The sequence below is a fragment of the Onishia taeanensis genome (genome assembly GCF_900100755.1).
In the GTDB taxonomy this organism is placed as follows: Bacteria; Pseudomonadota; Gammaproteobacteria; order Pseudomonadales; family Halomonadaceae; genus Onishia; species Onishia taeanensis.
The window spans coordinates 400,527-481,573 of the sequence record NZ_FNCI01000003.1; the positions used below are offsets into that span (position 1 = coordinate 400,527).

74 protein-coding genes and 4 tRNA genes (1 of these 78 only partly in view) are annotated in these 81,047 nt (G+C 63.1%); 45 read left to right on the top strand and 33 right to left on the bottom strand.

From position 1 onward, the window contains the following. The 4 genes from BLR71_RS06480 to BLR71_RS06495 all read right to left on the bottom strand — a co-directional run. Positions 1-1,137, bottom strand: partial view of an ABC transporter ATP-binding protein gene (locus BLR71_RS06480; protein ID WP_092524287.1) — the 5' portion only. The gene continues 807 nt to the left of window position 1, outside the view; 1,137 of the gene's 1,944 nt are visible here — the first part of the coding sequence; the start codon lies at positions 1,135-1,137; its stop codon lies beyond the left edge, outside the window. Positions 1,138-1,179: 42 nt separating this feature from the next. Continuing rightward, complete coding sequence (locus tag BLR71_RS06485) at positions 1,180-1,386, bottom strand: DUF6494 family protein (RefSeq protein WP_092524289.1); 207 nt, start codon at positions 1,384-1,386, stop codon at positions 1,180-1,182. Between the two features lie 177 nt (positions 1,387-1,563). Further along, on the bottom strand, positions 1,564-3,072 hold the full coding sequence (locus tag BLR71_RS06490; RefSeq protein WP_092524291.1) for a phospholipase D family protein: 1,509 nt from the start codon (positions 3,070-3,072) through the stop codon (positions 1,564-1,566). A 147-nt stretch (positions 3,073-3,219) separates the two neighbouring features. Beyond that, the gene (locus BLR71_RS06495) at positions 3,220-3,498 is read right to left on the bottom strand and encodes a peptidylprolyl isomerase (protein ID WP_092524293.1); all 279 of its coding nucleotides are present in this window, start codon (positions 3,496-3,498) and stop codon (positions 3,220-3,222) included. Between the two features lie 279 nt (positions 3,499-3,777). On the opposite strand from BLR71_RS06495, the gene BLR71_RS06500 reads away from it, so the two are divergent. After that, complete coding sequence (locus tag BLR71_RS06500; RefSeq protein ID WP_092524295.1) at positions 3,778-6,918, top strand: transglycosylase domain-containing protein; 3,141 nt, start codon at positions 3,778-3,780, stop codon at positions 6,916-6,918. Between the two features lie 24 nt (positions 6,919-6,942). On the opposite strand, the gene BLR71_RS06505 is transcribed toward BLR71_RS06500, so the two are convergent. The 8 genes from BLR71_RS06505 to BLR71_RS06540 form a co-directional block, all read right to left on the bottom strand. Beyond that, entirely contained in the window at positions 6,943-7,218 is a 276-nt protein-coding gene (locus BLR71_RS06505) for an amphi-Trp domain-containing protein (RefSeq protein WP_092524297.1), read from the bottom strand. Positions 7,219-7,283: 65 nt separating this feature from the next. Continuing rightward, positions 7,284-8,642, bottom strand: a complete 1,359-nt coding sequence (locus tag BLR71_RS06510; RefSeq protein WP_092524299.1) for a metallophosphoesterase — start codon at positions 8,640-8,642, stop codon at positions 7,284-7,286. Between the two features lie 91 nt (positions 8,643-8,733). Next, positions 8,734-9,462, bottom strand: a complete 729-nt coding sequence (locus tag BLR71_RS06515) for a histidine phosphatase family protein (RefSeq protein ID WP_092524301.1) — start codon at positions 9,460-9,462, stop codon at positions 8,734-8,736. After that, positions 9,459-10,478: an NUDIX domain-containing protein gene (locus BLR71_RS06520; protein ID WP_092524303.1), complete on the bottom strand. Its 1,020-nt coding sequence runs from the start codon at positions 10,476-10,478 to the stop codon at positions 9,459-9,461. Before BLR71_RS06520 ends, BLR71_RS06515 begins: the two co-directional genes overlap by 4 nt. Continuing rightward, positions 10,475-11,653, bottom strand: a complete 1,179-nt coding sequence (locus tag BLR71_RS06525; protein WP_092524305.1) for an HprK-related kinase B — start codon at positions 11,651-11,653, stop codon at positions 10,475-10,477. The genes BLR71_RS06520 and BLR71_RS06525 overlap by 4 nt, the downstream gene beginning before the upstream one ends. After that, positions 11,650-12,534 (bottom strand): GAK system ATP-grasp enzyme, encoded by an 885-nt coding sequence (locus BLR71_RS06530; RefSeq protein ID WP_092524307.1) that lies wholly within the window; start codon positions 12,532-12,534, stop codon positions 11,650-11,652. The genes BLR71_RS06525 and BLR71_RS06530 overlap by 4 nt, the downstream gene beginning before the upstream one ends. Continuing rightward, positions 12,527-14,170, bottom strand: a complete 1,644-nt coding sequence (locus tag BLR71_RS06535; RefSeq protein ID WP_092524309.1) for an aminoglycoside phosphotransferase family protein — start codon at positions 14,168-14,170, stop codon at positions 12,527-12,529. Before BLR71_RS06535 ends, BLR71_RS06530 begins: the two co-directional genes overlap by 8 nt. Next, entirely contained in the window at positions 14,151-14,651 is a 501-nt protein-coding gene (locus tag BLR71_RS06540; RefSeq protein ID WP_092524311.1) for an NUDIX domain-containing protein, read from the bottom strand. Before BLR71_RS06540 ends, BLR71_RS06535 begins: the two co-directional genes overlap by 20 nt. A 105-nt stretch (positions 14,652-14,756) precedes the next feature. Between BLR71_RS06540 and BLR71_RS06545 the strand changes: the two genes are divergently transcribed. Next, a complete protein-coding gene (locus tag BLR71_RS06545) occupies positions 14,757-16,001 on the top strand; it encodes a GAK system CofD-like protein (RefSeq protein WP_245696361.1) in 1,245 nt (414 codons plus the stop codon). 101 nt (positions 16,002-16,102) lie between these two features. Here BLR71_RS06545 and BLR71_RS06550 read toward each other — a convergent pair whose 3' ends face one another. Further along, positions 16,103-16,372, bottom strand: coding sequence for a hypothetical protein (locus BLR71_RS06550; RefSeq protein WP_092524315.1), 270 nt, complete (start codon positions 16,370-16,372; stop codon positions 16,103-16,105). 315 nt (positions 16,373-16,687) lie between these two features. Between BLR71_RS06550 and metG the strand changes: the two genes are divergently transcribed. The 11 genes from metG to BLR71_RS06600 all read left to right on the top strand — a co-directional run bounded on the left by metG (position 16,688) and on the right by BLR71_RS06600 (position 27,842). Further along, the gene (gene metG, locus BLR71_RS06555) at positions 16,688-18,742 is read left to right on the top strand and encodes a methionine--tRNA ligase (RefSeq protein ID WP_092524317.1); all 2,055 of its coding nucleotides are present in this window, start codon (positions 16,688-16,690) and stop codon (positions 18,740-18,742) included. A gap of 58 nt (positions 18,743-18,800) precedes the next feature. Then, the gene (locus tag BLR71_RS17610; RefSeq protein ID WP_175491622.1) at positions 18,801-18,953 is read left to right on the top strand and encodes a hypothetical protein; all 153 of its coding nucleotides are present in this window, start codon (positions 18,801-18,803) and stop codon (positions 18,951-18,953) included. A 39-nt stretch (positions 18,954-18,992) separates the two neighbouring features. After that, positions 18,993-20,558, top strand: coding sequence for a sensor domain-containing diguanylate cyclase (locus tag BLR71_RS06560; RefSeq protein ID WP_092524319.1), 1,566 nt, complete (start codon positions 18,993-18,995; stop codon positions 20,556-20,558). 119 nt (positions 20,559-20,677) lie between these two features. Next, on the top strand, positions 20,678-21,268 hold the full coding sequence (gene rsxA, locus BLR71_RS06565) for an electron transport complex subunit RsxA (RefSeq protein WP_092524321.1): 591 nt from the start codon (positions 20,678-20,680) through the stop codon (positions 21,266-21,268). 3 nt (positions 21,269-21,271) lie between these two features. After that, on the top strand, positions 21,272-21,901 hold the full coding sequence (gene rsxB / locus BLR71_RS06570) for an electron transport complex subunit RsxB (protein WP_092524463.1): 630 nt from the start codon (positions 21,272-21,274) through the stop codon (positions 21,899-21,901). Continuing rightward, complete coding sequence (gene rsxC, locus BLR71_RS06575) at positions 21,894-23,708, top strand: electron transport complex subunit RsxC (RefSeq protein WP_092524323.1); 1,815 nt, start codon at positions 21,894-21,896, stop codon at positions 23,706-23,708. The genes rsxB and rsxC overlap by 8 nt, the downstream gene beginning before the upstream one ends. After that, a complete protein-coding gene (locus BLR71_RS06580; protein WP_092524325.1) occupies positions 23,705-24,787 on the top strand; it encodes an RnfABCDGE type electron transport complex subunit D in 1,083 nt (360 codons plus the stop codon). The genes rsxC and BLR71_RS06580 overlap by 4 nt, the downstream gene beginning before the upstream one ends. Beyond that, the gene (rsxG, locus tag BLR71_RS06585) at positions 24,784-25,548 is read left to right on the top strand and encodes an electron transport complex subunit RsxG (protein WP_340147959.1); all 765 of its coding nucleotides are present in this window, start codon (positions 24,784-24,786) and stop codon (positions 25,546-25,548) included. Before BLR71_RS06580 ends, rsxG begins: the two co-directional genes overlap by 4 nt. After that, positions 25,545-26,249 (top strand): electron transport complex subunit E, encoded by a 705-nt coding sequence (locus BLR71_RS06590; RefSeq protein WP_092524327.1) that lies wholly within the window; start codon positions 25,545-25,547, stop codon positions 26,247-26,249. Before rsxG ends, BLR71_RS06590 begins: the two co-directional genes overlap by 4 nt. 85 nt (positions 26,250-26,334) lie before the next feature. Continuing rightward, complete coding sequence (nth, locus tag BLR71_RS06595; RefSeq protein WP_092524329.1) at positions 26,335-26,973, top strand: endonuclease III; 639 nt, start codon at positions 26,335-26,337, stop codon at positions 26,971-26,973. 56 nt (positions 26,974-27,029) lie between these two features. Continuing rightward, positions 27,030-27,842, top strand: a complete 813-nt coding sequence (locus BLR71_RS06600) for a YdcF family protein (protein ID WP_092524331.1) — start codon at positions 27,030-27,032, stop codon at positions 27,840-27,842. Here BLR71_RS06600 and BLR71_RS06605 read toward each other — a convergent pair. Together BLR71_RS06605 and BLR71_RS06610 are read right to left on the bottom strand one after the other, a co-directional pair. Beyond that, the gene (locus BLR71_RS06605; protein ID WP_092524333.1) at positions 27,839-28,585 is read right to left on the bottom strand and encodes a GntR family transcriptional regulator; all 747 of its coding nucleotides are present in this window, start codon (positions 28,583-28,585) and stop codon (positions 27,839-27,841) included. The two genes, BLR71_RS06600 and BLR71_RS06605, sit on opposite strands and share 4 nt — an antisense overlap. Positions 28,586-28,788: 203 nt before the next feature. Further along, complete coding sequence (locus BLR71_RS06610) at positions 28,789-29,475, bottom strand: TetR/AcrR family transcriptional regulator (protein ID WP_092524335.1); 687 nt, start codon at positions 29,473-29,475, stop codon at positions 28,789-28,791. Positions 29,476-29,673: 198 nt separating this feature from the next. On the opposite strand from BLR71_RS06610, the gene xdhA reads away from it, so the two are divergent. The 4 genes from xdhA to guaD all read left to right on the top strand — a co-directional run bounded on the left by xdhA (position 29,674) and on the right by guaD (position 35,934). Then, entirely contained in the window at positions 29,674-31,179 is a 1,506-nt protein-coding gene (xdhA, locus tag BLR71_RS06615) for a xanthine dehydrogenase small subunit (protein WP_092524337.1), read from the top strand. Beyond that, positions 31,163-33,622 (top strand): xanthine dehydrogenase molybdopterin binding subunit, encoded by a 2,460-nt coding sequence (gene xdhB, locus BLR71_RS06620; protein WP_092524339.1) that lies wholly within the window; start codon positions 31,163-31,165, stop codon positions 33,620-33,622. The genes xdhA and xdhB overlap by 17 nt, the downstream gene beginning before the upstream one ends. Then, on the top strand, positions 33,609-34,508 hold the full coding sequence (gene xdhC / locus BLR71_RS06625; protein ID WP_245696362.1) for a xanthine dehydrogenase accessory protein XdhC: 900 nt from the start codon (positions 33,609-33,611) through the stop codon (positions 34,506-34,508). Before xdhB ends, xdhC begins: the two co-directional genes overlap by 14 nt. 79 nt (positions 34,509-34,587) lie before the next feature. Then, positions 34,588-35,934, top strand: a complete 1,347-nt coding sequence (gene guaD, locus BLR71_RS06630; protein ID WP_092524341.1) for a guanine deaminase — start codon at positions 34,588-34,590, stop codon at positions 35,932-35,934. Positions 35,935-35,980: 46 nt separating this feature from the next. Here guaD and BLR71_RS06635 read toward each other — a convergent pair whose 3' ends face one another. From BLR71_RS06635 to BLR71_RS06670, 8 genes are all read right to left on the bottom strand, one after another. Beyond that, entirely contained in the window at positions 35,981-36,595 is a 615-nt protein-coding gene (locus BLR71_RS06635; RefSeq protein ID WP_092524343.1) for a hypothetical protein, read from the bottom strand. A 133-nt stretch (positions 36,596-36,728) separates the two neighbouring features. Beyond that, on the bottom strand, positions 36,729-37,604 hold the full coding sequence (locus BLR71_RS06640; RefSeq protein WP_139172550.1) for a hypothetical protein: 876 nt from the start codon (positions 37,602-37,604) through the stop codon (positions 36,729-36,731). Between the two features lie 19 nt (positions 37,605-37,623). Next, on the bottom strand, positions 37,624-38,622 hold the full coding sequence (locus tag BLR71_RS06645) for an adenosine deaminase (protein WP_092524347.1): 999 nt from the start codon (positions 38,620-38,622) through the stop codon (positions 37,624-37,626). A 117-nt stretch (positions 38,623-38,739) separates the two neighbouring features. Further along, on the bottom strand, positions 38,740-40,440 hold the full coding sequence (cydC, locus tag BLR71_RS06650; RefSeq protein WP_092524349.1) for a thiol reductant ABC exporter subunit CydC: 1,701 nt from the start codon (positions 40,438-40,440) through the stop codon (positions 38,740-38,742). Positions 40,441-40,450: 10 nt separating this feature from the next. Continuing rightward, positions 40,451-42,136: a thiol reductant ABC exporter subunit CydD gene (gene cydD, locus BLR71_RS06655; RefSeq protein WP_092524469.1), complete on the bottom strand. Its 1,686-nt coding sequence runs from the start codon at positions 42,134-42,136 to the stop codon at positions 40,451-40,453. A 4-nt stretch (positions 42,137-42,140) separates the two neighbouring features. Then, positions 42,141-43,142, bottom strand: coding sequence for a cytochrome d ubiquinol oxidase subunit II (cydB, locus tag BLR71_RS06660; RefSeq protein WP_092524351.1), 1,002 nt, complete (start codon positions 43,140-43,142; stop codon positions 42,141-42,143). 3 nt (positions 43,143-43,145) lie between these two features. Next, positions 43,146-44,561, bottom strand: a complete 1,416-nt coding sequence (locus BLR71_RS06665) for a cytochrome ubiquinol oxidase subunit I (protein WP_092524353.1) — start codon at positions 44,559-44,561, stop codon at positions 43,146-43,148. A gap of 220 nt (positions 44,562-44,781) precedes the next feature. Further along, positions 44,782-45,768 carry a calcium/sodium antiporter gene (locus tag BLR71_RS06670; protein ID WP_092524355.1) on the bottom strand — a complete coding sequence of 329 codons (987 nt, stop codon included), beginning with the start codon at positions 45,766-45,768 and terminating at the stop codon, positions 44,782-44,784. Between the two features lie 132 nt (positions 45,769-45,900). Here BLR71_RS06670 and BLR71_RS06675 point away from each other — a divergent pair, with 132 nt between their 5' ends. From BLR71_RS06675 to BLR71_RS06695, 5 genes are all read left to right on the top strand, one after another. Then, a complete protein-coding gene (locus BLR71_RS06675) occupies positions 45,901-47,283 on the top strand; it encodes a paraquat-inducible protein A (RefSeq protein ID WP_422730758.1) in 1,383 nt (460 codons plus the stop codon). Beyond that, positions 47,273-48,937 carry an intermembrane transport protein PqiB gene (gene pqiB, locus BLR71_RS06680; protein WP_092524359.1) on the top strand — a complete coding sequence of 555 codons (1,665 nt, stop codon included), beginning with the start codon at positions 47,273-47,275 and terminating at the stop codon, positions 48,935-48,937. The genes BLR71_RS06675 and pqiB overlap by 11 nt, the downstream gene beginning before the upstream one ends. A 17-nt stretch (positions 48,938-48,954) precedes the next feature. Further along, the gene (locus BLR71_RS06685; protein ID WP_092524361.1) at positions 48,955-49,581 is read left to right on the top strand and encodes a PqiC family protein; all 627 of its coding nucleotides are present in this window, start codon (positions 48,955-48,957) and stop codon (positions 49,579-49,581) included. 153 nt (positions 49,582-49,734) lie between these two features. Then, positions 49,735-51,081, top strand: a complete 1,347-nt coding sequence (locus tag BLR71_RS06690) for a DEAD/DEAH box helicase (RefSeq protein ID WP_092524363.1) — start codon at positions 49,735-49,737, stop codon at positions 51,079-51,081. A 163-nt stretch (positions 51,082-51,244) separates the two neighbouring features. Beyond that, positions 51,245-52,465: a CynX/NimT family MFS transporter gene (locus tag BLR71_RS06695; protein WP_245696363.1), complete on the top strand. Its 1,221-nt coding sequence runs from the start codon at positions 51,245-51,247 to the stop codon at positions 52,463-52,465. 240 nt (positions 52,466-52,705) lie between these two features. On the opposite strand, the gene BLR71_RS06700 is transcribed toward BLR71_RS06695, so the two are convergent. Beyond that, the gene (locus BLR71_RS06700) at positions 52,706-53,383 is read right to left on the bottom strand and encodes a glutathione S-transferase family protein (protein WP_092524365.1); all 678 of its coding nucleotides are present in this window, start codon (positions 53,381-53,383) and stop codon (positions 52,706-52,708) included. A 175-nt stretch (positions 53,384-53,558) separates the two neighbouring features. On the opposite strand from BLR71_RS06700, the gene BLR71_RS06705 reads away from it, so the two are divergent. From BLR71_RS06705 to BLR71_RS06720, 4 genes are read left to right on the top strand one after another with little or no spacing between them, the layout of a single operon-like run. Next, positions 53,559-53,933: a response regulator transcription factor gene (locus BLR71_RS06705; protein ID WP_092524367.1), complete on the top strand. Its 375-nt coding sequence runs from the start codon at positions 53,559-53,561 to the stop codon at positions 53,931-53,933. Then, complete coding sequence (locus BLR71_RS06710; RefSeq protein WP_092524369.1) at positions 53,930-56,089, top strand: 3'-5' exonuclease; 2,160 nt, start codon at positions 53,930-53,932, stop codon at positions 56,087-56,089. Before BLR71_RS06705 ends, BLR71_RS06710 begins: the two co-directional genes overlap by 4 nt. Then, the gene (locus BLR71_RS06715; protein ID WP_092524371.1) at positions 56,086-56,280 is read left to right on the top strand and encodes a hypothetical protein; all 195 of its coding nucleotides are present in this window, start codon (positions 56,086-56,088) and stop codon (positions 56,278-56,280) included. The genes BLR71_RS06710 and BLR71_RS06715 overlap by 4 nt, the downstream gene beginning before the upstream one ends. A gap of 24 nt (positions 56,281-56,304) precedes the next feature. Further along, positions 56,305-59,106 (top strand): sensor histidine kinase, encoded by a 2,802-nt coding sequence (locus BLR71_RS06720; protein WP_092524373.1) that lies wholly within the window; start codon positions 56,305-56,307, stop codon positions 59,104-59,106. Between the two features lie 39 nt (positions 59,107-59,145). Here BLR71_RS06720 and BLR71_RS06725 read toward each other — a convergent pair whose 3' ends face one another. From BLR71_RS06725 to BLR71_RS06735, 3 genes are all read right to left on the bottom strand, one after another. Continuing rightward, positions 59,146-60,291 carry a DUF294 nucleotidyltransferase-like domain-containing protein gene (locus tag BLR71_RS06725; RefSeq protein ID WP_092524375.1) on the bottom strand — a complete coding sequence of 382 codons (1,146 nt, stop codon included), beginning with the start codon at positions 60,289-60,291 and terminating at the stop codon, positions 59,146-59,148. Positions 60,292-60,411: 120 nt separating this feature from the next. Then, positions 60,412-60,705: an HlyU family transcriptional regulator gene (locus BLR71_RS06730; protein ID WP_092524377.1), complete on the bottom strand. Its 294-nt coding sequence runs from the start codon at positions 60,703-60,705 to the stop codon at positions 60,412-60,414. A gap of 66 nt (positions 60,706-60,771) precedes the next feature. Continuing rightward, positions 60,772-61,992 carry an argininosuccinate synthase gene (locus BLR71_RS06735; protein WP_092524379.1) on the bottom strand — a complete coding sequence of 407 codons (1,221 nt, stop codon included), beginning with the start codon at positions 61,990-61,992 and terminating at the stop codon, positions 60,772-60,774. Positions 61,993-62,198: 206 nt separating this feature from the next. On the opposite strand from BLR71_RS06735, the gene rnt reads away from it, so the two are divergent. Continuing rightward, positions 62,199-62,864, top strand: coding sequence for a ribonuclease T (rnt, locus tag BLR71_RS06740; RefSeq protein WP_092524381.1), 666 nt, complete (start codon positions 62,199-62,201; stop codon positions 62,862-62,864). Between the two features lie 126 nt (positions 62,865-62,990). On the opposite strand, the gene grxD is transcribed toward rnt, so the two are convergent. Further along, a complete protein-coding gene (gene grxD, locus BLR71_RS06745; protein ID WP_092524383.1) occupies positions 62,991-63,341 on the bottom strand; it encodes a Grx4 family monothiol glutaredoxin in 351 nt (116 codons plus the stop codon). Positions 63,342-63,494: 153 nt separating this feature from the next. On the opposite strand from grxD, the gene argF reads away from it, so the two are divergent. Next, a complete protein-coding gene (gene argF / locus BLR71_RS06750; protein ID WP_092524385.1) occupies positions 63,495-64,415 on the top strand; it encodes an ornithine carbamoyltransferase in 921 nt (306 codons plus the stop codon). Between the two features lie 170 nt (positions 64,416-64,585). On the opposite strand, the gene BLR71_RS06755 is transcribed toward argF, so the two are convergent. Continuing rightward, positions 64,586-64,661 (bottom strand) — tRNA-Ala (locus BLR71_RS06755). A 338-nt stretch (positions 64,662-64,999) separates the two neighbouring features. Between BLR71_RS06755 and uvrY the strand changes: the two genes are divergently transcribed. The 8 genes from uvrY (at position 65,000) to nadB (ending at position 71,547) form a co-directional block, all read left to right on the top strand. After that, a complete protein-coding gene (gene uvrY / locus BLR71_RS06765) occupies positions 65,000-65,647 on the top strand; it encodes a UvrY/SirA/GacA family response regulator transcription factor (protein ID WP_092524389.1) in 648 nt (215 codons plus the stop codon). Positions 65,648-65,705: 58 nt separating this feature from the next. Then, the gene (gene uvrC / locus BLR71_RS06770; protein WP_092524391.1) at positions 65,706-67,520 is read left to right on the top strand and encodes an excinuclease ABC subunit UvrC; all 1,815 of its coding nucleotides are present in this window, start codon (positions 65,706-65,708) and stop codon (positions 67,518-67,520) included. Between the two features lie 62 nt (positions 67,521-67,582). Further along, the gene (pgsA, locus tag BLR71_RS06775; RefSeq protein ID WP_092524393.1) at positions 67,583-68,131 is read left to right on the top strand and encodes a CDP-diacylglycerol--glycerol-3-phosphate 3-phosphatidyltransferase; all 549 of its coding nucleotides are present in this window, start codon (positions 67,583-67,585) and stop codon (positions 68,129-68,131) included. Positions 68,132-68,206: 75 nt separating this feature from the next. Further along, positions 68,207-68,281, top strand: a tRNA-Gly gene (locus tag BLR71_RS06780). A 28-nt stretch (positions 68,282-68,309) separates the two neighbouring features. Further along, positions 68,310-68,383, top strand: a tRNA-Cys gene (locus tag BLR71_RS06785). Between the two features lie 30 nt (positions 68,384-68,413). Then, positions 68,414-68,500, top strand: a tRNA-Leu gene (locus tag BLR71_RS06790). Between the two features lie 279 nt (positions 68,501-68,779). Continuing rightward, on the top strand, positions 68,780-69,922 hold the full coding sequence (locus BLR71_RS06795) for an FUSC family protein (protein ID WP_092524395.1): 1,143 nt from the start codon (positions 68,780-68,782) through the stop codon (positions 69,920-69,922). Continuing rightward, positions 69,919-71,547 carry an L-aspartate oxidase gene (nadB, locus tag BLR71_RS06800; RefSeq protein ID WP_092524397.1) on the top strand — a complete coding sequence of 543 codons (1,629 nt, stop codon included), beginning with the start codon at positions 69,919-69,921 and terminating at the stop codon, positions 71,545-71,547. The genes BLR71_RS06795 and nadB overlap by 4 nt, the downstream gene beginning before the upstream one ends. A 212-nt stretch (positions 71,548-71,759) precedes the next feature. Here the strand turns inward: nadB and BLR71_RS06805 are convergent, their stop codons facing one another. Beyond that, entirely contained in the window at positions 71,760-72,206 is a 447-nt protein-coding gene (locus BLR71_RS06805; protein WP_340147960.1) for a protein YgfX, read from the bottom strand. Continuing rightward, complete coding sequence (locus tag BLR71_RS17880; protein ID WP_281241756.1) at positions 72,166-72,459, bottom strand: FAD assembly factor SdhE; 294 nt, start codon at positions 72,457-72,459, stop codon at positions 72,166-72,168. The genes BLR71_RS06805 and BLR71_RS17880 overlap by 41 nt, the downstream gene beginning before the upstream one ends. Before the next feature lie 202 nt (positions 72,460-72,661). Between BLR71_RS17880 and BLR71_RS06815 the strand changes: the two genes are divergently transcribed. Genes BLR71_RS06815 through lapB form a run of 3 tightly spaced genes read left to right on the top strand, consistent with a single transcriptional unit; the run spans position 72,662 to position 74,496 of the window. Then, entirely contained in the window at positions 72,662-72,958 is a 297-nt protein-coding gene (locus BLR71_RS06815; RefSeq protein ID WP_092524403.1) for an integration host factor subunit beta, read from the top strand. A 50-nt stretch (positions 72,959-73,008) separates the two neighbouring features. Beyond that, a complete protein-coding gene (locus tag BLR71_RS06820; protein ID WP_092524405.1) occupies positions 73,009-73,314 on the top strand; it encodes a lipopolysaccharide assembly protein LapA domain-containing protein in 306 nt (101 codons plus the stop codon). Further along, on the top strand, positions 73,315-74,496 hold the full coding sequence (gene lapB / locus BLR71_RS06825) for a lipopolysaccharide assembly protein LapB (RefSeq protein ID WP_092524407.1): 1,182 nt from the start codon (positions 73,315-73,317) through the stop codon (positions 74,494-74,496). It begins immediately after the preceding gene. Here lapB and pyrF read toward each other — a convergent pair. Then, positions 74,493-75,191, bottom strand: a complete 699-nt coding sequence (gene pyrF / locus BLR71_RS06830; protein ID WP_092524409.1) for an orotidine-5'-phosphate decarboxylase — start codon at positions 75,189-75,191, stop codon at positions 74,493-74,495. The genes lapB and pyrF overlap by 4 nt on opposite strands. 260 nt (positions 75,192-75,451) lie before the next feature. Between pyrF and BLR71_RS06835 the strand changes: the two genes are divergently transcribed. Continuing rightward, entirely contained in the window at positions 75,452-75,733 is a 282-nt protein-coding gene (locus BLR71_RS06835; protein ID WP_092524411.1) for a ComEA family DNA-binding protein, read from the top strand. A 78-nt stretch (positions 75,734-75,811) separates the two neighbouring features. On the opposite strand, the gene BLR71_RS06840 is transcribed toward BLR71_RS06835, so the two are convergent. Further along, positions 75,812-76,573 carry an SDR family oxidoreductase gene (locus BLR71_RS06840; protein WP_092524413.1) on the bottom strand — a complete coding sequence of 254 codons (762 nt, stop codon included), beginning with the start codon at positions 76,571-76,573 and terminating at the stop codon, positions 75,812-75,814. 300 nt (positions 76,574-76,873) lie between these two features. On the opposite strand from BLR71_RS06840, the gene BLR71_RS06845 reads away from it, so the two are divergent. The 5 genes from BLR71_RS06845 to BLR71_RS17385 form a co-directional block, all read left to right on the top strand. Then, positions 76,874-77,395, top strand: a complete 522-nt coding sequence (locus tag BLR71_RS06845; protein WP_092524415.1) for an FxsA family protein — start codon at positions 76,874-76,876, stop codon at positions 77,393-77,395. 228 nt (positions 77,396-77,623) lie between these two features. Further along, positions 77,624-77,917, top strand: coding sequence for a co-chaperone GroES (locus tag BLR71_RS06850; RefSeq protein WP_092524417.1), 294 nt, complete (start codon positions 77,624-77,626; stop codon positions 77,915-77,917). 71 nt (positions 77,918-77,988) lie between these two features. Then, on the top strand, positions 77,989-79,635 hold the full coding sequence (gene groL, locus BLR71_RS06855; RefSeq protein WP_092524419.1) for a chaperonin GroEL: 1,647 nt from the start codon (positions 77,989-77,991) through the stop codon (positions 79,633-79,635). A gap of 240 nt (positions 79,636-79,875) precedes the next feature. Continuing rightward, entirely contained in the window at positions 79,876-80,625 is a 750-nt protein-coding gene (locus BLR71_RS06860) for an RNA methyltransferase (RefSeq protein ID WP_092524421.1), read from the top strand. A 170-nt stretch (positions 80,626-80,795) separates the two neighbouring features. Then, positions 80,796-81,047: transposase (locus tag BLR71_RS17385; RefSeq protein ID WP_139172554.1), on the top strand; the 252-nt coding region annotated here is incomplete at its 3' end.

The following is an 81,047-nucleotide window of genomic DNA, read 5'->3' on the forward strand; positions in this document are numbered from 1 at the left end:
GCCACCGGCGGCCTGAGCGCCAGCGTCATAGCTGAAGGTCACCTTGTCGAAGCGAACCTCGCCCTGCTCGACGCTGAGTTCCCGCGCATCGGGAGCGTCGCTGACGGCCTGAGCCTGGGCAATGGTGTTGATGCCGTCCTGAACGGTGCCCAGGTTCTCGAACAACCCCGCGACTTCCCACAGAATCCAGTCGGACATCATGCGCAGGCGCATCACCAGGCCGATGGCAACGGCGATGGCCCCTAGCGAGATCAGTGACTGGTGCCAGGCCAACACGGCGATCCCCGCCATGGACACCAGCAGCAGCGAGTTCAGGGTCTGTAGGGTAACCGTCAGTTGAGTGACCAGGCGCATCTGGCGGTGGACCGTGGCCATGAAGCCGTCCATGGCACCGCGCGCATAGGCCTGCTCAGCCTGGGTGTGGGCAAACAGCTTGAGGGTCTGGATATTGGTGTAGCTGTCAACGATGCGGCCGGTCATATGGGCCCGCGCATCGGCCTGAGCCATCGAGATGTGCTTGAGCCGTGGCACGAAAACGCGCATCAGCACCAGATAGCCGCACAGCCACAGCACCAGCGGAGCCATCAACCAGGCCTCGCTGCGCCCTACCAGTATCAGAGCGCCGGTGAAATAGACCACCACATAGACGAAGACGTCCATCAGCTTGACCACCGTCTCGCGGATGGCGAGTGCGGTCTGCATGACCTTTTGCGAGACTCGTCCGGCGAATTCGTCCTGAAAGAACGGCAGGCTCTGCTCGAGCAGGTAGCGATGGGCCAGCCAGCGCACCCGCATCGGGTAATTGCCAAACAGGCTCTGGTGGGTGACCAGCGACTTGCCGAGCACCAATAGGGGAAAGGCCACCAGCGCCAGCGCCACCATGCCCAGCAGGCGCCCACCATGGTCGGCGAAGAAAGTGGCTCGGTCCGCCTGAGCCAGCCAGTCGACGAGCTCGCCCATGAAGGCGAAGAACACCACTTCGACGACGGACACCAGCGCGGCAAGCACCGTCATCGCCGCCAGCAGGGGCATCAGCGGCCGCGAATAGTGCAACAGAAAGGGCAACAGTCGCCGAGGCGGTGTCTCAGGCACGGCCCCAGGGAAGGGGTCGATCAGCGACTCAAAAAAACGAAACATGGCACCCCTCGACGGTTGGCCGTGGTCGACATGGTCGCCACATCACTCCAGCGTGATCTTGCCGTCCACCTCGACCTTGAGCTTGAGCCCCTCGATCTCGAGCGTCGCCTTGGCCGCGAAGGACTCATTGCCCTGAATGCGCCCCTCGGCAATGGCCTGATCCACGGCCTGCTCGATCTCGCGCTGGGAGTTGATGCCGACCTGCTTGAGAAACTTGCGAACACTGAGGTTGAAGCTTTCTTCGTTCATGATGCGCTTCCTGAGTGATGGACCACAAGACGAGACGAGGCCGCCATCGGCGAAGCGCTTAGAGCAGCGGGACTGTCGCTGCCGCATGCCACCCGCCTTTGAGCCTCATCCTGGCTAGATAAGCCACTGCCGTTATAGCACGCTCCATGGCTTCTTGCCTCGCCAACGGTATCTGGCTCAAAAGGTCGACAGCCCTGTTGCCTCCATCAGCCGGTACTGCCAGTAGCGTCGCCAGGAAGGGTCCGCGAAGTGCGCATAGGGCAGGCTTGAGCGACGCCCCCTGGGGTTGCTCCACTCGCGCTCGAAGAAGGCACCCGCAGCGGTAATCGCAGGCCGATCGCTGGAAGCCAGCAAGCGCACGCTGGTTTCCAGATTCAGGTCATCGAGGTTGCGGCGAGTGAAGTTGGCCGAGCCGACAATCAGCTCGGCCGGCCCTTCCTGCGGCCTGCGCAACAGCATCTTGGCATGGCACTGCTCGCCATGGGTATTGCACCAGCGCACCGGCACACCGGCCGCGTGCAGCTCCCGGCCCGCCGGACGGTTGGGAATGCCGTTTTTCTCGATGCCGAAAGCGTCCCGGTTGGGGTCGAGCAACACGCGAACCTTTACCCCTCGGGCGCTGGCCGCCTTCACGGCCTCGATCAGCTCACGATGCGCGAGGTAGAAGACGGCGATATCCAGTCGATCGCCGGGGGCACTGCCGGCAACCGCCGCGAGCAAGGCATCACGAATCCCGGACTCGGTCAGCACTTGCACCCGTACTTGTGCCCGTACTTGTGCTCGTACAGGCCCCCGTTCCCGGTTGGAAGGCGGCTCCTGAGCACGCTCGCGCTGGGCACCATTGAAGATGGCGTCTGTCGTCGCGGGAATCGCCTCGCCGGCGCCGGAAAAATCCGCGACCGCCCGCTCGCTGTCGAGCAAGTCGAGAGCCGCCGGGCCGGAAAAGCGCAGCGCCACATTATCGTGAAGGCTGCTGGCATCATGTGGGTTGGCCGAGGTTACCAACCCCGTCCACTGCTCGCCCTCGTCGACCACCAGAATCTTGCGATGATTCGCGCTAAAATTGAGCAGCTGAAGATAGCTTCTCAGGGTCACCCGGCCGTCACCAAGGGCATTGGGCAGCCAGCCTGCGTCGTTGGTGTTGCCAAATACGCGACAGCACAGGTGCCAGAAGCCACTCCAGGCCGGGTTGGAGGCTCGCAGCCGGGGCAGGTCCGTCATCACCACCTCGATGCCGGCCTCGCGCAGTGCCTTTAGATGTGACGACGAAACCCCACCATAGACGGTATTGATCGGATCCGTGATGAGCACCGCGGTGAGGCCGGGCACGGCGGCCTGGCGCTGAATCAGTGCCTGGGTGATCTGACGGGAGAGCGGGCGGAAGGCGTCATCGGCTGTGGCGCCGAAGTCATTGAACAAGAACATGTCCAACACCACCAGTCGGTCCGCCTGAGCAATCAGCCTCAATACCTCATCGAAGATGGCCTGATCGCGGTGACGACGGCCGTCTGCCCCTGTCCATGTTTCATCGGCCAAGAAGGCCACATCCATTGCCGGCTGCAACGCATCTCGCTGGCTGAGCCCCTTGGGCAACGGCTTGTAGCTCTGCCATATCGCCATCAGCATATAGCTCACGACGGCAAGGGCGATTATCCACTTAGCCGTTTTTACGACCACCTTCTTCATTGCGCCTCCCTGGCTGAATCATGGTCAGTACCACTCTCTCTGGTGGATCGCCCTATCTCATTCACTCATGGCGGACGAAGTGCCAGACACAAAGAAGCCGTGCGCGGATAGGCTCGCGCACGGCTTCTTTTCACTCATGCCATGCCATCAGCTGCGGCTAGTGATTTCCAGCAGGTGATACCCGAACTGGGTCTTGACCGGGCCATGCACCTTGTTCAACTCACCGCTGAATACCACCTTGTCGAACTCAGGCACCATCTGGCCGGGGCCAAAGGAGCCCAGGTCGCCGCCTTGACGGCTGGACGGGCAGCTGGAGTTTTCCTTGGCGACTTCGGCGAAGTCGCGACCGCCTTCGATCTCGGCCTTCAGTGCCTGACACTTCTCTTCACTGTCGACCAGAATATGCCGCGCGGTAGCTTTTGCCATCTTCGTTTCTCCTGTCTTTGCCGATGGGCAAGGGTTGGTATCGCGGCAAGGATACCATCATGAAACCACTTAGGCGCCTCCCGAATCGGCACACGGCATCAGCCCCCTATGACGTTGGCGATGCCCTCCCCTGTTGGCAGTCGCTCAATGCCTCTTGGCGAGGCACATTCTTTTGGTATTTCAATCTAGTTACCTCTCCCCACGCCAACTACGCTTGTAGTAACAACGGTTCAGGAATGCGATGCAAGACAAGGACGTCGCCTCGCCAGGAGTTGGCCCATGGAAGACCGTCATTCATCATCCCAGACGCGTCGTGATATTTTCCTTCACGAGGGATCACTGACTCCCTTACCGACCTCTGCTGGGCCCAGAGTCCACTGGCTCCGCTGGCTGTGGCTGTTGGCGACCCTCGCCGCCCTGACGATCATGACCTTGATGCTGGTCAACGAGGCGCGTTCATCGCGCTGGCAGGCCCGGGAGATTTCCGAATACGCCCAGCGCCTGGGCTTCGCTCTTGCGGATGGCCCTAGCGACCGGCTTGTATTCCCGCGCCATGGCCCCTTCGACGAGCGCCTGGGATATACCCGTTTACCCGACTGGCAGCAGCGCCTGGTCGAGCGCGGCTTCGAAATAAATCAGCAGGTCCGCATGTCGCCCGCCATGCTCGACTATGCCAACCGCGGCTTCTTCGTCCCCTACAGCGAGAAAACGCAGGCAGGGCTTGATCTCACCGAATGCCGTGGCGAAACGATGCACCGCTTTGCCAACCCACAGCGCCACTTCGCCCATTTCGACGACATACCCGAACTGGTGCTCAAGAGCCTCTTGTTCATCGAGAACCGGGATCTACTCGATACCGAACATCGCTATGCCAATCCGGCCGTGGACTGGCCGCGCTTCGTCCGTGCAGCCGTTTCTCAGGTCGGTGAAGCGATCAATTTGCCAGGTCAATCATCCGGTGGTAGCACGCTTGCCACTCAACTCGAGAAGTATCGCCACTCCCCAGGAGGCCTAACCCTATCTGCCCAGGAAAAACTGAGGCAGATGGTATCTGCCAGCGTGCGCGCCTACCGTCAGGGCCCAGAGACCCTGACCGCGCGTCAGGACGTGGCGCTGGACTACCTCAACTCGGTGCCGCTTTCCGCCGCGCCCAGCTATGGCGAAGTGCTTGGCCTGGGCGATGGCCTCTGGGTATGGTTCGGCGTCGAGCTCGATGACGTCATCCTGGCACTGGCCTCGCAAGAGACCGACGACGTGGCGCTGGCCGCCCGTGGTCGGGCCCTTCAGCAAGTGGTAGCACTGATGATCGCTCAGCGGCGCCCGTCGCACTATCTGCGCCGGGGGCACGACGATCTGGCCGAGCTCAGCGCCTCCTACCTGCGCCTAATGGCCGAACAAGGGCTCATCGCCCCTGAGCTTCGCGATGCGGCCCTGGCCCAGTCGCTCGACTTCCGCGATTTCACGTCAGACCCCGTCTCGCTGCGGGTCGATACCGACAAGGGGCTGCGTCTGGCTCGCGGACGGCTGGCATCCTTACTCGGTGTCTCACTTTACGAACTCGATCGGCTCGATCTGAGCGCCTCCACTACCTTGAACGCCGACCTCCAGCACCGGGTCAGTGACTACCTCAAGGCGCTCGAGGATCCATCGGCTGCGGCCATGGCGGGTCTCTTCGGCCATCACCTTCTCGGTCGCCCCGAAACCGCCGCCGGCGTGCGCTACAGCTTCACGCTTTTCGAGCGTGATGGCGCGGGCTTTCAGGTGCGAGTTCAGACCGATACCAACGGCAGCGCCTTCGACATCAACCAGGATAGCAAGCTGGAACTGGGGTCAACGGCGAAGCTGCGCGTCTTGGCGAGCTACCTGGAGATCATCGCCGAGCTACATGAACGCTATAGCGGAGCGCCTCGGGAAGCGCTGCGCGAAATCGATGTCGATCGCCGTGACGCGCTACTGCGCTGGGTGGTGGATCAACTGATCCGTGATCCGGACCTGCCGCTGACCGCTCTGCTCGAGGCGGCCATGCAGCGGCGTTACTCGGCGAGCCCTCACGAGCGCTTCATTACGGGAGGCGGCATTCACACCTTCACCAACTTCCGTCGCGAGGATAATGGCCAAAGGCCCACCCTGACGCAGGCGTTGCGCCAGTCCATCAACCTGCCTTTCGTGCGGCTGCTGCGGGACCTGGTCAATCATCATGTCTATGCCAATCAGGACAATCGCCGCCTGCTAGAAGATGATAGCGACCCGCGGCGCGACCTCTATATTTCCCGCTTCGCCGACCAGGAAGGGCGAATCTTCCTCGATCGCTTCTGGCAGCGGTATCACTCGCTTGATGCCCAAGACCGCCTGGCGCGCCTGTTCCGTGATATCCCTGCCACCCCGGTGCGGCTGGCCGCGGCGTATCGCTACCTGATGCCCGAGCAAACCGTCGAGGAATTCCGCCGCCTACTGCGCGACACGCTATCGGCCAACGGGTCGAATGTTCAGGCTTCGGATAGCGAACTCGACGCGCTCTACTGGCAGTACGCCCCCGAACGCTTCTCCCTGAACGACCGCGCCTACTTGAGCCGCGTCCATCCGCTTGAGCTGTGGCTACTGGCCTATTTAGGCACGAACCCAGATGCCAGCCGTGAGGCGATGATGCTGGCCAGCATCGAGGAACGCCAGCAGAGCTATGACTGGCTGTTCCGCACCCGCCACCGCCAGGCCCGGGACAGCCGTATCCGGCGCATGCTGGAAGTCGAGGCCTTCGATGACCTGCACCGGCGCTGGGCCCTGCTTGGCTACCCCTTCGAACAGCTGGTGCCCTCGCTTGCGACCGCCATCGGCAGCTCGGGAGACCGGCCGGCGGCGCTTGCCGAGCTGATGGGCATCATCCTCAATGATGGCGTGCGCGAGCCTACGATACGCATCGATGCGCTGCACTTTGCCGCCGACACCCCGTTCGAGACGCGTTTCTCCCGCTCGGCGCGCGGTGTCAGGGTGATGGCGCCGGAAGTGGCTGCGGTGCTGCGTGACGGCCTGACCGGCGTAGTGGAAGCGGGTACCGCCCGGCGGCTGGCAGGCACCTTCCTGCTTCCCGATGGCAGCCCCATGACGGTAGGCGGCAAGACAGGGACTGGCGACAACCGCATCGAGACCGTGACCCGAACCGGTGAGGTGATCGACTCGCGGGCGCGCAACCGTACCGCGACTTTCGTGTTCTTTCTGGGTGACCGCCACTTCGGCACCCTCACCGCCTATGTATTGGGCGGCAAGGCCGAGGACTACCGTTTCACCTCTTCACTGCCGGTTCAGGTGCTCAAGAGCATGCAGCCCATGCTCGCCCCTTATCTGCTGCCCGAGGGAGGCAAGGGCTGTCATCCCTCGCCCGTACCGCTGATGATGGCGGGTGAGCTTCCCGCCCAAGATGCCTGAACGCCGAGGCCGGCTGAGGCCGCGCTACTTTCGGTCGTGGCCGACCTGGAGCTGCTTCTTGCCCTGGGGCCTTGCGTCCTGCCAGGAGATGCGGATATCCAGGCGGTGATGGCTGTCTTCCTTGCGTACCGTCACCTTGAGATTGAGCAGGCCCTTGGGAGTGAGGTGAATCTCGCCATCTTCGTCGGAAAAGGACAGCACGCCCTTGGCCAGCCCCTTGGTGATCGATTTCAGGATCTCCTGAAGCCCTTTGATGCTCTGCAGGGATTCATGCCGGAAGGTGGTCTTCTCAGTGTCCATGGAGTGAATAGATTCCTTGCGATAAATGAGGCTGAGTTCGGGACGCCGAGGGAAAGGCCGGCTCTTCAGGCGCCCGGCGCCTCCGCCGGTGAGAGGTGGCGCGCCGGCTCGAATACCTTGGCGTGGGGGTGATCATTGCTGATACCGATGACCTTGCCGTCAGGATGAATGATGGTGACGCCCACGCCGTGCCCTTCTAGCCCCTCCTTGCGCCGCGAATTCCGGTCCAGGGTAATGTCCCCCTCGATATGCATCATGCCCTGCCTGAGCATGATGTGCTGTCCGGTGGTGCGATTGATATGGCCATGCACGACGGCATGCACCCCCTGGCGGAAAGCGCGATCGACGCCCTGGCGAGTCAGCGGCAAGTCGACCTTGCGGTACTTGGTGCGCATGGTGTTCGCCAAGGTGCCGTAATAGAACTCGAAAAGGTCATGCTTGATCTGGTCATCGAACATTCGGTTAAGGGACTTGACGCTTTCGAGCTCGATCACTTCAGTAATGCCATCGTCGAGGCCGGCGTGAATGAACAGAAAGGAGCCTTCGCGGTGGGCCAGCTGCATGGCCCGGAAGAACCAGGCAAAGTCCCCCTTGCGGTGCATGAACTGTGCTTTTGCCTCCAAGGCCGTGGCATAGACCTCGCGCATGGACAGCCCCGCCTTTTGACAGGCGTCTTCGAAGGTGTCGACCTTCTTGCGCATTCGCGAGAGCTCACGTTCGATGTTGCGCTGAGACATCAAACGGCCGGCCTGAGGCGGGAACGTCTCGAACCAGTTATCCGAAGGAAACAGCCGCCGCCGGCATTCCTCGGCGCTCGGGATACCCTTCAGCGGCTTCGTGCGCGCCTTGAGGTAGGTATCGTGAATCTCGCGCAATAATGGCACGACCTTACTGCCCATTCGCACGAAGAGGTGTTCGGTCTCGGGTGAGCGAGGTTCCTCTAGGGCACGCAAGCCCATCAGCAGGCGCACGTCGTGATTGCCGGCCAGCAGCTTGACCCGCGCCCCGGTGTCGAAGAGCGCCTTGACGCTACGCAGCAGGTCGAGATTGCTCGGCCCCTTGTCGAGACAGTCGCCGCCAATCACGAACAGGCCCTGGCGGCCAGGCTTGGTCAAGGCGAAAGCATCATGCTCGGGGCCGGTCTTCTTCACGCCACCGGAAGCCACCAGCGAGGCGCTGAAAGCAGCGGCATCCGCATGGGGGTCCGAGACGAAATAGACGGGGCGTTTCGGCCACTTCAAGGGGCTCAGTGAGGCAGCACGGTTCATCACCGCGGAAAAGTCGCTCCGCTGGCGATGCGCCTTGTCCGCGGCACGTTCGCCGCCAAGCCGCCAAGGTTCGGCTGTGCTGGGCAGCCCCTCGGGCATCCAGCACTTCTTGCCCTTGTAGTGTGGAAGCACTGCGTCAGCATCTTGGTTCGCCATGATCCGGCTCCCGTTTATCAATGCCCCCGAGGGTATGACGCCCTTGTGACATGGCGATGACGCCGGCCGTCATCGCCACTAAACAGCCTTCTCAATCCCGAAACTGGGCGTGCGGTCGACGCACCTTCCACGCGCCAGCGATATGCCGCCACCCCTCTACCTGATGGTATTCCAGCACAACCGGCCGGGCATGGTGCATGCTCAATTGGGCAATCTCGTCGAAGGCCAGAACCCCCAAACGATATGCCGCATGGCGAAATGCCGCGCCGTGGCCCACGAAGACCTTCAGCACATCGGCTTCGCTGTGCCGAGCCAAGGCCTGCATCTGTGCCGTCAGGTGGCTCGCGACCCGCTCCCCGGCCTCCATCAGCGATTCCGCCCCCTGCAGTGGCAGGCGAAAATGACTGTCCGACTTCCAGTTGGCCGGCAAGCAGGGAAAGCGCGGGTCCTCGGCGATGATCGCTTCGATCTGGGCGGCGCTCAGGTTGGCGGCACTGCCAAGGCCACGCTCGGCCAGATCGTCGAAGCCCTCGACCGCCACGCCGTGCCGGCCCTCTTCAAGCACCGATTGCATCAGACTGGCCGTCTGCCAGGCGCGCAGCAGGTTCGAGCTATCGATCTGTGTCGCCAGTTCACAGCCCAAGGTGCCGATCATGTCACGCAGCTCGCACCCCGCTCGCGTGGCCTGCTCACGCCCAACTGACCTCAGCGGAAAGGGCTGGTGGGCGCTGGGCGTATCCGCAAGCTGATGATAGTCGCCGTGCCGCACTAACGCGGCCAACAGCCTGGGTTGCCGATGGCTCGATTGTGGGTGCGTCATGATGATGGCCTCTTGGCCGGGGGAGCCTCAGCGGAGGCTGCCTCAAGGCGGTACGACAGCTCATGCACCATGGCGCCAAGACGCGGCTGCCGAAGGCATTCCGCCGCCTGCTCGGCCGACATCCATTGCCGAGCCCTGTGCGGCTCTTCGCGTGCCTCGTCTGCCAACTCCCGAGTGACGCGCATGGAGAAGACGGTGACCTCGCAAGGGGCTCCCCATTTGCGGTAATGATAGTGACCAAGCGCCGGGGCATCGGTATCTCCCTCGATGCCGGCCTCTTCTAGGGCCTCCTTGTGGGCAGAGGCCTGAAGACTCAGCCCCGGCTCGGCAATGCCCTTGGGCAGGCTCCAGTGGCGGTTGCTGCTCGAACCGATCACCAGCACCTCGAGCCTCCCCTGGCGCATCCGATAAGGCACGACCGCCGACTGAACATAGTAATAGGCTGGACGCTCACGGCGCTCAGGGCCATCGGGGAAGGGAAAGGGAAAGTGCTTGGGAAGCTCCCTCGCCCGGCGGATCTCCAGCAACCGGGCATTGCCCGGGCCGAGCTGCGACCAGGCGCCATCGATGGCCAGGCGAACGAGACTGGCGGTCGGCAACAGCTTGCCGTCACCTGCCAACGCCGGCGGCTCGGGCAACAAGTAGTCCAGCAGCTCTTCGAGGTCCGGATTATGGCCAACCAGCATGAGGCGCCGAATGCTATCCGGCGCACCGGCGATGCAGGCTACCAGCGTCTCTGGCGTCCCGTGGTAGAGGGCCGGGGCGACTTCGAGCTCATCGGTCGTCGCGCCCATGGCTTTCAGGCATTTCTCGGCAGTGGCCCTGGCCCGCAGCGCCGGCGACGCCAGTACCATCTGGGGCACCAGCGCCTGCTGCGCCAGCCAGGCGCCCATCCGCTGGGCGCCGAGCTTGCCACGCTTCTTCAAGGGCCGCTGCTGATCCGCTACCGGCTGCGACCAGTCGGACTTGCCGTGGCGCAGCAGCAGAAGCTCGCGGGATGTCGATTGCCGGCTCATGGCGCCCCGCTCTCTTCTCCCGCTGGCCCCTCCGGCGACGCTTCGCCATTCAGGCCCAGCAACGCCGGCAGGTGGTGGCCGGCCAACAGCTCGAAGTCGACCGTGCCGCTAACCTCATAGACAGGCACGCCACTCAGTGCCGCCAGGTAGGCTTCAGGGTCGAGCGGCGTCTGGTCATCCAGGAATCGTCCTTGGGCATCCTGATACAAGGGCCCTGGCGATTTCATCACAGCGTCCAGCAATTCTGGGCGCTGGTTGATATCTACTCGCTCACAGCGCACCGGCTGCCTTCCGTCGCGCCGCCAATTGAGAATCACCACCGCCGCCAATCGGGCCTCGCGACACAGGCGCCCGGGCCCATACAGCTCGTCGATCATCACATCGTACTTTTCCTCGAGATCCCACAGCGCCTGCCTGGGCATGGAAAGCCAATGCTTGCGCTGCTCAGCAGACACCAGCGAGGACAGGCGCTTGCTATGCACGATGGTGCCAGGATTGATACGCGGCAGTTTGGCAATACCCGCGGCCTGCACGCCTTTCTCGTCTTGGCGGATAAACAGCCGGTCATTGGTCAAATAGTCGAGCGCCGGGTGTTCCATGGCGGTGAGCATGGCCGTCGACTTGCCGCCGCCGGAAAAGCCGGCAATGGCCACCGCCTGATCGCCCCTCGCCAATCCAGCAGCATGGCAGATCAACCAGTCCTGCTGCTGAAGGTCATTCATGTACTGGGCATTGATGAAGTTGATGACCTGGTTGTCGTTGGCCTCGCAAGGGCCGGCGGCAATGCGCCAGGTGTCACTCTGCAGGAACACCATGCCGGTGCGCACCTTGCGCAACAGCCGCCCGCCCCGCAGGTCGACATAGCTGTCCTTGCGGCCCGTCTTGCCGGGCTCGCGCGCCCAGTCGCTGAAGTTCAGCGACATGGCCGGCGGCGGGCACTCGATCGCCAGCACCTCGATATCAGGCAGGCGATCCGGCGCGAGGTAGGCGTGAAAGTAGCGGTTCAGGGCGTCAAGCAAGGGGCGCGAATTGGAGCGAATGGCCAAGGTGCGGCGCCCAACGTCGATCACCAGAGACGTCTCCAGCATGCTGGCATCGCCGCACAGCGCCTGGGCGGCCTCCTCCACGCTAATCAGTCGGTCATCGTTCATCGTATCGATCAGGATATCGCTCATAGTAAGGCCAACACATGGTCAGTGTAGGCTGCCGCCGCATCGATGCCCGGTCCCTCTAGGGCACCACGAAAACCACCGAATGCCGACACTTCGAAAATGACCGGGCCCTGTGCCGTCTCGGCCACATCGACGGTGGTGAAATCCATGCCAAACGGCGCCTGAGCACGCCTGGCCAGCTCGATCATCGACTCGGGCGGTTCATAGGCCGCATAGCGGCCACCACTGTGGATGGTGGTGTTCCAGGTATCGTTCTGGGAGACCCGCGCATAGGTTCCCAGGTAGCGCCCGGCGAGAAACACCATGCCCAGGTCACGGCCCGGAAGGACGATCTTGCGCTGCAGATACATCATCGGATTGTGGCGACGAAATGCCTCGATGTCTCGGCGCAGCTCCCGCTTGGGCTGATCGGCCTTGATCACACACATGCCGCGCGCCTTGGTGGAATAAAGCGGCTTGAACACCGCCTCCCCATACTCGCGAACCGCTTCGAGGGCCTGGTCGACATCTTCGGTCACCAGGGTCTCCGGCATCGGAATGCCGGCCTTGCGCAAGCTGATGGTGCAGCTCAATCGATTGATCAAGCGCAGGATATTGTCGGCACCGCTGAAGACCTTGACCCCTCTGGCCTCGGCCATGCGCAGTAACTCCAGCCGGTCGAGCGTGTTGGGGCTGTACTCACCGCCAATCTTCTTGACGATCAGGGCGTCCAGCTCGCCGAGGTCCTGTCCCTTGAAGCGAATGGCGCCGCTGCCCAGGTCGAGGGCGACCTTGGCCATGTCGATCACCAGGCGGTAGCCGGTTCGCGCTTCGACGGCATCGGCCAGCACCTCGGTGGACCACTTGCCCGGAATACCAATCACGCCGATTTTTGGGTTAGTCAACGAAGATCTCCTTCAGAGGAATTCTAAATTTGTCGGCCTTGTCGATATCCGCGGCCAGCACTAACTCGATCAAAAAGCGTGCACGCAGAAACATGCTGCGGGCCAGTGACTTATCGAGAATGAAGCGAGTGGAGGTGGCGAATGAACGTGCCAGTCCCAGCGCCAGGCGCAGTTCGAAGGTCGTGTCCTGCTGTTGGTTGGCGTGGCGCCGCGCCACCCGGTAGATCTCCATGGCCACCCGCATGATGCGCTCACGCAGCGGGGCATCCCTGATCTGTAGCCGGTAGTTGGAGACCATGAACACCGAGACATCCTGCACATAATCCATGTAGCTGGAGCGGTGTAGATCGATAAAGTTGATTCGCTTTTCCAGCGGATCATAGATGATATTGTCGACGTTGAAGTCGCCATGGATATAAACCGCGAAAGGCGCCACCAGAGAGGCTTCTCGCTCTTTGGCCTGCTCGACCAGGGTGTCGAAAGCGGGCAGGTCGACCCCGCACAGGCGCAGGTCGCCGCGATGAAACTCGGGATGAATCTTGTAAACGTCGTCCAGGCGCTTTTGAAGCTGTTGCATATGGCGTGCGGCCACGCCCTCTGGGGTAAACGTCTCCTGCCAGACCGAGCGCAGCGTGCGAGTCAGATATTTCACTGCTTCATCGACCAGCTCGGTCGACTCATTGAGCAGCAAGTGCTCGAACGTAAAGCCGGGTAGATGCTCGATCAGCAGGGCCGCGGATTGGCCGCGCTTCTGATAAGACAGAATCTTCGGCGCCAGGCCCGGATAGATCTCGTGCCAGCTTTCAACGCCCTGCCGCTCCTCCTTCACCTTGCGCTTGACGCCGTCCTTGAAGATGGCGACATAGCCGTTTTCCCGCGCATTCGGCGAGCGGATACCGGAGATCGCGCTGCCAGAGCGCGTCTCTGCCAACGGCTCGATACTCAAGGCTTCCTCGCGGTTATCAATGTCATCCACCAGCGACTGCAGGGAGTGATAGCGCTCGAAGTTGACCGGCTGACCGAGATTGGCGGAGATAATCACTTCGCTGATATGCAGAAGCGTCGCCGCCATCTGGCGAATGGCATGGGCGACAAAGAGGCCTCGCGTCAGCGCCTCGGTGTTGTCCTTCTTCTTCAGGGCCGCCACATAGCTCGCGAGACGCAGGCGATAGGCTTTTTCGAGACCGTTCTGCAACTGCCCCAAGCGCAGCGCCAAGGGCGTATCGTTCTCAGCAACCGCCGGCTCGACGAGCTGAATGCCGCTGCGAATGCTCTCCACCATGGCGCGCAGTGCCTGGGGCTCGAGCCCTGCCAAGTCGTCGACTTCCTGCAGATGCCTGACGCAGTCCCGCGTAAGTTCGGTGAGGCGCTCGAGATCGGTGGCGATGAGCTCGATGCTACGCAGCATCTGCGGCAGACTGCTGCGGCGGTGTTTCTTGGCCGACAGCCGCCTCATGCAGTCGTTATGAATGCGCATCTTGAGGTTATAGGCATAGCCACGGCGATCGAGAAGCCGATGGGCAATGGCCGTGGTGGGCGTCTCTAGAAACTGCTCGAAACTGGCCAACTGCGAGTCCACTTCAACGCACAGGAAACGCAGGTTGTCCTCGATACTCTTAGGCGGTCGAGTCGTCATGAAAAGCGCCGGCATAAGCCAAGGAGGTTGAACCCTGCTCGGCGGCGCGAATCAGCGACGGCAAGCAGGAGGAAAGGTATTCGGGGGTGAAGGTCAGTTCAGGGAGTGTGTCGATATCGACCCAGCAAACGTCCAACTGGCGCTTGTCCGGCAGAGGCCCGTTACCGGCGACATAGTCGGCGGGCAGCATGCAAAGGAAGATGAAGTCCACCAGGTGGCGCCGGCTGGGCGGCTGGGTGTCCTTACGCTTGAAGACATCGCATACCGTCACCAGCCGCGGCGCGTCGACCCGGGCACCGATCTCTTCCAGGCATTCGCGCTGCAGGGCATCTTCAAGGGTTTCGCCTGTGCCCTGTGCGCCGCCGGGCAGGGCATAGCGCCCGCCCTGCTTGCGCAGCAGCAACACCTGATGGTCGCGCAAGATCAGAGCACGCGCCGTATTACGCACACCGGAAAGTAGGTCGGGCAGTCGATCGGGCATGGGATCCTTGCTGATCACGGCTCACATATCGCCGACAAGCTTATCATCCACTCAATGAACCTCTGGTTACAGTCATTGACTTGATAGATCTGGCGTGGATGATCGTTGCCATTCACGGATAGCGCCACGCTTCAGGACGCCAAGATGATCAATGTCAGGGTCACACGCAATGCCCAAGTCCCGGACCCGTTGCGGATCCGGCGCTGCCAGAAAACCCCCGAACTCGGCCCACGGCTGCTCTTCTTCAGCGGCGGGTCAGCACTCAACGGCCTGTCCAAGAACCTGCAGCACTACACGCATAACTCGATTCACCTGGTCACGCCGTTCGACTCCGGCGGCAGTTCCGCCAAGCTGCGCGATGCGTTTCGCATGCCGGCCATCGGTGACCTGCGCAGCCGCCTGATGGCCTTGGCCGACGACTCGATACTTGGCCACCCGGAGGTCTACCGCCTATTCCAGTATCGCCTGCCCAAGGACCGGCCAGCCCTGGAGCTGGAGCGGATGCTGGCGGCCTTGGCCGATGGCAGCGACCCCCTGATGCGCGACATAGCCAATCCGATGCGCAAGCTGATTCGCCACCAGCTCGGGTATTTCTGCGCCGCCAAGCCGGACGACTTCGACCTGCGCGGGGCCAGTATCGGCAACCTGATCCTGGCCGGCGGCTACCTCAACAACCATCAGCACCTGGACCCGATCATCTTCCTGTTTTCCAAGCTGGTGCACGTGCGCGGCACCGTTCGGGCGATCGTCAACCGGGATTATCATCTGGCGGCCCAGCTGCAAAACGGCGATACCCTGCTCGGCCAACACCGGCTCACCGGCAAGGAAGTGGCACCGCTCGACTCGCCGATCGTCCATCTCGGCCTATCCCGACAGCCGGATGCCAATGAGCCCGTCACCGCCAAACTGCGTGAGAAGAACCGCCGACTGATCGCGTCGGCAGAGCTGATCTGCTTTCCCCCCGGCAGTTTCTACTCGAGCTTGATCGCCAACCTGCTGCCGGCAGGCGTGGGTCAGGCAATCCGCGACAATGCCAGCCCCAAGGTGTTCATTCCCAATACCGGAACTGACCCCGAGCAGCTTGGCATGAGCCTCGAGCGCCAGGTCGATACGCTACTGGGTCAGTTACGCCTGGATGCCGGTGACGCCACCCCGACCGGTGAGCTTCTGAACTTCGTGCTCCTCGACAGTCGAGGCGGCGACTACGCCTTGGATATCTCGATAGAGGAACTGGCCGGACGCTGGGCCGAACGGGGCATTGCCATGATCGATACCCGACTGATCAGCGAAGACAGCGCGCCCTACTACGACAATGATCTACTGACCTGCGCGCTGCTGTCTCTGGTTTGACTATCTCACCAAGCGCACAGGCAAGACACCAGTAAAAAGGCCCGCGGCACAAGTTGCCGCGGGCCTTCGATTATATTGGCGGATTAGCCGGTAGGCGGGCCTCAGTTACAGGGCACCACGCTACGCTGAGTGTCTAACGCCCACAGCGTCTTACCGTCAGGCGTCTTGCCCTGCTCATTCCAGGTCTCGGTGACCTTGATGCAGTAGGAGCCGAGGTCTTCCGTCTTGACCTGTGGATCTGCCGGGCGCTCATTGCCAATGCGCATGATATCGGGGTTCTGGCTGGTGTAGTTGGGCGCGATAGCACCGCCAGCGCAGCCGGCGATCAGGGTCGTCAGTGCCAGCAGGGGCAGGATAGGAGTGAAACGCATAGATATTTACCTCATGTGAAGAATCACTGAGCCATGCGTGATGTCAGAACGATGAGTCTGCCGGGCACGACCTGAATCCGTAGATCCTGCCTCAGGCAACGTAGAGGCACTCTACCCCTTGGCATGAAGCAGGCCAAACGTCGCTCGTCACCGACACCCAGATACCGACGGCGGATGCAGGCAGCGGCGAAAATGCTACAATCTTCGGCTGATTTCATGGTCATCACGTCAGGGACACTGCCCGGCAGCAGAGGCCGCTTCCGACACGAGGCCTCCAGTCCCTCACGCACTACGTTACGGGAACCCCGCGCCACTATGTCGAATTCCGCGTCGAACACCGCCAACCCTTCGCGCAAGATCCTGGTCACCAGCGCCCTGCCCTACGCCAACGGTGCCATCCACCTTGGCCACCTACTGGAGTACATTCAGACCGATATCTGGGTGCGCTTCCAGAAAAGTCGCGGGCACCAGTGCCACTACGTCTGCGCCGACGACGCCCATGGTACGGCCATCATGCTGCGCGCAGAACAGGAAGGCATCACATCCGAGGCCCTGATCGAGCGGGTTTCCCGCGACCACCAGGACGACTTCGCCCGCTTCGGCGTCGGGTTCGACAACTATCATTCGACTCACTCGCCGGAAAACCGCCATTTCAGCGAGCTGATCTATACCCGGCTTCGCGAGAAGGGCCATATCGCGACCCGTGACATCGAGCAGATGTATGACCCGATCAAGGGCCTTTTCCTGGCCGACCGTTTCATCAAAGGCACCTGCCCCAAATGCAAGACCGATGATCAGTACGGCGACAACTGTGAGGCCTGCGGCGCGACCTATACCCCGGCAGAGCTGATCGACCCCGTCTCGGCGATCTCGGGCGCTACTCCTGAGGTGAGAAGCTCGACTCACTATTTCTTCAAGCTGCCTGATTTTGCCGACTTCATGCAGGGGTGGATCAATGACGGCCATGTGCAGCCGCAGATCCGCAACAAGTTGCTGGAATGGTTCGAATCCGGCTTCAACGAGTGGGATATCTCGCGCGATGCGCCCTACTTTGGCTTCGAGATCCCCGATGCACCGGGCAAGTACTTCTACGTATGGCTCGACGCACCGATCGGCTACCTGGCCAGCTTCCAGAATCTCTGCGAGCGCGAAGGCCTGGATTTCGACAGCTACTGGCAACCCGGCTCGGATGCCGAGGTCTATCACTTCATCGGCAAGGACATCGTCTACTTCCATGCCCTGTTCTGGCCGGCGATGCTACACGGTGCCGACTTCCGCACCCCTACCGCGGTCAACTGCCACGGCTTCGTGACCGTCAACGGCGCCAAGATGTCCAAGTCCCGTGGCACCTTCATCAAGGCCGCCACCTACGCGGAGTACCTGAACCCCGAGTATCTGCGCTACTACTTTGCCGCCAAGCTGACCGCCGGCGTCGATGACCTGGACTTGAACCTCGAGGACTTCGCCGCTCGGGTCAACGCGGACCTGGTGGGCAAGGTGGTCAATATCGCCAGCCGCTGTGCCGGCTTCGTCAAGAAACTCGGCGGCGGTCAGCTAAGCGCGCATTGCGCGCAACCCCAGCTAGTGGCCCGCTTCATCGCCGCCGGCGACGCCATCGCCGAGGAGTTCGAAGCCCGTGAATTCGGCCGCGCCATGCGCCGGATCATGGAACTGGCCGACGAGGCCAATACCTATATCGCCGAGGCCGAGCCCTGGGTGCTTGCCAAGCAGGAAGGCCGTGAGCAGGAGGTGCTCGACATCTGTTCGGTCGGTATCAACCTGTTCCGTCAGCTGATGGTCTACCTCGCCCCGGTCGTGCCCCAGATGGCTGACGATGCCATGGCCTTCCTGCAGCTCGAGTCGCTTGACTGGGAAAGCCGCCGCGATGTGCTGCTGGGTCACGCCATTGCCAAGTTCAAGCCGCTGATGACGCGCATCGAGCGCGACAAGATCGACGGCATGATCGAGGCCTCCAAGGAAGACCTCGCCGAGGAGAAGAAAATGAAAGAAACCGCCAAGGGGCCATTGGCCGATGATCCCATTGCCGAGGAAATCGGCTTCGATGACTTCAGCAAGGTCGACCTGCGCATCGCCCGCATCGCCAAGGCGGAATACGTCGAAGGGGCCGACAAGCTGCTCAAGCTGACGCTCGATCTCGGCGGCGAGACGCGCACGGTCTTCTCCGGCATCCGCAAGGCCTATGCCCCCGAGGCCCTCGAGGGGCACCTGACGGTGATGGTCGCCAACCTGGCACCGCGCAAGATGCGCTTCGGTATCTCCGAGGGCATGGTGCTGGCCGCCGGCAACGACGACGGCATCTATTTGCTGGAGCCGCACAGCGGCGCCGAGCCGGGACAGCGTGTGACCTGAAGCAAGGCCTGTGCGCCATGTCCGGTATTCCATGGCGCCTACTGCATGGACGGTACGCATGACCGAAGTGAAGGACGGCCCTATCCATCAACCAGCGCGCAGCCAAGGCTGCGCGTTTTCCTTTCTTCAGGGTCAGGCATTCAAGCAAATGCCGCACCAGCCGATAAGCGATTATCATCCCAAGCATCCATTGATCACTCAGGCGACATGACAGGCTCTCAGTGCCTAGACGCCAACCTGGTGGAAACTCATGCTCTCAGCACTGCATTCTCTGCGTTATCGTTTTGTCTTCGCCTTGCTGGGGTTGTTGATCATTGCGCTGGTGACCCTGGTCGCTTTTACGCGCTTCACCCTCATGCCGGAGATGCTCAAGGATGAGTCCAACCAGGCTCATGAGGCGCTCGACCGAGCACAGCGAGCCATCGATAACGAAATGCTCCACCTGGAAATGCTCAGCCAAGACTGGGCCTCCTGGGATGACAGCTATCAGTTCATGCGCGACGGGAATCAACACTTTTTAGCCTCCAATCTTGGCGATGTTTCCATCTTCCAGGACGCCGACCTGAGCATGATTGCCTTCATGAAGCCCCAAGGTCAGCTTTACTGGTTAAGCGGCATAAGTCCGGTCGACAGCAAGCCAGAGGGGTGCGCCGCACTCGATACGCAGTGTCAGTGGGCTCGCCCCTTTCTCGAAACCTTGAAGCAACGCATTGCCGACGATCCCGCCAAGGAGGGCCTTACTTGGTTTCAGGCCTACCCTCAGAAGGCCCTGGTCAGCGTTCAGCCCATTCTTCGCAGCGATGGCAGCGGGCCACTCAGAGGATGGCTCGCCATGATACGTCCGATGAGCGCTGAATGGCTGAGAAAGCTGCACAACAGCACGGGCCTGCCGATCGAGGTGCAGCACGCGACCGACCAACAGCAGCCGCTCAAGCTGGAACGCCTCAATGACCAGACCATGCGTGCCAGCCGGCTCATCCCAGCGGCCCCAAGAGGCGAGCAGCTCTCCATTGAGATCGATTTGCCCCGCCAACGCCTGAACAGTCGCATCGAGGCCATGAATCTCGGGCTTTCCTGGACCCTGAGCCTGATGGGGCTGTTGCTCCTTCTGGTGCTATGGATGCTCGAGCGCATGGTGCTGAACCCGCTACGGCTGTTCGCGATCTTCACCCGCCAGGTGCGGCGCCCGGAGCGCACCGATGTTCCCGCGACGCTCCTGAAGCGGCGCGACGAAATAGGCATTCTGGCTCGTCAATTCCAGCAGCTGCTCGAATTTCAGCGCCAGCAGAAGGCGGAACTGGTCGAACTCTCGGAACGGGACCCGCTTACCGGGTTGGCCAACCGACGGCGCTTCGATGAACATCTGGCAACGTCGATGAAGATGGATAAGCGACGCGAGCAGTCAACGGCCCTGGTGGTCATCGACATTGACCACTACAAGGCCTTCAACGATCAGTATGGCCACCCGGCTGGCGATGCCTGCCTGCAGGCGCTGGCCAAGGTGATGAGCGCTCATTTCAATCATCCCGAACAGCTGATCGCCCGCACTGGCGGCGAGGAATTCATGGCGGTGCTGCCCAACACCTCGCAGCAATCGGCAGTCGACTCGGCCGACCGCCTACGCGCCGAGATCGAGGCACTGGGGATTCCGCATTCGGGCAAGGTCGTAACCATCAGCGCCGGCGTCGCCTGCAGCACGCCTGACACCCCCTTGAGTGCCTTGCAGTTGATCGAGTCCGGCGACCAGGCGCTCTACGCAGCAAAGGATTCAGGACGCAACCAGGTCATACCCTTCGAATATCTCGACATGGCATGACGGCTGATGGCCAGCCCGGTATGACGCGCACTCCCCCCGCGCTATAATCCTCCGCTCGACGTCGTCGGCGCTCGGCGGCGCCCATCTTGGTTATCCACTTCTCGCTGCATGGGCGGGCTATGACCCACTATTTCCTGATTCTGGTCAGCACGGCGCTGGTCAACAACTTCGTGCTGGTGCAGTTTCTCGGTCTCTGCCCGTTCATGGGGGTCTCCAACAAGCTGGAGTCTGCGATGGGCATGTCGCTGGCCACCACCTTCGTACTGACGCTGTCCTCGGTGGCAAGTTACCTGACCTTTCACTACCTGCTGGCCCCACTGGGGCTCGAGTATCTGCGCACCATTGCCTTCATCATGGTGATCGCGGTGATCGTGCAGTTCACGGAACTGATGGTGAAAAAGGTCAGCCCGCTGCTTTATCAGGTGCTGGGCATTTTCCTGCCGCTGATCACCACCAACTGTGCGGTACTCGGCGTGGCACTGCTATCGCTCAACCGTCAATCGAGCTTCATGGAAGCTGCTCTCTATGGCTTCGGCGCGGCACTGGGCTTCTCGCTGGTACTGGTGCTCTTCGCCGCCATGCGCGAGCGCCTGGCGGTAGCCGATGTGCCCCGCCCCTTCCGAGGTGCCGCCATTGCCATGATCACGGCGAGCCTGATGTCGCTGGCCTTCATGGGCTTCTCGGGGCTCGTGCAAGTAGGGCAGAGCTGAATGATGCTGGAATGGATCAACGACCACGGCATTCTGGCCGCCATTTTTGCCCTTGCCGGCCTGTCGGTCGCTTTGGGCGCCCTGCTGGGCTATGCAGGAGAGCGCTTTCGCGTCGATGACGACCCAGTGGTCGAACGCATCGACGCCCTGCTGCCCCAGACCCAGTGCGGCCAGTGCGGCTATCCCGGCTGCAAGCCCTACGCCGAGGCCATCAGCCAGGGCGATGTAATCAACAAGTGTCCGCCCGGCGGCGATGCCACCATCGCCGCCCTGGCCGATTTACTGGGTCGGGAGGCCACGCCGCTGGATGGTGAGGCCCAGGACGCGCCACGGGTCGCCTATATCCGCGAAGACGAGTGCATCGGCTGCACCAAGTGCATTCAAGCCTGCCCGGTCGACGCCATTCTCGGCGCCGCCAAGCACATGCACACCGTGATCGCCGACGAATGCACCGGCTGCGATCTATGCCTGGAGCCCTGCCCGGTGGACTGCATCGACATGATTCCCCGCGACGACGACGCCTGGCAGCCGCCGCTGCCGGCAGGCCCCGGCCACCGCCCGACGGCACTGCTAATTACCAGTGACCGGGCGCAACCACCCCATACGCCACGCCAGGAGGCCACCCATGGCTAGGGCCTTCGACTTCCCCGGCGGCATTCATCCTCCTGCGCGCAAGGCAGCCTCCACTCAGCACCGCATCGCCACGGCCGCCCTGCCGCGTCGGGTGATACTGCCGCTAGGACAGCACGCCGGCCAGCCCGCCGAGCCCTGCGTGGAAGTGGGGCAGCGGGTCGACACCGGCACCCGCGTGGCCAAAGCACAGGGCCTGATCAGCGCCGATGTGCATGCCAGCATCACCGGCGAGGTCGTTGCCATCGGCTCCTATCCGGTCCCACACCCTGCAGGCCGCGAGGAGACCTGCATCGTGATCGAGGGCGATGGTATCCGCGACGACTGGGCACTGCTGCCGTCACTCGATTGGCGCCGCGCCGATCACGCTACCCTGCACGCCCGTCTCGATGCCTCCGGCGTGGTGGGCCTGGGTGGCGCGGGATTTCCTACCCAGGTGAAAGCCAGAGTCCGCGAGCGAAACGCCATCGACACCCTGATCGTCAATGCCGCCGAGTGTGAGCCCTATATCAGCGCCGATGACATGGCCCTGCGTGAGCATGCCGCCGACGTGCTGGAAGGCGCCCGGCTGATAGCGAAGCTGAGCGGCGCCCAGCGCATCATCATCGGCATCGAAGATGACAAGCCCGAGGCGATAAGGGCCCTAGAGCGGGGCATCGCAGCCGGCCAGGCGCACCCCCTTCCCATCAGCCTCAAGCCCTTTCCCGCCCGCTACCCTAGCGGCGGCGAAAAACAGCTGATCAAGCGACTGCTCGATCGCGAGGTGCCAAGTAGGGGCCTGCCGGCCGATATCGGCGTGCTTTGCCACAATCCCGGCACCCTGCTTGCCGCTCTGCAGGCCGTGCGCGACGGGCGCCCGCTGGTATCGCGCGTTATCACCCTGACCGGTGAAGCCCTGGCACGCCCCGGCAACGTCGAGGCCCGCCTGGGTACGCCGATGAATGAACTGCTTGCCACTGCAGGCCTCGATGATGACCGGCTCGCCCGGTTGATAATGGGCGGGCCCATGATGGGCATGGAGCTCTCGCGCCTCGACCTGCCGGTGGTCAAATCTAGCAACTGCCTGATCGCCGCCACGCTTGATGAGCTGCCGCCACCGCCCGCCGAGCAGCCCTGCATCCGCTGCGGCGCCTGTGAAGATGCCTGCCCGGCCGGTCTGCTACCTCAGCAGCTCTACTGGTTCGCCAGGTCCCGAGAGCACGAAAAGGCAGAACTGTTCAACCTCTTCGACTGCATCGAGTGCGGCGCCTGTAGCTACGTCTGCCCAAGCCACATCCCGCTGGTGGATTACTACCGCGCCGCCAAGAGCGAGATCCGCGCCAACGCCTTCGAGGCCCGCAAGGCCGAGCATGCCAAGCATCGCTTCGAGTTTCGCCAAGCCCGCATCGAGCGTGAGGCGGCCGAGAAGGAAGCGAGGCGCCAAGCGCGGGCCCAGGCCGCGAAACGCCCCACCAGCATGGCCGCCAATTCCACCACGTCTGCTGCCGAATCGACGGCGCAGCCACAGCCGGCAACGGCAGATGCCGACCTCAAATCGTTGCGCATCGCCCAGGCTGCGGCCAAGGCCGCCGTGCGCAAGGCAGAAAAAGTCCTCGCCCGGGTCAGCCAGTCGACGAGCCACAAGGGGCAGCCTCAGGGACAGAGTGATGGCGAAATCGAGGATCTCGAGGTGCAGCTTGCCACCGCCCGGGAGAATCTCGCCGCCATTGAGGCGCGCCTGGCTGCGGCCAAGGACGCTGCAGCAGGCACCACTCAAGCGCCTACCCCACCAAGCCGATCAGCGGACACCGATCAGGAGCGCACCCCATGAGCCTGATGCATCAAAGCCAGGTGAGCCGACAGCCCACCGACACTGGCCGAGTCATGGCCTGGCTGCTGCTGTCGACCCTGCCCGGCATCGCGACCCTAACCTGGCACTTTGGCCTGGGGGTGCTTTCCAACGTGCTGCTGGCCGGTGCCTTCGGTATCGGCCTGGAGGCACTGGTACTGCGCCTGCGCCGCCGCACGGTTCGCCCGGTGCTCGCCGACAATAGCGCCCTGGTGACCGGCGTCTTGCTCGGCGCTTCACTGCCACCGGGCACCAGCCTATGGCTGATCCTGGTCGGCATGGTGGCGGCTATCGTGGTCGCCAAGCAGCTCTATGGCGGCCTTGGCCAGAACCCCTTCAATCCGGCGATGGTGGGCTACGCGCTACTGCTGATCAGCTTCCCGGCCGCCATGACGCAGTGGGCGGCTCCCCACGGGCTGCTGAGCGCGGACGGCCTGTCTCTGGGCGAGCTGCTGGCCCGCGTCACTGGCATGAGCTCCGGTATGAACACCGGCCCCGGCGTTGACGCCTGGAGCGGCGCCACCCCGCTGGACGCCTTCAAGCACAAGCCCGATGCCCTGCTCGCCAGCGAGTTCTGGGCCTCGAATCCCTTGCCCGACGGCACCCAGGCGGCCTGGCGAAACGTGGCCCTGGCCTGGCTTGCCGGCGGTGCGCTGCTGCTCTACAAGCGCTTGATCGGTTGGCAGATCCCGCTGTCGATGCTGACGGCCATGGGCGTGCTGGCCGGCTTTTCGTATGCCGTCGACCCCAGCCACCATGGCTCGCCGGCCTTTCACTGGCTGAGCGGGGCCGCCGTGTTCGGCGCCTTCTTCATTGCCACCGATCCGGTCAGTGCGGCGACCAGCCGCAAGGGCAAGCTCTACTACGGCGCCGGCATTGGCGTGCTGGTCATGCTGATCCGTGAGGCCGGTGCCTACCCGGATGCGGTGGCCTTCGCCGTGCTGCTGATGAACTTCACAGTGCCCTTCATCGACTACTACACCCAGCCCCGCACTCAGGGCCATGCCCGGCCCAATCGCGGCATCAAGGTCACCAGGCTCGACGACGAGGAGGCTTCATGAGCACGCCCTCTCACCGCCAGGATGCGCCGCAAGACGATGCCTCCCATCACCAAGCTCGCCGTAGTGCGCCAATGCGCCGCGCCATTCTCAGAGCCGCCGTAGGCCTGGGGCTCTTTGCCATGCTCACCGCAGGCATCGTCGCCGGCACACGCGCCTTGACCGCCGAGCGCATCGCCGATAATCGCCAGGCAAGCCAACATAGCCAGCTTGTGGAGGTGTTGCCTGAGGAGCTGGCCGATGTCGATATCCAGCGCCTTGTCGACGCCGCCTTCACGCTGCCGGCGAGCCCTGCGCTGGGGCAGATGGCCTCCTTCACGGCATGGCGAGCATCCAAGCAAGTCAACCAAGGGGAAGGCCGCCAGGACGCCGCCGCCGTGGTACTGCCGGTGATCGCCCCCAACGGCTACAGCGGTGACATCGAGCTGCTGGTAGGCATCACCGCGTCGGGCACCATCAGTGGGGTGCGGGTGACTCGCCACCAGGAAACGCCTGGACTGGGCGATGCCATCGAGTCACGCAAGAGCGACTGGATCGAGGACTTCACCGGCCACAGCCTCGGCGACCCCGGGCCAAGCGGTTGGGCGGTGACCAAGGACGGCGGCGACTTCGACGCCTTTACCGGCGCCACCATCACTCCTCGTGCCGTGGTGGACGCCGTGCATCGCAGCCTTGGCTATGTGCGCGATCACCATGAGCGCCTGTTTGGCGACATGCCCGACACACCAACCCCCGACGCCGAACAGCAGGAAGCAATGCCATGAGCCAGTTCAATGAACTCGCCCGCAACGGCCTGTGGTCCAACAACCCGGCGCTGGTGCAGTTACTGGGCCTGTGCCCGCTGCTCGCGGTCAGCGGCAGCGTCGTCAATGCCCTGGGCCTGGGGCTCGCCACTCTGCTGGTGCTGGTCGGCTCCAACGTCTCGGTGTCGCTGATTCGCCACCATGTGCCCGAGACGGTGCGCCTGCCGGCATTCGTGATGATCATCGCCGCCTTCGTCACCTGCGCCGACCTGCTGATGCAGGCCTACACCTATCAGCTGCACCAGATACTCGGCATCTTCATTCCGCTGATCGTCACCAACTGCGCGATCCTTGGCCGTGCCGACGGCTTCGCGGCCAAGAATCCGCTGCTGCCGGCGGCCACAGATGGCCTGATGATGGGGCTCGGCTTTGCCGCCGTACTGGTGGTACTGGGCGCAGTGCGCGAGCTTTTTGGCCAGGGCACCCTCTTCACCCAGATGGACCTGCTATTCGGGCCGATCGCCGCCAATTGGGGCATCACCGTCTTTCCCCATTACGACTTCCTGTTCCTGGTGCTGCCTCCCGGCGCCTTTTTCGCCACCGGACTGCTGATCGCCCTGAAGAACCTGATCGATGATCGCAAGGCGCGTCTTCGCGCCACACAGCAACCGAATAGCCCCACCGAGAATCGGCGGGTCAGGGTCACCGGCACCATCCGCTGAGCCTTACCCGGCATCACAACGACAGACGCTGCGACAACAGCCACCGCCCTCGGGACGCCCTCGAGAATAGAAAAACGGAACCCTCATGAACGCCCATAAACGCCACGAGATATTCACCCGCCTGCGCGAGCACATGCCCGAACCGACCACCGAGCTAAACTGGAGTACGCCCTTCGAGCTGCTCGCCGCGGTGCTGCTGTCGGCGCAGGCCACGGATGTCGGCGTCAACAAGGCCACTGCGCGGCTTTTCCCGGAGGCTAACACCCCCGAGGCCATCCTCGCGCTGGGACTTGATGGCCTCAAGGAACACATCAAGACCATCGGGCTATATAACACCAAGGCCGAGAATCTGATGAAGACCTGCCGGCTGCTGGTCGACCGTCACGGTGGCGAGGTACCGACCACCCGCAAGGCCCTGGAAGCCCTGCCGGGGGTCGGACGCAAGACCGCTAACGTCATCCTCAATACCGCCTTCGGCCAGCCCACCATCGCCGTCGACACCCATATCTTCCGGGTCTCGAACCGGACCGGCATCGCGCCCGGCAAAGACGTGCTGGAAGTCGAGAAGAAGCTGATGCGCCATGTACCCCGGGAGTTTCGCCAGGATGCCCACCATTGGCTGATCCTGCACGGCCGCTATACCTGCGTGGCACGCAAGCCGCGCTGTGGCAGCTGCGTGATTGAGGATTTATGCGAGTTTGCCGATAAAGTAGATATCGGCTGAGTCGCCGCACTTCATGGCGGCGCGTCACTCCACCACCATGACCTCTAGGGACACCCATGACCTGGCTCAAGTACCTAGTGTTGCCCCCCGTCATCAACGTCCTGCTGGGTGTATTGGGGCTGCTTTTCTGGCGCCGCCTGCCCTGGCTGGGAGCGTTCATGCTACTTCTTGGCGTGGGCGGCCTGCTGTGGCTTGCCACCCCCACCGCCAGCCATTGGCTGCGAGCCGGCCTGGAGCCCTACCCGCCAGTGACCCAGGACGAGCTGGCGTCGACCCAGGCCATCCTGGTGTTGGGCGGCGGCCGCGACTACCAGAGCCCCGAATTCGGCTGGGGTGATACGCCCAACAACGCCACCTGGCGCCGCCTCGCCTATGCCGCGCACCTGCACCGGCTCAGTGGTTTGCCCCTCATGGTCAGTGGTGGGCGAATGCACGGCGAGAAGCGTGCCGAGGCTACGCTGATGAAACTGGCATTGAGGGACAGTTTTGGGCTGGAACCCACCTGGGTGGAAAGCCAAAGCCGTAATACAGCGGAAAATGCTCGCTTCAGCGCGGCCATGCTGCAACAGGCAGGGATTCATCGGGTGGCGCTGGTATCCCAGGCCTGGCACTTACCGCGGGCCGTGCGCGAATTCGAGGCGGCGGGGATCAGCGTTCTGCCCGCCCCCACCGACTTTGCCAGCCCGCCGCCAGACAGCCTCTGGGCCTGGCTGCCCCGCGCCTACCATCTGCGCCAGAGCAGCCAGGCGCTTCATGAGTGGCTTGGGCGTGGCGTGTTAGAAATTCGCGAATGGCTGAACAACGATGTCGCGGCACTGCGCGACAAGAGCGTTAGCTTCTGGACTTCGACATTGTCAGACGCCCTCTAAGCGTCCGCTTGGCTCAGAGATTGGCCGCGCCCGAAAAGCGCACCGAGGTCGATGGCCCCAGTCGGCGTCCGCAGATCCAGCAGCGCTTCGAGGGAGTTCAGGTGCGTCTGCACTCTTGCACGGGCGGCATCGGGCTGACCGGCCACCAGTTGAGCCAGCAGGTCGTCATGGTCGCCTTCCAGATAACAAGACGCCAGGTCCGCGGGCTTGTAAAGGGCGATCACGATGGAGGTTCGCAGAATCAGATCCCCCAGCATGGCCCCCAGGGTTCGGTTAGGGGAATGTTCGGCCAGGCAGTGGTGAAAGGCCAGCGACGCCTCGATGCGCCGTTCTTCGTCGCCTTCCGCAAAGGCCGCCTTCTCGGCTTCAGCCAGCGCCGCGAGGCGCTGGCGCAGCGCTTGGGTCAAAGATCCGGTCATCAGGGCCACCACTTCGCCCTCGATCAGGCGACGCGCCGAGAAAATCTCGCGGGTCTCGTCAACATCGGGAGACGCAATCCGCGCGACCTGATTGGGCCGCTGGACCGCTACATGGTTGGCGACCAGCCGAGTCAGCGCCTTGCGCACCACCGAGCGACTGACCCCAAAGGCCTCGCCCAACGCCACCTCGGGTAGCCGCGTGCCCGGCGGCAAGCGCTGCGTCAGCACCGCCCGACGAACCTGTTCGACGATCTGTTCATCGCTTGCGCGACTGCCCGACGAGATGTCGTTGCCATGCCGTTCCTGTTGCCAACTGCCGCTCATACTCGCCGTCCGTCTGGGCCACGCCTCGAAAGAAGCCTGCCACTGCCTGAATGGATAACTTGAACCTCATCTGGCCCGAATAAACCGGCGTGGTCATCCTGGCCACCTGACTGGAGCACCATTGTATACCGGGATTGTATGATTGGTTTGTACGATTGGTTTGTATGATTGGGTTGTACGATTGGTTTGTATAACAGGTCAGCCTAGCCGCGAATTCCACACCCCTTGAGAATCAGCCGACACAGAAAATCGGTGATGTGCTGATAGTCCTGCTCGCCCAGTGCGTCGCGCCCGGTAATGCCCAGCACCTGGGGTTCGAAGTCGGCATAGTGCTGAGTCGCCGACCAGATCAGGAAAATCAGCCATACCGGGTCTACCGGGTCCATCAGGCCCCGCTCGGCCCATTGCTCGAAGACCCGGGCCCTGGCCTGCACCCAATCACGTAGCTCGCCCCGCAGGTAGTCCTGCAGGAAAGGCGCACCTCCGAGCACTTCGGCGGCAAACAGCCGCGAGCCCTGGGGGTGCGCTCGGGTCAGCGCCATCTTGCTACGAATGAAAGCTTCCAGTATCTCGGCCGGATCATCATCGACGCTGATGTCGTCAAGCATGGCATTCCAGCGCGCCATCATGCGCTCGAGCAGCGCCACATAGAGCCGCCGCTTGCTTCCCACGTAGTAGAGCACATTGGACTTGGGCAGCCCCGCCGCTTCGGCGATCGCCTGCACGCTACCGCCCCGATAGCCGTGTTGCGCAAAGACCGCCTCGGCAGCCTCGAGAATTCTTTCCTCGTTGCGCTGGCGAATCGCCGAGGCCTCGCTTTCTCCGGCGCTGGATCTTGAGCTGGCACTAGAGCTGATCGGCGAACTGCCGACCTCGGAAATCACCGTCATCGCAGGTCTCGAGGTGGGATGAAAAACTTTCGGCCCAGGCATGCCTCATGCCGGGACCGAGCGCTCAACTTGACGCCGCCGGCCGAAGCCGTCATATCCGGCGCTTGCACTGGCGGGCACTTTGCGCCAACCTTTGATCATCTTGACCATTTGGTCAAGAACTAACGCCTGCCAACAATAACAACCTGGAATCGCGCGATGATCGACTTCCATTTCAACGGGGAGCCCCATTCGCTTGCCGGTCTGCCCGCTGATATCAGCGTGCTGGAACTGCTTCGCCTGCGCCTTGGCGCCACCGGCACCAAGGAAGGCTGCGCCTCTGGCGACTGCGGCGCCTGCACCGTGGCGATCGGCGAACCAGATGGACATGGCGGTCTCCGCTACCACAATGCCAATGCCTGCATCCTGCCGGCCCATCAGCTCAAGGGCCGTCACCTGGTGACCGTCGAGGGGCTGGCCAGAGGCGATGCCCTGCATCCCGCCCAGGCCGCGATGGTCGACTGCCATGCCAGTCAGTGCGGCTTCTGCACCCCAGGCATCGTGATGTCGCTGTTTACCCTTTATGAGGCCAGCTCTCATGAGTCCGGGGGACAGACAGCCACGCTTGCCCCCTATTCTCAAGCACGCCTCGAAGCCGCCCTGGGCGGCAACCTGTGCCGCTGCACCGGCTACCGGCCCATCCGCGACGCCGCCCAAGCCATGTTGGCTTACCCGGCCGATCAGCACCGCCCCACCTGGACCGACAATCAGCAGCTAAGCGACCAGGTGGCAGCCAGCCATCAAGAAGACCCGGCCGATGACGGCCACTATCATCGCCCCAACCATCTTGCCGAGCTGTTCGCCCTGCGCCGCGACCACCCCAGTGCGCGCCTGGTAGCCGGCGCCACCGACCTATGGCTTGAGCGCACCCAGCAGCTCAAAGAGCTTCCTGAGCTGATCGACCTGTGCAACCTAGCCGAGCTCCAGGTACTCGAGGAACACGACCAAGGTCTGCATATCGGCGCCGCCGTGACCTACGCCCGGCTCGAGCCGGTGTTCGAGACACACTTCCCGGCCTTCGCCCGGCTGCTGCATCGCTTCGCTTCCTCGCAGATCCGACATCGCGCCACCCTGGGTGGCAACGTTGCCAACGCCTCCCCCATCGGTGACGGCCCTCCGGTACTCTTGGCCCTGGATGCCAGCTTGTTGCTCGAAAGCCCCGAGGGCGCCCGCGAGATGCCGGCTCAGGACTTTTTCCTCGACTATCGGCAGACGGCGCTGGGAGCCCAGGAAGTCCTGCGTGAGATCCGGCTGCCCTGGCTGACCGAAGGGCGCCAGCTCAAGGTATGGAAGCTCTCCAAGCGCCGCGAGGACGATATTTCCGCCGTTCTAGGCGCCTTTAGCTGGCAGCTCGAGGATGGCCGGCTGCGCGACGTTCGACTGGCCTTTGGTGGCATGGCAGCGATTCCTGCCCGGGCCCGAGGTGCTGAGACAGCGCTAGAGGGCCAGCCACCGTCCGAGGCAGCCTTCGCCGCCGCCAAGCAAGCCCTCGATGACGACTTCCAGCCCTTGAGCGACGTGCGCGGCTCAAGCGCGTATCGCCGCCTTGCCGCCGCCAACCTGCTCGAGCGATTGCGCCTCAAGATCGTCACTGACACCTCACAAGGCGCGAACACGCCAAACACTCCGGCCATGGAGGTGATGCTCGATGCGTACGCTGACTAAGCTATCTGCCGCTTCTGCTGCGCCCGACAGGGCCGGTGAGGAATACGCTGGCGATACCAAGGGCGTCGATGCCAAGCGCCTCGATAAGAAGGCGGCGCAGCGACATGAGAGCGCCATCAAGCATGTCACCGGCCAGGCGGCCTATATCGACGACCTGCCGGCACCAGCCAACGCGCTGCATATTGCCATCGGCCTGTCGCCGCTGGCCCATGGCCGTCTCGAGCGGCTCGATCTCGATCCTGTGCGGGCCATGCCGGGCGTGGTCGATGTCATCAGCTTCCACGACGTGCCGGGCCACACCGACATCGGCCCGGTCTTTCACGGTGACCCGATCTTCGTCGAAAACGAGATCAGCTACGCCGGCCAGTGTCTGTTTGCCGTAGCCGCCGACAGCCACGACGCCGCACGCCGCGCCGCCAAGGCCGCGATCATCGAGATCGACGAGCAGCCGGCGAGCCTGGACCCGGTCGCCGCCACCGAAAAGAATGACCTGGTGCGCCCCACTCACGTTCAGCAGTCCGGCGACTGGCAGCAGTCGCTGAGTAACGCCAGGCATGTGGTCTCGGGAGAGCAGTTCATCGGCGGCCAGGAGCATTTCTATCTAGAAGGCCAGGCCTGTCTGGTCACTCCCAGCGAGGACGAAGGCGTGGTGGTGCATACCTCTAACCAGCACCCCAGCGAGACCCAGAAGCTGGTCGCCGAGGTACTGGGCATTCCCTTCCATGCGGTGACCGTGGAGGTACGCCGGATGGGTGGCGGCTTCGGTGGCAAGGAGACCCAGGCCTCGCCCTGGGCCTGCATCGCCGCGCTGATCGCCCGTCGCACCCAGCGTCCGGCTCGTCTGCGGCTATCCCGGGGCGACGACATGCGCCTCACCGGCAAGCGCCACCCCTTCCATAGCCGCTATCGGCTGGGAGTCGATGACGACGGCGTCATTCAGGGCGGCGATATGACCCTGATCGGCGACTGCGGCTACTCGCCGGATCTTTCCGAGGCGATCGTCGACCGGGCCATGTTCCACGCCGACAACGCCTACTCCCTGGGTGCAGCACGCGTTACCGGGCACCGGGCGCGCACCCACACCGCCTCGAACACTGCCTTTCGCGGCTTTGGTGGCCCCCAGGGCATGATGCTGATCGAGCAGGCAATGGACGATATCGCCCACCGCCTGGGCGAAGACCCGCTGACCATTCGCAAGCGCAACCTCTACCGCCATGGGCGTGAAACGACCCACTACGGCCAAGAGGTGGAACAGCTCGATCTGCTGCATAGCCTGATCGGCCAACTCGAATCGAGCAGCGACTACTGGGCGCGCCGCGCCGAGATCAGCGCCTACAATGCCCGCAGCCCGATCATCCGTCGCGGCCTGGCGCTGACGCCGGTGAAGTTCGGCATCTCCTTCACCGCCAAGCACCTCAACCAGGCCGGCGCCCTGCTGCACGTCTATACCGACGGTAGCGTGATGATCAATCACGGCGGTACCGAGATGGGCCAGGGCCTGCACACCAAGGTCTGCCAGGTAGTGGCCCGCGAACTGGGGCTCGAGCTTTCCTGCGTAAGCATCAGCGCCACCCGCACCGACAAGGTGCCCAACACCTCGCCCACGGCCGCCTCCAGCGGCGCCGACCTCAACGGCCAGGCGGCCCGGGATGCGGCACTCAAGCTGCGCGAGCGGCTCTTCGCCTTTGCCCTGGAAACTCTATGGCCGCAGGCCGGGTTGAAGCTCGGCGATCTGCAGCTGAAAGGCGGCATGCTGATGGCGGGCAGCGGCGAAGGAAAGTACCGCATCGCCTGGGGCGAGCTGGTCCAGGCGGCCTACATCGGCCGTGTCTCGCTCTCGGCCCAGGGCTTCTATTCGACGCCGCTCATCCACTACGACCGGGAAGCCGCCAAGGGCCGGCCCTTCTACTACTTCGCCTATGGCGCGGCGGTCAGTGAGGTCGCCGTGGACACCCTGTCCGGCGAGTACCAGGTAACGCGGGTGGATATCCTGCACGACGTCGGCGACTCCCTGAACCCGGCGATCGACATCGGCCAGATCGAGGGCGGTTTCATTCAAGGCATGGGCTGGCTGACCAGCGAGGAGCTCAAGTGGAATGACGCCGGGCGCCTGCTCAGCGACGGTCCCGCCACCTACAAGATTCCCGCCTTCGGTGATCTGCCGGCGACCTTCAACGTCGAGTTGCTCGAGGGACACCCCAATTCCCAGGCGAGCATCTATCGCTCCAAGGCTGTGGGCGAGCCGCCCTTCATGCTGGCGATCTCGGTCTGGTCGGCATTGCGCAATGCGCTTGCAAGCCTAGCCCCCGACGGGCAATGTCCGCGGTTGGATACGCCCGCCACCCCGGAACGCGTACTAATGGCCATTGCGGCGATGCAAGACCATGGCGACAAAGGTCCCGCAGGCCACCCCCGGGAGGACGATGCCCATGTCCAGGCCTGACGCTGACGCCGGTCGCTTCCAGATGGCCGGCCACTGGCATGCTGCCCTGCACCGGCTTCAGGAAGATGCCGAACCCCATGTGCTGGCGACCCTGGTCGGGGCTGCGGGCTCAACGCCCCGAGAACCCGGCACCAAGATGGTCATCACGCCAGAGGAAAGTTTCGATACCCTGGGGGGCGGCACCTTCGAATACCAGCTGATCGCCGCCGCCCGGCAGGCCCTGGCCAGGGGCGATACTGCACCTAGCCTCGAGGCCTTCCCGCTAGGCGGCCGCTCCGGCCAGTGCTGCGGTGGCTATGTGCATGTGCTGATCGAACCCTTCGCCGGCGCCGAGCGACGTATCACCCTGTTCGGCGCCGGCCATGTTGGCCAGGCCCTGGCAGGCCTGATCGCCCCCCTGCCCTGGCGCCTGGACTGGTTCGACAGCCGTGCCGACGCCTTCCCGGCGTGGGCCAGCGCCGAGCCGGGGCCAGCGCGCCTGCGACTTCATGCAAGCGGGGCGGAACCAGCGGCGATCTCAACTGCCGTGCAATCGCTGCCGCCGGGTAGCGATGCGCTGGTGATGACCCACGACCACGGCCAGGATCTGGCGCTGATCGACGCCTTGCTTGAGCGTCACGACCTGACCTCGATCGGCCTGATCGGCTCTGCTAGCAAGTGGGCAAGCTTCAAGCGCCGGCTAACCGAGGCCGGCCATGACGCTGACGCCATCGCCCGCGTGCGCTGCCCCATCGGCATCGCCGGCGCCGATGGCAAACGACCCTACGAGATCGCCCTTGCCGTGGTAGCCGAACTGATGACGCTGGCTCCCGCCCGGCCTGACGCGCCGGACAAACGCGGCATTACCCCCGAGACGCTGCGCCAGGCCTTCGGCCCGGACCGCTAAGTTCTCAGATCGCCAGGCACTCACGTTAGCCGCGATACCCCCTCGCTACGTCTTTGACTATCGCTGGAGATGATTTCCCATGACCGACCCCCGCCCCACCATGCGCGTGCTGCGAGGCCCACTGGTGCGCTTTCTCGATGACCCAGGCGAAGACGACCAGCCGGCGCCGGGCAGCCTGTCCTACCTTCAAGACGGCGCCCTCTGGCTCGAGGATGGCCGGGTGCGGGCCGTGGGGAGCTATCAGGATATCTCACCGCAACTGCCGGCCGGCATCGAGGTGGTGGACTATACCGGCAAGCTGATGATGCCGGGCTTCATCGACAGTCATGTCCACTATGTACAGCTCGATATCCTGGCCTCCTACGGCCGCCAGCTGCTCGACTGGCTCAACGATTACACCTTCCCCGAGGAGTGTCGTTTCGCACAGCGCGCCCACGCTGACGCCGTGGCCGAGGCCTTTCTCGACGAACAGTTACGAGCCGGCACCACCACCGCCCAGGTATTCTGCAGCTCGCATCCCCAGTCGGTAGATGCCTTCTTCACTGCCGCTCAGCGCCGGGGGCTGCGCATGCTGGCCGGCAAGGTGCTGATGGATCGCAACGCCCCGGCGGCACTCACCGACACCGTTACCAGCGGTGTCGCCGACAGCGAACGGCTGATCGCTGACTGGCACGGCAAGGACCGGCTCGGCTATTCGCTGACCCCGCGCTTCGCGCCCACCTCAACGGCCGCCCAACTGGAAGCGACCGGCGCCATCCTCAGGGCCGCTCCGGACCTGCACCTGCAGACGCACCTGGCCGAGAATGCCGGCGAGATCGCCTGGGTGGCCGAGCTGTTCCCGGAAGAAAGAGACTATCTCGGAGTCTATGAACGCTATGGCCTGGTCGGCCCCACCAGCACCTTCGCCCATGGCATTCACCTGGACCAGGCGATGCGGGAACGGCTGGCCGGGGCCGGCGCCAATATCGCCTTCTGCCCCACCTCGAACCTTTTCCTCGGCAGCGGCCTCTTCGACCGGCTGGGATGCCGCGAGGTGGGTCTTGCCACCAGCCTCGCCAGCGACGTCGGCGGTGGCACTGACCTCTGCGGCTTCGCCACCCTAAAGGCCGCCTATCAAGTCGGCCAACTGCTCGGCCAGCCGCTGACCGCCTGGCAGGGCTTCTACCGCCTGACACTCGGCAATGCCCGGGCGCTGCATCTCGATCGCCACATCGGTGCCCTGCAACCCGGCCAGGAGGCCGATATCGTAGTGCTCGACCCGGCGGCTACGCCGCTGCTGGCCCGGCGCACGGCGCGCATCGGCAAGACAGCAAACCTGGAATCCTCAAGCCTCGGCGAGCTGCTCTTCGCCTTGATGATGCTTGGCGACGATCGCAGCGTTTTCGCCACCTGGGCCGGCGGCGAGTGCCTGCATAGCCGCGAATGAAGAATGCAGTAGCCCAGGGGCTAAGCTGAAGGGCTAAGCTGTAGGGCTAGAGCTGCTGCATCCACTGCCGGATGCGGTGACGTTGGCGCCGGCTTGAGAGCCGCTGCGTGTCGAGGCCATTAGGAGTGATCTGATCGTCATCGCCTTCTAGATCGAGGCGAAAGCTCCGCCGAGCGCCGACCGGGTTGTCCTCGGAACCATAAATAGCGACGACTCGGATCTCGAGGGTTTGATAGCCGCTAGGGGGTAGATCACTGCGGCCATCGGCATTGAGCCCATGCTGTGCCGTGAGATGCTTAAGGATGCTCCTGAAGCTGCCGACGTGCAGGTACTCACCTGAGTCGAGCGGCCCCTGATGGCTGCTATAGTGCTGCTGTTCACCCTCGGACTGCTGATAGTCAACGAGATCGAGCTGCTTTTCGCCCTCGTCGGTCTTGAGCACCGCAATGATATGCTGGACGAAGATCGCCTCCGCACTCATGTTGCTGATCAGGCAAAGGGAAGACAGGTTCTTGCCGCTGCCGCGGTTGATGATGATGCGCGGGCGCCGCTGGCGCACATAGCCGTTGTAGAGCAACTGCGCGTAGAAGACCCAGATCATTAGGGTCAGGATGCCGGTAACGGCGCTGATCGCGCCGGAATTCTGGTTGAGCCACTCCATGTGAAATCCCTCTCCCTGGCAAGTTTACGCTGCGCTTTCGCCAGCGCACGCTAGGGTAACAACTCTGGCCTGCCCTGGCCGAGCTCTCGGTATTGGGCCTGACACATACTCAGCCTGCAAAAATTCAGACGCATCATGTCTGCGTCAGCGCAGGCGGGTGTCGGGGTGAGCGAGTGATGCCAGCGGCAAGATAGCGGGCGCCGCGATAGCTGAGATAGAGAAAGCCCAGCGGCATCAGCATGGTCTGGACGAGAAACAGCATGGTCAGCTCGACGAGGTTTCGGGTCATGGCATCGAAACGGTCCATGGCGGCCTGAACCCGGTCTTTGACGCCATTGCCCAGTCGATCCTTGAGGCTCTGCCACCAGCCCTGATCCTCGCCTTGTGCATCATCGGCGACCACTTCATCCTCGGATGTCGTTTGATCGGCGATTCGCTCGAGCACCGCTTTATCTTGCTCGAGCTCGCTGTAGAGGGCCTCACGGGAATCGGTGATATACAGAGTTTCGACGCCGGCACTGGCCAGGGCCACGGCAATCACCGCAAAGCGCAGGAAGGCCGCAACGATCAACAGCCGCCCGGCTATCCCTCGCCAACCCGGCTTGCCCAGGTGCAGCACCGTCAACATGGCCACGCAGCCAAGCGACAGCGCCGCCTTGACCGGCACGCTGCCGGCGATACCCAACAAAAGCTTCTGGAAGGCCAGCGACACGGTGGAGGCAAACATCACCCAGGAGAAGCGCTCGACCATGTCGTTGGCCGGGTCGAGCACCTCGCCAAACTGAATCTGCACCAGCAGGGCATCCCCGGTGACCGACTGCAGCACCGAAATCACCGCATTCAACGCCTTGGCCAGGGCAAAGCTCTGGAAGGCGCTGGCCAGGGTGGCATCGAGGGTGCTGGCGGCCAGCGCTTCGGGAAGCGGCAGCCAAGCCAGCGCCGCCAGCACCAAGAGCCCCAGGCTCGCCAGGGTGCGGCGCGGCGACAGAGCGGTCTGCCGGCTAGCCATCGTCATGCTGCTAGGCCCATTAGCCGGCCATCGCCGCAAGCCGCTCAAGCAGCTCGTCGCGACGCGCCTCGCTCATGAAGGCGGCCTCGATGGCGTTTCTGGCCAAGTCAATAAAGGTCTCCTGCGACCAGCCGAAGGCACGCTCGCAGGCCTTGAAGTTCTCGAGCATGCCGCCACCGAAGTAGGCCGGGTCATCCGAGTTCAGGGTCAGCGTCAGGCCCGCCTCGAGCAGCGCCGGCAGCGGGTGCTGATCCAGCCGGTCGACGACCTTGAGACGCACATTCGACAGCGGACATATGGTCAACGGCAAGCGACGCTCGACCAACTCGGCCACCAGCGCCGGGTCCTCGAGGCAGCGCACGCCGTGGTCGATACGGCAGACATCGAGCTGCTCCATGGCCTCGCGAATATAGCTCGCCGGCCCCTCTTCGCCGGCATGGGCTACCCGCGGCAGGCCGAGCGCCTTGGCACGCTCGAAGACGGCGGCAAACTTGGACGGCGGATGGCCGAGCTCGGCGCTGTCGAGCCCCACCGCGTCGATCATCTCCCAGTAGGGAGCGGCTTGATCGAGCACCCCCATGGCCTCAGCGGCGGAACGGTCGCGCAGGAAGCTCATGATCAGCGCCGAGGTCAGGCCCAGCTCACGCTCGGCCAGGCGCATGGCTTTGGTCAGCCCCTCTATTTGCACATCCATCCGGATGCCACGACTCAGGTGCGCCTGGGGGTCGAAGGACAGCTCGACGTGCACCACGCCCTCGGCATGGGCGCGGCGAAAGTAATCCATGGCCAGGTCGAAGAAGTCGTCAGCGGTCCGCAGCACCGCCATGCCCTGGTAATAGAGGTTCAGGAAAGATTGCAGGTCGTCGAAGTCGTAGGCGGCCCGTACCTCTTCCACTGAGCCATAGGGCAACGCCACGCCATTGCGCTGAGCCAGGGAGAACATCAGTTCTGGTTCTAGAGAACCCTCGATATGCAGATGCAGCTCGGCTTTCGGCAGGCGGGTCAGGAAGTCTTGCATGGTGCTCTCCATTCAGTCTTGCACTATCGTGGGGCATGTCTCGCATCCACGCAAAGCCTTTGCACGCGTCTGGCTCGACAGGCCCCACAGGCAGCGTGCTCTCGCATCAGCCCAGTATCAGCCAAGCCGGCCGTCGCGCAAGGTCAAGGAGCGCAGAATGCCCGGCGGGTCGCTGCCATCGTGGCGCAGCTGATGCACCAGATAGAGCACGGTACGACCGCACAGCCAGGTATCCAGGCGCTCCGCGATGCGTGCAGCCATGGGACGATCCAGCCCGGCGAAAGGCTCGTCGAGAATCACCAGCGGCGCGTCCAGCAGCAGCACGCGCGCCAGCACCAGGCGACGCGCCTGACCACCGGACAGCTGCCGACCGCCTTCGCCCACTCGGGTCTCGAGCCCATGGGCCAGTTCGCGGGCCCAATCGGCCAGCTCGACGAGCTCGAGCACATGCCATAACGAGGCCTCGGTGGCCTCGGGCTGAGCCAGGCGCAGGTTGGCGGCGATGCTGTCGTCGAATAGCTCGCTGTGCTGGGTGAGATAGGCCGTACGAGTTCGCAGCTCATCGAGGCTCACATCGACAAGCGGAATGTCATCGCGTAGCACCTCACCCTGATCGGGGTCGAGCAGGCGCACCAGCAGCGCCGCCACGCTAGACTTGCCGGCCCCCGACGCCCCCAGCAGCGCCAGCCGCTCGCCAGGCTCGAGACTGAGATCGAGCCCATCCAGCGCCGGTGTCAAAGCACCGGGATAGGTGAGAGTGACGTTTCGCAGACGCACCCCTGGGGCGCCGGCGACTGGCACCGCCGGCGACTCGGGTTCGCTGAGCACACTGCGTGAACGCCCCAGGGCATTGAGGCGGCGCGCCGCGGCGCGGGTCGCCCCCAAGCCAGTAAAGGACGCCGGCAACGCCCCCAAGGCCTCGCCCATGGCCAGCACGGCCAGCGGCATCATCACCATCAAGGGCCCCGACAGCGCCTCGGCCCGATAGGCCTCGGCGGCAAGCCAAAGTGCCAGCACCGCCGCCAGACTGACGCCCAATCCCACCAGAGCATTGCCCAGGGCTGCTACTCGCCCGAGCTGCCACTGATCGGCATAGAGTGCGGCCTGATCCGCATCGATACGCGCTCGATGCTGGCTCAGGGTGCCATAACTCTTGAGCTCGGCGAGGCCCTGTAAGGTTTCGAGAATCCGCCCGCGCAGATGGTCGAGGGTCGCCACGCGGCGGGTGCTGGCCGCCATACCAAGGCACGCCTGGCCAATCACCAACCAGGCCCAGAGGGCAAGCAGCACAGCGCCGACCGCCAGCCCCGCCGGCAGCAAGAATATCCCCAATAGGCCGCTCACCAGCGCGATGGCAAGCAGCGCCACTAGCGGCGGCGCCAATAAGCGCAAATAGAGGCTATCCAGGGTATCGATATCGGCGGTCAAGCGGTTGAGCCATTCGCTGGCCCGCCGCTGACCCAGCGCCCGAGCATCGAGACGGGCCAGGACCGCGAACATACCGCTGCGCAGCTCGGCCAGCAGACGCAGTACGCTGTCATGGTTGTAGACCCGTTCAAGATAGCGGGCCACCGTTCTCAGCACCGCGAAGAAGCGGATACCGCCGCCAGGGGCGTAGACCTCGAGACTTGCCGCCATGCCCGCCGCGAGCATCGCGCCGGTCAGGGCAGTGGCAGTGATAAACCAGCCGGACAGCGCCAGCAGACCAATCGCCGCGCCTACCGTCAGCGCCAGCAGCAGTGCTCCCAGGGCCATACGCGCCCGCCGCCTGGCAAGCAGCTTGAGCCAAGGGCGCAGTTCGCTTATCAAGATTCTCATTTCAGCGCTCTCATGCTGTCGCCTCCTCGACCTGCTGACCGGCCTGAATGCGCACGACCCGGTGGGCCATCGCCATCAGCGCCGGGTGATGGGTCGCGATGATCAGGGTCCGCCCCTCCTCGACCAGCCGTGCGAGCGACGCTGCGACTTCCGCTTCGCTGTCTTCATCGAGGCTTGCGGTGGGTTCATCGAGCAACACCAGCGCTGCATCGCTCAAGAACACTCGCGCCAGCGCCAACCGCTGCGCCTGGCCACCGGACAGCCCAGCCCCGCGCTCGCCGACCGGCGTATCGAGCCCTTCTGGCAGGCGTGACAGCAATCCAGCAAGCCCAGCTCGCTGCAGGGCTGCTTGCATTCGTTCATCACTGGCTTGGGTGTCGGCGAGGCGCAGGTTGTCGGCGATCGTGCCCTGGATCACCAGCGGACGCTGATCCATCCAGGCGGGCCGACGCTCGCTCATCACCTCGGCGCTGCCCTCACTGGGCGCCACGAAGCCGGCAATCAGTTGCAGCAGCGTCGATTTGCCGGCCCCCGAGGGTCCCGTCAAGGCGATGACCTCACCGCGCGACACCTCGAGCGATACCGGCCCCAGCACCTGGCCGCGTCCGGCATGTTCGACGCAGGCCTCGCTGAGCCGCACCAGGGCGTCGTTATTGCCGCTGTCCGCTGAGCGCCTCTCAAAGGTCTCTGGCGGTGTCTCGTTGAGGATAGCCACCAGCGCCTCGGCGGCGCCCAGGGCCGCGGCGCGATCATGATAGTGCTGGGAAAGGCTACGCAGTGGCTGAAAGAACTCCGGCGCCAGCAGCAGTATCGTCAGGCCACTGAACAAGGTCAGCGACGACGAGGGGCCATAGGTGATATAGCCCAACAGGCCGAAGCCCACGTAGATGGCGATCACCGCGATGGCCACTGAAGCGAAGAACTCAAGCACTGCCGAAGACAGAAAAGCGATGCGCAGGGTCTTCATGCTGCGCGCGCGATAGTCGTCGGCGGCAGCGAAGACCTCGGCGGCAGCCGTGGCCGTTCGCCCGAACAGTTGCAGCGTGGTGATGCCGCGTACCCGGTCGAGAAAGTGCCCTGAGAGTCGCGTCACGGCCGCAAACTGGGCCTGATTCAGGCGCTGGGCGCCCATGCCCACCAGGGCCATGAACAGCGGAATCAGCGGGGCGGCCAGCAGCAGGAATATCGCGGCCAGCCAGTCGAGGCCCAGCACGATGGCAAAGATCAGCAGCGGCAGCGCGGTGGCAAGCCGCAGCTGGGGCAGGAAGCGGGCAAAATAGCCATCCAGCGCTTCGACCTGCTCGACCAGTTGACTGCCAAGGCCCGCCGAGTGGCGAGATGACAGCCGCACCGGGCCCAGCGCCGTCAGGTGATCGAGCAGCGCGGCCCGGGCACGGCCACGAATCGCCAGACTGGCCGCTTGCGCCGTGGTTTCCTGGGCCCATTGTGCCAGCGCGCGCACTCCCAGCACACCGATCAAGGCCACGAACAAAACGCCAACCGGCGCTTCTGGGGCGCCGGTCAACAGTCGGTCAATGATGATGGCCAGCAGTAACATCTGCACGATGGTGCAAAGCCCTACCCCCAGACCGGCAAGCGTGGCGAGCGTCAGTCGGCGGCGCTCGCCGGCGGCCAGCTCCTTGAGCCAGCGTTTGGGGGTAAGAGACTCCTGATGGCTGGCGTCATTCGCTGGCATGACGTCAGTGGTAGCCTTCACCGGTACGCACCTTGCCGCGGAATACCCAGTAGCTCCAGGCGGTGTAGGTCAGCACGATGGGAATCACGAACAGCACCCCCAGCAACAGGAAGAGCTGGGATTCCGGCGCCGAGGCGGCGTCCCAGATGGTGTGGTCCGGTGGCACGATCACCGGCCACTTGCTCACCACCAGCCCCAGATAGGTAAAGATGAACATGCCCAGTGTGGCGATAAACGGCATGCCTTCACGGCGATGGCTCACCCAGCGATAGATACCGTAGGCACAGGCCATGGCCAGCACCGGCAGCAGCCAGATCAGCGATACCTGACCGAACCAGCGCTCACGCACGCTGCCATCGACGAAGGGGGTCCAGGCACTGATGATGGCGAACACGACAAGCACCGCTGCCAGCAGCTTGGGGGTAATGCGATAGGCCCATTCCTGAACATGGCCTTCCGATTTCAGGATCAGCCAGGTGGCCCCCAGCAGCGAGTAGCCCGCCATCATGCCAAGGCCGGTGAGCACGGTGAACGGCGTCAGCCAGTCCAGGGCACCGCCGACATAGACAAAGCCTTCGGTCTCGAAGCCCTGAATGTAGGTACCGACCACCGCCCCTTGGGCGAAGGTGGCGACCGCCGAGCCCCAGCAGAAGGCGCGGTTCCACCAGTGGCGGTTGCGCTTGGACTTGAAGCGAAACTCGAAGGCCACGCCTCGGAAGATCAACCCGGCCAGCATCAGGAAGACGCCGATATAGAGGGCCGGCAGAAATACCGAATAGACCAGCGGGAAGGCGCCCAGCAGGCCCGCCCCGCCCAGCACCAGCCAGGTCTCGTTGCCGTCCCAGATCGGCGCCACGGAGTTCATCATCACATCGCGCGCGTCTTCGTCCGGGGCGAAGGGAAAGAGGATGCCAAGGCCCAGATCGAAACCGTCCATCAGCACGTACATGATGATCCCGAAGCCGATGATGCCGGCCCAGATCAATGACAAGTCGAAGGTTTGCATGGCTTAGCTCCTGACCGGATGACCGGCGTCATCGTCGAAGGGAATATGAGCGGCGGACAGCGGACGCTTGGCACGTTCGATATCATCGACCACGGTTTCCTGGTCGTGGGGCAGCATCCCCTGGCGAATGACCCGCATCAGGTAATAGACCCCGCAGCAGAACACCACCGCATAGACCGCGATGTAGCCGATCAAGGTGAACAGCGCCATCCCCCCGGTCAGCGAGGGCGTCAGCGCTTCGGCCTGCGTCATCATGCCGTAGACCAGCCATGGCGACCGGCCACCTTCGGTGACGAACCAACCGGCCAGTACCGCGATAAAGGGCGAGACACCCATGGCAACCAGCAGCTTGAGGTAGCGATCACACTGATACACTCGGCCGCCGCGACGCAGCACAAGGCCGGCAACCGCCACGCCAATCATCGCCAAGCCAATGGCCACCATCACGCGGAAGGACCAGAACACCAAGGGTACGAACGGCTGCTCATCGCGGGGAACGTCCTTGAGGCCAGGCACCACGCCATTCACATCGTGCGTCAGGATCAGGCTGGCCAGGCTAGGAATACCGACCTCGAAGTGGTTCTTCTGGGCGTCCATATCCGGCAGCGCAAACAGCAGCAGCGGCGTATGCGACTGGGTCTCCCAATTACCTTCCATGGCCGCCACCTTGGTCGGCTGGTGCTCGAGGGTATTGAGGCCATGGAAGTCACCGATGACCGCCTGAGCCGGCGCCAGCACTAGCAGCAGCCACAAGCACATGGAAAGCGCCTTCTTGTTGGCCACCTCATCTCGCCCGCGCAGCAAATAGTAGGCGCTGACGGCCGCGACAACGAAGCCCCCCGTCAGGAAGGACGCGGTCGCCATATGCATGAAGCGATACCAGAAGGAGGCATTGAAAATCGCGGTGGACCAGGATGTGACGTGGAAAGCGCCGTCGATCAGCTCCACACCCGCCGGAGTCTGCATCCAGCTATTGGCTGAGAGGATCCAGAAGGCAGAAATGAAGGTACCCACCGCCACCATGGTAGCGGCGAAGAGATGAACGCCTTGCGGGACCTTGCCGCGGCCGAACAGCAGCACGCCGAGGAAGCCCGCCTCGAGGAAGAAGGCGGTCACCACCTCATAGCTGAGCATCGGCCCCAGGAAGTTGGCCGACGCCTGAGCGAAGTTGCTCCAGTTGGTGCCGAACTGGAAGGACATCACGATGCCGGACACCACCCCCATGCCGAACACCACCGCGAATACCTTGGTCCAGAAGGTGGCCAGGCGTTCCCAGGCGGGGTTGCCGTTGGCAAAGTAAAGCCCGTTCAGCAGTGCGATGTAGGACGCCAGGCCGATCGTAAAGACCGGGAAGATGGCGTGGAAAGACACCACGAACGCGAACTGAATACGCGACAGGATGAGTGGATCAAGCTCCATAAGAGCCTCCTCGTCATGGGGTGATGGCGATACCGCTAGTCGAATTCACTGCCATTTATTATGTTTGCAACTGACAGCGCCAATGCTAAGGCAAAGGCGCATGAAAATCGTCGTTCCAAGTGTGTCGCGATGCCGCACTTTCGCCGCTAGAAAGCGTGGTTTTTTGTCGCAGGTTTTGCTTCAGAGGCTGCTCTGAGGGTCATGGCGTATTACGGCCGGGTCAACCGTCGGCCAGCAATACGACGCGGATCAGGTAGAGGCTGTAACCGACGAACAGAGCCAGCAACAGCCCGCCCTCTAGACGGTTGATGCGACCAGCGCGCCCCTTGAGTCCGATGGCAAACACCGTCATTGCAAGGGTCATCACCGCCATGACGGGCCAGTCCCGCACCATGACCTCGCCGCCGACCTGAATGGGCGCAATCACCCCGGCCAGCCCCACCACCCCTAGGGTGTTGAAGAGATTGGAACCGACCACATTGCCCAGCACCAGGTCGTGCTCGCCACGCCGTAGAGCACTCAATGAAGAGGCAAGCTCCGGCAGCGAGGTACCAATCGCCACGACCGTCAGGCCTATGATCAGATCGCTGACACCAAAGGTCTGCGCAATGGCCACCGCCCCCCAAACCAGTAGGCGGGAGCTCGCCACCAGCAGCACCAATCCCACCAGCGTCCAGAGCACGCTCACCTTGAGCGACATCGGATGGCTATCGAGACTGTGGTCGGTTTCGCTTGCCAACGCATCGCCTGCGGCCTCTGCCTGGCGGCCCTGCCAAATGCTCGCGCCGATAAAAATCGCCAGCGCCAGCAGCAGAATGATCGATTCCGCGGTACTGATCACGCCATCACGAAGCTGCCAGCCAGCTAACAGCGTAGCAGCGCAGAGTATGGGCAGCTCTCGGCGCAGCACACCGGACTGCACCGCCAAGGGCGCGATCAGCGCCACCAGCCCGAGAATCAGCCCGATGTTGGTGATGTTGGAGCCATAGGCATTGCCTAGCGCCAGCCCTGGGTTACCCTGAGACGCCGCCAGCGCCGAGACCATCAGCTCAGGCGCCGAGGTGCCAAAACCGATCACCAGCATGCCGATCAGTAGAGGCGACAGCCCCAGGTAGCGGGAGGTCGCAGCCGCCCCGTCGACAAATCGCTCGGCGCTCCATACCAGTAGCGCCAGTCCTGCGATGACCGCCAATATCGGCAAGCCCATATGGTCTTATCCTTTTGATTCATTGAATGGTGATGACTATCGGCCTTCTGGCGCCGCACTGTAGCATCGTCTTCCATCAGGATTGTATGTATTCGACCAGCCGTCATAATGGGGAAAAGAAGGAACCTGGCCTTGATCGATACGCTGCCCCCAGATCCGCGCCTTTCCGTGCTGGAAGGCCCACCAGAAGCTCATGTGTCTCGGCGCCGGCTGCGCGCCTGCCATGAGTGCGACTGGCTGGTGCGTCTGCCACCGTTGCACCATGGGCAAAGCGCTGACTGCCCGCGCTGTGGCCATACGCTTTCGACCCGGCATTATCGCCCCGCCGAGCGGAGCCTGGCACTGGCCATTGCAGCTCTGTTGGCGCTGATCATGGCGGTCTGCCTCCCCTTCGTCAGCTTCCAGGTCAGCGGCATTGGCAATCGCATTGTATTGACCCAAACCGCCACCAGCCTGATTGGCATGCATCAACCGCTGGTGGCCATTGGCGTGGTGTTGACCACCATCGTCTTGCCGACGGTCTATCTGCTAAGCGTTATCTGGCTACAGATTGGCCTGCTGCGACGCACCTTGCTACCAGCCAGTCGCAGCATCGCCAGAGCCCTGTCGCACCTACACCCATGGATGATGGCGGATGTCTTCATCATTGGCGCCTTGGTCAGCCTGATAAAGGTTGCCGGCATGGCCGAGGTCTCGCTTGGCCTAGCCTTCTGGGCCTTCTGCTGCTTTGCCCTGCTGTTACTGCTAGCGACCCAATCGCTGGATGCCGACTGGATGTGGTTCTCTCTGGTCGGTGAGCCCACCGCTCCAGAAGGGGTGGTGACGGGAGCCCGGGCCTCTCCCCAGGGCCTAACCGGCTGCCCTACCTGTGGCCTAGTCAATCGCCTGGATGCCGAAGGCAAGGGGCGCTGCCGGCGCTGCGGAGAGCGACTTCATGCGCGCCTGCCCCATAGCCTGCAGCGCACCTGGGCCCTGCTCGCGGCTGCCACGCTGCTCTACATCCCGGCCAACGTCTACCCGATCATGATCACCACCTCCCTGGGTCACACCGAACCCTCGACAATCATCGGCGGGGTCATCACGCTATGGCAGCATGGCTCCTATCCGATTGCCGCGATCATTTTCATCGCCAGCATCCTGGTGCCGGTGAGCAAGCTGATCGCCATGGCGTGGCTGTGTCTGATGGTGCCTCGCAGCGGTGAGTTGCAGGCCGTAGCGCGCACCCGCCTGTACCGCATTACCGAGTTCATCGGCCGCTGGTCGATGGTCGATGTGTTCGTGGTGGCCATCCTGGTGGCCTTGATTCGCGCCGGCAACCTGATGTCCATCGCCCCAGGGCCGGCCGCTCTCGCCTTCGGCTCGGTGGTCGTACTGACCATGCTCTCGGCCATGGCCTTCGATCCTCGTCTGATATGGGATCCGCCCCTGCCTCGATACCGCCAGAGCGCCAGCGAGAAAAACGCCGACGTGCCGCCCCCTTCTTCTGATCGCAAGGACGTTGCCCATGACCACTGAGCCATATGGCCAGGACACGCCGCCCGCCCGCGCCAGCATCAGCCGGCATACCCGGCTTTCACCGATCTGGATCGTGCCATTCGTCGCCATGCTGATCGGCGCATGGCTGCTGTACGACGATTACGTCAGCCGCGGCCCACAGGTCACGCTGATCATGAGCAATGCCGAGGGCATCGAGGCCGGCAGCACCCTGATCAAGACCCGTAACGTCGAGGTCGGCCGAGTCGAGCAGGTGGGCCTGTCCAGCGACCTGAGTCACATCCGCGTGATCGCCCGCATGAGCCCTGATGTGGAGCCCATGCTGGTCGAGGACACCCAGTTCTGGGTCGTCAAGCCGCGCATTGGCCGGGAAGGCATCAGCGGCCTCAACACCGTGCTATCGGGTGCCTATATCCAGCTGCAACCCGGCAGCAGCGACGAGACGAGTAACCGCTTCGAGGTACTCGACCAGCCGCCTGTGGCACCCGCCGATGCCAAAGGCATCCGCATCAACCTTGTCGGTCAGCTCGGCAATTCGCTGAGCGTCGGCGACCCCGTCACCTATCAGGGCTTCACCGTCGGCCGTGTCGAGGAAGCGCGCTTCGACCCCGACACTCGCCGGATGCGCCACCGCGCCTTCATCGAAACGCCCTACGATGTGCTGGTCACCGATAGCACCCGTTTCTGGCCCGCCAGCGGCATCGATCTCAAGCTCGATTCCGAGGGCGTGAGCATCAACGTCGAATCCCTGGAAGCCCTGCTCGGCGGCGGCGTGACCTTCGGCGTGCCCGAGGATGTGCCACTTGGCCAGCCGGTGGCAGAAGACACGACGTTCACGCTCTATGAAGATGCCGAAAGCGCCCGCCAGGGGACCTTCAATCGCTACCTCGAGTATGTCCTACTGGTGGATGACACGGTGCGCGGCCTGTCCAAGGGGGCGCCGGTGGAATTCCGTGGCGTGCGGGTCGGCACCGTGGCAAGCGTGCCCTGGGAGTTCAGCATCGATCAGCGCTCGCGCCGCTCAGGCTTCGCCATTCCCGTGCTGATTCGTATCGAGCCACAGCGGCTCGGCGAGAATCTCGAGAGCCTGGACCTCGAGGCCTGGCGAAAGCGCTTCGAAGGCTGGTTCGAGAACGGTCTGCGAGCCTCGCTGAAGGCCGGCAACCTGCTGACTGGCGCTCTCTATGTCGACCTCAACTTCCAGCGCCCCGCCGCCACGCAATATCTCGCCGACAGCTATCAGGACCGCCCCGTGTTCCCCACCACACCGGCGGGGCTCGCGCAGATCGAGCAGAAGGTCTCGAGCCTGCTCGACAAGCTCAATGGTCTCGAGGTGGAACCCGTGCTCGACGGTCTGAATCGCAACCTGGACACCTCTCAAGCGATGCTCGAGGAAGTGCGAGCGCTGACCGAAAGCGTCAGAACACTGACCGACAACCCCGACACACAGAATCTGCCGGGCACGCTCAACGAAACCCTGGCAGAGCTCAGGACCACCCTGGAGGGGCTGTCACCGGGCTCTACGGCCTACGACGAGCTCACCGGCACCCTCGAGCGTTTCGACGCCCTGATGCGTGATCTGGAACCGGTCGCCAAGACGCTTAGCGAACAACCCAATGCCTTGATCTTCGACCGCCCGCGCGGCGAGGATCCTCAACCGCGAGCCCCCCGATGAACGGCAAGGAGAGCCCCATGATCGTGATCCGTATACTGGCCCTGCTGAGCGCGTTGAGTTGGCTTGCAGGCTGTGCCACCAACGCCGCGCCGACCCGCCAATATGGCCTGCCGCCCGATCAACTCGCTGCGTCGCAAGCCGGCATCACTGCGGCTGCCGACCAGCGAAGCGGCTCGCAAGTACTGGTCGTTCGACCGCTGGCCATGGCGAGTTTTCTCGAGCAACAAGGCATCGTGCTGCAACTCGACGACATCACCTTGAACCCGGCCCGGGATCATCTCTGGGCCGAGGAGCTTGGCCCGATGCTCGAACGCGGCCTGCGACGCCGTCTGGGCCATCGCCTGCCGGACACTCGGGTACTCGCCGAAGCCAACCCGGCAGCACCGCCCAGCGCCATGACGCTGCGCCTGGAAGTCGAGAGCTTCCAGGGCCGTTATGATGGCCAAGCGGTCGCGGCCGGCCAGTGGCAGCTGCGTGCCCCGGACGGCGAGTTGCTGACCCTGGATACCTTCGAGGTCGAGACACCGCTGGACGCCGATGGCTATCCGGCCCTGGTACGGGCCCTCGGCCAGAGCTGGGATACGCTTGCCGACCGGATCGCCGAGCAGGTTCGCAGCCTGCGCGGAGCGTCCGAGGCGCCATAAAGCTGCGCCCAGCAGATTTTTCTGTCATCATGCGCATCCGCGGCACTTTATGGTCCCTCCTGCCGCGTCTGTCATCGATTTTTTCTCACGGCACCGCCCGGGACTCGCGCCATCTCACCGGCGAGCGGCGGTGGCGTGTTATCCGGAGTTTGCATGAGCTTTTCCGACCTTGGCCTGCGTAGCGAACTGCTGCGCGCGGTCGAAGAACAAGGCTATACCGTTCCCACCCCCATCCAGCGCCAGGCCATTCCGGCCGTGCTCGAGGGTGGCGACCTCCTCGCCAGTGCCCAAACCGGCACCGGCAAGACCGCCGGCTTCACTCTGCCACTGCTGCAGCGTCTCGCCGACGGCCCGCGCCCCAAGGCCCGGCAAATTCGCGCCCTGGTGCTGACCCCGACCCGTGAGCTTGCCGCCCAGATCGGCGACAACGTGACCGGCTATGGCCGTCACCTGAACCTGACCTCCAAGGTGATCTTCGGCGGTGTCGGCCAACAGCCGCAGGTGGATGCCATCCGCCCAGGCCTGGATATCCTCGTCGCCACGCCGGGTCGCCTGCTGGATCTGCATCAGCAGCGCCACATCGACCTCTCCAAGGTCGAGACCCTGGTGCTGGATGAAGCCGACCGCATGCTGGATATGGGCTTTATCCACGACATCAAGAAACTGCTGCGCCTGCTGCCGGCGAAGCGCCAGAACCTGCTGTTCTCGGCGACCTTCTCCAACGAGATTCAAGCGCTGGCCAACCAGTTGCTCGACAAGCCGACGATGATCGAAGTGGCGCGTCGCAACACCACCGCCGAGACCGTCGACCAGGCCATCTACAAGGTCGACCGGGAGAAGAAGCGCGAGCTGCTGGCTCACCTGATCACCGAGCATCAGTGGTATCAGGTACTGGTCTTCACCCGCACCAAGCACGGCGCCAACCGTCTGGCCGAGCAGCTCTCGAAGCAGAACATCCCGTCGATGGCGATTCATGGCAACAAGAGTCAGTCGGCACGCACCAAGGCGCTGGCGGCCTTCAAGTCGGGTGACCTGCAAGTGCTGGTGGCTACCGACATCGCCGCCCGTGGCCTGGATATCAGCGAGCTGCCCCATGTGGTGAATTTCGAGCTGCCCAATGTGGCGGAAGACTACGTTCACCGTATCGGCCGCACCGGTCGAGCCGGCAGCGAAGGCCAGGCGGTCTCGCTGGTTTGCGTCGACGAACATGGCCTGCTCAAGGGCATCGAACGGCTGATCAAGCGCGACCTCGAAAAGCGCATCGAGCCGGGCTTCGAGCCCGACCCCAACGCCAAGCCCGAGCCCATCGAGAATGGTCGCGGCAAGGGCGGCGGTCGCGGCCGCTCTGGAAACGGCCGCGGCGGCAGCGGCCGTGGTGGAGACAACCGCAATGCGAGCGGTAACGGTAATGGCCGCGGCGGCAATGCCGGCAACGGCCAGCGCCGCCAGGACGAGGCGCGCGCGCCACGCCGCCGTGCCAAGCGCCCCCAGCAGGCCTGATAGTGCTGGGGCCTGAGAAGGCCGCCAGCGCTACCTTCGCCCGCAGGCCCCTTGCGATGCCGCCTCTGGCGGCATCGTTGCATTGAAGTAACGCAAGGATGCGTCGCATCATGACCCGCGACTCTCGATACGGGGAGCGCTTTCCCTTCTAGATATTGCTGCCATGACCAACACCACCACACCTCGCACACCGCTGTTGGGCTTTCTGCTGCTGATGATCCTGGTCGGAATCAACCTGCGGCCGGCGCTATCGTCGCTGGCACCAGTTCTGGCCCGCATCCAGGCCGATACCGGGCTTTCCCCGACCAGCATCGGTGCACTGACTACCCTGCCCGTCGTGTGCCTGGGGCTCTTTGCGCCACTGGCGCCCTGGCTTGCCAAACGGATTGGCCCAGAGCGCGCTTTGTCTCTGGCGCTGATGCTGCTGGCCCTGGCGCTTTCCTTGCGGGCATCCGCCCTTACCTGGCTGCTGTTCCTTGGCACCTTGCTGGCGGGTGGCGCAATCGGCATTGCCGGCAGCCTGCTGCCTGCACTGGTCAAACGCGAGCTGCCTCACGGTGCCGACCTGATGACTGGCGTCTACACCATGGCCCTGTGCCTGGGAGGAGCGCTGGGCGCCGGCCTGAGCATCCCCTTGGCCGATGCTCTTGGCAGTTGGCGGCTGGCACTGGGCAGCTGGGCACTGATCGCAGTGCTGGCTCTAGTGTTCTGGCGTTGGCGCATGCCACACCCCTGGCCGGACCGCCAGGCGGCCTCCAAGCCCGCTCCCAAGGCTCGGCTGCTGAAAACCCCCTTAGCCTGGCAGGTCACGCTACTGATGGGATCGATGTCGTCGCTTGCCTACATCGTCTTTGGCTGGCTGCCGGTGCTTCTCCAGCGTCGCGGCCTCAGCGAGCAGGAAGCCGGCTGGCTGCTGGCCATATCGGTCATGTTCCAGCTGGTGTCGGCCATTGGTGCCCCTTGGCTGGCCCGGCTCGGCCGCGACCAGCGGCCTGCCCTGCTGCTGATGCTTGCGGCCAACGGCGCCGGCATGATGCTACTGCTGCTGGGCCCGGTGGAGTATCGCTGGCCGGGCGTGGTGTTACTGGGTCTTGGTCAGGGTGGCTGCTTCAGCATGGCCCTTACTCTCGTGGTGCTGCGCAGCGGCGACTCACGGCTTGCCGGCAAGCTGTCGGGCATGGCACAGGGAATCGGCTACTGCCTGGCAGCCATGGGGCCACTCGGCATCGGCATCCTGCTGGACCGCGGCGCCACTTTGCCTCAAGTCTGTATGCTGCTGGGCGCCATCCTGATGTTCGCGGCGGTCTTCGCCCTGTTCGCCGGGCGCAACCGTCGGCTGGAGTTCGATGGCGCCGGGCAACTGGTGACCAAGCGGCGCCCTTGAATGCCTCAACCCAATAGGCTCTCCAAGGACCGTTGCTGAGACTAGCGTTGCCACCAGCAGATAACGCACATCGTACTGGTTCATCATACGCCCCCGAAGGTTGGGTTGAGTGTTCAACCTTCAGGGGGCAGTTCACCTGTGCGGCGACCTTTTCTTTTTTATGTTCGTCTTACGTCAGTCGCTTTTACCGCTGACGATGAAAACTCGGCCGCATCGGGGTCGTTGACCGCCACCAAGCGCCTAGCCGGACATAGAAAACTCACCGCCCTTTTCAACCGCGCGCTGATAGGCCTTCCGCTCGCCCATCCGTGCCAGCAAATCAGTGAGCCGTGGATAGTCGCCTAGCCTACCTTGCCCCTCGAGGGCCAGCAGCGGGAAGCTCATCTGGATGTCGGCAGCGCTGAAGGTCTCGCCCGAAAGCCAGGCATGCTGGCCGCACTCACCTTCCCAGAACGCTAACAGATCGCGAATCTGCGGATCGAGAAACTTGGTTTTGACCCCATTCGCCAGCAGACGAGCGATGGGGCGAATCAACGCCGGCACCGGTGGCTTGTCCAGGCGCGAGAACACCAGCGTCATCACCAAGGGCGGCATCGCCGATCCCTCGGCATGGTGCAGCCAGAAACGGTAACGCCGCCGTTCCGGCGTGCCCGCAGGCGGCAACAGCTGGCCGTCATCGAAGCGCTCGAGCAGATACTCGATAATCGCGCCGGACTCGGCGACGACCTCACCTTCGCGCTCGGTATCGACGATGACCGGCGATTTACCCAGCGGGTGAACCTGCTTGAGCGACTCAGGCGCCAGCATCGTCTTGGGATCGCGCCGATAAGTGATCACTTCGTAGTCGGCAGAAAGCTCCTCTAGCAGCCAGATAACGCGCTGGGACCGAGAGTTCTCCAGATGGTGCACTTCAATCATCGTCGTCTCCTGACAAGGAAATAGGCGTCATTGCGCTACGCCGTCGTTTGGACGCGAAGTGTCAAACGAGCGTTCAAGTAGCCTATCAGCTCCTGCCAAGGTCGTCTTTCAGTCTCTGTCGCGGCCACTAGACTCAGAAGTGGCAGCACAACCTTGATCACAGGGAGGCATCACGATGGCCAAGGTGCTGGTAGTGGATGACGAACCGAACATCGTCCTGTCACTTGAATTCCTGATGCAACAGGCAGGCTTCGAGGTGATCACTGCCGTAGACGGCGAAAGCGCCTTGACCCGGATTGCCGAAATGCCCCCGGACCTGGTATTGCTGGACATCAGCCTGCCGGGCATAAGCGGCTTCGACGTGCTGGAGCGGCTACGCGCCATGCCAACCTCAGCGCGTCTGCCGATCATCATGCTCACCGCCCACGGTCGCGAAGTCGAACGAGAGAAAGGGTTAGCGCTGGGCGCAGATGACTACATCACCAAGCCCTTCTCGACCCAGGCGCTAGTCGATAAGGTCAAGGCTTTGCTAGACGAGTCCGCCGCATGAGCCCGCCCCGTCGCCAGCACTTGATCGGCGCCTGGCTTTTGCTCAGCGGCCTGAGCCTGTTTGGCGGTGCCTTCCTGGCACTTTGGCTCGATAGCCGCTTGGCGCCGACCGGCGCCGAACGTATTGCCCTGTGGGCCGGATGCCTGGCCGGTGCCGGCTGCGTGTTCCTGTTGGGCCTGTTGCTCGAGCGCCGGCTGTTTGCACCGCTTCGCCATCTGCAGGTTCAGGTAGCACGCATGGTGGCAAGCCCCGACGCCCGCGACGACTATCGCCCCGAGGGCTGGCTAAGCGGCCTTGGCCCAGATCTCCTGAAACTACGCGAGCACTGGCGACAGGACCGCTCACAGCTAGCCGGTGCCCATGCCGAAGGAGCCAGGAGCGCCGCCCGCATTCGCCTGGAGCTCGAAGCCCTGCTGCAAGTATTGGACACCCCGCTGCTGCTTTGCGACCGTCACCGCCGCCTGCTGCTGTTCAATCAGGCCGCCGAGGCACTGTTCTCGGAACATCCCGGGTTCGGACTGGGCAAGCGCCTGGAGGGCCTCTTCGCTCTTGCCAGCCTGTCGGAGGCCCTCGACCACCTGCCCAGCGACGGTTCGCCACGGGAACTATTGATTCCTCAACAAGATCGCTGGCTTCACGGCTGCCTGCGCCGGGTGCCCAATAGCGATTGCGAGACCTTGATCACCCTGACCGACAGCACCGCCGCCTGGCACTGCGAGATGGGCACCAGAGCGAGCCTCGCCGAAGCCCTCGTGGCCGTCCGCCGTCATGGCGCCGGGCTCTCAAGTGCCGCCGAGGCGCTCAGTCAGTTGCACTCGCCCAACCATCCGGCAATCCAGGCAACGGATGACCCGCATGATCACGAAGCGCGGCAGCCCGGCGCCTCTTCGACACCCGCCCAAGGAATACGGCCGGCAACGTCACAGGGCAGCGTCGAGGTTTCTCTGACCAAGCGGCTCTCCGACATCATCGGTCAAGAAAGCCAGGAGCTCGGTCAGGCAATTGATCGGCTCGGCAAGACGCTCGAGGCCCTCCAGCGCCAGGGCGAACGGCTGGCACCGCTGTGGTCGAACGATCTTTGGCAGGCCCTCAACGACCGACTGGCCGGCTCGTCGCTGACGCTTACCCCGGTCGGCATGCCGGCCTGGTTCAAGGCCGATGCCCCGGCCTTGCTGGTGATGCTAGAGGCCCTGACCAGCCGTCTTAGTGACCTGGTCGACGTGCGCCACCTTGATGCTGAAACCTGCCTGGGCAACAGGCGCGTCTACCTGGACCTGATCTGGCTGGGCAGCTCGCTGCCCCAACACCAGTTGGCTAGGTGGAAGGCCCTGCGGCTCGACGCCTTGCCGCTCTCCCCCCGCATAGAGGATCTGCTGCACCAGCATGACAGCGACCTTTGGAGCCTTCAGGACACTGATGGCCACCATGCCCGGCTGCGATTCCCGCTACCCGCAGTGGAACGGGTGGGGCCACCGCTCACTCGTCCATCGCCCCGCCCTGAGTTCCACGACTTCGGCATTGCTGACCTGCCATCCCCCGAGGCCGAGCTGGCCGCCTGTCCGCTGGCTCAACTCGAGATAGTGGCTTTCGATACCGAGACCACTGGGCTTGCCCTGCGCCAGGGCGACCGGGTAATCAGCATCGGCGCCTGCCGCATCGTCAACGGGCGACTGCTCGCCAATGACACCTTCGATGTGCGGATCGATCCGGGGCGCCCGATTCCCCCGGCCAGTACCGCCATTCACGGCCTGACAGATAGTGATGTACTGGGCGCCCCTCCGCTGAGTCAGGTACTGCCACGCTTTCGCGACTACTTGGGAGATGCGGTGATTCTCGCCCATAACGCCGCCTTCGACCTCCTGGCGCTGCAGTCACCGGGAGCCGGAGTGGCCCTCAACATGCCGGTGCTCGATACCCTGCTGCTGTCTCGTGCCCTGGACCCATCGCTCGACGGCCACGACTTGGACAGTCTGGCCGACCGCTACGCCTTGAGCTTTGCCGCAGGCACCCGCCACACGGCGCTCGGCGACGCCCGGGTCACGGCCGAGCTGTGGTTGGCCATGCGCACACGCCTGGAGGCGCGCGGCATTCATACCCTGGCCGATGCCCTGGCACTGCAGTCAAGCGCCTTCGACCGGCAGGATGCCAGCCTATGATGCCGCCGCGCCGGACGGAACGCCTGGTGGTGCTGGTCATACTGGCCGCGCTGCTGTTCACGCCACCGCTGATCCTGCTCGCCGACCGCCCGGCCGGCGGCCTATCCTGGCTCGCCGCCTATCTGTTCGTGGCCTGGGCTCTGGTGATTGGCTTGGCGGCCTGGCTGTTGGAGAGGGAGCCCAAGGAATGAGCGTCACTTGCGAGAGCCGCTGGCATGGACCGTGAACTGAGCGTCATCGTGGCGGCGTTTGGCTACCTGGCGCTGCTGTTCGTGATTGCGGCCTGGGCCGATCGTCGGGCCCGACAGGGACGTTCGGTCATTGCCTCCCCCTTCGTCTATACGCTATCGATCGCTGTCTATTGCACTGCCTGGACCTTCTACGGCAGCGTGGGGCGCGCTGCCGACGCCGGCCCCAGCTTTTTGTTGATCTACCTGGGGCCGACGCTTGCCATGCTCTGCGGCCCGCTGATCATCCGCAAGATGGTGCGCACCGCCAGGGCTCAGCGCATCACCTCCATCGCCGACTTCATCAGCGCTCGCTATGGCAAGAGCAGTCGACTTGGCGCACTGGTAGCCCTGGTCGCCTTGATCGGCATTACTCCCTACATCGCCCTGCAGCTCAAGGCCATCACGCTTAGCCACGCGGTGCTGATGCACTACTCGCCGGTTCCCACCGGGGTCACGTCGGCAGCGAGCTTTCTGAACGACAAATCCTTCTGGGTGGCGCTGGTACTGGCGGTATTCATCATGCTCTTTGGCACTCGACACCTGGATGCCAGCGAGCGCCATGAAGGCATGGTCGCCGCCATCGCCGTGGAGTCACTGGTCAAGCTGGTAGCTTTCCTGGTGGTAGGCCTCTTCACCGTCTTCATGCTCTTCGACGGCCCTGCCGATCTATTCGCCAGGGCCGCCGCCCAGCCACAGCTGCAGCATGCACTCAGCCTGTCGGCAGTACCGGGCGGTGCGCTAGGTTGGATCGGCACGCTGCTGCTGGCCTTTCTGGCCTTTCTCACCCTGCCCCGCCAGTTTCAGGTGCTGGTAGTGGAAAACGTCGACGAGCGCCATCTGCTCAGGGCCAGTTGGCTATTCCCTCTCTACCTGCTGATCATCAACCTGATGGTCATTCCCATCGCCCTGGCAGGTCTGCTACTGAGCGGCACCGGCAGCGACCCGGACAGCTTCGTGCTGACCCTGCCACTTTCCGCGGGCCAAGAGGGCCTATCGCTTTTCGTGTTCATCGGCGGGCTATCCGCGGCCACCGGCATGGTGATCGTTGAGACCATCGCGCTCTCGACCATGGTCAGCAACCAACTGGTGATGCCTCTGCTGCTGCGGGCAACGCCGCTATCTCGGGGCCTGCGCGGCGATCTCTCGGGGTGGCTGCTGGGCATCCGCCGGGTCGCCATCGCACTGATCCTGCTGCTGGGTTATCTCTACCATGCCCTGATTGGCGATGCTTACAGCCTGGTGACCATCGGGCTAGTGTCCTTCGCCGCCGTCAGCCAGTTTGCCCCGGCCCTGCTGCTGGGCCTCTACTGGCGGGGAGCCTGCGGCCTCGGCGCCGGGCTCGGCATGCTGGCTGGCATCGCCGTCTGGGGCTACACCCTGCTGCTACCGGGATTCGCCCAGTCGGGCTGGCTGCCCATGAGCTTTGTCGAACAAGGCCTTTACCACTTGGCCTGGCTGCGCCCCTATGCCCTGTTCGGACTCGATGGCCTGGACATCTACAGCCATTCGCTGCTGTGGAGCCTCATGGCCAACATTGGTGTACTGGTCGGCGTCTCGCTGTTCACCCGCCAGAGTCGACTCGAACAGACACAGGCGGCGCTCTTCACCGGGGCCCTGACCGAAGGCATCGATACCGCGCCACTATGGCAGGGACAGACCACCCGCGGCGCTCTTCGCGACCTGCTCAAGCGCTATCTGGGTGGCACCGCAACGAGCCGTGTGCTGGCAGAAGCAAACGCCACCGACCGCAACACCAGCATGGAGGCCTGCGTGGCTAGCGCTGACGGCGAGAACGCAGCCGCCATGGACGCCTCCGCCTCGCCTCAGCTGATAGCCCGGGCCGAGCAGGCGCTGGCGGGGGCACTAGGCAGCGCCTCGGCCAGAGTCTTGATCAACTCAGTGGTACGCGGAGAGGCACTGGATAGGGAAGCGGTACTGCGCATCCTCGACAGCACCTCTCAAACGCTTGAGTACAATCGCCGCTTGGAGCAGAAGTCGCGGGAGCTGGCGCGCATCGGCGAAGAACTGCGCGGCGCCAACGAACGGCTGCGCGAACTCGACCGGCTCAAGGACGAGTTCGTCGCCATGGTCAGCCATGAACTGCGCACGCCGTTGACCTCGATTCGCGCCTTCGCCGAAATCCTGCGCGACAGCCAGGACATGCCCGACGACAAGCGCGCCCAGTTCTTGGAGGTGGTGGTACTCGAGAGTCAGCGCCTGTCGCGACTGATCGAGGAGATTCTCGACCTGGCACGGCTCGAATCCGGGCGCCTGACCCTGCACCCGAAGCGGCTGGACCTCGTCGACCTGACTCGCCAGAGCCTGGCCGCCGTGCAGCATCCGATCGAAGAGCGCGGTGTCCACCTCGAGGCGATCATCGACCTCGACGAGGCCCAAGTGATTGGCGACCCGGATCGCCTGGAGCAGGTCATCATCAACCTGATCGACAATGCCGCCAAGTTTGCCGCCGACCAGGCACCACGCGTGCTTGTGCGCCTTGAGCGTCATCGCGGCCACATCCGGCTGAGCGTGGAAGACAACGGGCCCGGCATCGCCATTGAAGAGCGCGAACGGGTCTTCGAGAAATTCCATCAGCTAGCGCAACAGAGTCCCGCCAGCGGCCACACCCGTGGGCGCCCCCGAGGCAGCGGTCTTGGGCTGCCCATTAGCCGCGGCATCGTGTCCCAGCTCGGCGGACGGCTGTGGGTCGAGGATGCCGAGACCCTGGATGGCGCCAGCCTGATCATGGAGCTACCCGATGCGCCAAGGGAAATGCAGGCATCATGATGTAACGGGTCAGGAGTCAAGAACCGCGAACCACAGGACCTAGCGCGAGGTGGCACCGACCAGCGCCGACGCCCGTCCCATCAAGCGACGGATGGCCTTCAGGTCAAGACGCAGCAGCACTTGCTCAGCCTCGTCGAGATCGTCCAGTAGGATCCAGCCATCGGCCAAGCCTCCCGCGCGCAGCCGGCGACACTGGGAGGCCAGCAGCAGTGCCTGAAGACGACTCATGGCCGCATGCAGCGTCATTGCCTCCCGGACGCCCAGCGCATCCGCACAGGCCAGTTCAGTGAGCCGCAGACGAGTATCCACTCCGCGACACCCATGCAGCAGGCTCATCAGGCGCACGGCATTCTGAAGCGGTATCAGCCCTTGGCGCTTTAGGTTCACCGCGCCGCTCTGAGGCGACTCCTTGTCATCACCATGCAGGCGCCCTAGCCGATCCAAGGCTACCGGCGTCTCCTCCAGCAGGCTGGCCATCTCATCCAGAAAGCCGCCGGCACGGGCCAGTCGAGCAAGGGCCCTGTCACGCAGGGCATCGGCTAGGCCCGCGTCGCCGAAGACCGGAGAGAAGTCGAGCAGAATATTCGTCTGCTGCACGCGCTTGACTCGCCGCTCGGCGCTCCAGATAGCCAACTGAGCGTCCCACTCACAGAGCCGTTTGCGCCACATTGGCCAGCGGGCCATGACATGACCCTGACACAATGGCAAACCAGCGACGGCCAAACGATCGCTGAAGCGCTCTCCCAGCGCCTGAAAGTAGCCATCGATTTCAGTATGGCGAGCATCCGGATAGTCGCCGATGATCATGGCATTATCCTGATCCGGCGACAGCAGGCTCTCGTGGCGTGCGATGGAACCCAGCACCAGCACGCAGAACGCTCGCGGTGGCGCCCCCCACCCCGTGGCCCGCATCTCGTCCAGGGACGCCGCGATGGCCTGGCGATAGAGCCACTGATCGTGATCGCTGATCAATTGACTGATGCGCCAAGCCGGCAGGTCCAGACGTGTGAGCGCCTCGACCAGTTCGAGCTGCCAGGCCTTGGCCGCCGCTAGGCTGGGTGTGGGCCCCAGGCTCTCCAGCGCATCCACCAACGGTGTCAGTGCTGACGAAAGCCCGGCGGGCTCGGGTAAGGCCTCTCCGGCGAACAGCGCGCGCCATGGCGAGTGCCGGTACAGAAAGGTCATAGGGGCTCCCTTTCAGCGTCCCTAAACCTGGAGTGTAGTGCCTTTCCACAAACGACGACGCCGCCGCCCGAAGGCAGCGGCGTCGTCGCGAATCACCGAGACATCTCGCTCAGCGAGGCATCAGCGTGGCGTGAACATGTCGTCGCCGACATCGTCGATGAAGCGCTCGGCCTTGCGCACCATCAGTTCGTCGCAGGCCTCGCGTCCCGACACCACGTCAGAACGCTCGAAGCGGTGCTCGAGGGTTTCTCCACCCGCGACCTGCTTGCGAATGAAGCCGCTGACGCGATACTGACCGCCGGTATCCTGGGGGTCTGACGAAATCAGGTATCCCCGGTATTCGACGGGCTCAGCCTCGCGGGACTTGGCGGATTCTTCTGACCCGAAAAAGCCGGGAAAGAGTTTCTTCAGCATCCTGCCCTCCTCTCCTACCTATGCGCTTCGCCGCGCCAGGGCCCACACGGACCCTGGCGGTCAGCTTCAGCTCTGATCGCGGCCCTTGCCGGCGGCGATGCGCAGCCGCAGGGCGTTGAGCTTGATGAAGCCTTCGGCATCTTTCTGATCGTAGGCGCCGGCGTCGTCCTCGAAGGTCGCGATGGACTCGTCGAACAGCGACTGGTCGGACTTGCGACCAACGACGGTAGCGCTGCCCTTGTAGAGCTTCATGCGCACCACGCCGGAGACGTCTTTCTGGGTCTCATCGATGGCGGCCTGCAGCATCTTGCGCTCCGGGCTCCACCAGTAGCCGTTGTAGATGACCTCGGCGTACTTAGGCATCAGCTCATCCTTGAGGTGGGCCGCTTCGCGGTCCAGGGTCAGGGATTCGATAGCGCGATGGGCGCGCAGCATGATGGTGCCGCCCGGTGTTTCGTAGCAGCCGCGGGACTTCATGCCCACATAGCGGTTCTCGACGATATCAAGACGACCGATACCGTTGTCGCCGCCCAGCTGGTTGAGCTTGGACAGAACCTCGTGGGGCTTGAGGGTCTCGCCATCGATGGCGACGATATCGCCGCGCTCATAGGTCAGCTCGATGTAGGTCGGCGTATCCGGCGCGGCCTCAGGGGAAACGCTCCAGCGCCACATGTCTTCTTCTGCCTCTTCCCACGGATCCTCGAGGTTGCCGCCCTCGTAAGAAATGTGCAGCAGGTTGGCGTCCATGGAGTACGGCGACTTCTTCTTGCTGGTAGAAAAGTCGACCGGGATCTGGTGCTGCTCGCAGTAGGCCATCAGCTTCTCGCGAGAGTTGAGGTCCCACTCACGCCACGGGGCAATGACCTTGACGCCCGGCTTCAGCGCATAGGCGCCGAGTTCGAAGCGTACCTGGTCATTACCCTTGCCGGTCGCACCATGGGAGATGGCGTCGGCACCGGTCTGATTGGCAATATCGATCAACCGCTTGGCGATCAGCGGGCGAGCAATGGAGGTGCCCAGCAGGTATTCACCTTCGTAGATGGTGTTGGCACGGAACATCGGATAGACGTAGTCGCGCACATACTCTTCGCGCAGGTCCTCGATGTAGATTTCCTTGACGCCGAGTGCCTCGGCCTTGGCGCGCGCCGGCTCGACTTCCTCACCCTGGCCGATGTCGGCCGTGAAGGTCACCACCTCACAGTCATAGGTCTCTTGCAGCCATTTGACGATAACGGACGTGTCCAGGCCGCCGGAATAGGCGAGAACGACCTTCTTGACATCGGACATTCTGGGCTCCTTCGCTTGCAGTGTGCTGAGGCACGACACCGTGGCACCGTGCCCGTTAACATTCAGGGATAGCCCTCAAGTATAGCGCCGATGAGCGCTCGAGAATACCGCCGGGGCGGGGCGCATGGCTGACAAAGATGATAGACTCCCGCCCATTCGGCAGCCGATGCCGACGCAGATTTTCATTTTTGGTTAGGGAGAGGTGCATGAGCGAGGCGAGCGCCCAAGGCCTGATGGCTCAGCGATTTCGCAGCTTTCTGCCGGTGGTGGTAGACCTGGAAACCGGCGGCTTTGACGCCAAGGGTGATGCGATCCTGGAGATCGCCGCCGTAACGCTGAGCATGGATCCGGACGGCAACCTGATTCCGGACGCGACCTATGCCTTCCATGTCACTCCCTTCGAGGGAGCAAACGTCGAGCAATCGGCGCTGGATTTCACCGGCATCAACCTCGACGACTCGCTACGCAAGCGAGTCGCGCTGAGCGAGTCAGAGGCCATGAATGAGATATTTAGGCCCGTACGCAAGGCGATCAAGGCTCACAACTGTACGCGGGCCATTCTTGTCGGCCACAACGCGGCCTTCGACCATGGCTTCCTGAACGCTGCGGTCAACCGCTGCAATATCAAGCGCAACCCCTTTCACCCCTTCTCGAGCTTTGACACCGCCAGCCTGTCGGGCCTGGTATACGGCCAAACGGTACTGGCGAGAGCCTGCCGTGCCGCCGGCATCGAGTTCGACAACACCGAGGCCCACTCGGCCCGCTATGATACCGAGCGGACCGCCGAGCTGTTCTGCTCGATCGTCAACCGTTTCAAGGATCTTGGCGGCTGGAACTTGGCCCAGCGCGAACAGGGCATGGACGAACTCTAGCGCTAGCCCCGACTCCGCACCGGTCCAGGCGCCATCCATGGCGACGCCTAACAGGTCTGAACAGAAAAAACCCCCGCCAGCCCAGCTGACGGGGGTTTTGCTTTTAAGCAACTGTTGCGACAGCGCTTATTCGCTAGCGTTTTCTTCGTTCGCCTTGGCGCGCTCGGCAGCGGCTTTTACCAGCGTCTCGAGCTCGCCGTTCTGGTGCATTTCAACGACGATGTCGCAGCCACCGACCAGCTCGCCTTCGACCCACAGCTGCGGGAAGGTCGGCCAGTTGGCGACCTTGGGCAGCTCGGCGCGAATATCCGGGTTATCGAGCACGTTGACGAAGGCAAAGCGCTCGCCGCAGGACATCAGGGCCTGCACGGTCTGGGCAGAGAAGCCGCATTGCGGAAGCTGAGGCGTGCCCTTCATGTAGATCAAGATCGGGTTTTCGCTAATCTGCTGCTGGATGTTCTCGACGGTCGTGCTCATGAAGAATTCCTTCTAATGAATGCTTAGTGTCCTGACCATTCTACTGATGCCAGCAAGACGAATATAGCCCCGCCATTGGCTTCCCCATCGCATCGCGTTGCGTGTTGCACAGCGGCTGGCTAGGATGGGGGTTTTTGCGCGCGGAGTAACCTCATGGCGACACGCCATTTCCTGACCCTGCTTGACCTCTCTCCCGAGGAACTGACGTACCTGGTGCGTCGTGCCATCACCATCAAGAATGGCCTCAAGACACACGGCCCGACCTATACGCCGTTCGCCAACCGCACCCTGGCGATGATCTTCGAGAAGTCCTCGACCCGCACTCGGGTATCCTTCGAGACGGCCATGGCGCAGTTTGGCGGTCACGCCCTCTTCCTGTCTCCGCGTGACACCCAGCTTGGCCGCGGCGAGCCCATCGGCGATACCGCGCGCGTGCTCTCGGAAATGGTCGATGCGGTCATGATCCGCACCTTCGATCATTCAGGACTCGAGGCGTTCGCCGCCGCCAGCAGCGTGCCGGTCATCAATGCCCTGAGCGACGACTATCACCCCTGCCAGCTGCTGGCCGATGTCATGACCTGGAGCGAGCTTCGCGGCAACGTGCGCGACAAAACCGCCGTGTGGATCGGTGATGGCAACAACATGTGTCATTCTTGGATCAATGCCGCCCGCCAGTTCGGCTTCAAACTGCGCATCTGCTGCCCCGAAGGCTATGATCCCGATCCGGCGATCGTGGCCGCGGCCGGCGACCAGGTGAGCATCCTGCGCGATCCACAGGCGGCGGTGGCAGGCGCCGATCTTGTCACCACCGACGTCTGGGCCTCAATGGGTCAGGAAGAGGAACAGGCCAAGCGCGAAGCGGACTTTGCCGGCTTCCAGGTCACCGAGGCGATGCTCGACCTGGCAGCCGACGACGTGCTTTTCCTGCACTGCCTGCCGGCGCATCGTGGCGAGGAAATCAGCACCACTCTACTCGATGATCCACGCGCCGTGGTCTGGCAAGAAGCCGGTAACCGCCTGCACGCCCAGAAAGCGCTGCTGGAGTTTCTGTTGCTGGGGCGCGTCGAAAACTAATGCCGGTGCCGGTATCGCCCTGGCGGGTGATACCGGCCCTCTTGCCTCAGCGCGAGGGCGACTCGCCCTCAATACTCACCTGAAGAACTCTTTGAAGAATCTCAGCGACGAATCCGAGACACAAAAAAACGCCGTGAACTTGGCGTTCACGGCGTTTTACAATGTTCGTGTGGTGGAGCCTAGCGGGATCGAACCGCTGACCTCAACACTGCCAGTGTTGCGCTCTCCCAGCTGAGCTAAGGCCCCACAGCGCTGCATTTCGTATTGGCTAGGCGCTTCACCAGAGTATGATCACTGCTGTAGCGTGCCAATTGCAACATGATCTACGAAGGCTCGCCCCCGAAGACGAGATGCATATTATACAAAGGGTTATGCATCGTCAACCCCTTTTCCCGAGCTTCGAGTTTACCAGTAAAGTCGCTGCACTCTGACCCAAGCCTCCATCGACGCATATCGATACAAAGATGGCCGTCATGAGCGTCGCCGCACCCAGTAAATTAATGTAATCTAATGCGACCCCGGCGACATCATCAACATTCTGCTCAGCATGAGCATTCACCGCCGTAGGATCCACAGGAGGCATCTTGATCAAGGTTCTCATCGCCGACGACCACCACCTGGTCAGAACCAGCATTGCCCATCTTCTCGACGCGGAAAACGGCATCAAGGTGGTGGATGAGGCAGCCGATGGCGAAGAGGCAGTGACGCTGGCTCGACAGCTACGCCCGGATGTCGTGCTGATGGATATCCGCATGCCGGGCATCGGCGGTCTGGAAGCGACGCGCAAGATTGCCAAGACCATCGACGACTGTCGCGTACTGGTCCTGACGGCCTTCCTCGAAGAAACCTTCGCCCAGCGGCTGCTGGACGCAGGCGCTTGCGGCTTCATCGGCAAGGGCGCCGAGCCGTCGGAAATGGTTCAGGCCATCCGCGCCGTGTTCGACGGCAAGCGCTACGTTAGTCCGACCATTGCACAGCGCCTGGTACTGTCCAAGATTGAAACGCCGGAAAACCCCTTCGACAGCCTGTCGCAACGCGAGCTGCAGGTGGCGATGATGATCGTCAACTGCCAGAGGGTCAGCGATATATCGGACAGCCTTTTCCTGAGCCCCAAGACCGTCAACACCTATCGCTACCGCATCTTCGAGAAACTCGGCGTGCACTCAGACGTCGAATTGACCCACCTGGGACTGCGTCACGGCCTGGTGGACGGCTACCAGCACGACGCCTGAACCGCCAGGGCGGCGGGTTCTGGTATGCTGACACTTCACTCGTGAAGCACTAAGCCCCATGACCTTCGACGCCAAGCACTTCCTCAAGAACATCAGCCAATCCCCCGGCGTCTATCGCATGTTCGACGCCAAGGGCGACACCCTGTACATCGGCAAGGCCAAACGCCTGAACGCGCGCTTGGCGAGCTATTTCCGTGGCGCCCTCAATACCAAGACTCAGGCGCTGGTCGCCCGTATCGCCGATATCCAGGTAACCGTCACCCACAGCGAGACCGAGGCCCTGCTGCTCGAGCAAACGCTGATCAAGGAACTGCGGCCGCCTTACAACATCCTGCTGCGCGACGACAAATCCTACCCTTTCGTCTTCGTCAGCGATCGCCACCCCTACCCCGCCCTGGAATACAAGCGGGCTCGCAGTCGCCGTGATGACGGCCGCTATCTCGGCCCTTACCCGAGCAGCAGCGCGGTGCGCGAGAGCCTGTCGCTGATGCAGAAGATCTTCCGCATTCGCAACTGTGAGGACAGCGTCTTTTCTCACCGCACGCGCCCCTGCCTGCAGTATCAGATCCAGCGCTGCAGTGCGCCCTGCGTCGACTACATCAGTGAGGAAGACTATCGGCGCGACCTCGAGCATGCGGTGATGTGCCTGCAGGGCAAAAGCGAGCAGGTCACCGAGCAACTGACCCGCGAGATGGAGACCGCTAGCCAGTCATTGGAGTTCGAGGAGGCCGCTCGGCTTCGCGATCAGATCCAACAGTTGCGCAGCCTCCAGCGTCAGCAATATGTCGATACCGACGGCGGCGATGCCGATATTTTCGCCCTGGCCCAGCGGCCAGGGGGGCTTTGTGTCTCGGTGCTGACCGTCCGCGAGGGCCGCATGCTCGGCGCACGCCATCACACCCCTGACAACGGCCTCGACCTGGGACCCGAGGCGCTGCTCACCGAATTCATCAGCCAATACTACCTGGGCCAAGTTCATGAACCCGTCGCCGAGATCATCACCTCACACCCGCTGGCTGATGCCGACCTGCTGCAGGGCGTGCTGTCCGAACAGGCAGGACGCCAGATCCGCCTGACCCATCGCGTGCGCGGCCACCGCGCCCAATGGCAGCAGCTCGCCCAGACCAACGCCGAACAGCACCTGGCCACCCAGCTGGCCAATCAGACGCAGCTGGCCAAACGCTTCGAAGCGCTGCGCGATGCGCTCGGCCTGGCCGAGGTGCCCAAGCGCCTGGAGTGCTTTGACATCAGCCACAGCCATGGCGAGGCCACCGTGGCATCCTGCGTAGTGTTCGATCACGACGGCCCGGTGAAATCCGACTACCGGCGCTTCAATATCGAGGGCGTGGCGGCCGGCGACGACTACGCTGCCATGCAGCAGGCACTGACCCGGCGTTTCAAGCGCCTCGCCGAGGGTGAAGGCAAGCGTCCGGATCTGCTATTCGTGGACGGCGGCAAGGGACAGTTGAACATGGCCCGAGAGGTCTTCGCCGAACTCGGCGTAACGGGCGTGGGACTGATCGGCGTGGCCAAGGGCACCACCCGCAAGCCCGGGCTCGAGACGCTGTTCGTCGAGACCATCGACCACAGCCTGAGCCTCGAAGGCAGCTCCCCTGCCCTTCACCTAGTGCAGCATATCCGCGACGAATCGCACCGCTTCGCGATTGCAGGGCACCGGGCACGTCGTGACAAGGTCAGGCGCACCTCGACCCTTCAGGACATCCCCGGCGTAGGCCCCAAACGCCGCCGCGAACTGCTACGTTTCTTCGGTGGACTTCAGGGGGTACGCCAGGCCAGCCGTGATGAGCTGGCCCGCGTCCCCGGCATCAGCGACAGCATGGCGCAGGCGATTCATCAGGCACTGCATGGATGATCGCGCACCGGCCATATAGAATGGTGGCCCTCAGACTTCAGGCAAGGACAAGCGGCGCTCAGATGAACATCCCCAACATTCTCACCCTCGCCAGAATCGCCTTCATTCCGCTGTTGGTGGTGATCTTCTACCTGCCCTACGGCTGGAGCATGTTATTGGCGGCGGGGTTGTTCGGTCTGGCCGCCATCACCGACTGGCTCGACGGCTATCTGGCCAGGCGCTGGAACCAGAGCACGCCCTTCGGCGCTTTCCTCGATCCGGTCGCCGACAAACTGATGGTGGCTGTCGCTCTGGCCTTGCTGATCGAACGCTACGATGCTGCCTGGCTGACCCTGCCGGCACTGGTGATCATCGGCCGCGAGATCGTCATTTCGGCCCTTCGCGAGTGGATGGCCGAAATGGGCAAACGCGGCACCGTGGCGGTATCGTCAATCGGCAAGATCAAGACCACGCTGCAAATGGTCGCCCTGCTGCTGCTGCTCGGTTTCCCACCGGGCAGCCTGATCGCGCAAATCGGCATTGTCACCCTGTACCTGGCGGCAGCGCTGACGCTGTGGTCCATGCAGCAATACCTGCGTGCTGCCTGGCCGCATCTTTCAGGCTCCATGTAGTCCTGACAGAGCAATGAAATGCGCATAAGCGCTTGACACTTACGCACTTATGCGTATAATTCGTCCTCGAGTCAGGCGGGAATAGCTCAGTGGTAGAGCATCGCCTTGCCAAGGCGAGGGTCGCGAGTTCGAATCTCGTTTCCCGCTCCATTATCGCGATGGTTGACTGACTCAGTGAGGCTGGATGGCAGAGTGGTTATGCAGCGGACTGCAACTCCGTGTACGCCGGTTCGATTCCGACTCCAGCCTCCATTTCTGATTTGCCCCCGCTCGAACCTCCCCGCCCGGATGGCGAAATTGGTAGACGCAAGAGACTTAAAATCTCTCGGTGGTAACACCGTGCCGGTTCGAGCCCGGCTCCGGGCACCAAGCTATTAACCCCTTCTCGTCTTTTATTTCCGATCACACATCGCCCTGTGGCGGTATTCTCGTGCCTGCCATTCTTGTGCGAGCGCACATCAGGAAAATCGGGACGCGCTCATCTGCACGCCAGCTTTTGCCGGACAGCGCCTGAAGCGCCTGCCCAGCCGCCGAGGTGCGTGATATCCTAATCGGCTTGCAGCAGCGGACGGCACGCAATGCGGTTCCGGCGCAGCCCCGACGCCGCTACTTCGCTGCCGAACAGGCCACATTAGCAAGTACACCGACATGCCCCTTCCTCGCCTTCGCGATCCCTATATCAACTACCGCAACCGCCACCTGCTACACGTGATGCGGGTCACCCTGGCGTTGACGATCACTTTCGTCTTCATCGACATCCTCGATGTTCCTCACGCCAGCTGGGCGCTGGTCAGCACCGTGATGGTGATGGGCAACCTGCCCCATATCGGCGGCGTGCTAGACAAGGGCCGTCAGCGATTATTCGGCACCGTTTTAGGCGCCGCCTGGGGCATTCTCATTACGCTGGCGCCCAACCCGCCACCGCTGGTGGTGCCGATCTGGACGCTGGCCGGCATTGCCGCCGCCACCTATGTGACCTTCAAGGGCCGCTACGGCTATAGCGGCCTGATGTTCGCCATCAGCCTGCTACTGGTTGTCGGCGACGGCACCCAGGAGCTGGGAACGGCGCTATGGCGGTCGTTCAACGTACTCGTCGGCACGCTGATCGGCATCCTGGTAACCGCCTTTGCCATGCCGCAAAAGGCCACCGACGTGCAGCGCTTTCTGCTCGCCGAGACACTGGACAAGCTCGCGCGGCTGTATCATGCCCACACCAGCTCTACCGGCTCCCAGGATCTCGATACCCAGCCGCTCCTCAAGTCGTCGAGCAGCCTGCTGATCAAGCAGCGAGGCCTAGTCGATGCGATCCACCGCGAGCGTCGCCTGAAACGGGACGAGCTCGATACCATCATCTCGCTTGAGAGAAGGATGCTCTCGACCATCGAGCTGCTACTCGAAACCCACTGGACGACCCGCGACGGCCATGATCATATCGCCGCCATGGAGGGCCTGCGCGACCAGCAGCATCGCCTGGCTCGCGACCTGGGCACCCTGGCCTTCCAGGTCCGTACCGGTCAGCCTATCGATGTCGAACTGGCGCCCTTCGACCTGGAGCGCTATGCCATGAATGCCCGCCAGGCCACGGCTTCCAGCGGTCGAGCGCTATTCGGCCCGGCCGGCTATCTATGGCTCAATCGGGAGCTTGCCCGCCTCACCCAGGAGCTAGTCGACACCCTTGGCGAGCTTAGGCGCTTGCCCAGCCAGCGTCTGCGCAAGCGGGCCCGGCGTCACGCGCTGACCACGCACGCGACCTTATCCGACGACAGCAACTCGCAAGGACCCGTCTCATGACGCGCGATTCACATCTACAGGACGTTCTCATTCTCGGCGGCGGCGCGGCCGGTCTCGCCCTGGCGCTGGAGTTGGCTGACAGTCGACCGGTCACACTACTGCGTCCGGCCAGCGACGATCATGGCGCCAGCCGCTGGGCCCAGGGCGGAATCGCCGCCGTGCTGTCACCCCAGGACAACGTCGAGGACCATATCCAGGACACCCTGGTCGCCGGCGACGGCCTGTGTGATGAGAGAGCGGTCCGCTTTACCGTCGAGCATGGCCGCAGTGCCATCGAATGGCTGCTATCCCTGGGCGTGCCTTTTACGCCGGATGCTCGGGAAGACGCGCCCTACCCCTTCCACCTGACCCGGGAAGGCGGCCACGGAGCACGGCGCATCATCCATGCCGCCGATGCGACCGGTCAGGCGCTGATTGATACCCTCCTCAAGCATGCCCGCCGCCATCCTGGCATCACGCTACGCGACGACCTGGGCGCCATCAGCCTTTTGCAAGATGCCAACGGTGCTTGCCGAGGCGCCCGCTGCCTCGACGGCAAGGGTCGCCGCGAAGACATTGCCGCCGCCGAGACAGTGCTCGCCACTGGCGGCGCCAGCGGGCTCTGGCAGCACACCACCAGCCCGCTTCCAGCCTGCGGAGAAGGCATGGCGATGGCCGCCGAGCTGGGGGCCAGACTGATGAACCTCGAGTTCCAGCAGTTTCACCCCACCTGCCTGTTTGACCCCGAGGGCACACCCTTCCTGATTAGCGAAGCGGTGCGCGGCGAGGGGGGCATTCTCACCACCCTCGATGGCCATCGCTTCATGCTCGATACCGATCCGCGGGCCGAGCTGGCCCCCCGGGATATCGTGGCTCGTGCCATTGACGCCCAAATGCAGCAGACCAACGCCAGTCATGTGCTGCTGGACGTCAGCCACCTGCCAGAGGCCACGCTCAAGGCCCACTTCCCAACCATTCTTGCCCACTGCCTGAGCCGTGGGATCGATATCACCCAAGAGCCGATTCCGGTGGTGCCCGCCGCTCACTATAGCTGTGGCGGCGTCGCTACCGATCTCGACGGCCGCACCAGTGTTAAGGGACTATTTGCCATCGGCGAAGTCGCCTGCACCGGCCTGCACGGCGCCAATCGCATGGCCAGCAACTCGCTGCTGGAGTGTCTGGTCTTCGCGCGGGCCGCCGCCGAGACCCTCAAAGCCACACCGACAGAGCCGTCAGCTCCCCGCTCTCAACAACAGTCTCAACGACACGCTCAACGACAGCCAGCCGACGCGCTGACCGACGACCGCACTCAAGTCCCTGAGCAGCAGGTCGAGAGGTTATTCCAACGCCTGCGGGCGGTCATGAGTCGACGCGTTGGCATCGTGCGAGACGCTTCCGGGCTCGGCGAAGCCGAGAGAGATATCGCTAAGCTAATCGCGGAAAGCCGTGAACTGCTTCAGGCCCATGCGCCTAGCCGCCACCTGGCAAGCCTATGGCATGCCGTTCGGCTGGCCGGCATGACCGTTCAGGCCGCTCAAGGCCGCCATGAGTCTCGCGGCCTGCACTTCAACCGCGACCATCCACACCACGCCCCTGGCAACGCACTCTCCTCGAGCATCCAACTGCCTGAGCAGTGGCGAACCTAAGTCATGTCTCGCCTAGCGTCAGCAGAATCGCGTTAGGTGGAAACGATATAGCGGCAGCCAATCAGGAAGAGGCTCTACAAGCAGCACCTAGTCTGCAAGCCAAATGGCGAGCGGGAGGGTGATGGCCCAGGAATCGGGAGTGAGGATTGAAGGCTCGAAACTGAGCAAGGGTAAAGAGGCGAGATAAGCCGGCCAGGAAGCGATTAGGCGAATCAGTGGTCGGCCTTGCCCGCCACCAGCAAGCGGCGCAGGGCTCGCCCCTCCTCCTTGCCCAGGCTGTCCGGCCACAGCCAATACGACTCATCGGACAGCGTGAGCCCCACCAGCCAGGGGCCGAGATAACCACAGCCGACGGAGCAGCGCGTCCAGCCGGCTTCATCGGTGCATCGCACCTGCCATTCCCCGCCAGCTTTACGCTCCGCATCTAGCCCCACCTCTCCCCCCATGGCGCCGCGCTCAACGAAGCGTAGCTGCCAAGCTACCCGGCGCCGGCCGGCATAGCGCCACAGCACTAGCCCCATGGACAACGCCGCCGCAGCGGATAGCCACGGCGGCGCATAAACCAGACTCAACAACAGGGCTCCCAGGGCCATGCCCAGATGGAGCCCGACGGCCAGTCTAGAGGGTACGATACTGATCGTTACCGGTGGTTTCGGCATAATCAACTATCATCTTCACCACGCGACGACGCTGTGCATCCTCGGGCCACTCGCGACGCATCAGCCACACGAAAAGGTCTTGGTCTTCCTCGGCAATCAAATCGCGATAGGTTTGCTTGTCGGCATCATCCAGGGCATCGAAGCGATGCTCAAGGAAGGGGATCAACAGCAGATCAAGCTCCCACATACCGCGACGGGAGTGCCAGTGGAGCCGCTTGCGATCAATCTCATCGACAGTTTGCTGTTCGTTCAAGGTCAGCCTCGAAACTCTTACGGAATGTGCACACAGTATACGCTTGGCGACGCTTGGCGCCATGGGTCGGGAACCGCATCCCGCTACGCAACGGAAGACTCTTGCTAGTTCGTTGTTTTATCTCGGTTTGCACAGTATGCTAAATCAAACAATAGCGCCGAGATGTTGCCAATCTGCCGGCACCACTGCACGGAGTAAGTCGATGACCAAATCCGAGTTGATCGAACAGATAGCCATGCGGCAGCCCGAGCTGTCAGTCAAGGATGTGGAAGCCGCTGTCCGCATCATCCTCGACGACGTCACCGATGCCCTGGCAGAGGGAGGCCGCGTCGAGATCCGCGGCTTTGGCAGTTTCTCGCTGCACTATCGCGAACCCCGAACCGGGCGCAATCCCAAGACCGGCGACCCGGTCGAACTCGAGGGCAAGTTCGTGCCTCATTTCAAGCCGGGCAAGGAACTTCGCGAACAGGTCAATGCCAGCAGAGCCTTGGGCTACTAGAATAGCGGTTTGCCCATCTGCCCCCTGTTGGCTTCACAAAGGACACTATCATGCGTTGGCTAAAAGGCGTTTTCCTGGGGATCATTCTGCTACTGGTGTTGCTGGTCGGCATTCTGTTTGCCGTCAACAACCAACAGGCCGTGCCTCTCAACCTGATCTGGACAGAGCTCCCGCCCGCCTCCTTGTCTCTGTGGCTGCTGGGATCACTGGCCGCTGGTGTTCTGCTAGGCATGCTGGCCATGACCGGCGTCTATATGCGGCTTCGTGCCCTGCTGACCCGGGCCCAGCGACACAACCAGCAGCAGCGCAAGGAACTCGATCGCCTGCGAATTCAGGAGCTCAAGGAAGTCGCCTAAATGCATGACCTCCTGCTGCTGGCCCTGTTGTTGGCAGCAGTCGCCATAGGCTGGTGGCTGGGCCGACGCGACCGTCAAAGCACTGCCGATCAACCGGGACAGCACACGCTGTCCCGGGATTATTTCGTAGGGCTCAATTATCTGCTCAACGAACAGCCCGACCGTGCCATTGAAACCTTCGTCGCCGCGCTTGAAGTCAATAGCGACACCATCGAGACCCACATTGCCCTGGGCAACCTCTTTCGCTCGCGGGGAGAGACGGATCGCGCGGTCAAGATTCACCAGAACCTGCTGGCGCGCCCCGCGCTCACGCCCGCGCAGGGTAGCCTGGTGCAAATCGAGCTATCCCGGGATTTCCTCAACCTGGGCCTTCTCGATCGCGCCGAAAAACTCCTCGAGAACCTGATCAACAACGGCGGCGATGAAAGCCAGCGTCAGCAGGCCAAGCTGCTGCTGGTCGACCTGCTGGAGCGGGAGAAAGAATGGCAGGCGGCGCTGGATGTCGCTCAGCCGAGCCTGATTCGACAGTATGACAATATTCAGCGCGCCGCCGCGCACTGGCTTTGCGAGCTTGCCGAACGGGACCTGGAGTCAGCCAGCCCATCGCTCGCCAGAAAGAAGCTTCGTCAGGCGCTGAGCATCGACGGCCACTGTGTCAGGGCCACGCTGCTGCTGGCTCGCATGGAACACGATACCGGCCACTACAAGGCCGAGCTCAAGCTACTGAAGCGAGTGCCCGACCAAGACGCCGGCTCGGCCGCGCTGATTCTCGAGCCGCTGCGCGATGCCTACCGGCTTCTCAACGATGAACAAGGCCTGGAGAAGGCACTTCAGAAGCTGAACGAGAAAGTGCCAATGACCTCGACGGTCATCATGCTGGCCGAATGCGTTCAGAGACGCGCTGGCCACCAGGAGGCCGCCGAGCTGATCCAGACCCAGATGGAGCGAGCCCCCAGCCTGCGCGGGCTTGATTATCTGCTCCAGCTCTTCCAAAAGGATGCAGCAGCCGATGAGCAACGCACCCTCGCCATTCTTCACCATCACTCTCGCGCCCTGCTCGACGCCCGACCGCGCTTTCGCTGCGGGCAGTGTGGCTTTTCGGGAACCGAATTGCATTGGCAGTGCCCCAGCTGCCGGCAATGGGGCACAACCCGCCCAATGACGGGCCGCAAGAGCGACTAGCCCGCGAGCTCGCTCTCGAGTGCCGCCAGCGCCGACATGGGGTCCTCTGCCTGGGTCACCGGACGCCCCACCACCAGATGCGTGCTGCCGGCCGCCATGGCCGCACTGGGGGTCAATACCCGGCGCTGATCGTCCGCTGCCGCCGACGCCGGACGAATCCCCGGCGTGACCTTGAGAAAATCCTCTCCGCACAGGTCGCGCAGCGCCGTGGCTTCTTGGGCCGAGCACACCACACCGTCCATGCCGCTCTGCTGGGCCAACGCTGCAAGCCTGGCCACCTGCTCGGCCGGCGACACGGCTACTCCGACTTCGGCGAGATCCTCCGCACTCATGCTGGTGAGAACGGTCACCGCAATCAGCTGTGTCGACAGCGCATGGCGGTCCAGCCGCTCTCTGGCCGCCTCCATCATGCGCCGGCCGCCGCTGGCATGCACATTGACCATCCACACCCCCTGCTCAGCGGCAGCCTGCACCGCACCGGCAACGGTATTGGGGATGTCATGAAACTTGAGATCAAGAAATACCTCGAATCCCCGGCCATGCAGGGCTTCGAGCACATCGGGCCCGCTGCGTGTGTAAAGCTCCTTGCCAACCTTGACACGACAACGCGCCGGGTCGAGCTGGTCAGCCATACACAGCGCAGCATCCAAGGAGGGGTAATCGAGGGCAATGATCAGCGGGGACGCAGATGACATCGGAAGCGCACTCTGGGCAAAGAATTCGCGCGCAGTATAACAGGCAGGCGCTGTCTTCAGGAGCCTTCCCTAGACGGTACCGATGATCAGGCACGAACAACGATAAAGCCCCAGATCATGGCGACGCCATGCACGGCTATATATCAGACCTCTCTGACGCAAAGGGTCGGCGATCTCTGACAAACAGCATGCAAGGTGGCGACTAGGCTGAATCAGGACACATGGAGTGTCGATCACCACCGTTAGCGGAGAATTCGCCCATGCAACGTCTCAGCCAGATTATTGCCCTATCTTGCCTACTCCTCGCCGCCATGCCGGCCCTTGCCCAGGAAGCGTCAGACGCGCAACAGCCCGCGATCGACATCAATTCCGCCAGCGCCGAACAGCTCGAGACCCTGCCGGGTATCGGCAGCGCGAGAGCGGCCGATATCGTCGCTGACCGGGAAGCAAATGGCGACTACAGCAATGCCGAAGACCTGATGCGCATCAACGGCATCGGTGAAGCCACCGTCGACGGCATGCGCGACCGGCTGAGTTTCTAGGCCTTGGAGGCGCCTGCTGCATGCAAAACGCCGGGCATTTGCCCGGCGTTGCGCTCGATCAGGTTGGTGGGACACGCACTAGACTCTCAGGCCGCCATCACACTCAATGACCCGACCACTGAAATAGTCGTTTGCAAAGATATAGGCCACGCTGTGAGCGATATCCTCGGGTTGCCCCAATTTACCCAGGGGGATGCCTTTGGTGATCTTCTCCAGCACGTCTGGACGGATCGATGCCGTCATCTCGGTCTCGATGAAGCCCGGCGCCACCGCCCCAACGCGAATACCGCTGCGTGCCAGTTCCTTGGCCCAGGTCACGGTCAGTGAGGCAACTCCAGCCTTCGCCGCAGAATAATTGCTCTGCCCCATATTACCGGCCCGCGAGATACTGGAGATATTGACGATCACGCCTCCCTCGCCGGCTTCGACCATCCGGTAGGCCGCTTCCTGCCCGCAGAGGAAGACGCCGGTCAGATTGACGTCGAGGACCTGCTGCCACTCCTTGAGGCTCAGCCCCTTCTCGACCTTGCCGTCCTTGACCTTGATCAACAGCCCGTCTCGGGTGATGCCGGCATTGTTGACCAGACCCTTGAGCGGCCCCATGTCGGCGACGATGGCCGCGAAGGTCTCGCTGACGGAGGATTGATCCGCGACGTTGACCTCGTAGGCCCGGGCCTCTATGCCTTGATCCAGAAGGGCATTGACGGCCTGATCCAGGGTGTCGCGCTCCAGATCCAGAAGCGCCAGGCGAGCGCCCTGCAGGCCCAGATGCCGCGCCATGGCCAGCCCCAAGCCTCGTGCACCGCCGGTAATGGCAATTACCGCTCCTTTCATCTGCATGTCGACTCCCCTTCCTGTTTAATGTAATGCCACCTAATAGAACCCTGCTTGATTGAGGCGATGATACAACGTCTTGGATAATCCAAGCCGTAGCGTGATTCAAGGCGACTCACGTCATTTGTGCACCGCAGCATGAATCAATCTAGCATGTCTTTACTACTTGCGCTCAACTCAATCGCCCGACAGCTCCGGCTTTCCAAGGTCGCTCAAGACAGTACAACACAGGCCGAATAGCCGGACATGCCTTGAAAAAGCCAGCCTCGACGCCATTATTCACCTGTCACCGAACATGGAGTCATCATGCCCCTTCTCTTGTTTTTCAGTCTTTTTGCCTTGCTCGATTTCGTCATCTTGTTCTCCATCGGCAGCGAGATCGGCCTGTTGACCACCCTGCTGCTGGTGTTGGCCACGGGTTTCATTGGCCTTCACCTGATTCGCCGTGAAGGCACGGCCACGCTGGCGAGAGCCCAGCAGCGCTTCGCCCAGGGCGAGATCCCCTCGAGTGAGCTCATGACCGGCGCGGCCCTCATCTTCGGCGGCGCCCTGCTCATGGCACCAGGCTTTCTATCCGATGGCCTGGGCCTGATGTGCCTGATCCCCGATGCACGGCGCCTGCTTGGCAAGTTGCTGGCCCGCATTGGCGTCAAGGGTCAAATCTTTGGCGGCGCCGGCATGGGCTCTCGCGGCGTTCCCCCCGATGGCTGGGAAGACGCCAGCGGTGCCAAGCGCGATGAGCGCCATGCGCAAGGCACAACCTCTCACTCAGGTGAGCAAGCGCCACTGGAAGGGGAATTCATCTCTCGAGATGAGCCACGTCACTGAACACAAACCTAAATTTTTTGCCTGTGGGCCCTTGAAAGGCCTTCGCCAGCCCCCACTCATGGCGTAGTGCTGAAAAGTAAGTTCGGCACCCTGTTTCGGCAGCCGCGGCCAAGCCCGGTTGCCATCGACAAAGAAGGCGCAAGCCTTCACTTCGAAACCTTGGTTTCGAGGGTGATATGGACCCGCCAGGACATCCTGGCACCGCTAAATATCAGGAGAACGTGAGCAATGAACATCCGTCCCTTGCACGATCGCGTCATCGTCCGTCGCGTGGAAGAAGAACAGAAAACTGCTGGCGGTATCGTGCTTCCGGGCAGCGCCCAGGAAAAGCCGACGCGTGGTGAAGTCCTCGCCGTCGGTAACGGCCGGATTCTCGACAGCGGCGAAGTCCGCCCGCTGGACGTCAAGGTCGGCAATACCGTCATCTTCAAGGACGGCTTCGGCGTCGAGAAAGAGAAGATTGACGGTGAAGAAGTCCTGATCATGAGCGAGAGCGACATCCTCGCCGTGGTCGAAGGCTGATTTCAGCTCACAGACACTTGCTCGTACATACTTGCTCAAGTTTCACGAACATCAAGTAGGAAGATCCAACAATGGCAGCGAAACAGGTTAAGTTCTCCGACGACGCCCGCAAGAAAATGTCTCGTGGCGTAGATATTCTCGCCAACGCCGTCAAGGCGACTCTGGGCCCGAAAGGCCGTAACGTCGTCCTCGAGAAGTCGTTTGGCGCGCCGACCGTCACCAAAGACGGCGTGTCCGTCGCCAAGGAAATCGAACTGAAAGACAAGTTCGAGAACATGGGCGCGCAGATGGTCAAGGAAGTCGCTTCCAAGACGTCTGACGTCGCGGGTGACGGCACCACCACCGCTACCGTCCTGGCTCAGGCCATCGTCACCGAAGGCATGAAGGGCGTGACCGCCGGCATGAACCCGATGGACCTGAAGCGCGGCATCGACCAAGCCGTCGCTGAAGCCGTCAAGCAAGTGCGCGCCCTGTCCGTGCCCTGCACCGAGCCGAAGTCCATCGCCCAGGTCGGCACCATCTCCGCCAACGGCGACGCCAACATCGGTGAGATCATCGCCGATGCCATGCAGAAAGTCGGCAAGGAAGGCGTCATCACCGTCGATGAAGGTCGTGGCCTGGAAGACGAGCTGGAAGTGGTCGAAGGCATGCAGTTCGATCGCGGCTACCTGTCTCCGTACTTCGTGACCAACCAAGACACCATGGCGGTGGAACTGGAAGACCCGTACCTGCTGCTGGTCGACAAGAAGATCTCCAACATCCGTGAACTGCTGCCGGTGCTGGAAGCCGTCGCCAAGGCAGGCAAGCCGCTGGCCATCATCGCCGAAGACATCGAAGGCGAAGCCCTGGCGACGCTGGTGGTCAACACCATGCGTGGCATCGTCAAGGTGGCAGCCGCCAAGGCGCCTGGCTTCGGCGATCGTCGCAAGGCCATGCTGCAGGATATCGCTATCCTGACCAACGGCACCGTGATCTCCGAAGAAGTCGGTCTGACCCTCGAACAGGCCAACCTGGATCACCTGGGCAGCGCCAAGCGCGTCACCATGTCCAAGGAAAACACCACCATCATCGATGGTTCAGGTGAAGAGGCGGACATCGAAGCCCGCGTCGGTCAGATCCGTGCTCAGATCGAGGAAACCTCCTCTGATTACGACCGCGAGAAGCTTCAGGAGCGTGTCGCCAAGCTGGCCGGCGGTGTCGCCGTGATCCGCGTCGGTGCCGCTACCGAAGTGGAAATGAAGGAGAAGAAGGCGCGTGTCGAAGACGCCCTGCACTCCACTCGCGCCGCCGTCGAGGAAGGCGTGGTACCGGGTGGCGGTACCGCTCTGGTTCGCGTCCTGACCATGATGCAGGAACTTCAGGGCGACAACGAAGACCAGACCCACGGCATCAAGCTGGCTCTGCGCGCCATGGAAGCACCGCTGCGTCAGATCGTCACCAACGCCGGTCAGGAAGCGTCCGTGATACTGAACCGCGTCAAGGAAGGCGAAGGCAACTTCGGCTACAACGCCCAGACCGGCGAGTTCGGCGACCTGTTCGAAATGGGCGTGCTGGACCCGGCCAAGGTCACTCGCAGCGCCCTGCAGTCCGCAGGCTCCATCGCCGGCCTCATGATCACCACCGAGTGCATGATCGCCGATGACCCGGACGAGCAAGAAGGCGGTGCCCCCGACATGGGTGGTATGGGCGGAATGGGTGGCATGGGCGGCATGATGTAAGCCAGCCCAGCTTCCTCGGGTCCTCGTCAGGCCTTGCTTCACTGCAAGGCCTGACGGTAAAGGCCTGAAAAGCCCTGATTAAAAAACCCACCGGCCAACGCCGGTGGGTTTTTTTTATGTCTTCCTGCCAGCCATCGGGCTGATCCTTCCCCCAACACCCCGCGATCACCCTTCTGGACAGGCATCCGCGTAGCGGCTCGCGTAAACTAGGCACCCCACTTTCTCGATGCCAGAACCGTAATGCTTTCCAACGTCCGAATCGTCCTCGTCCAGACCTTCCATCCCGGCAACATCGGCCAGGCCGCCCGCGCCATGAAGACCATGGGGCTCGTTGACCTGGTGCTGGTCAATCCGCGCTGCTTTCCCGATCCGGAAGCCACTCGGCTAGCCGCCGGCGCCGAGGACCTGATCGAATCGGCTCGGGTGGTCGGCAGTCTCAAGGAGGCGGTCAACGACTGCGTGCAGGTGGTCGGCGCCAGCGCCCGGCTACGCAGCCTGCCGCTACCGCATTTCGATGAGCCCGACGAGATGGCCAAGGAAATCACCGAGCATGCGCTAGATGCGCCAGTGGCGCTGGTCTTCGGCCGCGAGCGCTCGGGGCTGACCAACGACGAGATCGGCCATTGCACCCACCAGGTCAGCATCCCGGCCAACCCGGACTACGGCATTCTCAACCTGGCTCAGGCCGTGCAGGTACTGGCCTATGAGGTCAATCGCACCTGGCGCCGCCGGCCGGAGAGCGGCTATCACCCTACCCGGCCGACTGGCGAGAAACTGCCCAGCCGCGAGCAGCTCGACCACTTCCACGCGCACCTGGGTCGCGTCATGCAGGCCAGCGGCTTCCTGACCCAGCCCCATGCTCGCACCGAGGCACAGCTTCAGGCGCTGTTCGCCCGCGCCCAACCGACCCGTCGCGAACTGTCGCTGCTGCGCGGCCTGCTCAGCGCCCTCGAGCCCAAGACGCATTCCCCCGACAACGATCAGGCCTGATGGCTCTTTCAGCACCACGACGCTTCTAGCGTTTCATTGGCGAGCAGATCACAGACCAGAGTAGCGCTAGCTGTCTATACGAAAAACCCCGCCTAGAAGGAGGCTGTGTGAAAACAGCCTCCTAAGCTGGCAAGATAGCCGTGAACTCACCCGTTCACGGCTATTTTTGTATGCGACACCTACAAGGACAGCCTCGCAGCCAGACCTCGCTGCTACCTCCCAGCATTGAAGAATATGTCCCGGAAAATCACCCGGTGCGGGTGATTGATGCCTTCGTGGAGTCCCTGGACGTCATCGAAATGGGGTTCGACAAGGCGCGCACCGCGGCCACCGGCCGGCGACCCTACCACCCGGGCGACCTGCTCAAGCTCTATATCTACGCCTACCTGAACCAGACCAGCAGCACTCGTCGCCTGGAAAAG

Excerpts from the sequence above, each read along its gene's own strand:
- BLR71_RS06485 (WP_092524289.1), bottom strand. The coding sequence starts at position 1,386 with ATGAACGAAGAAAGCTTCAACCTCAGTGTTCGCAAGTTTCTCAAGCAG.
- BLR71_RS06490 (WP_092524291.1), bottom strand. The coding sequence starts at position 3,072 with ATGAAGAAGGTGGTCGTAAAAACGGCTAAGTGGATAATCGCCCTTGCC.
- BLR71_RS06495 (WP_092524293.1), bottom strand. The coding sequence starts at position 3,498 with ATGGCAAAAGCTACCGCGCGGCATATTCTGGTCGACAGTGAAGAGAAG.
- BLR71_RS06500 (WP_092524295.1), top strand. The coding sequence starts at position 3,778 with ATGGAAGACCGTCATTCATCATCCCAGACGCGTCGTGATATTTTCCTT.
- BLR71_RS06505 (WP_092524297.1), bottom strand. The coding sequence starts at position 7,218 with ATGGACACTGAGAAGACCACCTTCCGGCATGAATCCCTGCAGAGCATC.
- BLR71_RS06510 (WP_092524299.1), bottom strand. The coding sequence starts at position 8,642 with ATGGCGAACCAAGATGCTGACGCAGTGCTTCCACACTACAAGGGCAAG.
- BLR71_RS06515 (WP_092524301.1), bottom strand. The coding sequence starts at position 9,462 with ATGACGCACCCACAATCGAGCCATCGGCAACCCAGGCTGTTGGCCGCG.
- BLR71_RS06520 (WP_092524303.1), bottom strand. The coding sequence starts at position 10,478 with ATGAGCCGGCAATCGACATCCCGCGAGCTTCTGCTGCTGCGCCACGGC.
- BLR71_RS06525 (WP_092524305.1), bottom strand. The coding sequence starts at position 11,653 with ATGAGCGATATCCTGATCGATACGATGAACGATGACCGACTGATTAGC.
- BLR71_RS06535 (WP_092524309.1), bottom strand. The coding sequence starts at position 14,170 with ATGACGACTCGACCGCCTAAGAGTATCGAGGACAACCTGCGTTTCCTG.
- BLR71_RS06540 (WP_092524311.1), bottom strand. The coding sequence starts at position 14,651 with ATGCCCGATCGACTGCCCGACCTACTTTCCGGTGTGCGTAATACGGCG.
- BLR71_RS06550 (WP_092524315.1), bottom strand. The coding sequence starts at position 16,372 with ATGCGTTTCACTCCTATCCTGCCCCTGCTGGCACTGACGACCCTGATC.
- metG (WP_092524317.1), top strand. The coding sequence starts at position 16,688 with ATGTCGAATTCCGCGTCGAACACCGCCAACCCTTCGCGCAAGATCCTG.
- BLR71_RS17610 (WP_175491622.1), top strand. The coding sequence starts at position 18,801 with ATGACCGAAGTGAAGGACGGCCCTATCCATCAACCAGCGCGCAGCCAA.
- BLR71_RS06560 (WP_092524319.1), top strand. The coding sequence starts at position 18,993 with ATGCTCTCAGCACTGCATTCTCTGCGTTATCGTTTTGTCTTCGCCTTG.
- rsxA (WP_092524321.1), top strand. The coding sequence starts at position 20,678 with ATGACCCACTATTTCCTGATTCTGGTCAGCACGGCGCTGGTCAACAAC.
- rsxB (WP_092524463.1), top strand. The coding sequence starts at position 21,272 with ATGCTGGAATGGATCAACGACCACGGCATTCTGGCCGCCATTTTTGCC.
- rsxC (WP_092524323.1), top strand. The coding sequence starts at position 21,894 with ATGGCTAGGGCCTTCGACTTCCCCGGCGGCATTCATCCTCCTGCGCGC.
- BLR71_RS06580 (WP_092524325.1), top strand. The coding sequence starts at position 23,705 with ATGAGCCTGATGCATCAAAGCCAGGTGAGCCGACAGCCCACCGACACT.
- rsxG (WP_340147959.1), top strand. The coding sequence starts at position 24,784 with ATGAGCACGCCCTCTCACCGCCAGGATGCGCCGCAAGACGATGCCTCC.
- BLR71_RS06590 (WP_092524327.1), top strand. The coding sequence starts at position 25,545 with ATGAGCCAGTTCAATGAACTCGCCCGCAACGGCCTGTGGTCCAACAAC.
- nth (WP_092524329.1), top strand. The coding sequence starts at position 26,335 with ATGAACGCCCATAAACGCCACGAGATATTCACCCGCCTGCGCGAGCAC.
- BLR71_RS06600 (WP_092524331.1), top strand. The coding sequence starts at position 27,030 with ATGACCTGGCTCAAGTACCTAGTGTTGCCCCCCGTCATCAACGTCCTG.
- BLR71_RS06605 (WP_092524333.1), bottom strand. The coding sequence starts at position 28,585 with ATGAGCGGCAGTTGGCAACAGGAACGGCATGGCAACGACATCTCGTCG.
- BLR71_RS06610 (WP_092524335.1), bottom strand. The coding sequence starts at position 29,475 with ATGACGGTGATTTCCGAGGTCGGCAGTTCGCCGATCAGCTCTAGTGCC.
- xdhA (WP_092524337.1), top strand. The coding sequence starts at position 29,674 with ATGATCGACTTCCATTTCAACGGGGAGCCCCATTCGCTTGCCGGTCTG.
- xdhB (WP_092524339.1), top strand. The coding sequence starts at position 31,163 with ATGCGTACGCTGACTAAGCTATCTGCCGCTTCTGCTGCGCCCGACAGG.
- xdhC (WP_245696362.1), top strand. The coding sequence starts at position 33,609 with ATGTCCAGGCCTGACGCTGACGCCGGTCGCTTCCAGATGGCCGGCCAC.
- guaD (WP_092524341.1), top strand. The coding sequence starts at position 34,588 with ATGACCGACCCCCGCCCCACCATGCGCGTGCTGCGAGGCCCACTGGTG.
- BLR71_RS06635 (WP_092524343.1), bottom strand. The coding sequence starts at position 36,595 with ATGGAGTGGCTCAACCAGAATTCCGGCGCGATCAGCGCCGTTACCGGC.
- BLR71_RS06640 (WP_139172550.1), bottom strand. The coding sequence starts at position 37,604 with ATGGCTAGCCGGCAGACCGCTCTGTCGCCGCGCCGCACCCTGGCGAGC.
- BLR71_RS06645 (WP_092524347.1), bottom strand. The coding sequence starts at position 38,622 with ATGCAAGACTTCCTGACCCGCCTGCCGAAAGCCGAGCTGCATCTGCAT.
- cydC (WP_092524349.1), bottom strand. The coding sequence starts at position 40,440 with ATGAGAATCTTGATAAGCGAACTGCGCCCTTGGCTCAAGCTGCTTGCC.
- cydD (WP_092524469.1), bottom strand. The coding sequence starts at position 42,136 with ATGCCAGCGAATGACGCCAGCCATCAGGAGTCTCTTACCCCCAAACGC.
- cydB (WP_092524351.1), bottom strand. The coding sequence starts at position 43,142 with ATGCAAACCTTCGACTTGTCATTGATCTGGGCCGGCATCATCGGCTTC.
- BLR71_RS06665 (WP_092524353.1), bottom strand. The coding sequence starts at position 44,561 with ATGGAGCTTGATCCACTCATCCTGTCGCGTATTCAGTTCGCGTTCGTG.
- BLR71_RS06670 (WP_092524355.1), bottom strand. The coding sequence starts at position 45,768 with ATGGGCTTGCCGATATTGGCGGTCATCGCAGGACTGGCGCTACTGGTA.
- pqiB (WP_092524359.1), top strand. The coding sequence starts at position 47,273 with ATGACCACTGAGCCATATGGCCAGGACACGCCGCCCGCCCGCGCCAGC.
- BLR71_RS06685 (WP_092524361.1), top strand. The coding sequence starts at position 48,955 with ATGATCGTGATCCGTATACTGGCCCTGCTGAGCGCGTTGAGTTGGCTT.
- BLR71_RS06690 (WP_092524363.1), top strand. The coding sequence starts at position 49,735 with ATGAGCTTTTCCGACCTTGGCCTGCGTAGCGAACTGCTGCGCGCGGTC.
- BLR71_RS06695 (WP_245696363.1), top strand. The coding sequence starts at position 51,245 with ATGACCAACACCACCACACCTCGCACACCGCTGTTGGGCTTTCTGCTG.
- BLR71_RS06700 (WP_092524365.1), bottom strand. The coding sequence starts at position 53,383 with ATGATTGAAGTGCACCATCTGGAGAACTCTCGGTCCCAGCGCGTTATC.
- BLR71_RS06705 (WP_092524367.1), top strand. The coding sequence starts at position 53,559 with ATGGCCAAGGTGCTGGTAGTGGATGACGAACCGAACATCGTCCTGTCA.
- BLR71_RS06710 (WP_092524369.1), top strand. The coding sequence starts at position 53,930 with ATGAGCCCGCCCCGTCGCCAGCACTTGATCGGCGCCTGGCTTTTGCTC.
- BLR71_RS06715 (WP_092524371.1), top strand. The coding sequence starts at position 56,086 with ATGATGCCGCCGCGCCGGACGGAACGCCTGGTGGTGCTGGTCATACTG.
- BLR71_RS06720 (WP_092524373.1), top strand. The coding sequence starts at position 56,305 with ATGGACCGTGAACTGAGCGTCATCGTGGCGGCGTTTGGCTACCTGGCG.
- BLR71_RS06725 (WP_092524375.1), bottom strand. The coding sequence starts at position 60,291 with ATGACCTTTCTGTACCGGCACTCGCCATGGCGCGCGCTGTTCGCCGGA.
- BLR71_RS06730 (WP_092524377.1), bottom strand. The coding sequence starts at position 60,705 with ATGCTGAAGAAACTCTTTCCCGGCTTTTTCGGGTCAGAAGAATCCGCC.
- BLR71_RS06735 (WP_092524379.1), bottom strand. The coding sequence starts at position 61,992 with ATGTCCGATGTCAAGAAGGTCGTTCTCGCCTATTCCGGCGGCCTGGAC.
- rnt (WP_092524381.1), top strand. The coding sequence starts at position 62,199 with ATGAGCGAGGCGAGCGCCCAAGGCCTGATGGCTCAGCGATTTCGCAGC.
- grxD (WP_092524383.1), bottom strand. The coding sequence starts at position 63,341 with ATGAGCACGACCGTCGAGAACATCCAGCAGCAGATTAGCGAAAACCCG.
- argF (WP_092524385.1), top strand. The coding sequence starts at position 63,495 with ATGGCGACACGCCATTTCCTGACCCTGCTTGACCTCTCTCCCGAGGAA.
- uvrC (WP_092524391.1), top strand. The coding sequence starts at position 65,706 with ATGACCTTCGACGCCAAGCACTTCCTCAAGAACATCAGCCAATCCCCC.
- pgsA (WP_092524393.1), top strand. The coding sequence starts at position 67,583 with ATGAACATCCCCAACATTCTCACCCTCGCCAGAATCGCCTTCATTCCG.
- BLR71_RS06795 (WP_092524395.1), top strand. The coding sequence starts at position 68,780 with ATGCCCCTTCCTCGCCTTCGCGATCCCTATATCAACTACCGCAACCGC.
- nadB (WP_092524397.1), top strand. The coding sequence starts at position 69,919 with ATGACGCGCGATTCACATCTACAGGACGTTCTCATTCTCGGCGGCGGC.
- BLR71_RS06805 (WP_340147960.1), bottom strand. The coding sequence starts at position 72,206 with ATGCCGAAACCACCGGTAACGATCAGTATCGTACCCTCTAGACTGGCC.
- BLR71_RS06815 (WP_092524403.1), top strand. The coding sequence starts at position 72,662 with ATGACCAAATCCGAGTTGATCGAACAGATAGCCATGCGGCAGCCCGAG.
- BLR71_RS06820 (WP_092524405.1), top strand. The coding sequence starts at position 73,009 with ATGCGTTGGCTAAAAGGCGTTTTCCTGGGGATCATTCTGCTACTGGTG.
- lapB (WP_092524407.1), top strand. The coding sequence starts at position 73,315 with ATGCATGACCTCCTGCTGCTGGCCCTGTTGTTGGCAGCAGTCGCCATA.
- pyrF (WP_092524409.1), bottom strand. The coding sequence starts at position 75,191 with ATGTCATCTGCGTCCCCGCTGATCATTGCCCTCGATTACCCCTCCTTG.
- BLR71_RS06835 (WP_092524411.1), top strand. The coding sequence starts at position 75,452 with ATGCAACGTCTCAGCCAGATTATTGCCCTATCTTGCCTACTCCTCGCC.
- BLR71_RS06840 (WP_092524413.1), bottom strand. The coding sequence starts at position 76,573 with ATGCAGATGAAAGGAGCGGTAATTGCCATTACCGGCGGTGCACGAGGC.
- BLR71_RS06845 (WP_092524415.1), top strand. The coding sequence starts at position 76,874 with ATGCCCCTTCTCTTGTTTTTCAGTCTTTTTGCCTTGCTCGATTTCGTC.
- BLR71_RS06850 (WP_092524417.1), top strand. The coding sequence starts at position 77,624 with ATGAACATCCGTCCCTTGCACGATCGCGTCATCGTCCGTCGCGTGGAA.
- groL (WP_092524419.1), top strand. The coding sequence starts at position 77,989 with ATGGCAGCGAAACAGGTTAAGTTCTCCGACGACGCCCGCAAGAAAATG.
- BLR71_RS06860 (WP_092524421.1), top strand. The coding sequence starts at position 79,876 with ATGCTTTCCAACGTCCGAATCGTCCTCGTCCAGACCTTCCATCCCGGC.